At 71.8% G+C, this 84,523-nt stretch carries 70 protein-coding genes, 1 tRNA gene, 2 pseudogenes and 1 riboswitch (1 of these 74 only partly in view); of the genes and pseudogenes, 35 read left to right on the plus strand and 38 right to left on the minus strand.

What is annotated here, in order from left to right:
* Nucleotides 1–143: the beginning of an RNA polymerase sigma factor SigJ gene (sigJ, locus tag AB0917_RS02365; RefSeq protein ID WP_366817564.1), read on the minus strand. The gene continues 802 nt to the left of window position 1, outside the view; 143 of the gene's 945 nt are visible here — the first part of the coding sequence; it begins with the start codon at nucleotides 141–143; its stop codon lies beyond the left edge, outside the window.
* 165 nt (nucleotides 144–308) lie between these two features.
* On the opposite strand from sigJ, the gene AB0917_RS02370 reads away from it, so the two are divergent.
* From AB0917_RS02370 to AB0917_RS02400, 7 genes are all read left to right on the plus strand, one after another.
* Nucleotides 309–1,058, plus strand: coding sequence for a signal protein (locus AB0917_RS02370; protein WP_366817565.1), 750 nt, complete (start codon nucleotides 309–311; stop codon nucleotides 1,056–1,058).
* A gap of 359 nt (nucleotides 1,059–1,417) precedes the next feature.
* Complete coding sequence (locus AB0917_RS02375) at nucleotides 1,418–2,308, plus strand: DUF2797 domain-containing protein (protein ID WP_366817566.1); 891 nt, start codon at nucleotides 1,418–1,420, stop codon at nucleotides 2,306–2,308.
* Between the two features lie 38 nt (nucleotides 2,309–2,346).
* Entirely contained in the window at nucleotides 2,347–3,228 is an 882-nt protein-coding gene (locus AB0917_RS02380; RefSeq protein ID WP_366817567.1) for an amidohydrolase family protein, read from the plus strand.
* Between the two features lie 76 nt (nucleotides 3,229–3,304).
* Nucleotides 3,305–4,051, plus strand: coding sequence for a response regulator transcription factor (locus tag AB0917_RS02385; protein ID WP_366817568.1), 747 nt, complete (start codon nucleotides 3,305–3,307; stop codon nucleotides 4,049–4,051).
* A gap of 40 nt (nucleotides 4,052–4,091) precedes the next feature.
* Nucleotides 4,092–5,894 (plus strand): HAMP domain-containing sensor histidine kinase, encoded by a 1,803-nt coding sequence (locus AB0917_RS02390; protein WP_366817569.1) that lies wholly within the window; start codon nucleotides 4,092–4,094, stop codon nucleotides 5,892–5,894.
* A 25-nt stretch (nucleotides 5,895–5,919) separates the two neighbouring features.
* Nucleotides 5,920–7,368, plus strand: coding sequence for a bifunctional glycosyltransferase family 2/GtrA family protein (locus tag AB0917_RS02395; RefSeq protein WP_366817570.1), 1,449 nt, complete (start codon nucleotides 5,920–5,922; stop codon nucleotides 7,366–7,368).
* Complete coding sequence (locus AB0917_RS02400) at nucleotides 7,365–9,572, plus strand: glycosyltransferase family 39 protein (RefSeq protein WP_366817571.1); 2,208 nt, start codon at nucleotides 7,365–7,367, stop codon at nucleotides 9,570–9,572. The genes AB0917_RS02395 and AB0917_RS02400 overlap by 4 nt, the downstream gene beginning before the upstream one ends.
* A gap of 32 nt (nucleotides 9,573–9,604) precedes the next feature.
* Here the strand turns inward: AB0917_RS02400 and AB0917_RS02405 are convergent, their stop codons facing one another.
* Complete coding sequence (locus tag AB0917_RS02405; RefSeq protein WP_366817572.1) at nucleotides 9,605–10,891, minus strand: serine hydrolase domain-containing protein; 1,287 nt, start codon at nucleotides 10,889–10,891, stop codon at nucleotides 9,605–9,607.
* A 101-nt stretch (nucleotides 10,892–10,992) separates the two neighbouring features.
* Nucleotides 10,993–11,910, minus strand: coding sequence for an endonuclease/exonuclease/phosphatase family protein (locus AB0917_RS02410; RefSeq protein ID WP_366817573.1), 918 nt, complete (start codon nucleotides 11,908–11,910; stop codon nucleotides 10,993–10,995).
* A 431-nt stretch (nucleotides 11,911–12,341) separates the two neighbouring features.
* Here AB0917_RS02410 and AB0917_RS02415 point away from each other — a divergent pair, with 431 nt between their 5' ends.
* On the plus strand, nucleotides 12,342–14,012 hold the full coding sequence (locus AB0917_RS02415; RefSeq protein ID WP_366817574.1) for an MFS transporter: 1,671 nt from the start codon (nucleotides 12,342–12,344) through the stop codon (nucleotides 14,010–14,012).
* A gap of 207 nt (nucleotides 14,013–14,219) precedes the next feature.
* A complete protein-coding gene (locus AB0917_RS02420; RefSeq protein ID WP_366817575.1) occupies nucleotides 14,220–15,002 on the plus strand; it encodes a TetR/AcrR family transcriptional regulator in 783 nt (260 codons plus the stop codon).
* Nucleotides 15,003–15,177: 175 nt separating this feature from the next.
* On the opposite strand, the gene AB0917_RS02425 is transcribed toward AB0917_RS02420, so the two are convergent.
* The 5 genes from AB0917_RS02425 to AB0917_RS02445 all read right to left on the minus strand — a co-directional run bounded on the left by AB0917_RS02425 (nucleotide 15,178) and on the right by AB0917_RS02445 (nucleotide 21,329).
* Nucleotides 15,178–16,266, minus strand: a complete 1,089-nt coding sequence (locus tag AB0917_RS02425) for an NAD(P)-dependent oxidoreductase (protein WP_366817627.1) — start codon at nucleotides 16,264–16,266, stop codon at nucleotides 15,178–15,180.
* Nucleotides 16,266–16,736, minus strand: coding sequence for a PPOX class F420-dependent oxidoreductase (locus AB0917_RS02430; protein ID WP_366817576.1), 471 nt, complete (start codon nucleotides 16,734–16,736; stop codon nucleotides 16,266–16,268). Before AB0917_RS02430 ends, AB0917_RS02425 begins: the two co-directional genes overlap by 1 nt.
* 245 nt (nucleotides 16,737–16,981) lie before the next feature.
* Nucleotides 16,982–17,803, minus strand: a complete 822-nt coding sequence (locus tag AB0917_RS02435) for a YceI family protein (protein WP_366817577.1) — start codon at nucleotides 17,801–17,803, stop codon at nucleotides 16,982–16,984.
* Nucleotides 17,804–18,157: 354 nt separating this feature from the next.
* Entirely contained in the window at nucleotides 18,158–20,785 is a 2,628-nt protein-coding gene (locus AB0917_RS02440) for an MFS transporter (protein ID WP_366817578.1), read from the minus strand.
* Between the two features lie 31 nt (nucleotides 20,786–20,816).
* Entirely contained in the window at nucleotides 20,817–21,329 is a 513-nt protein-coding gene (locus tag AB0917_RS02445) for a MarR family transcriptional regulator (protein WP_366817579.1), read from the minus strand.
* Between the two features lie 225 nt (nucleotides 21,330–21,554).
* On the opposite strand from AB0917_RS02445, the gene AB0917_RS02450 reads away from it, so the two are divergent.
* Entirely contained in the window at nucleotides 21,555–21,770 is a 216-nt protein-coding gene (locus AB0917_RS02450) for a hypothetical protein (protein WP_018513656.1), read from the plus strand.
* 562 nt (nucleotides 21,771–22,332) lie between these two features.
* Here the strand turns inward: AB0917_RS02450 and AB0917_RS02455 are convergent.
* From AB0917_RS02455 to AB0917_RS02480, 6 genes are all read right to left on the minus strand, one after another.
* Entirely contained in the window at nucleotides 22,333–23,199 is an 867-nt protein-coding gene (locus AB0917_RS02455) for an RNA polymerase sigma factor SigF (protein WP_366817581.1), read from the minus strand.
* Nucleotides 23,200–23,433: 234 nt separating this feature from the next.
* Nucleotides 23,434–24,240 (minus strand): RNA polymerase sigma factor SigF, encoded by an 807-nt coding sequence (locus AB0917_RS02460; RefSeq protein WP_366817628.1) that lies wholly within the window; start codon nucleotides 24,238–24,240, stop codon nucleotides 23,434–23,436.
* Between the two features lie 444 nt (nucleotides 24,241–24,684).
* Nucleotides 24,685–24,978, minus strand: coding sequence for a Dabb family protein (locus AB0917_RS02465; protein WP_019766403.1), 294 nt, complete (start codon nucleotides 24,976–24,978; stop codon nucleotides 24,685–24,687).
* A gap of 23 nt (nucleotides 24,979–25,001) precedes the next feature.
* Nucleotides 25,002–25,166, minus strand: coding sequence for a hypothetical protein (locus AB0917_RS02470; protein WP_366817582.1), 165 nt, complete (start codon nucleotides 25,164–25,166; stop codon nucleotides 25,002–25,004).
* A gap of 739 nt (nucleotides 25,167–25,905) precedes the next feature.
* On the minus strand, nucleotides 25,906–26,124 hold the full coding sequence (locus AB0917_RS02475) for a DUF397 domain-containing protein (RefSeq protein ID WP_366817583.1): 219 nt from the start codon (nucleotides 26,122–26,124) through the stop codon (nucleotides 25,906–25,908).
* A complete protein-coding gene (locus AB0917_RS02480) occupies nucleotides 26,121–26,333 on the minus strand; it encodes a Scr1 family TA system antitoxin-like transcriptional regulator (protein ID WP_366817584.1) in 213 nt (70 codons plus the stop codon). The genes AB0917_RS02475 and AB0917_RS02480 overlap by 4 nt, the downstream gene beginning before the upstream one ends.
* Between AB0917_RS02480 and AB0917_RS02485 the strand changes: the two genes are divergently transcribed.
* A complete protein-coding gene (locus tag AB0917_RS02485) occupies nucleotides 26,326–26,703 on the plus strand; it encodes an ATP-binding protein (RefSeq protein WP_366817585.1) in 378 nt (125 codons plus the stop codon). The genes AB0917_RS02480 and AB0917_RS02485 overlap by 8 nt on opposite strands.
* On the opposite strand, the gene AB0917_RS02490 is transcribed toward AB0917_RS02485, so the two are convergent.
* The 4 genes from AB0917_RS02490 to AB0917_RS02505 all read right to left on the minus strand — a co-directional run bounded on the left by AB0917_RS02490 (nucleotide 26,685) and on the right by AB0917_RS02505 (nucleotide 28,813).
* Nucleotides 26,685–26,772, minus strand: a tRNA-Ser gene (locus AB0917_RS02490). The genes AB0917_RS02485 and AB0917_RS02490 overlap by 19 nt on opposite strands.
* Nucleotides 26,773–26,839: 67 nt before the next feature.
* Nucleotides 26,840–27,268 carry a tRNA adenosine(34) deaminase TadA gene (gene tadA, locus AB0917_RS02495; RefSeq protein WP_366817629.1) on the minus strand — a complete coding sequence of 143 codons (429 nt, stop codon included), beginning with the start codon at nucleotides 27,266–27,268 and terminating at the stop codon, nucleotides 26,840–26,842.
* A 462-nt stretch (nucleotides 27,269–27,730) separates the two neighbouring features.
* A complete protein-coding gene (locus AB0917_RS02500; protein ID WP_366817630.1) occupies nucleotides 27,731–28,330 on the minus strand; it encodes a hypothetical protein in 600 nt (199 codons plus the stop codon).
* Nucleotides 28,331–28,561: 231 nt separating this feature from the next.
* Entirely contained in the window at nucleotides 28,562–28,813 is a 252-nt protein-coding gene (locus tag AB0917_RS02505; RefSeq protein WP_366817586.1) for a hypothetical protein, read from the minus strand.
* Nucleotides 28,814–28,915: 102 nt separating this feature from the next.
* Between AB0917_RS02505 and upp the strand changes: the two genes are divergently transcribed.
* A complete protein-coding gene (gene upp / locus AB0917_RS02510; RefSeq protein WP_366817587.1) occupies nucleotides 28,916–29,551 on the plus strand; it encodes a uracil phosphoribosyltransferase in 636 nt (211 codons plus the stop codon).
* A gap of 206 nt (nucleotides 29,552–29,757) precedes the next feature.
* Here the strand turns inward: upp and AB0917_RS02515 are convergent, their stop codons facing one another.
* From AB0917_RS02515 to AB0917_RS02530, 4 genes are all read right to left on the minus strand, one after another.
* Nucleotides 29,758–30,375 carry a LytR C-terminal domain-containing protein gene (locus AB0917_RS02515; RefSeq protein ID WP_366817631.1) on the minus strand — a complete coding sequence of 206 codons (618 nt, stop codon included), beginning with the start codon at nucleotides 30,373–30,375 and terminating at the stop codon, nucleotides 29,758–29,760.
* Nucleotides 30,376–30,587: 212 nt separating this feature from the next.
* On the minus strand, nucleotides 30,588–30,884 hold the full coding sequence (locus AB0917_RS02520; protein ID WP_096626547.1) for a type II toxin-antitoxin system VapB family antitoxin: 297 nt from the start codon (nucleotides 30,882–30,884) through the stop codon (nucleotides 30,588–30,590).
* A 324-nt stretch (nucleotides 30,885–31,208) separates the two neighbouring features.
* Entirely contained in the window at nucleotides 31,209–32,759 is a 1,551-nt protein-coding gene (locus tag AB0917_RS02525) for a M28 family metallopeptidase (RefSeq protein WP_366817588.1), read from the minus strand.
* A gap of 173 nt (nucleotides 32,760–32,932) precedes the next feature.
* Entirely contained in the window at nucleotides 32,933–33,610 is a 678-nt protein-coding gene (locus AB0917_RS02530) for an HhH-GPD-type base excision DNA repair protein (protein WP_366817589.1), read from the minus strand.
* A 255-nt stretch (nucleotides 33,611–33,865) separates the two neighbouring features.
* Here AB0917_RS02530 and AB0917_RS02535 point away from each other — a divergent pair, with 255 nt between their 5' ends.
* Nucleotides 33,866–34,756, plus strand: coding sequence for a DUF4157 domain-containing protein (locus AB0917_RS02535; protein WP_366817590.1), 891 nt, complete (start codon nucleotides 33,866–33,868; stop codon nucleotides 34,754–34,756).
* Nucleotides 34,757–34,984: 228 nt separating this feature from the next.
* Here the strand turns inward: AB0917_RS02535 and AB0917_RS02540 are convergent, their stop codons facing one another.
* Nucleotides 34,985–36,346, minus strand: a complete 1,362-nt coding sequence (locus tag AB0917_RS02540) for a hypothetical protein (protein WP_366817591.1) — start codon at nucleotides 36,344–36,346, stop codon at nucleotides 34,985–34,987.
* A gap of 216 nt (nucleotides 36,347–36,562) precedes the next feature.
* Here AB0917_RS02540 and AB0917_RS02545 point away from each other — a divergent pair, with 216 nt between their 5' ends.
* From AB0917_RS02545 to AB0917_RS02560, 4 genes are all read left to right on the plus strand, one after another.
* On the plus strand, nucleotides 36,563–37,189 hold the full coding sequence (locus AB0917_RS02545) for a response regulator transcription factor (RefSeq protein ID WP_366817592.1): 627 nt from the start codon (nucleotides 36,563–36,565) through the stop codon (nucleotides 37,187–37,189).
* A gap of 659 nt (nucleotides 37,190–37,848) precedes the next feature.
* Nucleotides 37,849–39,783, plus strand: a complete 1,935-nt coding sequence (locus AB0917_RS02550) for an HYR domain-containing protein (RefSeq protein WP_366817632.1) — start codon at nucleotides 37,849–37,851, stop codon at nucleotides 39,781–39,783.
* A 31-nt stretch (nucleotides 39,784–39,814) separates the two neighbouring features.
* The gene (locus AB0917_RS02555; RefSeq protein ID WP_366817593.1) at nucleotides 39,815–40,714 is read left to right on the plus strand and encodes a DUF4255 domain-containing protein; all 900 of its coding nucleotides are present in this window, start codon (nucleotides 39,815–39,817) and stop codon (nucleotides 40,712–40,714) included.
* Nucleotides 40,711–42,786, plus strand: coding sequence for an AAA family ATPase (locus tag AB0917_RS02560; RefSeq protein ID WP_366817594.1), 2,076 nt, complete (start codon nucleotides 40,711–40,713; stop codon nucleotides 42,784–42,786). Before AB0917_RS02555 ends, AB0917_RS02560 begins: the two co-directional genes overlap by 4 nt.
* A gap of 9 nt (nucleotides 42,787–42,795) precedes the next feature.
* Here AB0917_RS02560 and AB0917_RS02565 read toward each other — a convergent pair whose 3' ends face one another.
* The 4 genes from AB0917_RS02565 to AB0917_RS02580 form a co-directional block, all read right to left on the minus strand.
* Entirely contained in the window at nucleotides 42,796–43,194 is a 399-nt protein-coding gene (locus tag AB0917_RS02565) for a DNA-binding protein (RefSeq protein ID WP_366817595.1), read from the minus strand.
* Nucleotides 43,194–43,475, minus strand: coding sequence for a hypothetical protein (locus tag AB0917_RS02570; RefSeq protein WP_366817596.1), 282 nt, complete (start codon nucleotides 43,473–43,475; stop codon nucleotides 43,194–43,196). Before AB0917_RS02570 ends, AB0917_RS02565 begins: the two co-directional genes overlap by 1 nt.
* Nucleotides 43,476–43,646: 171 nt before the next feature.
* Nucleotides 43,647–44,321 (minus strand): hypothetical protein, encoded by a 675-nt coding sequence (locus AB0917_RS02575; protein WP_366817597.1) that lies wholly within the window; start codon nucleotides 44,319–44,321, stop codon nucleotides 43,647–43,649.
* 14 nt (nucleotides 44,322–44,335) lie between these two features.
* A complete protein-coding gene (locus AB0917_RS02580) occupies nucleotides 44,336–48,370 on the minus strand; it encodes a hypothetical protein (RefSeq protein WP_366817598.1) in 4,035 nt (1,344 codons plus the stop codon).
* Nucleotides 48,371–48,804: 434 nt separating this feature from the next.
* Here AB0917_RS02580 and AB0917_RS02585 point away from each other — a divergent pair, with 434 nt between their 5' ends.
* The 13 genes and pseudogenes from AB0917_RS02585 (at nucleotide 48,805) to AB0917_RS02645 (ending at nucleotide 62,080) form a co-directional block, all read left to right on the plus strand.
* On the plus strand, nucleotides 48,805–50,358 hold the full coding sequence (locus AB0917_RS02585) for a phage tail sheath subtilisin-like domain-containing protein (protein ID WP_366817599.1): 1,554 nt from the start codon (nucleotides 48,805–48,807) through the stop codon (nucleotides 50,356–50,358).
* Nucleotides 50,359–50,492: 134 nt separating this feature from the next.
* Complete coding sequence (locus tag AB0917_RS02590) at nucleotides 50,493–50,936, plus strand: phage tail protein (protein WP_018488498.1); 444 nt, start codon at nucleotides 50,493–50,495, stop codon at nucleotides 50,934–50,936.
* On the plus strand, nucleotides 50,936–51,382 hold the full coding sequence (locus tag AB0917_RS02595) for a hypothetical protein (RefSeq protein WP_366817600.1): 447 nt from the start codon (nucleotides 50,936–50,938) through the stop codon (nucleotides 51,380–51,382). The genes AB0917_RS02590 and AB0917_RS02595 overlap by 1 nt, the downstream gene beginning before the upstream one ends.
* Nucleotides 51,379–51,522 carry a DUF6760 family protein gene (locus AB0917_RS02600; protein WP_018099790.1) on the plus strand — a complete coding sequence of 48 codons (144 nt, stop codon included), beginning with the start codon at nucleotides 51,379–51,381 and terminating at the stop codon, nucleotides 51,520–51,522. The genes AB0917_RS02595 and AB0917_RS02600 overlap by 4 nt, the downstream gene beginning before the upstream one ends.
* Before the next feature lie 1,621 nt (nucleotides 51,523–53,143).
* Nucleotides 53,144–53,551, plus strand: a complete 408-nt coding sequence (locus tag AB0917_RS02605; protein WP_366817601.1) for a hypothetical protein — start codon at nucleotides 53,144–53,146, stop codon at nucleotides 53,549–53,551.
* A gap of 20 nt (nucleotides 53,552–53,571) precedes the next feature.
* A complete protein-coding gene (locus tag AB0917_RS02610; protein WP_018488496.1) occupies nucleotides 53,572–54,009 on the plus strand; it encodes a phage tail protein in 438 nt (145 codons plus the stop codon).
* A gap of 5 nt (nucleotides 54,010–54,014) precedes the next feature.
* On the plus strand, nucleotides 54,015–54,836 hold the full coding sequence (locus tag AB0917_RS02615; RefSeq protein WP_366817602.1) for a LysM peptidoglycan-binding domain-containing protein: 822 nt from the start codon (nucleotides 54,015–54,017) through the stop codon (nucleotides 54,834–54,836).
* A complete protein-coding gene (locus AB0917_RS02620; RefSeq protein ID WP_366817603.1) occupies nucleotides 54,836–56,803 on the plus strand; it encodes a VgrG-related protein in 1,968 nt (655 codons plus the stop codon). Before AB0917_RS02615 ends, AB0917_RS02620 begins: the two co-directional genes overlap by 1 nt.
* Nucleotides 56,804–56,848: 45 nt before the next feature.
* Nucleotides 56,849–57,133 carry a PAAR domain-containing protein gene (locus AB0917_RS02625; RefSeq protein WP_366817604.1) on the plus strand — a complete coding sequence of 95 codons (285 nt, stop codon included), beginning with the start codon at nucleotides 56,849–56,851 and terminating at the stop codon, nucleotides 57,131–57,133.
* 9 nt (nucleotides 57,134–57,142) lie between these two features.
* Nucleotides 57,143–57,574 (plus strand): GPW/gp25 family protein, encoded by a 432-nt coding sequence (locus AB0917_RS02630; protein ID WP_366817605.1) that lies wholly within the window; start codon nucleotides 57,143–57,145, stop codon nucleotides 57,572–57,574.
* Nucleotides 57,575–57,694: 120 nt separating this feature from the next.
* Nucleotides 57,695–59,695 carry a putative baseplate assembly protein gene (locus tag AB0917_RS02635; RefSeq protein ID WP_366817606.1) on the plus strand — a complete coding sequence of 667 codons (2,001 nt, stop codon included), beginning with the start codon at nucleotides 57,695–57,697 and terminating at the stop codon, nucleotides 59,693–59,695.
* A 4-nt stretch (nucleotides 59,696–59,699) separates the two neighbouring features.
* Nucleotides 59,700–60,287, plus strand: a pseudogene (locus AB0917_RS02640) (phage tail protein); the annotation flags it as partial.
* An 842-nt stretch (nucleotides 60,288–61,129) separates the two neighbouring features.
* Nucleotides 61,130–62,080: a discoidin domain-containing protein gene (locus AB0917_RS02645; RefSeq protein ID WP_366817607.1), complete on the plus strand. Its 951-nt coding sequence runs from the start codon at nucleotides 61,130–61,132 to the stop codon at nucleotides 62,078–62,080.
* 69 nt (nucleotides 62,081–62,149) lie between these two features.
* Here the strand turns inward: AB0917_RS02645 and AB0917_RS02650 are convergent, their stop codons facing one another.
* Nucleotides 62,150–62,560, minus strand: coding sequence for a YciI family protein (locus AB0917_RS02650; protein WP_366817608.1), 411 nt, complete (start codon nucleotides 62,558–62,560; stop codon nucleotides 62,150–62,152).
* 273 nt (nucleotides 62,561–62,833) lie between these two features.
* Here AB0917_RS02650 and cbiE point away from each other — a divergent pair, with 273 nt between their 5' ends.
* Both cbiE and cobM read left to right on the plus strand, forming a co-directional pair.
* A complete protein-coding gene (gene cbiE / locus AB0917_RS02655) occupies nucleotides 62,834–64,063 on the plus strand; it encodes a precorrin-6y C5,15-methyltransferase (decarboxylating) subunit CbiE (RefSeq protein WP_366817610.1) in 1,230 nt (409 codons plus the stop codon).
* Nucleotides 64,060–64,809 carry a precorrin-4 C(11)-methyltransferase gene (gene cobM, locus AB0917_RS02660; protein ID WP_366817611.1) on the plus strand — a complete coding sequence of 250 codons (750 nt, stop codon included), beginning with the start codon at nucleotides 64,060–64,062 and terminating at the stop codon, nucleotides 64,807–64,809. The genes cbiE and cobM overlap by 4 nt, the downstream gene beginning before the upstream one ends.
* Nucleotides 64,810–65,443: 634 nt before the next feature.
* Here the strand turns inward: cobM and AB0917_RS02665 are convergent.
* Together AB0917_RS02665 and AB0917_RS02670 are read right to left on the minus strand one after the other, a co-directional pair.
* A complete protein-coding gene (locus AB0917_RS02665; RefSeq protein WP_366817612.1) occupies nucleotides 65,444–66,667 on the minus strand; it encodes an AAA family ATPase in 1,224 nt (407 codons plus the stop codon).
* A gap of 526 nt (nucleotides 66,668–67,193) precedes the next feature.
* On the minus strand, nucleotides 67,194–67,451 hold the full coding sequence (locus AB0917_RS02670; protein WP_366817613.1) for a hypothetical protein: 258 nt from the start codon (nucleotides 67,449–67,451) through the stop codon (nucleotides 67,194–67,196).
* Between the two features lie 240 nt (nucleotides 67,452–67,691).
* On the opposite strand from AB0917_RS02670, the gene AB0917_RS02675 reads away from it, so the two are divergent.
* Nucleotides 67,692–68,477 (plus strand): LysE family translocator, encoded by a 786-nt coding sequence (locus AB0917_RS02675; RefSeq protein ID WP_366817614.1) that lies wholly within the window; start codon nucleotides 67,692–67,694, stop codon nucleotides 68,475–68,477.
* Between the two features lie 69 nt (nucleotides 68,478–68,546).
* Here AB0917_RS02675 and AB0917_RS02680 read toward each other — a convergent pair whose 3' ends face one another.
* On the minus strand, nucleotides 68,547–69,701 hold the full coding sequence (locus AB0917_RS02680) for a cobalt-precorrin-5B (C(1))-methyltransferase (protein ID WP_366817615.1): 1,155 nt from the start codon (nucleotides 69,699–69,701) through the stop codon (nucleotides 68,547–68,549).
* A 17-nt stretch (nucleotides 69,702–69,718) separates the two neighbouring features.
* Between AB0917_RS02680 and AB0917_RS02685 the strand changes: the two genes are divergently transcribed.
* Complete coding sequence (locus tag AB0917_RS02685; protein ID WP_366817616.1) at nucleotides 69,719–70,462, plus strand: cobalt-precorrin-6A reductase; 744 nt, start codon at nucleotides 69,719–69,721, stop codon at nucleotides 70,460–70,462.
* Nucleotides 70,463–70,484: 22 nt separating this feature from the next.
* Here the strand turns inward: AB0917_RS02685 and AB0917_RS02690 are convergent, their stop codons facing one another.
* The 3 genes from AB0917_RS02690 to cobG all read right to left on the minus strand — a co-directional run bounded on the left by AB0917_RS02690 (nucleotide 70,485) and on the right by cobG (nucleotide 74,293).
* On the minus strand, nucleotides 70,485–72,140 hold the full coding sequence (locus tag AB0917_RS02690) for a precorrin-2 C(20)-methyltransferase (protein ID WP_366817617.1): 1,656 nt from the start codon (nucleotides 72,138–72,140) through the stop codon (nucleotides 70,485–70,487).
* A complete protein-coding gene (locus AB0917_RS02695; protein WP_366817618.1) occupies nucleotides 72,140–72,766 on the minus strand; it encodes a precorrin-8X methylmutase in 627 nt (208 codons plus the stop codon). Before AB0917_RS02695 ends, AB0917_RS02690 begins: the two co-directional genes overlap by 1 nt.
* 105 nt (nucleotides 72,767–72,871) lie before the next feature.
* On the minus strand, nucleotides 72,872–74,293 hold the full coding sequence (cobG, locus tag AB0917_RS02700; protein ID WP_366817619.1) for a precorrin-3B synthase: 1,422 nt from the start codon (nucleotides 74,291–74,293) through the stop codon (nucleotides 72,872–72,874).
* Between the two features lie 338 nt (nucleotides 74,294–74,631).
* Nucleotides 74,632–74,711: riboswitch (cobalamin riboswitch) on the plus strand.
* A 115-nt stretch (nucleotides 74,712–74,826) separates the two neighbouring features.
* On the opposite strand from cobG, the gene cobN reads away from it, so the two are divergent.
* A complete protein-coding gene (cobN, locus tag AB0917_RS02705; protein WP_366817620.1) occupies nucleotides 74,827–78,432 on the plus strand; it encodes a cobaltochelatase subunit CobN in 3,606 nt (1,201 codons plus the stop codon).
* 485 nt (nucleotides 78,433–78,917) lie between these two features.
* Here the strand turns inward: cobN and AB0917_RS02710 are convergent, their stop codons facing one another.
* The 4 genes and pseudogenes from AB0917_RS02710 to AB0917_RS02725 all read right to left on the minus strand — a co-directional run.
* Nucleotides 78,918–81,137, minus strand: coding sequence for a hypothetical protein (locus AB0917_RS02710; RefSeq protein ID WP_366817621.1), 2,220 nt, complete (start codon nucleotides 81,135–81,137; stop codon nucleotides 78,918–78,920).
* Nucleotides 81,134–83,221, minus strand: coding sequence for a hypothetical protein (locus AB0917_RS02715; protein ID WP_366817622.1), 2,088 nt, complete (start codon nucleotides 83,219–83,221; stop codon nucleotides 81,134–81,136). The genes AB0917_RS02710 and AB0917_RS02715 overlap by 4 nt, the downstream gene beginning before the upstream one ends.
* The gene (locus AB0917_RS02720; RefSeq protein ID WP_366817623.1) at nucleotides 83,218–84,063 is read right to left on the minus strand and encodes a hypothetical protein; all 846 of its coding nucleotides are present in this window, start codon (nucleotides 84,061–84,063) and stop codon (nucleotides 83,218–83,220) included. Before AB0917_RS02720 ends, AB0917_RS02715 begins: the two co-directional genes overlap by 4 nt.
* 365 nt (nucleotides 84,064–84,428) lie before the next feature.
* Nucleotides 84,429–84,523, minus strand: a pseudogene (locus AB0917_RS02725) (ABC transporter permease); the annotation flags it as partial.

Here is an 84,523-nt window from a genome sequence, read left to right on the forward strand (position 1 = left end):
ATGTCGGCCGCCTGCCACCGCAGGAACGTGTCCTGTACGGCGTCCTCGGCGTCGCTCGCCGAGCCGAGCAGGCGGTAGGCGATGGCCTCCAGGCGGGGCATGGAGGCTTCGAACCGGTCCATGTGGGTCCTGGACAGAGCCATGGCTCGGATTTTAGCTGGCAGGGCGTGCGCGGCGAGTGCAGCCGGTGCCAGGGCCGGTGCCAGGGCCGGGGCCGGGGCGGGAGCCGTGTCGGTAGGGTGTGCGCTCGATGCCGTGCCGTGCCGTGCCGGGGGGCGTTGGCAGGTGTGTGGCGACCAGGGGGACATATGAGACGCACGTGGGGAACCGTCGGGCTTGCCGCCCTGGCGCTGGTCTCGGCGGTGGGGTGCGGTCCGATGTCCGGCCCGTCGACGGCGGTGGGGAGGGTGTCCGCCTCAGCCGAGTTGCAGGGCAGGTGGTGGACGTGGGCCGCGTCCGAGCCGGAGGAGACCAACCCCGTTGCCGATGACGACGGCAGCGTGTGCCACCGGAATCAACCGGAGGACGTCTGGTTCCTGGCGGGCACCTTCGGTGGCGAGGCCAAGCGCGGGTGCACGGTCCCGGCAGGTCGTCCGATCGTGGTGCCGCTGGTCAACACGTTCGGGGACAGGCCGAACTGCGTGGCCTTCATGAGCGACGTGGAAGGGACCGCGCTCCTGGACGGCACGCCGGTCGAGCCGGAGACCTACGCGGGCGATCCGATCACCGTGCGGGCGCGTGCGGGGAACGCGGTCACGGGAGAGGCGGAGCGCTTCACCACCACCGGGTGCGGCCTGTGGGTCCGACTGCCCGCACCGGGGCCGGGGCAGCACATCCTGAAGATCAGTGGCCGGTCGGGTGGCTTCTCGGTCGGCGTGGAATACAGGCTGACCATCGAGGGAGCGTCGAGAGAGCTGCCGGAGGAGCCGTCGCCGGAGGAGCCTCGGTCGGAGGAGCCGTCGGAGGAGCCGACCGGTCATGTGCAGGCGATGCCCGAGGCGCTCACCGGCGTGGCACCCGTCGTCGATGAGGCGGGACTGTCACCTGGTCTCTCCTGAAGAGGGAGAAGAACGGGCGGTCAACGGCTACCTGAAGACGGGGATGCTGCCTGTGGCCGATGTCTCGTGCGAGCGTGACGCGTGACCCACGGCCGGGGCGCAGGCCGGGTGCAGGCCGGGCGCAGGCCGGGTGTGCGGTGCCGGGGCGAACGAGACATCGGCCCGCAAGGCGGTGCGGAGGGCCCCGCTCACGGGCCCGTTAACCTTCGCGGAGACGGGCGGCCGGGGGCGGCTCTTCGGAGTGTGACGTTCGGCCTGTTCGGCCTGTTCGGCCTGCTCGACCTGCTCGACCTGCTCGGTCCGCTCGCTCCCTGGCCCGCCTGTCCTGTTTCGGGCGTGACGGAGAGAGCGGAGTTCGCGTGGCCTTCGGGTGGTGGTGCACCGGGATCGGGTGGCCGGGGGACGGGCCGGAGCTGGGGTGGCGCAAGGGTGCCGACCGGCGGGTGAGCGTTCTCGCGTACGGGGCCGGGCTCGGGTTCCGGGCGGTGGGGGAGCGGCACTGTGTGGGGGCCCGGGGGAACGTGTGCCCGCTGGGGGCCGTGGTGCCCGTGCGCAGTACCGGGGCCCGGTGCCCGGAGTGTGCGCGGCTGGACCGGGCCCACTCGGTGGCCGCCGACACGATGGTGGACGACCCGCGTACGTACCGCGTCTACCTCGCCTGGTTCGGCCCCGGCCTGGTCAAGGTCGGGATCACCCGGGAGGAGCGGGGCGCCGCGCGGCTGCGGGAGCAGGGAGCCGTGGCGTTCACCTGGCTGGGGCGCGGGCCGCTGATGGCCGCCCGGCGGACCGAGGAGGTGCTGCGGGCCGCCCTCGGGGTGCCGGACCGGATCCCGTACGCCAGGAAGCGGGCCGTGCGCGGGCAGCTCCCGGGGGTGGAGGAGCGGTCCGGAGAGGTGGCGGCGCTGTACGGGCGGGCGGCGGAGTTGGCGGGGCGGGGATGGCCCGAGTCGTTGGAACGCGTCTGCCTCGACGTGGTCGATCACGGCGGGATCTTCGGGCTGGACCGGGCGCCCGCCGCCACGCGGTCGGTGAGTGAGCTGGTCGACGGGGGTGTGGTCGCGGGGCGGCTGGTGGCTGCCGCCGGGCCCGATCTCCATCTCGCGGTGGACGGGGGCGGTGGCGTGGTCGTGCTGGACACGCGGCTGATCACCGGGTGGGAGCTCGCGGCGGTTTCCGTACCGGTGGAGACCGATGTACGTGTCCCCCTCATCGACATCGGGGGCGGCGGCGTGCAGGGTGGGTTGTTCTGATCCTGCCCGATGCGGAGAGCCGCCGAAGGAGTCTGTGCGTGGAAGCCGGGAGCCATGACGTCGTGCGGTTCTGGGAGCGGCTCGGGCTGCCCGGGATCATCGACGTGCACACCCACTTCATGCCCCAGCAGGTCCTGCGCAAGGTGTGGGCCTACTTCGACTCCGCCGGGCCGCTCACCGGTCGGGAGTGGCCGATCACCTATCGGTACGAGGAGGAGCGACGGCTCGCCGTACTCCGGTCGTTCGGAGTGCTCCGCTTCACCTCCATGCTCTACCCGCACAAGCCCGGCATGGCCCGCTGGCTGAACGACTGGGCCGTCGGCTTCGCCGCGCGCGTGCCCGACTGCCTGCACACCGCGACCCTCTTCCCGGAGGAGGGCGTGGAGGTGTACGTGAAGGAGGCCGTCGAGAGCGGGGCGCGGGTCTTCAAGTCGCACCTCCAGGTGGGCGCGTACGACCCCAACGACCCGTTGCTGGAGCCTGTCTGGGGGCTGCTCGCGGAGGCGGGGGTTCCCGTGGTGACGCACTGCGGGTCCGGGCCCGCGCCGGGGCGGTTCACCGGGCCCGAGCCCATCGGGCGGCTCCTCGCGCGCCACCCCCGGCTGCGGCTGATCGTCGCGCACATGGGGATGCCGGAGTACGCGGAGTTCCTGGCGCTGGCCGCCGTGTATCCGGAGGTGCGGCTCGACACGACGATGGCGTTCACCGATTTCAGTGAGGGGCTTTCGCCGTTCCCGGCCGGTGAGCGGGGGCGGCTGGCCGATCTCGGGGACCGGATTCTGCTGGGGACGGACTTCCCGAACATCCCGTACCCGTACGTCCACCAGTTGGAGGCGCTGGAGCGGCTGGGGCTGGGGGACGACTGGTTGCGGGCCGTCTGCCACGGGAACGCGGAGGCGTTGTTCGCGGGCCCCTCATAGAAGTCGCGCCGCTTTCTCAGGCAATTCACAGAAACGGGTCAGGCTTCTCTCACGGGCGTCTCACAGGGTGGTGCCCATGACGACGACGACCGCGCCCCAGGGGCGTACCGAACTGCTCAGGCCGGACCGTACGCCCGTGCGCGTCCTGGTCGTGGACGACGAGGCTCCGCTCACCGAGCTGCTCTCGATGGCCCTGCGCTACGAGGGCTGGGAGGTGCGCAGCGCCGGTGACGGGGCCGGTGCCGTCCGCGCGGCCCGTGACTTCCGCCCGGACGCGGTGGTCCTGGACGTGATGCTCCCGGACATGGACGGGCTCACCGTCCTGGGCCGGCTCCGGCGTGACCACTCCGACGTGCCCGTCCTCTTCCTGACCGCCCGGGACGCCGTGGAGGACCGGATCGCCGGGCTCACGGCGGGCGGCGACGACTACGTGACCAAGCCGTTCAGCCTGGAGGAGGTCGTGGCCCGGCTGCGCGGGCTGATCCGCCGCTCCGGTACCACGCTCGCGGCGGAGCGGAGTGGGTCCACGCTGGCCGTGGGGGACCTGCTGCTCGACGAGGACAGCCACGAGGTGAGCCGGGGCGGGGACGCGATCCACCTGACCGCCACGGAGTTCGAGCTGCTGCGGTTCCTGATGCGCAACCCGCGCCGGGTGCTCAGCAAGGCGCAGATCCTGGACCGGGTCTGGAACTACGACTTCGGCGGCCAGGCCAACGTCGTCGAGCTCTACATCTCCTACCTCCGCAAGAAGATCGACGCCGGACGGACGCCGATGATCCACACCCGGCGCGGGGCGGGGTATTTGATCAAGCCCGGTGAATAGTTCGGTGAGTAGTTCGGTGGATGGCTCGGTGGGTAGTTCGATGAGCAGCTCGGTGAACAGCCTGGTGGGTGGTTCGGTGAGCCGGCATGTGGGCGTAGGGGTGCTGCGGCGGCCGTGGACCCTGCGGACCCGGCTCGTCGTGTCCGCCGTCTCCCTGATCGCCGTCGTCGCGGCCGTCATCGGGTCCGTCACCGCCATCGCCTTCCAGAGCTACATGTACGGCAAGCTCGACGACCAGCTCCACTCCATCGCCGTACGCGCGGAGCGGCCGCCCGGCCCCGGGCCGGTGCCCGACGCCCTGCGGGACGCCGGTCCGCTCGGGTTCATCGGCGGGGGCGGGCAGCCGCTCGGCACGTTCGGGGCCCTCGTCGACGGCGGGGACGTCACCGCGTCGAAGGTCGTCGAGGACAGCGGCCTGCGCTCCCAGGAGAGCGCGAAGCCGCTGACCGAGGCGGAGCGGAGCGCGCTGGAGGCCGCCGCTCCGGGGGCGGGCGAGGGTGCCCGGAGCGTCGATCTGCCCGGCCTCGGCGGCTACCGGGTGGAGGCCGCCACCACCACCGAGGGCCACACCGTCCTCGTCGGCATCCCCACCGCCGAGGTGAGCGGCGCGCTCACCACCCTGATCCTCGTCGAGGTCTGCGTCACCGCCGCCGGACTCATCGCCGCCTCCCTCGCGGGCACCGTCCTCGTCGGCGTCGCCCTGCGCCCGCTGCGCCGGGTCGCCGCCACCGCCACCCGGGTCGCCGAACTCCCCCTGCACAGCGGTGAGGTGGCGCTCCTCGAACGCGTTCCGGACGCCGAGGCCGATCCCCGTACCGAGGTCGGGCAGGTCGGGGCGGCGCTCAACCGGATGCTGGGGCACGTCGGTTCGGCGCTGGCGGCCCGCCAGGAGAGCGAGACGCGGGTACGGCAGTTCGTCGCCGACGCCAGCCATGAGCTGCGCACCCCATTGGCCTCGATCCGCGGGTACGCCGAGCTGACCCGGCGCGTCACCGGTCGGGGGCTCTCGGATTCGGACTCGGGCTCCGACTCGGGCTCTGGCTCCGACTCGGGCTCCGACTCCGTCACCCGGCACGCGCTGGGGCGGATCGAGTCGGAGGCGGACCGGATGACGGGGCTGGTGGAGGATCTGCTGCTGCTCGCCCGGCTCGACGCCGGACGCACGCTCTCGTACGAGAGCACTGATCTGCTGCCGTTGGTCGTGGACGCGGTCAGCGATGCCCGGGTGGCCGACGCCGCTGTAGCGGCCGACGCCCTCCACCGCTGGCGGCTCGAGCTGCCCGACGAGCCCGTGACCGTACGCGCCGATCCCGCCCGGCTCCAGCAGGTGCTGGTCAACCTGCTGGCCAACGCCCGCACCCACACCCCGCCGGGGACCACCGTGACCGTCTCCGTGCAGCCGTCCGCATCCTCCGCACCCTCGGCATCCTCCGCACCTTCCGCACCTTCCGCACCTTCCGCATCCTTCACAGGGCTGGTCACGCTGGAGGTGCGGGACGACGGTCCCGGGATTCCGGCGGAGCTGCTGCCGCATGTCTTCGAGCGGTTCGCGCGTGGGGACGCCTCCCGCTCGCGCGGGGCCGTCATGGAGAAGGCCACCGGCTCCACCGGCCTCGGTCTCGCCATCGTGCAGGCCGTCGTCTCCGCGCACGGCGGGCGCGTACGGGTGGACTCCGCGCCGGGCCGTACGGTCTTCGCGGTCGAGCTGCCCGTGGAAGAACCGCCGGGCGTCGACTCGCAGACCGACGTACGGGGTGACTCGCAGGGCGACTTGCAGACCGGCTCACAGGCCGGCTCACCGGCCGACTCACAGGTCAGGGACAGGCTCACCACACCGGTGTGACAGCGCGGTTGGCGAACGTCGGAGCATGACCACCGACAGCCTCCGGAGCGGCCCCGGCGCCAACGGCCGCAGCAGCCCGACCGGCCCGACCGGCCCGACCGGCCCGAAGGGAACGAACGGCAGGGACAGCCAGGACAGCCGGGACCGCAGGGACAGCCAGGACAGCCGGGACCGCAGGGACAGCCGGGACAGCAGCGAGCCCGGCACCGGCCGTCTGCCCGTCAGGGAGCACCTCCCCGCCGGCCCGGTCACCGCCTCCCGCGTCCCCGTGCTCGACGTCGTCGTGCCCGTGTACAACGAGGAGAAGGATCTCCGCCCCTGCGTCCTGCGCCTCCACGACCACCTCTCCCGTACGTTCCCGTACGCCTTCCGCATCACCGTCGCCGACAACGCCAGCACCGACTCCACGCCGGCCGTCGCGGCCGCGCTCGCGGCGGAGCTGCGCGGGGTGGCGTACGTACGGCTGGAGGAGAAGGGGCGCGGGCGGGCGCTGCGTACGGTGTGGTCCGGCTCCGACGCCCCGGTCCTCGCCTACATGGACGTCGACCTCTCCACCGACCTGAACGCCCTGCTCCCGCTGGTCGCCCCGCTCATCTCCGGCCACTCCGACCTGGCCATCGGCTCGCGGCTCGCCCGGAGTGCGCGGGTGGTGCGCGGGTCCAAGCGGGAGTTCATCTCGCGCGCCTACAACCTCATCCTGCGCTCCTCCCTCGCCGCCGGATTCAGCGACGCCCAGTGCGGGTTCAAGGCGATCCGCGGCGAGGTCGCCGAGCGGCTGCTGCCGATGGTGGAGGACAGCGGCTGGTTCTTCGACACTGAGCTGCTGGTCCTCGCCGAACGGGCCGGCCTGCGCATCCACGAGGTGCCCGTCGACTGGATCGACGACCCCGACTCGACCGTCCACATCGTGCGGACGGCCACCGAGGACCTGAAAGGCGTGTGGCGGGTGGGGCGCGCGCTCGCCGTGGGGGCCCTGCCGCTGGACCGGCTGGCCCGGCCCTTCGGGGACGACCCGCGCGACCGGGCGCTGACCGGCGTGCCACGCGGACTGGCCCGCCAGCTCGTCGGGTTCTGCGTGGTGGGCGCCCTGTCCACCCTCTTCTACCTGGCCCTCTACTCCCTCTTCCGGCTGGGCGTCGGCCCGCAGCTCGCCAACGGCGGCGCGCTCCTCGTCTCCGCCGTCGCCAACACCGCCGCCAACCGGAGGCTCACCTTCGGCGTACGCGGCAGGGGCGGAGCCGTACGCCATCAGGCCCAGGGCCTCGTCGTCTTCGCCATCGGCCTCGCCCTCACCAGCGGCTCCCTCGCGGCGCTCGGCGCGGCCTCCGGCTCGCCCTCGCACGGTACGGAGCTGGCCGTCCTGATCACCGCCAACCTCGCCGCCACCGTGCTGCGCTTCCTGCTCCTGCGCGCCTGGGTCTTCCCGGCCCGCGCCTGCCCCGACCCCGACCCCGATTCCGAGGACGTCCGATGACCGCGACCGCCGCCCCCGCTCCCCCGATCCCGGTGCCCGCGCCGCCGGAACGCGCCGGCGGCCCCCGCTGGGCACGCCCCGCGCTGTACGGGCTCCTCCTGGCGGTCGGGCTCGCCTACCTCTACAACCTCAGCGCCTCCGGTTACGCCAACTCCTTCTACTCCGCCGCCGTCCAGGCGGGCAGCCAGAGCTGGAAGGCGTTCTTCTTCGGCTCGCTGGACTCCGCCAACGCCATCACCGTCGACAAGCCGCCCGCGGCCCTCTGGCCGATGGCCCTGTCGGTCCGGCTCTTCGGGCTCAACTCCTGGGCGATCCTGGCCCCCCAGGTCCTGATGGGCGTCGCCACGGCGGCCGTGCTCAACACCGCCGTACGCCGTCGCTTCGGGCCGGTCGCCGGGCTGATCGCGGTCGGTGTGTTCGCGCTGACGCCCGTCGCCGCGCTGATGTTCCGCTTCAACAACCCGGACGCGCTGCTCGCCCTGCTGATGACCGTCACCGTGTGGTGCGTGCTGCGGGCGCTGGAGCAGGGCCGGACGAAGTGGCTGCTCTGGGCGGGGGCGGCGGTCGGGCTCGCGTTCCTGGCGAAGACCCTCCAGGCGTTCCTGATCCTGCCGCCGCTGGCGGTGCTGTACGCGGTGTGCGCCCCCGTCCCCGTACGGAAGCGGCTCGGCCAACTCGCCCTCTCCGCCGCGGCGATGGTCGTCGCCGGAGGCTGGTGGGTGGCGATCGTCGAGCTGATGCCCGCCTCCTCGCGGCCGTACGTCGGCGGCTCGCAGAACAACTCGTTCCTGGAACTCACCTTCGGCTACAACGGGCTCGGCCGGCTCAACGGTGAGGAGACCGGCAGCGTCGGGGGCGGGGGTGGTGGCCGCGGCGGCGGTGGCTGGGGCGAGACCGGGATCGGGCGGATGTTCAACTCCGAGATCGGCGGCCAGATCGCCTGGCTGCTGCCCGCCGCGCTGATCCTGCTGGTGGCCGGTCTCTGGCTGACCCGCAAGGCGGCCCGGACCGATTCCGCGCGCGCCGCGTTCCTGGCGTGGGGCGGGGCGCTGGTCATGACGGCGGGCGTGTTCAGCTTCATGGCCGGGATCTTCCATCAGTACTACACGGTGGCCCTCGCCCCGTACATCGCGGCGCTCGTCGCCATGGGGGCGGCGGTGCTGTGGGAGGAGCGGGCGGCCTGGTGGCCGCGCGTGGTGCTCGCGGGGACGGTCGCTACGACGGTGACCTGGGCGTACGTCCTGCTGGGCCGCACCCCGGAGTACCTGCCGTGGCTGCGGTGGGCGGTGCTCGTGGGTGGGCTGGTGGGCGCTGCCGGACTGCTGCTCGTGGGGCGGGTGGGGGGCCGGAGCCTGGCCCTCGCCGTGGTGGGGCTCAGCTTCGCGGCCTCGCTGGCGGCGCCGACCGCGTACACGGTGAGCACCCTGAACGCCGGGCACCAGGGGTCGATCGTGACCGCCGGCCCGTCGGGCGGGGGCGGTATGGGCGGGCCCGGGGGCGGCGGCCGGGGTGGGCCCGGGGGCGGGGGCGATGACGGCCGTGGGCAGCGCGGTGGGATGCAGCCGCCTGGTGGACAGGGGCAGGGACAGGGCCAGGGTCAGTTCCCGGGCCAGGGCCAGGGCCAGGGCCAGGGGCAGTTCCCGGGGCAGGGGCAGGGGCAGGGTGGTCAGCCAGGCAATGCGTCCGGTGGAATGCCCAGCGTGCCCGGCGGAACCGCCCCCGGCGGAACCGCCCCGGGCGGAACCGGCGAGGACGGGGCGTTCGGCGGCCCGGGAGGCGGTGGCGGCGGCATGGGCGGGCTGCTCAACGGCGCCTCCGTCTCCGCCGAGGCGAAGGAGCTCCTGGAGAAGGACGCCGACGCCTACACCTGGACCGCCGCAGCCGTCGGCGCGCAGAACGCGGCCAGCTACCAGCTCGCCACCGGCGACCCGGTGATGGCCATCGGTGGGTTCAACGGCAGCGACCCGTCCCCGACGCTCGCCCAGTTCAAGAAGTACGTGGAGGAAGGCAGGATCCACTACTTCGTTTCGAGCGGAACGGGCGGTGGAACAGGCGGCGGCATGGGCGGAGAGGGCATGGGCGGAGGCGGCATGGGCGGGAGCGCCGGGACCTCCTCCCAGATCTCCTCCTGGGTGACGGAGAACTTCAAGGAGGTCACCGTCGGCAGCGCCACGTTCTACGACCTGACGCAGCCGGTCAGTTGACGGCGTAGGCGGTCAGCCGTACGCGGCCGGGCTCAGAACTCGGCCGCGTACGTCCAGAAGTCCCGCATCACCTGGGGCGCGGCGGGGCCGGTCAGTTCCATCTGGGTGAGCAGGACGGCGACCGTGCCGGTGGACGGGATGATGTGGGCCGTGGTGCCGGTGCCGCCGATCCAGCCGTAGCGGCCGGGCACGTTCCACGGGGCCGTGGTCCCGACGTCCACCGAGCCGCCGAACCCCCAGCCCTGCCCCTCGGTGTACAGGGCGCTCTCGGCGCGCTGGGCCGGGGTCAGGTGGTCGGTGACCATCTGCCGTACCGACTCGGCACTCAGTACCCGGCGGCCGTCGTCCGTCAGGCCCCCGGCGAGCAGCATCCGTCCGAAGGCGTACCAGTCGTCGGCGGTCGAGACCAGGCCGCCGGCGCCGGACGGGAAGGCGGGCGGGCGGCTCCACTGCCCGTCCGGGGCGTCGACCAGCTCGGGCTCGCCCGCCGCGCCGCCGGGCCCCTCCGCCCCGGCCCGGTAGTAGCTCGTGAAGCGGTCCAGCGCGGCGGCCTCCACGGCGAACCCGGTGTCCATCATGCCGAGGGGTTCGAACAGCCGCTCCGCCAGGTACGCGTCCAGCGGGCGGTCGGCGACCCGGGCGATCAGGACCCCGAGGATGTCGGCGCACGTGTTGTAGAGCCAGCCGTCGCCCGGCTGGTGGAGCAGCGGGATCCGGGAGAGGGCGGCCATCCAGGCGTCCGGCGCGGGTACGGCCTGCGGCTGGGGCGGTCCCTGTTTCAGCTCGGTGAGCAGCGGGACGACGGCCGGGAGGGAGAAGTCGGCCGGGAGGCCGTACCCCGCGCGGAAGGTCAGCAGGTCGAGGACGGTGATCGGGCGGACCGCCGACACCACGTCGTCGACCGGGCTCTGCGGGGTGCGGACGACGAGCGGCGAGGCCAGCTCGGGCAGCCAGGCGGCGACCGGGTCGGCGGGGGCGATCAGGCCGTCCTCGACCAGGGTCATGGCGGCCGCCGCGACGATCGGTTTGGTGATCGAGGCGAGGCGGAAGATCGTGTCCCGCCGCATGGGAGCGGTCTCGCCGAAACCGGCGGGGCCAGTTGAACCGGCTGAACCCGCTGGGCCAGTTGAGCTGGCTGAATCGGCTGGGTCGGCGGAACCGGCCGAGTTGGCTGAACCGGCTGGGCCGGCCGAACTGGCTGAACCGGCCGAGGCCACCTCCACCCGATCGCCCCGGGCGACCAGCGCCACCGCGCCCGGCACCGACCCCCGGGCGATGTGGGCGTCCAACAATTCCTGCAGTCCGTACGGGGTGTTCATGGTCGGCCTTTCTCCGGTACCGCGTGTTCTGTCGGGTATGACGTCCCCGACCGCCAAAAGGAAGCGGCCTACCCGGAAGAAGACTCCGAGGCCTCCCGGACTCATCGCCTCCGCAGGACGAGGTCCGCCACGACCGCACGGTGGTCCGAGGCGACGCTGTCCGGTACCCACGCCGCCCGTACGGAGACCCCGCCGTGCGGGCCGCCGCCCTGCGACACCGCCACGTAGTCGATCCGCTTGACCGGATCCTGCGCCGGGAAGGTCGGCGCCCCCGGATCGGCGTCCGCCAGCTCCGCCCACAGCGGGGCCAGCTCAGGGGCGCCGGGTTCCGCGTTGAAGTCGCCGAGCAGCACCTTCGGGCCCCGGTCCTCGGCCATGATCCGCCGGGTGTCGGCGACCTGGGCGACGCGTACGGCGGGGTCCGGGCGGAAGTCGAGATGGGTCACGTACACGTGTACGGGCTGCCCGTGCACCCGTACGACGGCCTCGCCGAACCCCGGAGCGGGGGCGGGTACCGGGGACGGGTCCTGGGTCGAGAGGCGGGTGATCTCGTGGTTCTCGGTGCTCACGATCCGGTACCGGGACAGCACCGCCACCCCGTACTCCGCCCGGGGCCCGCCCGGTTCGGCGGGGTCCAGGCTGTAGATCGGGGCGAAGAACACGTACATGCCCAGCCGTTCGGCCAGCTCACCCGCGAGGTCGCGCCACTCGCTGCGGGAGCCCCAGTGCCGGTCGACCTCCTGAAGGCCGATCACATCGGCCTGGAGCGAGCGCAGTTCGGCCGTCTGCCGGTCGAGGTCGAAGGCGTTGTCCATGCCCGCACCGGCGTGGATGTTGTACGTGGCGACCCGCAGAGGCACGGCACGGGAGGTCGCGGCGGCGGCCGGGGGTGATCCGAGCAGCGCGCCCAACAGGGCGGCGGTGAGGAGGAGTTGCGCGATACGTACAGGGGTGCGGGCGCGGATGCAGGCGCGGGTGCGAGCGCGGGGGCGGGTGCGGGGATGGCGACGCAGTGACATGGCTCTCCAGTCAGCGGAAATCGCGCACGGGTCGGGGCACGTCGGGTGGGGGCGGCGTCGGGAACCGTACCGCTCGGTCGTCGCGCGGCCCACAGGCGCGGCCGAAGTGGCGGCCCGCGGGCCGCGCGGCAATTGGCTTGTACGCCGTACAGGGAGTGTTCTACGGTGTACAACGCTGCCGCCCTATACACCGTAGAGCCACATCGTCACACGGCCGCGCCGCCGCGCCGCCGCACCGTCAAACCGCACATCGCCGCACATCGCCGCACTCCGCCGCACTCCGCCGCACTCCGCACATCGCACATCGCACATCGCACATCGCCGGACGGTCACACCGCCGGATCACGACACGGCCACACCGCCGGATCGCCACACCGTCGGCCCGCCGCACCACCGAGGCGCCACGCTGCGCCGGAAACCGAGGAGCCCGCATGACAGCGCCCGCCGCACAGCGGCACGACCTCGCCCCTCAGGGGCACCCGCAGCGCTGGCTGATCCTCGGCGTGATCTGCCTCGCCCAGCTCACCGTGCTGCTCGACAACACCGTCCTCAACGTCGCGATCCCCTCCCTCACCACGGAGCTGGACGCCTCCACCGCCGACGTGCAGTGGATGATCAACGCCTACTCGCTCGTCCAGTCCGGCCTGCTGCTCACCGCGGGCAGCTCCGCCGACCGGTACGGGCGCAAGAAGATGCTGGTCGTGGGGCTCGCCCTGTTCGGCATCGGTTCGCTGGTGGCCGGGCTCGCGCAGTCCTCCGGCCAGCTCATCGCGGCCCGAGCCGGGATGGGGGTCGGGGGCGCGCTGCTGATCACCACCACCCTGGCCGTCGTCGTCCAGATCTTCGACGACTCCGAGCGGGTCAAGGCGATCGGCCTCTGGGCGACCGTCAACTCCCTCGGATTCGCCGCGGGTCCGCTCGTCGGCGGCGTCGTGCTCGACCACTTCTGGTGGGGCGCGATCTTCCTCATCAACATCCCGGTCGCCGTGATCGGCCTGGTGGCCGTCGTGCGGCTCGTACCGGAGTTCAAGAACCCGCGTGGGGAGCGGCCCGACCTGCTCGGCGCGCTGCTCTCGACGATCGGGATGACCGCGGTCGTCTTCGCGATCATCTCGGGGCCCGAACACGGCTGGGCGTCGGGCCGGGTGCTGCTCATGGCGTTCGCCGGGGTGGCGGTGCTCGCCGGGTTCGTCCTGTGGGAGCTGCACATCCCGCACCCGATGCTCGACATGCACTTCTTCCGGAACCAGAAGTTCATCGGCGCGGTGGCGGGCGCGATCCTGGTTGCGTTCGGCATGGGAGGTTCCCTCTTTCTGCTGACGCAGCACCTTCAGTTCGTTCTCGGGTACGGGCCGTTGGAGGCGGGTCTGCGTACGGCACCGATGGCGCTCACCGTGGTCGTCCTCAACCTGACCGGTTTCGGGGCCCGGCTCGTCCCGAAGTTGGGGACGCCCGCCACGATCGCGGCCGGGATGAGCTGTCTGGCGGCCGGTCTCGCGGCCATCGCGGTGCTCGGCCGCGACGGGTACACCGGGATGCTGCTCGGCCTGGTCGTGATGGGGGCGGGGATCGCCCTCGCGATGCCCGCCATGGCCAACGCCATCATGAGCGCCATCCCGCCGGAGAAGGCCGGGGTGGGCGCCGGGGTCAACGGCACGCTCGCGGAGTTCGGCAACGGGCTCGGGGTCGCGGTGCTCGGCGCGGTCCTGAACATCCGGTTCGCCGCCCTCGTACCGGCCGCCGTCGGGGCCGCCTCGCTGCCGGCCGCCCTGGCCGCCGCCGACGGCCCGGGAGAGCGCGCGGCCATCAAGGACGCGTTCGCCTCCGGCCTGGAGGCCAGCCAGCTGGTCGGCGCGGTCGCGGTGCTGGCGGGCGGCCTGCTCGCGGCGATGCTGCTGCGCCGGGCCGAACGGGCGGAGGCGGCCGGGAAGGCGGAGGCGGCCGGGGAGCCGGAGGCGGTCGGGAAGACCGAGGGGGCCGGGAATGCGGAGGCTATCGGAGAGACCGGGGAGACCAGGGCGGCCGGGGAGACCGGGGCGGCCGGGACGGGCGCGGCGGAGACGGCCGGAGGCCGGGCAGACGCGGCGGGACCGGCGGCATAGCATCGGAGGGCACGCGCGTACGTACCGGACCGTAGACGTCCGGTACGTACGCGCCTTCCGGCATGACAGGAGCAGGACCGGGCAGGCCGGTGCCAGGGCAGGGCAGGGCAGGGCAGAACCAGGCAGGGCAGGACCGGGGTAGAACAGAACCGGGTAGGTCAGGGCAGGACCGGCGGGGCGGCCCCCGTAAGACGAGGAGAGTGCGCCATGGTGTCCGCGTCCGACCGCGTGAAGAACCCCGCGCGGACCAGCGTGTGGCTCGACCGAGACGTTCCGTCGCGCTCCCGCCGCACCGAATCGCCGGCGGGCCTGGACCGCAACCGGATCACCGAGGCGTCCGTACGGCTGCTGGACGCCGAGGGGCTCGCCAAGTTCTCCATGCGCCGCCTCGCCGCCGAACTGGACGTCACCGCGATGTCCCTCTACTGGTACGTCGACACCAAGGACGACCTCCTGGAGCTGGCGCTCGACTCGGTCTACGCGGAGATCACCCCGCCGCGCGAGGACGCCGACTGGCGGGACCGGCTGCGTGAACTCGCCCGCAGCTACCGCGAGCTGATCGTCCGGCACATCTGGATCTCCCCGCTCGCCGGGACCTTCCTCAACATCGGCCCGAACTCGATGCTGTTCTCGTACGCCGTCCAGGACGTCATCCGGGCCACCGGCCTGCCCCTGGAGCGGCAGACGGGCGCGCTCTCGGCGTGCTTCCAGTTCGTGTACGGATTCGGCACCGTCGAGGGGCACTTCAAGGCGCGGTGCGACGCGACCGGGCTGACGGAGGACGAGTACCACCGGCACGCGATGGGCACGATCCGGGCCCAGCCGCACCTGCGGAGGATCGTCGAGTCCTCCGACGCGCTGATGGCGGCCCGGGGCGGCGACACGGTCGAGGAGATGCGCGAGCGGGACTTCGTCTTCGCGCTGGACATGCTGATCGCGGGCATCGAGGCGATGTGCGAGCGGGCCGGCTCCCCGGCGCCGGCCCAGTGACCCGCGGCTTTCGGTGACCGGGTGCGACTCCGGGATGACCCCGCGCGTGACTCCCGGATGGTCCCGTGCGGAACTCCCGGGCGTTCCTGGCGTAACCCTCGGGTGCCCCGTGCACAAGTAGCTCCCGGTCGATCCTCTGCGTGGCCCCCGGGCTGTCCCGCCCCTGGCCCGTCCCTCAGTACCCCCGCCCCGTGTCCACGGCCAGCTCCGGCCGCCGCCCCGCCGCCACGGCCTCCCAGCAGGCGGCGAAGTCCGCGGCCACGTCCTCGTCGGCGGTGATCCCCGCGGAGTGCGAGGTGATCACCGTACGAGGCAGCCGCCAGACCGGGTCGCCGGGCGGGGCGGGCTCCTCGGCCAGCACGTCCAGCACCGCGCGCCGCACTCCACCGCCCCGCAGCGCGGTCTCCAGCGCCCCCAGGTCCACCGTCGCGCCCCGTCCCACGTTGACGAACGTCGCCCCCCGCACCGCCGCGAACCGGCTCGTCCCGAAGAAGCCCTCCGTCGCCCCGGTCAACGGCAGGGCGGAGACCACCCACCGGGCGCCCGCCAGCTCCTCGGCGTCCTCGTCCGCCCTGATCACCCGGTCGAAGCCCGCCGGGGGCTCCCCGGTCCGCGCGGTGCGGGCCACGCCCACCGTGCGCACGCCACAGCCGCGCAGGAGCCCGGCGACGGCACCGCCGATGTTCCCGGTGCCGTAGACGAGGGCGGTCTGCCCGGCGACGAGCTCGGAGGGGAGGCGGCGCCACTCGGACCGGGCGTGCTGGGCGGCGTACTCGGGGACGGACTGGCACTCGGCGAGCACCCAGCCCAGGACGTACTGGGCGATGCGCTCGCCCATCCGCCCCACGGTCCGGGTCAGCAGCGCCCCGGCGGGCCAGGGCCCCGCGGCGAGCAGCGGGTCCGTACCGGCGTTGACGCTGTGAAACCACAGCAGCTGTTCTGTAGCGGCAGCGGCAGCGGCAGGGGTGGCCGTAGCCGTAGCCGTAGCCGCAGCCGTGTGCGTAGCAGTCGTCGTGGCGGTCGCCGTATCCGCAGTAGTCGCTGCCGTCGGCCGCAGCGCGTCGGGCAGCGTGGCCCCCACGCAGAGGAGGGGGCCATCGGCGGGCACCCCGCGTCCCAAGGGCTCCACGCCCTCCAGGGGTTCGGCGTCCCGGCCGGTGATCCGCTCCAGCTCCCGTACGAGAGGGGCGCTCAGCTCGGGCGCGACGAGCAGCCGGGCGCGGGCGAGCAGCTCCGGGGCAGGCGTCCCCGGCTCCGGCCGTATCACGTGACCGGCGCCAGGTGGGCCGGGAAGCCGCCCGTGGCGACGGGGCCCCAGCGCTCCGGGGTGACCCGGATGATGGACTTGCCCTGCTTCACCATGGCGGCCCGGTACTCGTCCCAGTCCGGGTGCTCACCGGAGATGTTCCGGAAGTATTCGACGAGCGGCTCGACCGACTCCGGGGCGTCGAGCACCTCCGCCACGCCGTCGACCTGCACCCACGGCCCGTCCCACTCGTCGGAGAGGACGATCACGCTGACCCGCTCGTCGCGCTTGGCGTTGCGGGTCTTGGCACGCTCCGGGTACGTCGACATGACGATCCGGCCCGCGTCGTCGACCCCGCAGGTCAGCGGGGAGCCCTGGGGGCGGCTGTCGGCCCGGGTGGTCAGCAGGATGGCCCGGTGCCGGGGCCGTACGAACGCCAGCAGGCCGTCGAGGTCCACGGCGGTGTTGGTCGCGATGTTGGGAGCCATGGCCACACCCTACGACCGGGCACCGGCCCGGCCCGTCCGGCGAACCACGGCGTTCTGCTCCGGCCTGTCCGGGGCAGCGAGTCACCGTGTCCAGCTCAGCCCTGTCCCTCCGCTGAACCACCGTGTCCAGCTCCGGCCCGTCCGGCCGACATGCCACCGTGCCTTGCTCCGGCCTGTCCGCCCGCTGAACCACCGTGCCCTGCTCCGGCCCGTCCGGCCGACGAGCCACCGCGTCCCGGTCCCGCCTATCCGGGCGGCGGCGGCGCCTCGCCCTGGACCGCCTGGATGTCCAGCTCCACGCGCAGGGTGGTCCCGATCGCGGAGATGCCCGCCTGGACGACCTGGTTGTAGTTCATCGCGAAGTCGTCGCGGCGCAGCTCGGCGGTGGCGTGGAAGGCGGCGCGCACCCCGCCCCACGGGTCGGGCCCGGTGCCGAGGTAGCTGAGGTCCAGGTCGACCGGGCGGGTGACGCCGTGCATGGCCAGCTCGCCGTGGACGGTCCAGCGGTCGGGGCCGGCCGGGGCGAGGCCGGTGGAGCGGTAGGTGATCTCCGGGAAGCGGTCCGCGTCCAGGAAGTCCGGCGAGCGCAGGTGCTTGTCCCGCATGGTGTTGCCGGTGTCGATGCTCGCCGCGCCGATCACCGCGTCGACCCGGGAGCGGGCCACGTCCTCGGCGATCTCGATCCGGCCGCCGAAGTCGGTGAACCGGCCGTGCACGCTGGAGATCCCCAGGTGCTGGGCGACCGCGCCGACCGAGGAGTGGGCCGGGTCCAGCGACCAGGTACCCGGCGGAGGCAGCTCCACCCCGCCCTGGCGGGCCAGCACGATCTGCCCGCCCTCGATCCGGCCGCTCGCCGTGACGAGGGCGGTGGAGGCGGCGGGGGCGTACCCGACCGCCGTGACGATCACCGTGTACGCGCCGACCGGCAGGGACCCGTCCGTGCGGACGGCCCCGTCCTCGTCGGCCGCGGCCCGCAGCACCTGGGTGCCGGTCATGTCGGTGACCGTCACGACGGCGTGCTGGACCGCCCAGCCGTCCCGCGTCCGTACCTGTGCGCGAAGTCCCATCCGTATCTCTTCTCCTAGCTCGCTTGGCCCGCTTGGCCCGCTTGGCCCGATGACCTGCGGGCCACGGACCACGGGCCGCTGTCCGCAGGCCCCTGTCCGCCGCCCGCTGTCCACGGCCCTGTCCGCCGCCGAGGGCCCATGAGTCGGGCCCCGGAGCGGGTACGGCAGGCCGTCCCCTGCCTGCCGTACCCACCACCGGGGCCCCTTCCCGCCGGTCGCGACAGCCTCTCCGCAAGAAGTGCCGTCCGACCAGGGGTCTTTGCGATCCCTTCACGTGTTCACGCACATCCCTATAGGTGCACGCGCGCACGTACTGAGGGAATCGATCAGCTGGGGTCGATCAGCTGGGATCGATCACTCGCCCGGGTGGGCGAGTTCGATGTCGTGGCCGTCGACTCCCGTACCGGTCACCGTCAGAGCGCCCGCCACCGGCGGGTAGCCGGTCGCGATGACCGTGTACTCGCCCGCGTCCAGGTCGGTGAAGGCGTACGCGCCGTCCTCGCCGGTCGTCGCGGTGGCGACCACGTTGCCCGCCGCGTCGATCAGCGTGACCCGGGCGTCGGCCAGCGGGCTGCGGGCGGACCCGGCCCGTACGACGCCCAGGACCAGCGCACCGGCCCGCAGCGCGGCCTCGACGCGGGTGACGCCCTGGCCGCCGACCTCCACGGGCAGCGCCAGCGGGCGGAACCCGGCCGCGTTGACGGCGACGGTCACGGAGCCCGGGACCAGCTCGCCGAACGCGAAGTCACCCGTCCCGCCGGACAGTCCGGTGGCCAGGACGTCGCCCCGTACGTCGGTGACGATGACCATCGCGCCCTCGACCGGCGTACCGGCCTCGGCGGCCCGTACGGTCCCGGCCAGTCCGCTCGTACCGGAGAGCAGGATGTCGAAGGCCAGCGGCTCCTCGCCGACGACCACCGTGGATGCCTGCGGCTGGAAACCGTCGGCGGAGGCGATCAGGACGTAGCTGCCGGAGCCCGGCGCGTCCAGGGTGTAGCCGCCGTCGTTCCGGGCGACGGAACGTCCGAGCTGCCGGCCGCCCAGCGAGATCAGGGTGACGGCCGCACGGGCGACCGGAACACCCTCCGCGCCACGCACCACACCGTGGACGGGGGTGCCCTGGAAGGAGGCCGGGGAGCCGGCGGTGTCGTAGGCGTCCCGCACGGTGGCGTGCGGGGCGTCCTGCGCGGTGTCGACCGAGGTGACCCCGGCCGCGCCTTCGGAGACGAGGGCGGCGGCACCGACGGCGGCCGGCACCGGCGCCTCTGCCCCCACGGAAGCGGCCCCCACAGGAGCGGCCTCGACGGAAGCGGCCCCGACAGGAGCGGCCCCCACAGGAGCGCCGCCCACGGAAGCGGCCTCGGCCTGCGGGCTGTCGTTCCCGGCGCTGGTCTTCAGGGCGACCTCCTTGATGAAGAGCGTCACGATGAAGGCGACCAGCGCGCACGGAGCGGCGTAGAGGAAGACGTCGCCGACGCCGTGCCCGTACGCGGCCTCCACGACCGTACGGAAGGGCTCGGGCAGCGTGCTCAGGTCGGGGATGCCCCCGCCGCCCGTGCCGCCGTGGCCGAAGGCGGCGCCCTCGGGGCCGAGTTCGGCGAGGCCGTCCTTCACGTAGTGGGTGACGCGGTTGCCCAGGACGGCACCGAGCGCCGAGACGCCGATCGCACCACCCAGGGACCGGAAGAAGGTGACGACGGAGCTCGCGGAGCCGAGGTCCTCGGGAGCGACCTGGTTCTGCGTCGCGAGGACCAGGTTCTGCATCATCATGCCGATGCCGAGACCCATGACGAACATGTAGACGGCCACGTGCCAGTACACGGTGTCGTACCGGATCGTGCCGAGCAGCCCGAGCCCGGCCGTGACCAGGAAGCCGCCGCTGACCAGCCACGCCTTCCAGCGGCCCGTCTTGGTGATGACCTGGCCGGAGACGGTCGAGGAGAGGAAGAGGCCCGCGATCATCGGGATGGTCATGACGCCGGACATCGTCGGCGACTTGCCGCGCGCGAGCTGGAAGTACTGGCTGAAGAAGACCGTGCCCGCGAACATCGCGATACCGACGAACAGCGAGGCGATCGAGGCCAGCGTGATGGTGCGGTTGCGGAAGAGGCGCAGCGGGATGATCGGCTCGGCGGCCCGCGACTCGATGAGGACGAAGACCAGGCCGAGCAGGACCGAACCCGCGACCATCACGCCCGTCTGCCACGACAGCCAGTCGTACTTGTCACCCGCGAAGGTCACCCAGACCAGCAGCAGCGAGACGGCGGCGCTGATGAAGAACGCGCCGGACCAGTCGACCTTGACGCCCTCGCGCTTGACGACCGGGAGCTTCAGGGTCTTCTGGAGCACGATGAGCGCGATGACGGCGAACGGCACACCGACGTAGAAGCACCAGCGCCAGCCCATCCAGCTGGTGTCGGTGATGACACCGCCGAGCAGCGGCCCGCCGACGGTGGCGACGGCGAAGACCGCGCCCAGGTAGCCGCTGTAGCGGCCGCGCTCGCGCGGGGCGATCATCGCGGCCATCACGATCTGCGCGAGGGCGGAGAGACCGCCGACGCCGATGCCCTGGACGACGCGGCAGGCGATGAGCATGCCGCTGCTGGTCGACAGACCGGCGACGACCGACCCCAGGACGTAGATGATCAGGGCTATCTGGACCAGCAGCTTCTTGCTGAACAGGTCCGAGAGCTTGCCCCACAGGGGCGTGGTGGCGGTCATGGCCAGCAGCGAGGCCGTGACGACCCAGGTGTAGGCGCTCTGCCCGCCGCCGAGGTCGGAGATGATCTCGGGGAGGGCGTTGGAGACGACCGTCGACGACAGGATCGCGACGAACATGCCGAGCAGCAGCCCGGCCAGCGCCTCCATGATCTGCCGGTGTGTCATCGGCGTGCCGTCGGAGGCGCCGGAGCCGCTGTGGCCTCCGTGACCTCCGTGCTTGGCGTGGCCGCCCCGCACACCGGTCGGTGTGGTCGTAGCCATTGAGTTCCTTATCCGTGCGTATTTGCTTCTGTTACACAGGTGTACGGGTGTACGCGTCGTCGCCGAGCCCGTTCCGGCACTCGCCGGAGTGGCTTCCGGGGGCGCAGCCGCCGGGTCCGCGACAGGCGAAGCTGTCACGCAGCCGGGACAGCAGCGCGTTGAGCCGGCCGACGTCCTCGTCGGACCAGTCGACAAGATTGCGGGCGAACATCTCGGTGGTCCGCCGCGTCAGCTCGTCGAGCTGCGCGCGACCGCCGGGGGTCAGCCGCAGGATGCGGGACCGCTTGTCCGCCGGGTCGGGGGACCGCTCGATCCAGCCGTGCTCGGCCACATGGGCCACGTGGCGACTGGTCACCGAGAGGTCCACGGCCATCAGCTCGGCGAGTCTGCTGATCCGCATCTCGCCGTGCCGGTCCAGGAGTGTCAGTACGGCGGCGGAGCCACCGGGGCACTCGGCGGGCAGTGCGCGGGCGAGTCCCCGCTTGACGGCTCCGACGGCGCTGAGCTGCCGGGCCAGTTCCTCGTACCGACTCCGTGCGGCCACCGGGATCCCCCAAGGCACTGATGTCCATCTTGTTGCTTAGGGCAACGATAGAAGCCGTTGGTTGCTACAGGCAAACGAAAATGGACTTGCAGAAGTAAAGGAACGCAAAAGGCTCCGCCGGGTCCCGGTCAAGCCCCTTTCCCCTGTCCTCCGCCGCTGGTCGGGCGGGGTGCGGGGCGGCCCGGGGGTTGGGCGGAAGGCCCGAGTTCGCTAGGGTCCTGCCCCATGGCACACAACCCCCACGCCCCTCAGCCGGGCCCCGAGGGCACCCCTGATCCGGCGGGCAGCACGCAGATGTTCCGCGCCTTCGTCGACGAGGGCGAGCCGCAGCGCCGGGCGCAGCCGGCCGCGACCTCGTCCGGGCCGAGAGTCGGGGTGATCGCGGCGGTCGTCGCGGTCGTCGTCGTCCTCGGCGCGGTGGCGTGGCTCGCGCTGGGCTGACGCACCGACCTACTGAACGACGTACGACGACCTGAACGCCCGTGGGGCGGACGGCGAACCGCGCCTGCGCGTTTCGCCGCTCACCCCACGGGCGTTTCCGTACGCTCTCCCGCCCGCGCTGCCCTCGTCGCGCTCGCCGCGCTCGTCGCGCTCGCCGCTTCCGGGCTTACTTTCGCCGCTCAGTCCCGCCGCTCATTCCCGAACGGCGGTCCCGAACGGCGGAGGCGTCCCGGGCCTCGACGCGGCGCCTCAGAGGGGCGCGCCGGGCCTCCACGCACACGCTGTACGTCTCCGACCCCGGCCGACCCCGGGCCGGCCCCCGGCCGACCCTGCCCAGCCACGCCAGACGCCCCTACACGCGTATACGCGCTCCGCTCCCGCCCTCGCGGCCCTCGGCCCGGAACCCCGGGCCGAGGGGGGCGCAGAACCTCCCGTAAGCCCCTCCATGGCATCGGGGGCGCCGCCCAGGCACAGTGCGGCCGCCGAGGCGGCGATCACGGTGCCCCGGCGGCCGTTGGACCCGCATGCACGACGGGTCTGACGACGCGCTTCCCGGTGTGCCTCAGTCGGAGATGAGGCCTTCCCTGAGCTGGGCGAGGGTGCGGGTGAGCAGCCGGGAGACGTGCATCTGGGAGATGCCGACCTCCTCGCCGATCTGCGACTGGGTCATGTTGGCGAAGAAGCGCAGCATGATGATCTGGCGCTCGCGCGGGGCGAGTTTGGCCAGCAGGGGCTTCAGCGACTCGCGGTACTCGACGCCCTCCAGGGCCGCGTCCTCGTACCCCAGGCGGTCGGCGAGGGAGCCCTCGCCGCCGTCGTCCTCGGGGGACGGGGAGTCGAGCGAGGAGGCGGTGTACGCGTTGCCGACGGCGAGACCGTCGACCACGTCCTCCTCGGAGACCCCGAGCGCCTTGGCGAGCTCGGGAACGGTCGGCGAGCGGTCGAGCTTCTGGGACAGCTCGTCGCTGGTCTTCGTCAGCGCGAGCCGCAGCTCCTGGAGGCGCCGGGGCACCCGTACGGACCAGGAGGTGTCGCGGAAGAAGCGTTTGATCTCGCCGACGACGGTGGGCATCGCGAACGTCGGGAACTCGACGCCCCGTTCGCAGTCGAACCGGTCGATCGCCTTGATCAGACCGATCGTCCCGACCTGGACGATGTCCTCCATCGGTTCGTTACGGCTCCGGAACCGCGCCGCGGCGTAACGCACCAGCGGGAGGTTGAGCTCGATGAGTGTGTCCCGCACGTAGGTCCGCTCCGGACTGTCCGTTCCCTCGGGCCCCGAAGCGGGGCCGAGCGCGGCGAGCCGCAGGAACAGGGAGCGGGACAGAGTGCGGGTGTCGATGGCTTCCGGCGAGCTGGTGAGCACGGCGGGTGCCGGCACGCTCTTCGTGAGCGTGAGCACCTTCGAGCTGCCCTGTTCTGCGGACATGCCACCCCCTTGAGGTCGCGGACGGTCGCGGTGGCCGCGACCATCGGAGGAACGCAGCCTCCACCTGAATACCGGAGGCGGGGCTGCGGCAAACGCGCTTCGAGCAGAATGTCACATGTCGGCAACACGCTGTAGTGACATGTCGACAAGTCAGCGCTGAATCCGCCCTGGAAACAGGGGGTGTAGGGCTTTTATGCCGTCAGAACTGCTCCCTGAAGGGTCTACCCGTTCCGGTTACGCCTCGATCCTGTTTGCGGACCTCAATCGGGCGAAACTTCTGGCCAGAAGCCTTGACACGTGCATCTGGGAGACGCCTAGTTCGGCGCTGATCTGAGATTGGGTCAAGTTGCTGTAGTAGCGCAGGAGAAGGATGCGCTGCTCGCGCTCGGGGAGCTGGACGAGGAGGTGGCGTACGAGGTCGCGGTGCTCGACGCCGGCCAGCGCGGGGTCCTCGTAACCGAGCCGGTCGAGCAGTCCGGGCAGCCCGTCACCCTCCTGCGCCGCCTCCAGGGAGGTGGCGTGGTACGAGCGCCCCGCCTCGATGCAGGCGAGCACCTCGTCCTCGGAGATCCTCAGCCGCTCGGCGATCTCGGCGGTGGTGGGGGAGCGCCCGTGAGCGGTCGTCAGGTCCTCGGTGGCGCCGGTGACCTGGACCCAGAGTTCGTGGAGCCGGCGGGGGACGTGGACGGTGCGGACGTTGTCGCGGAAGTAGCGCTTGATCTCTCCGACGACGGTGGGCATGGCGAACGTGGGGAACTGGACGCCGCGTTCCGGGTCGAAGCGGTCGATGGCGTTGATCAGGCCGATGGTGCCGACCTGGACGACGTCCTCCATCGGCTCGTTGCGGCTGCGGAAGCGCGCGGCGGCGTACCGGACGAGGGGGAGGTTCGCCTCGATGAGGGCGGCCCGGACGCGCCCGTGCTCCGGGGTGCCGGGCTCCAGCCCCTTGAGCTGTCCGAAGAGGACCTGGGTGAGGGCCCTGGTGTCCGCCCCGCGGGTTCTGGCGGGCGGGGTGGTGGGATCCGGCGTCTCGGTCTGGATCTCCTCGGCAGGGGCGGCCTGGGCGCCCGGGGAGGCGGGGTGGGCGCCCGGGGAGGCGGGGTGGGCGGTGCCCTGGGGGGTGGCTTGGGAAGCCCCCCGGGGGGAGGGCTGAGAGGCGGCCTGGGGGGAGGGCTGAGAGGCGGCCTGGGGAGTCGCCTGGGAAGTGGCTTGAGAAGTGGCCTGGGAGGAGGCCTGGGATGGCTGGACGGACTGGGGAGGCACTTGAGGCGCTGTACTGGCCGGCACGGTGACGCCACCCCTTCGCGGTCAACTACGGTCAACTCATCCGTCAAAAGCGGTCATAGCATCACAAGACATGTCCACTGTGTGCAAGCACCTCAAAGTGCCGTGTTGAGTTCATAAGGGTTTAAACAGAACGAAGAAACCCCTCGCCTGAACGGCGAGGGGTCGGGTGGAGCCGGTCCTGCCTCCGCGAGGGAGGGGTCAGAAGGGGTAGTCCGCGATCACCCAAGTGGCGAATTCGCGCCACTGGCCCGCGGCGGCCTGATGGGCCGGGTGCTCGATGTAGCGCTTGAGGGCGGCCTCGTCGGCGACGGCGGAGTTGATGGCGTAGTCGTACGCGATCGGCCGGTCGGTGATGTTCCAGGCGCACTCCCAGAACTCCAGTTCCGGAATCTGCCCCTCCAGCTCCCGGAAGGCGCGGTCCCCGGCGACGACCCGCGGATCGTCCCGCTCGACGCCTTCGTTCAGCTTGAACAGGACCAGGTGGCGGATCATCGGTACCCCTACTGTCTTCGCTGCTACTTCACCAGTTCGGTCATGAAGTCGCCGACGCTCTGAGCAGCGCTGGAAACGCCTTCGAACCCTACCCCTACGAGTTCGGCGGATCGCTGGGGCGAGGTGATGATCGTGTACAGCACGAAGACCACCACTATGTAGAGCGCGATTTTCTTCGCTTGCACCACTGCCCTTGCCTCCCCCTGGACCCCGCCTGAGCCCCCGCCTGGGCCTCGTGTGCGATCGGCAGATTGTATCCGCCCGTATGGCGGTAGCCAGGGGCTGTTTCCGACCGCTGACGCACTCTTTAGGGCCTTACGACCCACCCATAGAGGCCTTTTGCCCACTGATACGGCTTCTGTGCCCCGGCAGGATGGACCCCGAGCCCTCCGGCCTTGGCAGGAACCGGAGAGCCGGAACGGGCCTCCCTTCAGGGTCACCGCCGCGCGACTTCCCCCCTGACCGCGACGGCCGACCCGGAGGCCCTGTTCTCACCGGGGGAAGCGGCCTGTCCCCCCGACGCCGCTTCCCCCGACCTGACCTCTCCGCCCGGCCGCCGACCGCCCTCTGCGCGGCGACGGCCAACGGGTGCTCCAGAAGGACCACCCGGCACACGCAAGGACCACCGAGGCACCTCGGCGTGCGCTCCGGCGGCATGGGGACCACCCCCGCACGCGCGGGTACCACGCGATCTCGGCCGGTAGTTCCGGGTCGCGCACGGGACCACCCCCGCACGCGCGGGGACCACGGCGCAGGTAGCCGTAGACGAAGGCGGACAATGGGACCACCCCCGCGTGCGCGGGGACCACAGTTCGTGACCTGCGGGTTTATGCGGCTGAGGGGCTGGTTTTACCTACTTCTTGAGAAACGGACATAAGCGCCTTTGCTCTGCAAGTAGCCTTCATTGTTTCGCCCGTCGGTATGGGGCTACAGAAGCCCCGCCGCGACCGCCCCGATCATGGCCGCGAGTGCCTCACGGCCGATGACGAGAGCCGGCCCGCTCGGCACCTTGCTGTCCCGGACGGTGAGGTGGTCGGCGTTGATGATGCCGCACTCCACGCAGTCGGACTGTGCCCCGGAAGCGCTGGACTTCCACCAGCTCACGGGCAAGGCGGAGGAGTCGCGGATCGTGGGGCTGGTCGTCATTTCTCGTACCTTATCTCTGTGATCATGGCCCTGGATTCATCGGTGGGCAGCGCCACAGCGCGAAGTTGCTGGGCCGCCTCCTGGTGCCTTGCCACGTCGCCGCGTTCTTCCACGTGCAGAGCGCTGGTCAGCGACTCGACATGGACGACGGAGAGGTCCGCGTGGGTGCCGTACCCTCTGGGGCTCCTCGCCAGTGAGCTGGTGACCAATGCCGTTCGGTACGGGTCCGAGCCGGGCGACCGGTTCAAGGTCACCGCTGCCGCCGAGTCGGGGAAGTGCCGGGTCGAAGTGCACGACATCCGGCGCCGCCGGCCTCGCCTTCGGCCGCCCTCCGATCAGCGTGTCCGTGGGCGGGGGCTGCATCTCGTCGAGGCGTTGGCCTCGCGGTGGGGAGTGGCCGAGCGGCCCTTCGGCAAGAGCGTGTGGGTGGTGGTCACCTGGCGACCGGAGCCGGAGCCCGAGTCGGAGCAGGGGGCGGGCGAGGGTGGGCGCGTGTGCCAGTGCCGTAATGCAGAACACCCCCTCGATCGCGTTTCCGCGGATCAAGGGGGTGTCAGAAGCGGTAGCGGTGGGATTTGAACCCACGGTGACGGGTTACGCCACACTCGCTTTCGAGGCGAGCTCCTTCGGCCGCTCGGACACGCTACCGAGAGAGAGCTTAGACCATGCCGGGGTGTGCACAGAAATCGGTTCTCGGGGGTGGGGCCCTGGTTGGTCAGAGTGTGCGGAAGAACGCCGTCAGCTGGGTCGCGCAGTCGTCCTCCAGGACGCCTGCGATGACCTCGGGGCGGTGGTTCAGGCGGCGGTCGCGGATGACGTCCCAGAGGGAGCCGGCCGCGCCGGCCTTCTCGTCGCGGGCTCCGTAGACGACCCGGGCCACCCGGGACTGGACCAGGGCGCCCGCGCACATCGTGCAGGGTTCCAGGGTGACCACCAGCGTGCAGTCGGTCAGGCGCCACTCGCCGACCGCCTCGGCCGCCCGGCGCAGGGCCAGGATCTCGGCGTGGGCGGTCGGGTCGCCGGTGGCCTCGCGTTCGTTGTGGGCGGCGGCCAGTTCGTTGCCGTCGGGGCCGAGGACGACGGCGCCGACCGGGACGTCGCCGGCCGACGCCGCCCGCTCGGCCTCGGCCAGGGCGCGGCGCATCGGGGCCTGCCACGGATCGCGTACGGGGTCGGGCTCGGGCTCGGGCTCGGGTGCTCGTACGGGATTCGGGGCGGGCCGGGGTGAGGGGTTCGGCGGTCGTGCGGTCACCCGCGGACCTTAACGGACGGGGAAGGGCGGAAACGGGCCAGGGCGAAGACCGGAGGGTACGCGGCCCGACCGCGGGGGTGTGCGGCCCGACCCGGGGGTGGGTGGCCCGACCCAGTGGGTACGCGCCCGGCCCCCCGGGGGCGGGTGGCCCGACCCGACGGACGCGCGGCCCGGCCTGACGAGTGCACGGACCGGCCCGACGGACGCGAGACCCGACCCGACGGGTGCTTAGCCCGGCCCGACCGACGCATGGCCCGGCCCGACGGAAGCGAGGCCGGGCCCGACCGACGCGAGGCCCGGCCCGGAGAGCGTATGGCCCGGCCCGGGGTTTCCGGCGGTCGGGCCGGGCACCGCCTAGCGGACCGCCTCCAGGACCTCGGCCGCTCCCAGCGCGTCGGCGATCTCCGTCAGCGCGTCGGTTCGCAGCGTCAGCAGGTCCTTCTCGGAGACCCCGAAGTCGGCGAGGATGCCCAGCTCGCCGATCGGGCCCGCCGGGACCGCGTCCGAGTCGAAATCGAGATCGGAGGCGGAATCGGGGTCGGAGGTGGAGGTGGAATGGGCGGTCTTGGCGGCGGAGGACGTCGGCCGGGCCGCCCCGTCCGGTTCGCCGTCCTCCGTGCCGTCGAGGTCGACGAGCTCTTCCAGCGCGGCGATCTCGTCCTCGGCCCCTGGTTCGCGGCCGAGCAGTTCGTCGGTGAGCAGGATCTCCCCGTACGAGGAGCGGGCGGCGGCGGACGCGTCCGAGACGTAGATACGGGGGTCCTCCTCACCGTCCACCCGGAGGATGCCGAACCAGGCGTCCTCCTGCTCGATGTAGACCAGGACCGTGTCCTCGTCCACCGAGGCCTCCTGGGCCAGATCCGTCAGGTCGGACAGGGTCTCCACATCGTCGAGCTCTGTATCGCTCGCTTCCCACCCGTCTTCGGTGCGCGCGAGCAGTGCGGCGAAGTACACCGTGACTCTCCCACTGGTCATAGGTGAATCGGTCCGACGGGAGGGCAGACGGGAAAACCCGTCTGCTCTGAGCCCCGCCCAATCGGCATCGTGGCAGAAACAAGCGCCGAGCGAGACCTCTTCGACCGTTGCGTCGGCCATCAGTTCCAGGAGTGCCTGGTCGGACCTCTCCCTGACGGAACCGGCGAGGGCCCGTTCAGCGGGGGAGTGCGCCGGTGGTACGGGACGGACTCACCAGCGGAACGTGCGCATCCGCATCTGTTGGCGCATACGGGCGGCACGGGCCCGGCGCGGCTGCACCCGGTCCCGAAGCTGCTTGGCTTCATGGAGCTCGCGGAGGAACTGCGCGCGCCGCCGCCGTCGGGCCGCGTCACTCTCCTGCGTGTCCGTGCCGTCACCCGCCGTGTCCTGCGGCTCGCGCGCGTCGCGCGCGTCGCTCACTCCGCGTGAGCCCGGGTTCGGAGGCTGTTCCCCGTCCGCCATCGACACATCACCCCAACGCTGGCTCCGTATGCCCCCACCTTCCCCCCGAACAGGTGGTTGATGCCAGCGCAGAGTGCCGGAAGGCGCGGTTACTGTTGACGCATGCGGATCCACGTCGTCGACCACCCGCTGGTGGCGCACAAACTGACCACGCTGCGCGACAAGCGCACCGACTCCCCGACCTTCCGGCGCCTCGCCGACGAGCTGGTCACCCTTCTCGCCTACGAGGCCACCAGGGATGTGCGTACCGAGCAGGTCGACATCGAGACCCCGGTGGTGCCCACGACGGGGGTCAAGCTCTCGCACCCCCGGCCTCTCGTCGTCCCGATCCTGCGTGCCGGTCTGGGCATGCTGGACGGCATGGTGCGGCTGCTGCCCACCGCCGAAGTGGGCTTCCTCGGCATGATCCGCAACGAGGAGACGCTCCAGGCGGAGACGTACGCGACCCGGATGCCCGAGGACCTCTCCGGCCGCCAGGTCTACGTCCTGGACCCGATGCTGGCCACGGGTGGCACCCTCGTCGCGGCCATCCGCGAGCTGATCAAGCGGGGCGCCGACGACGTCACCGCCGTCGTCCTCCTCGCGGCGCCCGAGGGCGTCGAGGTGATGGAGCGCGAGCTGGCGGGCACCCCCGTCACCGTCGTCACCGCCTCCGTGGACGAGCGGCTCAACGAGCACGGCTACATCGTGCCGGGTCTCGGTGACGCCGGGGACCGGATGTACGGCACCGCGGAGTAGCCGATCGGGCGGTCCGGTCGGTCCGGGCGTTCCAGTCGGTCCGAGGCCGGTGCCGGGCCGGTGCCGGTGTCAGGCCGGTCCGAGGCCGGTTCGAAGTCGGTGCGGTCGGTCCCGGTGGTCCGGTCGTGGAACAGGACGGTGCCCCTTCCGCAACGTGCGGCACGTTGCGGAAGGGGCACCGGTGCGTCTGCGTCCGCGCGGGCCGCTCAGCCGTTCTTCGTCGTCGAGCAGGAGGCCGACGGCGCCGGGGACGGCTTCGTGAGGGCCGCCATGGCGGCGGTGGCCTCCGCCGGGGTGCTGAACGCCTTGAACTCCGCGCCGAGGATCAGGTCGACCTCCGCCGTTTTGCGGTCGTCGGTCTTCTGCACGGTGCCCGGCAGCTGCGTGCCCAGCACGGTGAAGCTGCCGTCCGCCGCGGTCGGGGCGCCGAGCAGCACACCGGGGCCGGGGACCTTCTTGTCGTACGCCTCCGGGGCGTTGCCCACCTCGCCGACGGCGAACCCGCGCTTCTTCAGCTCGTCCGCGGCGGACTTGGCGAGCCCGCTGCGGGTCGTCGCGTTGTAGACGTTGACCTTGATCCCGGCCGGCTTCGGCAGCACCTTGACGGGGGCCGCCGGTTTCGGCGTCGGGCAGTCCCGCTGGTGGCCGGCGGCGCTGGCGCTCTTGTCGCTGCCCGTGAAGACGTCGATGAGCTGCAGTGTTCCCCAGCCGGCCAGGCCGAGGGCCACCACGGCCGAGACGCCCGCGAGGACGATCCTGCGGCGGTTCCGGGGGCGGCGCATGCGCGGGTAGGTGTCGCCCGTGATGCGGTACTTTCCGCCCATGCCGGGGGGAGTGAGCATGCTCATGGAGGCAGCGTAGTGCGACCCGCTGGTGATGCGTACTAAATGATCAACGCATGGCACCCGGATGAGTGCGAAAGCACCCGAAAGGCCCGAATTCGCGTGCGGCCGTCCGGGTGGCCGTTATGAGGGTGATACGTACGGACGCGGGAAGGGCATCCGTACGGACGCGCGGGCGTGCGGCAGTGGCGGCGTCAGCCGAGGTCGAGGACGCGTGCGTGCAGCACCTGCCGCTGCTGGAGCGCGGCCCGGACCGCCCGGTGCAGCCCGTCCTCCAGATACAGGTCGCCCTGCCACTTCACGACGTGGGCGAAGAGGTCGCCGTAGAACGTGGAGTCCTCGGCGAGGAGGGTCTCCAGGTCCAGCTGGCCCTTGGTGGTCACGAGCTGGTCCAGGCGAACCGGACGCGGCGCGACGTCCGCCCACTGTCGGGTGCTTTCCCGGCCGTGGTCGGGGTATGGCCGCCCATTTCCGATGCGCTTGAAGATCACACGGAAAGCCTACCGGGCAAGGGGCTGCGGGCGCAGCCAGGGAGCCCCACCGCGGCACCTCGTCAAAGGGCGTAGAGCGTCGTATAGCGCTGGATACCGGGACAGGGGTTCGCCCGTACGAGTGGGGCACGCCGCGGGCGGCGGGCGCTCAGGCCCGGCTCCGCCCGCGGCATGCGGCGCGCAGAGTGCCGTGGTGCGTAATGAGTGTGGTGCGTGTGGTGCGTGTGGTGTTCGGTGTGCGTGGCACGTTGCGCGTTGCGCGTTGTGCGTCCTGACTTGTGCGTACGGGCCGTTACGGCGTTACGCCGTTACACCTTTACGTCGCTACTCCGTGACCTCGTGGCCGTGGCCGTCGTGCAGGCCGCCGCCGCTGCCCGGCGTGCCGGTGCTGGGAGCCGGGGTGACCGGGCGGGTCAGCGAGCGCAGGTCGTGGGCGTACGTGCCGACCGCGTTGGCGATCACGTCGATGTTGACGTCGAAGTGGCGCATGTCGATGTTGCTCAGGTCGTCGCAGGCCTCGTGGTAGCACGGGTCGTACGCGACACCCGCCTGCCCGCCGTACGTACGGGCCTGGGCCGCCGTCTTGATGCCCTCGGCGCCCGTGAACGTACCGCCGGAGGGGATGCCCACCTCGATGAACGGCCCGTAGTCCGAGCGGCCGGTGAAGTCCGTGCCCTCGTGCTTCTTGCCCTTGCTGTCGAGGAACTTGTTGATGTCACGCTCCAACTGGGCGGAGCCCTCGGGGCCGGGGCCCTCCCCGACTCCGTCCGAGTCGTCGCCGTCGAAGACGAACTGGACGCCGTTGGGCGAGGCGATCATGTCGAAGTTCAGGTAGAGCGCGATCTGCTTGCGCTGCTTGTCGGAGAGGCCGGCGACGTACGCCTCCGAGCCGAGCAGGCCGTTCTCCTCGGCCGACCACCAGGCGAACCGGACCTTGTTGGCGGGCTTGCTCTTCGACTGGGCCAGTTTCAGGGCGACATCGAGCAGCCCGGCGGAGCCCGAGCCGTTGTCGTTGATGCCGGGCCCCTCGGTGACGGAGTCGAGGTGGGCGCCGAGCACCACGGTCTTCGCCGCCTTGCCTTCGCGCGTGTCGGCGATGACGTTGCGGGTGGTGCGCTCCTCCTGGAGCTCCCGGATCTCGAAGGAGACCGTCACCTCGCCGTCGGCCAGGTCGGCGGCGAGCTTCTCGCCCTCCTCCTGGCTGACCCCACCGGTCGGGATCCTGCCCTCCGAGGCCTCGCCGAGCGTGCCGGACAGGAGGCCCTCGGTGTTGTTGTAGATGACCGCGCCGGCCGCACCGGCCTCCGCTGCCGCCGCCTGCTTCTCGGCGAAGGTGCAGCCGCCGCGCTTGATCAGCGCGATCTTGCCGGTGAAGTTCGCGGAGGCGTAGTCGGACGCCTCGCAGCCCGGTGTGTCGTCGGCGGGGACGCCGACGAGCCCCGCCGTCAGACCGCCCACCGCGGTCGACGGGGTGAACGTCATCGCCTTGATCGTCACATCGCGGGACGTCGGCGACACCACGGCGAGCTTTTCGGCCAGGGTCTCCGTGTAGATGAAGCGGAAGGACTGATAGGAGACCTGGTATCCGGCGCGCTGGAGCTGCCGGTAGACGTACGCCGCCGAGGCGTCGTGGCCGAGCGATCCCGCCGCGCGGTGACCGCCGGACGAGTCGGCTATCGCCTGGAACTGCTGGAGGTGGCGGTAGGCGTCGCGTGCCGACGCCTTCTTCACCAGCTCCCGGGACAGCTTGACCGCCTCCTTCGAGGGGCCCTTCGCATGGCCTGGCCCGTGCGAAGGCCCGTGCGAAGGCCCGTGGTGCGGGGCGGCGCCCAGGAGGAGCGGTGTGGCCAGAGCGGTGGCGGCCACAACTGCCATGGCTCTGCGACGTGTTGCGTGCACAAGAGTCCTTCCGGTCGAGACGTGTCGGACGTGGAACGAATGTGCTGCGAAAGCTAGCGAGTGGGGTGGCTACTGGATACAGCAGTGGCTGGTTTTGATCGCTTCTACCGACAGTTCTGTCCGACCGTGTGGTGAGCTGTGCATTCCGGTCATCCCTTGGCCTTGCGGGAGCCCTGGGCCTTGGGTGAGCCCTGAGCCTTGGGTGAGCCTTTGGCTCTGGGGGAGCCCTTGGCCGCCTTCGCCGCTGCCTTGGCCTCCTGTTTGTACGCGCGCACCTCCGCGAGCGACTCCGGGCCGGTGATGTCGGCGACCGACCGGCGCGACCCGTCCTCGCCGTACGCCCCCGCCGCCGCCCGCCACCCCGTGGGACGTACGCCGAACTGCTTGCCGAGCAGCGCCAGGAAGATCCGGGCCTTCTGGGTGCCGAAACCCGGCAGGTCGTTCAGCCGTCGCAGCAGCTCCTCCCCGGTGTCCGCGTCCCGCCACACCGCGCTCGCGTCGCCCCCGTACTCCGCCACCAGGTACTGGCACAGCTGCTGGACCCGCTGGGCCATGGAGCCGGGGTAGCGGTGGAGGGCCGGTTTGGTGGTGAAGAGGGCGGTGAAGGCGTCGGGGTCGTAGGCGGCGATCTCCGCCGCGTCCAGGTCGTCCGAGCCCATCCGCTCCGCCAGCGTGTACGGGCCCGTGAACGCCCACTCCATCGGGACCTGTTGGTCCAGCAGCATGCCGACGAGGGCGGCCAGCGGGCTGCGGGCGAGGAGCGCGTCCGCCTCCGGCTGCTGGGCGATCCGCAGAGTGAGGTCCTTGCCGCTGTCGCTTTTCGTCATACTTTCGATGATCCCGAGGCCGGGCGTCGACGGCGACTCCAGTGACTCCAGTCGCGCCGATGGCCCGTGTCCGGGGGTGAGTGGTCCGGGGGTGAGTGGGGTGTCCCTTCACGAGTTCTGTGGCCGTCCGTGCCGTGCCGCTGCCCGATGAGGCAGCTCCGGGTGCCCCGGACCGGCCCGGGGGCGGGCTGGACGGGGTAGCGCGGGCGCCGCGATCGTGGAGAGTCGGCGACCGTGCGGTCAGGGGAGATGAGGATGGACGCGTACGACCTCGGGCACGAGCAGCAGGACCACGGCCACCACGAGCACGACCACCACGAGCACCAGGAACGTGAGCACGCCGACCACGGGCGCCACGAGCGCGAGCACCTGGCCCCCGGGCGCGACAGCCATGACGAGTCCGGGCACTCCGCGCAGGCCCACCACGTCTTCCGGGCGGCGGCCACCGGGCGTGCCGATGTCGTCGGTACGGCGGGGATGGGCATGCTCCAGCGAACCGTCGGCAACAGCGCGCTCGGCCCGTTGCTCCAGCGGGCCCGGTCGTCGTCGTCCGGCGCACCGGAGCAGGCCGAAGAGGCGGCCGGTGAACAGCAGCGGTCGCCCGTGCGCGACGTGGTCTCCTCCGGCGGCGGCTCGCCCCTGGACACCGACACCCGGGCGGACATGGAGAGCCGGATGGGCGCCGACTTCTCCGACGTACGCATCCACCACGACGACGCCGCCCACGAGTCGGCGAAGGGCGTCGGAGCGCACGCGTACACCGTCGGCAACGACGTGGTGTTCCAGCGTGACGCGTACGACCCCTCCTCGTCCCAGGGCCGTACGACGCTGGCCCACGAGCTGACCCATGTGATCCAGCAGCGCAACGGGCCCGTGGAGGGGACGGAGGCGCCGGGCGGGATCCGGGTCAGCGACCCCTCGGACCGGTTCGAACGCGAAGCCGTGGCGAACGCGGAACGGGTGCTGGCCGATCCGGCTCCGGCCGCTCCGGCCGCCCCGGTGGCGGCTGCCGCCCCGGCCGCCCCCGCCGTGCAGCGGACCGCCACGGAGGACGAGGACGAGGAACCCGCCGACGTACAGGGGTCGTTCGTCCAGCGGGCGGAGGAGAAGAAGCCGGAGGAGGAAGAGGAGGCTTCTCCGGAGTAGGCCTGTCCTGAAGGCCGCGTCAGTCCGGCGTGTCCTCTGAAGGCCGCGTCAGCCCTGCGTGCCCTCCGAAGGCCCCGTGTCAGCCCTGCGTGCCTTCCGAAGGCCCCGCGTCAGTCTGTCGTGTTCTCCGGGGGTCGCGTCAGTCTGTCGTGTCCTCCGAAGGCCGCGCGTCAATCCGGCGTGTACTCCAGAGATCGCGTCAGTCCGTCGCGTCCTCCGAGGGTGGCGTCAGCCCGCCGTGTCCTCCCGCATCGTGCCGCCCAGGAACATCGACGTCGCGCACCGGGCGGGGGCCGGGGCGCCCACCGGCTTGCCGACCCTCCGGCAGTCGATGGTCATCGTGACCTTGCCGCCCGCGGGTACCTGGATCGGGGTGACGAAGTGGTAGTCGGAGTCCCGGAAGTTCTCCAGCCCCAGGCTCAGGACACGGACGTCCTCGCCGGCCGTGACGGTGACCGTCCCCGCGTCGCCTTGCGGGTTCTGCACGACGATGTCGGTGAGCTGGAAGGTGTGGCCCGCCGGGACCTCCAGGGCCGTGCCGGTGTTGGAGCCGCCGCCCACCGCGTCCTGGACCCGGACCTGGGCGCTCGTCGGGGCGCCGCCGCCCGCCGCCGTGTCGCCGCTGCCCGGGGCAGGCGGGTCGGAGGGGCCGGGTGACGGGGTCGGGCCGGACGTGCCACCCGGGCCCGTACCGGCGGAGTCGCCGCCTCCGGGGCCCGTACCGGCCGGATCGGTACCATCCGGACCGGTACCGTCCGGTGCCTGGCTCCGGTCCGCCGCGGCGGCCGACCGTACCGCCTCGGGCGTGACCGCCTCCCGGGCCGCCGACTTCACCGCCGGGCGCAGCAGCAGGTACCAGAGGCCGACCAGGGCGAGGATGAGCACTGCGGCGGTGATCAGGGCGCGGGGCAGCCAGCGCGGCAGGATCGGGTCCTGCTGGTAGGAGCCGTCGACCAGTACGGGGGCCGGGGCCTCCTCGCCCTCGGCCGCCTGCGGGGCGGCGAACACCTGGAAGGGGTGCGTCACCGGCGTACCGCGCCACATCCGCCTCGCCGGCCGGATCCGCAGCTTCCCGAACCGCGCCTGGCCCGGCTCGATGCGCAGCTCGGGGACGTCGAAGTCCACCCGCGCCTGTTCCGTACCGGGCTGGGCTCCGAGCCGTACGGTCACCGGGACGTTGCCCCGGTTGTCGACGGCGAGCTGGTGGCGGCCGCTCCGCGACCCGTTGGAGCTGCGCGGGACCAGCTCGGCGGTGGTCTCCGTGAACGGCAGTACGGTCACCCGGCCCTCGGGCACCACCGTGTCGCCCCTGTCGCCGGTCGGCATCACCCGGATCCCGAACGTCGTCTCACCGGCGGGCACCGTCGCATCGCGCGGCGGCCGGAGCTTGAGCGCCACGGTCCCGGAGTCGCCCGGGTAGAGGGAGAGGACGGCGGGCTCCACCGCCGACCAGGCGGCGCAGGCACCGACCACCTCGAAGTGGTACTCCTCGACGGTCCGGCCGGAGTTCAGGATCTGCAGGGGAAGGGCCGTCTCCTCGCCCGGTGCGGCGGTGACGGACGTCGCGTCGAGGCTTGCCGTAAGACTCATACGGCGGACCGTAGAGCCGCCGTGGGGGCCCTACATCGGCCGCGGAGGAACACTTTCGGGCAGATTCGGTGCCCGTGGCAACCTTCCCGTTTCCTCGCCGGTAAGAACGGGAATCTTCAGTCCGCCTCACAACGGATGAGGCGGACGAATACAGCTGTGGAGCCTGTTGTGCACGCTGTGTGACGCTTCCGGCTGGTGCCCAGGGGGAGCATTCGCATGGAGCGCATCACGGTCGCCTTACGCGCGCAGGACCCGATTTCCCAGGCGGGTGTGGCCAGCCAGTTGCGGGCCCGCCCCGAGGTCAGCGTCCTGGAGCGGGACGCCGAAGAAGCATCGCCCCAGGTCGTGGTCGTGGTGGTGGACACGGTCGACGAGGACGTGCTGCGCATCCTGCGCCGCATCCAGCGGACCACCACCTGCCGCACAGTCCTGGTCACGACGGACATCGACGAGCAGAAGCTGGTGAGCGCGGCGGAGTGCGGGGTGGCCGGGGTGGTCCGGCGCTCCGAATCGACGCCGGACCATCTGGTCCAGGTCATCGGTACGGTGGCGCGCGGCGAGGGGCACCTCCCCTCCGACCTGCTCGGACGCCTCCTCGAAGAGGTCGGCAGGCTGCAGGGCCAGGTGCTCGGCCCGCGCGGTCTCCACTTCACCGGGCTCGCGGCGCGCGAGGTGGACGTCCTGCGGCTGGTCGCCGAGGGGTACGACACGGCGGACATCGCGACGAAGCTGGCGTACTCCGAGCGCACGATCAAGAACGTCCTGCACTCGGTGATGACCCGTCTGCAACTGCGTAACCGCTCGCACGCGGTGGCGTACGCGATGCGGCAGGGGCTGATCTGAGCGGCTCGGTGTGACCGGCCTGGTCTGACCGGCCTGGTCTGCCTGGCCTGGTCTGACCGGCTTGGTCCGACCAACCTGATGGCTCGACCAACCTGGTCTGACCAACCTGATCTGGCCGGCCTGGTCTGAGTGGCTTGGTCTGAGCGGCTTGATCTGATCGCTGTGTTCTGAACGCCGTTGCCCGATAGGGCAGTTGAGGCTTCCCGGGGGAGTGGCTCGCTCTCCGCTGTACGGGGGAGGCCGACGGGCGACGGTGGGAGCGGTGTGCGTCGACAGGGCGGCCGAACGGCCGTGGGGCGGGTGGCGGGGGGAGGATCACTGTGAGGTGGCTTCAGCCGGGAGCGGGGTCAGGGTCAGGGGCAGGGCCGGGATCGGGCGCGGAAGCAGGCTCAGGACCGGAAGCAGGCTCAGGACCGGGAGCGGGAGCGGGAGCGGGAGCGGGCTCAGGACTGGGAACTGGTACGCCGTCGTGGCCCCGGTCGGTAACGCGTCGGCTCCGGCTCCCCGGCGTACTCAGGCTCCCCGGCGCGCGCCGGTCCGTGGTGCTCGTCCTCCTCCTTCTGGCCGCCGGTCTCGCGCCGGCCTCCGGGGTGTCCGGGGCGTCCGGGGTGGCGGCGGCCGTGCCCGTGCCGCCGGAGCCGTGGGTCACCCCGGCGACGATGGAGGAGTCGCTGGACCCGGGCGGTTCGACGGGCGTGGAGAAGCGGGTACGGACTCCGGCGATCCCGCCCCGGCCGGATGTGGTCCTGCTGGTGGACGGCACGGGGAGCATGGCCGACCCGATCCGCAGCGTCCGGGAGAACGTGCCCGCGATCACCGGCAAGATCCTGGCCGAGCAGCCCGACTCGCGCTTCGCGGTCGCCACCTTCGGGGACCAGGAGGTCGACCCCGACGCCGGATTCGAGGTGCTCACGGAGCTGACGGACGACCTGGAGAAGGTGCAGGACGGCGTCGACAACCTGCGCACCGACCTCGGCTTCGGGAGCCGCGGCCCCTCGGAGGACTGGATCAACGGCCTGTGGCAGATCGCCGACGGGGCGGGCGGGAAGACGGAGTTCCGCGCGGGCGCGAGCCCGGTCGTCGTGCTCGTCGGTGACGCCTCCAGCCACGCGCCCAGCAACGGCCACACCATCGACGACACGATCTTCGCGCTCCAGGACAAGGGGGTGCGGGTGATCGGCGTCGACGTGGAGAGCGAGATCGGCGACGGCCTCAACGGCAACGGGGACGCGGGCGACCCCGAGTACGTCGAGGACCCGCCCACCACACCCGGCCAGGCCACCCGCATCATCGAGGCGACCGGTGGCCGGCTGCTGGAGGGCATCGACGGGGACCGGGTCGCCGAGGCGATCATCGACGGCTTCGACAACCTCCCCACCTCCGTCGGTCACCGCCTGGAGGAGTGCGACCCGCATCTGACGGTGGCCCTCGAACCGCCCGTACGCCAGTTGACCAGCGGTGGCACCGCCGTCTTCGAGGAGACGGTCGACGTGGCGGACGACGCTCCGCAGGGCACGACCCTGACCTGCACCGTGCAGTTCCTGCTCGGGACCCAGGTGCCGGGGGCGGACACCATCGGCCCGGCCGCCGTGCCCGACCCGGAGTTCCAGCAGCAGATCAGCATCGCCGTGAACGACGTCAACGCCCCGGTGGTCACGGTGGACGACCGTACGGCCAGGGCCACCGGCGACGACGGCGTACGGATCAGCTACACGGCGACCGCGACGGACCCCCAGGACGGGGACCTGCCGGTGACCTGCACACCGCCCTCCGGCTCGCTCTTCCCCGTCGGGACGACCACGGTCACCTGCTCGGCCACGGACGCGGCGGGCAATACGGGGACGGACACGGCACGGTTCGAGGTGCTGGCGCCCCCGGTCCCGCCGGACCCGCCCGTCCCGCCGGACCCGCCCACCTCACCGCCGCCGCCGCCCCCGCCGCCCGCCTCGGACCTCGCCGTACGGGCCGACGTCAGCCCGGACCGTACGTACGTGGGGCGCCCGGCGCGCGCCCGGTTCACGATCACCAACGCGGGCCCGGACACGGCGACGGGGGTCGTCCTCGGCGCGACCTGGCCGACGACGGCCGAGGCGAGGGACCGCACCTTGCCCGCCCTGACCCGCTGTACGGCGGCCCGCCCGTGCGCCATCCCCGCCGGGGGCCGGATCGAGGTGGTGCAGACGGCGACCTACCGGGAGGCGATCACCGGTGACGTACGGGCCACCGTGCGCGGCACGCTGCCCGACCTCCGTACCGCGAACAACCAGGCCGTGGACCGGCTGCGGGTCCTGAAGCCCTCGCTGACGGTGACTCCGCAGGTCGCCAAGCCGGGGCAGCCGGTACTGGCCCGGGGCAAGGACTACCCGCCGGGCGAGCTCGTACGTTTCACGTGGAACATCGGCATCACCGCCGACCGCTCCGGCGTACGGGTCGGCCGCGACGGCACCTTCGAGGTGCAGGTGCTGGTCCTGCGCAAGGACACCCTCGGCCCGCGCACCCTGCGGGCGGAGGCCCGTGACCTGCCACGACTCCAGAAACCGGTGCTGATCGTGCAACGCAACCTCCAGCCACCGGACTTCGCGGGCCGCTCATGATGACGCCGTTCCCGTGGAAGGAGGCCGGCGGATGATCCACGAAGTGGACGACGTCCTGCGCTCCCTCATCCGGGCCGAGGTGCTGGAGGGCCGCCAGATCTCGGTGGTCTTCGACGCCCCGACCCGCGAGTGGGCGGCCAAGGTCAACGCGCCGATGGTCAACCTCTACCTCTACGACATCCGGGAGGACATGCGGCGGCGGGAGCGGGGGCTGCACAACGAGTACGACGAGCGCGGCGCGATCGTCGCACGCCGCCGTCCGCCCCGCTACTTCAAGCTGTCGTACCTGATCACGGCGTGGACGAAGCGCCCGGAGGACGAACACCGCCTGCTCTCCTCGCTGCTGGCCTGCCTGCTCCGGTACGAGGCGCTGCCGCCGGAACGCCTTGCGGGCACCCTGGCGGAGGTCGGGGCCGCCGTCCCGATGTCGATCGCGCTGCCGCCGCCGGAGGACCGCTCGTTCGCCGATGTGTGGAGCGCGCTGGGCGGTGAGCTGAAGCCCTCGCTGGACCTGGTGATCAGCGTCCCGGTGACGGCCTCGCCGGTCTACGAGGCGGGCCCGCCGGTGGGCGACGAGGGGCTGCTGGCCCGGTTCGGGGACGTAACGGAGGCGGAGCCGGGGCCTGGGGAGGGCGAGACGGAGGCGCAGCCGGGGCGGGCCGGACTACCGGTGTACGGCTCCCGGCCGGGCCGACCGGTGCGGCAACCGTCGGGGTCGGGGCGAGGGCCGGGGCCGGGGCCGGGGCCGGGTGGAGAACGAGTACGGGCGGTCTCACTGCGCATCACGGAGACGCGGGGCGCTTCTGAGCAGGGGCGCGGCACGGAAACGCGGGGCACCTCTGAGGAGGGGCGGGGCACGAAGACGCGGGGTACGCGTGAGGAGGGGCGCGGCACGGAGACGCGGGGCGGCGCACCGGGGCGCGACACGTGACGCCGCAGGAGGGTACGGCCCCCAACCTCCATCACCTCCTCACCCGCGCGGCGGCCGTGGAACAGCGCATCCGGCACGCGGTGGAGCTGCGCCGCTCCACCGACCCGGACCCGGACAACGACTTCCGGGGCCTGTATCTGACGGACGAGAGCATTACGAGGCTGCTGGACGAGGAGGAGGCGAGGGGGTTCCCGCCCGTACCCGCAGCCGCTCTCGACGCGGGTCGGGAGGGCTCCCGGGAGGGCTCTTGCGAGGGCTCTCGACTGGCTTCCCTCGCAGCGGAGTTCGGCCTCACCCCTCTCGACACGGAGATCCTGCTCATCGCCCTCGTACCGGATCTGGACGACCGCTTCGAGGCGTTCTACGCCTACCTGAACGACGACGTGACCCGCCGCCGCCCGTCCATCGGCCTCGCCCTGGGCCTGTGCGGCGCGACCCTCTCGGACCCGGCGGCGCGGGGACGGCTGGCCGCCCGTTCGCCGCTGCGGGCCGGGGGGCTGCTCCTGGTGGAGGACCTGGACCGCCCGTTCCTGAGCCGCGCGCTGCGGGTGCCGGACCGGGTGGCGGCGCACCTTCTGGGCGACGACACCCCGGACCCGCGGCTGACGGAGCTGCTGGCGCCGTGGCAGGCGGTACGGGGGGTGGGGGACCCGGCCCCGCTGGCGGGGGTGCTGGCCGACGGCGTACCGCTGGCGTACCTGAGCGAGGACCAGGGCGGCGCGGGCACGGCCCTGGCCGCGTCGGCGCTGACGCTGGCGGGCCGGGGCGTGCTGGGCCTGGACCTGGCACGGCTGGCGGAGGACCCCGCCCCCTCCGAGGCGGTACGTTCCCTGGTCCGCGAGGCCCGCCTGACGGGCGCCGGCCTGGTCTGCGCGCCGCTGGACGCGGTGTCCAGGGAGCGCCCGCAACTGCTGAGGCTGCTCACGGCGACCCCGGTGCCGACGGTCCTGGTGGGCAGGGCCCCGTGGGACGCGTCGTGGTCGGTGACCCCGCCGCTGCTGCTGCACGCGCCCCGGGTGGAGCCGTCGGCGCGGGGTGCGTTGTGGACGGACGCGTACGACCGATGGGCCCCGGCCCCGCTCCCGCCCTCCATCGCCCCGGACCACCTGCTGGCTCCCTTCCTGCTCACCCCGGAACAGCTCACGGGCGCCGCCCGCAGCGCGGCCCAGACGGCCCGGCTGGCCGGGGGGGCGCTCACGGCGGACCACGTACGCCGGGGAGCCCGCGCCCAGAACGCGGCCGGCCTGGACCGCCTCGCCCGCCGCATCGAACCCACGGTGACCTGGGACGACCTGGTCCTCCCGCTCGACGCCCACACCCAGCTCCGCGAACTGACCGCCCGCGCCCGTCACCGGGACCGGGTGCTGGGGGAGTGGGGGATGCGGCCGGGCGGGGGCAGGGGGCGGGGCGTATCAGCACTCTTCGCGGGCGACTCGGGCACCGGCAAGACGATGTCGGCGGAGGTGATCGCCGCGGACCTGGGCCTGGACCTGTACACGGTCGACCTGGCGACGGTGATCGACAAGTACGTGGGCGAGACGGAGAAGAACCTGGAGCGCATCTTCACGGAGGCGGCCGGGGTGAACGGCGTACTGCTCTTCGACGAGGCGGACGCGATCTTCGGCAAGCGCTCGGACGTGAAGGACGCCCACGACCGCTACGCCAACGTGGAGAGCGCGTACCTCCTGCAACGCATGGAGTCCTTCGACGGCCTGGCCATCCTCGCCACCAACCTCCGCGCCAACCTGGACGACGCCTTCACCCGCCGCCTGGACCTGGTCATCGACTTCCCGGTCCCGGACCCCGACCAACGCCTCCTCCTCTGGGACCGCTGCCTGGGCCCGACCCTCCCCCGGGGCACCGACCTCGACCTCCCCTTCTGCGCCGAGAACTTCGAGCTGGCGGGCGGCAACATCCGCTCGATCGCGGTGACGGCCGCGTACCTGGCGGCGGACACGGGCGACGCGGTGACGATGGAGACGGTGATCCACGCGATCCAGCGGGAGTACCAGAAGCTGGGCCGGCTGACACTGGCCTCGGAGTTCGGGCCGTATCTGGGGCTGGTGTCGTAAGGGTGGCGGTCAGACCTTGACGATCCGCACCCGGTCACCGCAGAGCATCGCCAAATCCTCGGGATCGGAGGTCAGCACGACGGCCGGCTTCGGGGCGTGGAGCGCGGTGGCGGCGACCACGGCATCGATCGCGTACTTGTGCCCATGAAGGCCGGCGTCGAGAAGCAGGGCCATCGCGGTGCGCCCGATCTCCTCACTGACCGGCTCCACGTTCAGCCGGGACACGGCCCAGTTGAAGCGGGCGGAGTTCACCCGCGCGTGGTGGGCCTCGATGAGGGTGAGGATGCTGGTCACGACCCGCATGTCCTCCTTCTCGGCCCCGCGCACCAAGGCCATGACCTGGCGGTCGTCGGCCACCACCTTGGAGAGCCCCTCGCTGTCCAGGACGAGGGTGCCCGACCGGTTCATCAAGCCGCGCTCCCCACGCCGCCATCGGCGTCTCCGCGCAGCAGAGCACGGGCGGCGTCGATCTCGGCCTGGCTGAAGGCGCCATGCTCAGCCTCGTGCGCGGCGGTCAGCTCGGCCAGGTTGTCCCGCTCGATCTGCCGCTGCACGGCGGCGTCCACGTAGGCGGAGAACCCCCGCTTACCGACGCGCGCGCGGACGGCGGCGATGTTGCCCGAGTGCAGGCTGACGGAGACGTTGGCGGTGGGGCCTTCGCCGGGCCTGTAGGTGACGTTGTCGCTCATGGAATCATTCTAATAGTTTTACTAGCATAGAGAAGCGGCACGCATACACGCACTGCGCGACCGGGTCTGCTTCCGCTCGGTGGCGGTGCACAGGGGCACGTCCATGACGTACGGGCCGAGCGGCTCGCTCAGTGAAGCTGCCGCCTCGGAGAAAGCTACCTTTGGAAAAAATTAGGCGAAGGGTACCAGGCCCTCATCTTCGAAGTAAATGTGAACTCTATGAGGGTCCCCGGAGAGCAACGACGTCACGTCGCTCCTTTGGATAACAGGGTGTGCATACTCCGGTGAATCCGTAATCTCTAATCCTGGTCGGCACAGACGATAATCTTCACGCTTCCTGTAGCAAGACACGGGAACGCCTTGTTTGTGCAAGTGATGGGTGAGCTTCCATTCCAGTTCATCGGATACCAGCACACGACACCCCTCTTCAGCCAGGCGGGGCACGAGTTCTCTGTACGAGTGTTCGGATAGCGGGTTCCCCGTGAGGTCCAGATTGCTGAGCCGTGATGCCCCCATGAGCGGCGTGATGTCGGTAATAAAGTTCCGGGGAGCATAGCAGCTGATAAGAGGGAGACCAGGTATATCTGCGACCGATCTTAATCCGCTGTCCCTGACATTCAAAGAACTCAACATTTTCAGGCCAGCGGCCTGAGACAGATCTACTGGATCGCACGCAACCAAGGTCAGAACTTCCAGGCCACCGAACTTCCTCAGGCCGTAGAGACTTCGAGCGTGACGAACATGCAGATCTGTGACATTTTTGCACTCCTCATCGGTGAAAGGTTCATCGTGTCCAACAGCGCGTTCCAGTGACTTGCGAAGAGCGGGATCCAGAGTGGCGCTCATGCAATTTCCTTAGATCACGTAGCGTGGTTTTTTATGAGTCGGTCTAGTGTGTCGCGGACGCGATTGTAGGCCGCTTCCTGCGCCGTACCCAGTTCCTCGATGTCAAAGGGCTTCTGCTGCTGATTACTCTCCCCAACTCGATTTGGCTCGATCATCAGGGACTTGTAAGTCGCGATAATCTTCAGCTTCTTCTGGTCCGCGGAGAAATCTGAGGTGTCCCCGTCCCACATGAGCTTTCCATCTTCCAAAAGTGCGCGTAGCTTCTCGAGGAAATCTACGGGCTCGGCGTTCGGGTTGTTGCCCATAAAGTCGGTGAAGTAAACTCGCAGGCTGTCATGCCACTTTTTGTCGCGACCATTGAATATGGGGTTTCCGTCTTGCGTCATAAATGCGCCCACGTGTGCGTCCATGTCGTGACTTTCTACTACTTCTACGCTGTCGGTCAGGCGCACCTCCCAAATGACGTCGGTCGTGAGCGACCGTAAGGCGTGCTGTAATTCTATCCAAACATGTGGTTTTCCAACCTTCCCTCGGCTCATATCTGCTTCTAGAATATTAATCATGAGATTGGTCGGTATCCATTCATGGTGCCCGTCCTGAAGGTTGCGAAACTCTCCTTTCAGCCACTTTCGGTGAGGGTTTTCTCCGGGGCCAGGCTCATCCCAGAGACGTTTGAGGTCTGTAATGGTAACGCCACCTGACTCGTCAGATTCTGCCATGCCCTTGAGGAACTTCAGGAGCTTCCCGCCGCCAGCTGCGGCCTTAAGTTTTGGGTCCGCCTCACGTTTTGGCGTGGGCAGGGAAGAGAACCTGCCGTACTGACTGTCCTCGCTGAAAGCCAGGGCCTTTAGTTTCGCATTAAGGTCAGAATTCCTCTTGACCTCTGCCTTGGCATTCTTTTTTAGTTTGCTCACTGCCCCTTTCCCTGCCTTCTCATAAAAGGCAGATCGGGTTGAGTGGGTGGGGGTGGGGTCTAAAGTGTGCAGTGCGTACCGTTTAAAGGATTCTGCATTTGCTCCCATTTTCCTGGTGATTCCACCATTCAAGGATGGAGTGAAGTAGCCCAGCAAGTTTTTGTGGGTCGATTCCTTCTCCAGGTGCTCTATCGCCTTCGTTTCGAAGCCGTCCAGCGCGCTGCTCGATCCCCAGGCCGACGTCTCATCGAGTTGGGATTTCCACCAGTGTTCTTTCAGCTGTCCGGCGAACAGCTTTCCGTATTCTGGAAGGTGAACGTCTATATTGGGTATAAGCGCTTTTCCTGCCGTGCTTTGCGGGCTGGCTTTCGCGATAATTTCTATCTCGCCTGTGCGGTCGGCAGGATATTCGGCATGAAGAGATTTCAGCCCCTTAGGGCGGAGTCGAGCGGCGATCCCGGCTATGACGTCATCCAGTTCGCTCTGCTTGGCGAACGGCGCCGAAGTGGGTTCGATGAGCAACTTGCGGGCCTGTCGCTTCACGTCAAGGCTTTTCTTCGACTCGCCGGAGGAATCGGATTTGCGTGAAGACTGCTTCTTATCGCCCTTGTTTCTTCTGAGCTTCTGCCAGAGCGCCTTGCCCTTCTTGGCGATGAAGTCGACGATCTTGTCGATGGCCCGGGTCACCGGGCGTGAGACCGACTGGAAGACCGACTTGACCTTGTTGGCGAGGCCGCCGATGCCCAGCAGGGCGGCGAGGAAGCCGATGAGGAGGGGGACGCTGGTGGCGAGGGCGGTTTCGATGAGTTTGGGGACGCCGGCCTGGCCGCCGTTGGCTATGGCGATGACCGCGTCCAGGACCGCGTTGACGAAGTCCACGATCTGGGCGCCCTGGGTCACGATGAACGTGACGATGTCGATAATTCCCTTTACCGCGCGGACGAAGGCCGAGGCGGGGTTGAGCAGGGAGATGATCCAGGTGATGCCCGCGATGAGGACGGTGGGGATCAGGTAGGTCGTGAGTTTGCTGAGGATGGTGGCCTTGAGGTCGCCCGTCTCGGCCTGGATCTCCTTGACCGCGCCCGCCGGGCCCTCGCGGGCGAGGGAGCCGGCTACCGGGACGGACGTCTCGACCGTGCTCATCGCCTGCTCCGGGACGCCCTTGCGGGTGACGCGGGTGCGGATGTTGGCCCAGGTCAGGCCCAGGAGGGTCCCGATGAGCTGGATGATGCCCTTGAGGTCGAACCTGGCCGGAAGGTCCAGGCCCGCCTTGACCGCTGTGCCCAGGAGCCAGGAGACGACGCCGGTCTTCAGGTGGTCGGCGATGTTGGTGATGAAGAGGTTCAGGCCCGCGCCGACGGCTGTCACCAGGTTGCCCAGGAAGCCGATGGGGTCCTTGATGATCTTCATGATCGCGGAGGCGGCTTTGGCGAGGATGCCCAGGAGCAGGTTCTTCAGCTCGTTGATCGTCTTGATGGCTCCGGCGATGGCGTCCTTCGCCTTGTCGATCAGGCCCTTGTTGGCCTCCTGGAGCCTGGTGATCTCCTCGTCGATCTTGTTGAGGGCGGCGGTGTACTTCGAGGCCAGGTCCTGGACCAGTTGTTCGGACTTCTCGTTGACCGTTGTTTCCAGGTCGTCGAATTTGCCCGCGAAGTCCTTTGCCGCTTCCTCGCCGAACTGGCGCAGGTCCGCGGGGAGTTTGTCGACCTCGGCCTTCAGTTCTGTGCGGCCCTTGGCTATGCGGGACTTGGCCTTGCCGAGTTCGGCGCCGATGAGGTCGGCGACCGAGGAGATCACCGTCTGCATACGGGAGACGTAGAGCTTGCGGGACTCCTGGTAGAGGTCGTTCGCCTCCTTCGGGAGGCCGGTGAACTTGTCCTTGGCCCAGCGGAGCTTGCCCCGGGCGCCGGAGTACCGCTTGTCCTTGTACTTCTTCATGCGGCTCTTGTGGTCCGCCGTGAACGCGTCCCGGGCCGACTTCTCCCCGGACGTGAACGCCGTGTCGACCTTCTTGTCCAGGCCGGACAGCGTCTCCTCCACGTCCTTCTTCGTGGAGTCGTAGACCTTCTGGAGCTTGGCCGTGACCTCGGCGCGCTTCTTCTCGTCCTTGGACTTCGTGTCGTTCTTGCCGCCGTCGACCTGTTTCCCGGCCGAGGACCGGGTCGCTGACAGTGCTGTCATCGCCTGGGCGCCGGAGGCCGCCGCGTTCGCCTTGGCCGCCGACAGTTGCTGGTCCTCGGCCGACCTCCCCTTCGCGGGGGCCTTCTCGGAGTCCGTCTCGGCGGTCTTCTTCGCCGACAGCGCCTCGGTGAACTCCGGCTCGTTGCCCTTGGCGAGCTGCTCCTCGGTGACCTCCGCGTCCGCCAGCGCCTTGTCGTTGGCGGCCGGGCCCTCGGAGAAGTCCGTGACCGCCGCCGGCTGCTTCTCCGGGACCGCGTCCGTGGCGGAGGGGGCGCCGGGGGTGGCGGGCGGCTGGTCGGGGGTGAGGGGGGTGACGTCCTTGTCCTGGGCGGCGGACGTGTCGGGCGGGGCCTTCGTCGCCGTCTCGATGTCCTTGGCCGAGGCATCCTTGCCGTCGGTGACTTTGCCGTCGACTTCGGCTCTGACCTGGTCGGCCTTGCCGGACTTGGCGAACTTGTCGGCCTCGTCGAGGTTCTTGGGGGCCTGCGCGTCGATCGCCTTGTTCACCGCGTCGACGAAGGCCTTCTTGTCGAACTCCCCGGGCTTCGCGGCGTTCATCTTCTCGGCGTTGGCCGCTTTGCCCTGGGCTTCCTTGTCGTCGGGCGGGGCCACCGCCGCGTCCTGGGAGGCCTTCGACTCCGCCACCGCCGGGGCATGCGCGGCGAGCCTGGTCTTCTTCACCGCCACGTCCGCCTTCACGCCTCGGAAGCGGGCGGACTGGGCGGGGGCCGGTTTGACGGGGGCGGTGTAGCGCTGGGCGACCAGGCGGGAGACCGCCGCATTGCCGGCCATGCGCTGCAAGCGCTGGACGGAGCGGCGGTCGGGGGCGGCGGCCCGCCCCCGGGCCGGTGCCGGTGTCTCGGTTGTCGTCGCCTCGGTGCTCGCGGTGTCGGTGCGGCGCGGGGCGTCGTGGTGCGTCGGCGCGGTGGAAGGCTTCTCCGGTACCGCCTTCATGCGCCCCTCCCGCCCCTCCCGCCAGCCATGGATCTGCCCGGACCGTGGTGCCTGCCAGCCACAGTGGCGGGGACGCGGTGGCCGTACCGAGCGCGGGCGGGCCGCCTCCCGGGCAGGGCGGGGCGGGCCGGTCGGAGCTGTCGGGTTGCCTCTTCGGGCAGCCCTCGATGCGCGGCAGGGCGGCCGTGTGTCCGTTCCCGGTGATCGACGCGGTGGCGAGAATTACCCGCGTCGATTGCGTGCGTCCGCCGGGCGGTCACCTTGCCCGCCGGGGGAACAGCGCCCAGCAGCCAGCAGCCAGCAGCCAGCGTCCAGTAGCCAGCGGTCAGCGGATCGCGTCAGGGCGTCAGTGAGCCAGTGAGTCAGTACGTCACATCAGTCCGTCGCGTCAGTGCATCGCCGTTCAGCCAGGAGCGTGTCGAGGAGAGGGCCCTATGCCGTCGTACCTGTCCCCCGGCGTCTACGTCGAAGAGGTCGAGTCCGGATCCCGGCCGATCGAAGGGGTGGGCACCTCGGTCGCCGCCTTCGTCGGCTTCGCCCAGAAGGGGCCGCTCGACGAGCCGACGCTGATCACCAACTGGAGCCAGTTCGTCGCCACGTTCGGCGACTTCGTCGACGGCGCCTACCTCGCCTCCTCCGTCTACGGCTTCTTCGCCAACGGCGGCGGCATCTGTTACGTCGTACGCATCGGCGACGCCCCCGCCACGGACGGGGAGGGCGCGGACCCTACCGGTGAGCTGCCCGCCGGAGCCGAGGTCCAGGTCGGGCCGTACGCCGTGCGTCCCCGGCCGGGCGTGACCGGCGAGATCACGGTGGAAGTGCTTCCGGTGGAGGGCGACGACCCGCCCGCCGACGTCTTCCAGTTCATCGTGAAGCGGGACGGCCAGGTCGCGGAGACGTACCCCTCCGTCACCACCAAGCGCAGCAAGGAGAACGTCGCCACCCGCGTCAACGCCCGCTCCGAGCTGATCGAGGTACGGGAGTCGGGGCGCGGCGCCGCCCCCGCCCCGCCCGAGCCGCAGGCCGTCACCCTCGCCCCCGCCGCCCCGGCCGCCGGCAGCGCCGGTGCGCTGGCCCCGGAGGCGTACGTCGGTGACACCGACCGCCGCACCGGGCTCGGCGGCCTGGAAGCGGTCGAAGAGGTCACCATGGTCGCGGTCCCGGACCTGATGAGCGCGTACGAGCGTGGGCTGCTGGACCTGGAGTCGGTGATCGCGGTCCAGCAAGGGCTCATCGCCCACTGCGAGTTGATGGGCGACCGCGTCGCGATCCTCGACCCGCCACCCGGCTTCACCCCGCAGCAGATCCGCGGCTGGCGCACCGAGCAGGCCAACTTCGACTCCAAGTACGCCACCCTCTACTACCCGTGGATCAGCGTCGCCGACCCCGCCTCCGGCCGCGCCACCCTCGTACCGCCCAGTGGGCACATCGCCGGGGTGTGGGCCCGCAACGACGACTCGCGCGGGGTGCACAAGGCCCCCGCCAACGAGGTCGTACGCGGAGCCGTCGCGCTGGCGACCCAGCTCACCAAGGGCGAGCACGACCTGCTCAACCCGATCGGGCTGAACTGCATCCGGTCCTTCCCCGGGCGCGGCATCCGGGTGTGGGGCGCGCGCACGCTCGCCTCCGATCCGGCGTGGCGGTACCTGAACGTCCGCCGACTCTTCAACTACCTGGAGGAGTCGATCCTCGCCGGTACCCAGTGGGTGGTCTTCGAGCCCAACGACGACGCGCTCTGGGCCCGTGTCCGGCGCACGGTCTCGGCGTTCCTGGTCAACGAGTGGCGCAAGGGGTCGCTGTTCGGTCTGACGCCCGAGGAGGCGTTCTACGTGAAGTGCGACCGCGAGACCAACCCGCCCGAGAGCATCGACGCCGGCCAGGTCATCTGCGAGATCGGGGTCGCCCCCGTCAAACCGGCCGAGTTCGTCGTGTTCCGGCTCTCCCAGTTGACCGGCGGCGGCGGTGGCAGCGGTGGCATCGACGAGTGACCCGCTGTTCGGCGTCGACGAGTGACAGCCCGTTCGGCACCGATGAGTGACAGTCCGTTCGTCACCGATGAGTGACCGCGTGTTCGGCAGCGCACTCGACAGCCCGTTCCTGAGCCTGGCGTAAGGAGTCTGCTGTGCCACTTCCCGATCTCGACAGTTCCGTCGGGCATTCCTTCGGCCTCGAATTCGACAGCGTCATCATCAAGCAGATCACCGAGGTCAGTGGTCTGAAGATGGAGCAGGACGTCATCGAGCTGAAGCAGAACACCGCCGACGGCAAGTACGCCATCAAGAAGCTGCCGGGCCGCCCCAAGGCCGGTGAGGTCACCGTGACGCGCGGGCTCACCGAGGACAACAGCTTCGAGCGCTGGATCAAGGACTCACGGTTCGGCCGCATGACGAACGCCCGCCGCAACGGCGCCGTCATCGTCTACGACTACGAGGGCCTGCCCATCAAGCGCTACAAGCTCATCAACGCCTGGCCGAAGTCCCTGGAGATCGGCACACTCAAGGCCGGTGACACGTCGGTGCTGACGGAGAAGCTGGCGATCACCTACGAGAGCATGGAACTCGACTGATGCGCCGGTCGGTTCAGTTCCAGAGCCCGGAGCAGGCCGAGGCCGGGCGAGGTGGTGGCGTACGGCAACAGGAGCCGCTGCGTACGGAGTTCGGGTTCGAGCTGCCGCGTGGGTACGTCGACGAGTCCGGGACCGTCCACCGTACGGGCGTCATGCGCCTCGCCACCGCCCGCGACGAGCTGGTCCCCCTGCGGGACGACCGGGTGAGGGAGAACTCGGCCTATCTGTCGGTGGTTCTCATCTCCCGGGTCGTCACGCGCATCGGCACGGTGGAGGACATCCACCCGGGGATCATCGAGGACCTGTTCGCGTCGGACCTGGCCTTCCTCCAGGACTTCTACCGGCGCGTCAACGCCGAGGGTCACACCCGCGCCGCCGTCACCTGTCCGTCGTGCGACGAGGAGTTCGCGGTGAACCTCGCCGGTGGCCGCCTGGGGGAATCGTGACGTACGCGGCCGACCTGCTCTACGAGGAGGTCGCGTACCTCGCCTACCACTTCCACTGGCCGCTGGACGACCTGCTGGACCTGGAACATCCGGAGCGCCTGAAGTTCGTCGCCCAGGTCGCCCGCCTCAACGGGCAGTAGCCGGCGGGCGTGTGAGTTCTATCGTGCAGGGGAGGGGCGAGGATCCATGGGGTTGATGTCCTGGCTGCGGGGTGGCCGTGGCGGCGGCTCTCGCTCCGGCGATGTGCCCGCGTCCGCGTCCGCGCCCGCGGTGGCGGTCGATCGTGGTGACCGGGTTGATGTGAACCGGCTGGAGCCTCTCCGGCGGGTGGTGTCCGGTCAGCAACTGACGGTGCAGCCGGTGGAGTTCGAGGCTTCCCTCGCCACCCGGCAGGACACCGCGCTCGGGAGGCCGCTCGGGCATCTGGTGAGCCCTGACGCGCCGAGCGGGCTCGTCCACGGGGTCGGTGCTCCGGCGGCCCCCTCGCCACCGCCGCCGGTCCCGGCTCAGCGGTCGGTGGAGATGCCGTCGCGGGGGGCGGTGACCCACTTCGGGCGGGGGGCCGGTCCCGAGTCCGTACGCGCGCGCGTGCCGGATGCGTCCGGGGCGGGGGCGGGGTCCGTGTCTGTACCTGTCTCCGCATTCGAACCCGTACCCGTACCCGTACAGCGTCTGTACGGGGATGAGGGCTCGGCCATGACGTCCGCCGCTGGGGCGGAGAGCGGTCTCGGGGGCGTGGACGCGTTGCCCGTACGGCGTCTGGTGGGTGAGCGGCCCGTGGTGGCGGAGCCCCCTGCTCCGGTCCCGCCGCCCGCCCAGGACGCCTCTGGAAGTGTCGGCGTCCAGCGGGCTGCCATGCCTCCGGCGGGGGAGCGGCCCCGGCGGGTGCCTGGGCTCGGTGCGCCGCTGCCCGGTCTGCCGCCGACCGCTCAGCGCCGGGCCGCGACCGGGGAAGGGCCTGCCGCCGCCGCTGAGCCTGCTTCTGCCGGGCCGGATGTTCCTGTCGGCCCTGTCGGCCCTGCCAGTCCTGTTGTTCCTGCCGTGCCTTCCTCCGGTGGCCCGGTTCCCGATGCCGGCCCGGCTGCTTCTGACCTTTCCGATGCCGGGCGGGCAGGGGGAGCCGACGAGCCCACGGCTCCTCTGCTCGGTGACGACCCGTTGATGGGGGACGTGGCACAGAGGTCTCCCGATGCGGGGGGCAGCTCGGGCGGGCCTCGCGAGGGCGGGCCTGTGGCGGCCGGTGACGTCGGGGCTGCCGCTGGTGTTGCCGCCGGGGGGCCCGTCCAGCGATCGGTCGTCCCCTCCGGTTCGTCCACCCCCTCCGGCCCGTCCGGCCCCTTTGACCCCTCCGGCCCGTCCGGCTCTTCCGGCCCCTCCGGCTTCGCCCCCGCCCCGCCCGCGTCGGCCGGCGCCGGGCCCCACGCCCCCCTGCTGGGCGACCGGCCCCTGGTCCCGCAGAACGTCGACGTACAGCGTGCCGCAGGGCCCGCGCCGCACTCGTCCCCGCCCGCCGCCTCGCCCCCCGAGGGCGTCCCGGTCCGGTGGGCCGAGGCGGCGGACATCGGTACGGGGAGGGGCACGGGCTCCGGGTCCGGCCCCGGGGTCTCCCTGGGGCCCGCGCCCCCCTCGTCCGCCCCCGCCGGCAGGCCCCCCTCGCCCCTTCAGCGGCAGGCGGTCGGAGGGCCTCCGGTGCCCGCCTCGGTCGCGCGGCCCCCGGGGCTGGGTTCCGGCAGTGTGCGCGGGATCCCCTCGGCTGGGGCCGTGGCGGTGGCCGCCGGGGTCGCCCAGCGGATGGCCGACGGCAGCGTGGTCTTCGGGTCCCCGCCCTTCGCCGGGGCCTCCCCGCCTTTCCCCGGGACGTCCTCGCCCCCCACCGGGACCTCCCGGCCGGTCGTCCAGCGTGCCGCCGAACTCGCCGAGGAGCCGCCGCCGCCCGAACCCGACCCCGTAACGGAGACGGAACCCGAACCCGATCCCGTACCCGACGGCGACTCCGTGACGGAGGCGGAAGCGTACAGCGGCGCGGGTCCGGCGAAGGACGGCGGTCAGGGGCCGCCGGTCACCGACGAGCTGGTCCGGGCCCTGTACGCCCCGCTCAGCCGGCTCCTCAAGAACGACCTCCGGCTGGAGCGCGAACGCGCCGGGTTCCTCATCAACACCCGTCACTGATCAACTGAGAGGTACGTGTCATGGCCACCGCCCAGGACAGCGACCCCGCCGTCAGCGTCTGCTTCGTCGTGACCATCGACGACATCGAGCTCGGGTCGTTCAACACCTGCGAGGGCCTCGGCTGCGAGGTGGTCCTCGAAACGCGTGAGGAGGGCGGCAACAACGGGCATCTGTGGCAGCTGCCGACCCGGCTGAAGTATTCGAACGTGAAGCTGTCGAGGCCGCTGACCAGGGAGACGGAGAAGGTGGCGCGCTGGTTCGCCACGATGACGACCGGGTTCAGCCGGAAGACCGCGCACATCGAGGCGCGTACGGGTGATGGTCAAAAGGTCGCCCAGTGGGGGCTGTTGGAGGTCGTCCCCGTGCGCTGGACCGGGCCGTCCTTCACGCCCGAGTCGCCCAAGGTCGCGATGGAGACCATCGAGATCGCCCACCACGGTTACGTGATGGAGGGCTGAGCGCGATGAGCGGTGCGGGTCCCATCGCGTTCAGCGCGGCCGGTACGTCGGGGGTGGCCTCGGCGGCGAAGGGCGGCTCCGCGCGGCCCAAGCTGGAGCATGCCTACCTGGAGCTGCGGACCCCGCCGACCGGGGGCGGGCTCACGCCGGGCGGGCCGTGTGGGCGGATCGACTTCCAGTTCAACCCCAAGGAGTTGAGCCTCACCAAGGCGGCCTCCTGGAAGCGGAGCCCGGCGAAGGGGGCGAAGAGTTCGGGGCCGCCGGAGTACCAGGGTTCGCAGCCCAGCAAGCTCACCGTGGAGATGTTCTTCGACGCCAGCGACACCCAGGACACCCGGGTCGTCACGGCGGTGGAGCAACTCTTCGCGTGCTGCGTGCCGACGGACGAGACGCGCCAGCAGCAGCGTTCGTCCCCGCCGTGGGTGGTCTTCCACTGGGGAGGGCTGACCGGCTTTCCCGGATATGTGAGCCAAGTCGCTGCCAAATACACCCTGTTCACGACCTCGGGCGTGCCGATCCGGGCCGTCTGCCAGGTCACGATGGAGGAGATCAGCGGCGAGACCCCGGGCCAGAACCCGACCTCGGGCGCCCTGGCCGCCCGACGTGTCCACCGCGTCGGCTCCGGCGACTCGCTGCCCTCGCTGGCCCACCGGGAGTACGGGGACGCCGGGGCCTGGCGGGTCATCGCCGAGGCGAACGGGATCGACGACCCGATGCGGCTCGCCCCCGGCACCCAGCTTCTGCTGCCCGCCCTGGACGAGCTCGTCCGGCTGAAGGACGCGGCGGGCCGGGAGCGCGAGCCGGCACCGGGGAAGGGGCGCGGCTGATGGCGCAGCAGGGGGTCTCCACCGCGCTGGTGGTCGAGTTCGGCGGTACGCCGCTGCCCGCGAAGTTCGTGAACACGCTGGTCGAGGGCTATGTCGACGACAGCCGTACGCTCCCCGACCTGTTCCTCCTGCGGTTCCGGGACCCGGACCGGGTGCTCCTGGAGCAGGCCGGGCTGAAGATCGGCACCGAGGCCCGGCTGCTGGCCCGCGCGGGCGGTGGTACGGCCCCGGCGCCGCTGCTGGAGGGGGTGGTCACGGCGCTGGAGGTCGAGCTGGACGAGACCGGCACGTTCACCGTCGTACGCGGGCTCGACGAGTCGCACAGGCTGTTCCGGGGGCGCCGGGTGGCCAGCTACCAGAACATGACCCTCGCCGACATCTGCGGCCAGGTCGCCCAGCGTGCCGGGCTGAAGCCGGGGCCGGTCGACATCGCCGGGCCCGTACTGGAGCACATCGCCCAACCCAACATCACCGACTGGGAGTTCGTGCGCGGCCTCGCGGAGGAGGCGGGCGCGCAGGCGTACGTACGGGACGGGCAGCTCCACATCACCAAGCCGGCCGACGCGGGCGGTGCCCCCGACACCTCGGCGCGCGCCGAACGCGACCCGCTCGTCCTGGAGTTGGGGAGCAACCTGCTGCGCTGCCGGGCCGGGGTCTCCGCCGCCGAGCAGGTCTCGGAGGTGGAGGTGCGCGGCTGGGACGTCCAGGCGAAGCAGCCCCTGGTGGGCCGGGCCCCGGCGGGTACGTCGGCGACGCTGGAGCTGGGGGTGACGGCGGCGGAGGTGTCGGCCCCCTTCGGTGAGGCCCGGTTCGTGGTGACCGATGCGGCGTACGGGACGCAGGCGCAGGTCGACCAGGCGGCGAAGGCCCTGGCGGAGCGGATCGCCGGGTCGTTCGCGGAGCTGGAGGCGGTGATCCGGGGGAATCCGGAGGTGCGGGCGGGCAGCGCGGTGGCGCTGAACGCGGTGGGCGCGCCTTTCGAGGGCCGGTACACGGTGACGACCTCGCGCCATGTCTTCGACGCCGTACGCGGGTACGAGACGTGGATCACCGTGTCGGGGCAGCAGGAGCGGTCCCTGTTCGGGCTGACCAACTCCGTTTCCCCTGCTGGTGGTTCGCGGTGTGCGGGGCTGGTCAGCGGGACCGTGACCGACACCCAGGACCCGGAGGGGTCGGGCCGGGTCAAGGTCCGCTTTCCGTGGCTGTCCGACGAGTACGCGAGCGACTGGGCGCGTACGGCCCAGTCCGGCGGTACGGGGGGTGGCGAGGCGTTCATCCCGGAGGTGGGCGACGAGGTGCTGGTCGGCTTCGAGCACGGGCATCTGGACCGGCCGTACGTGCTGGCCGGGCTCTACAACGGGCAGGACCGGCCGGGCGGGGGTTCCTCCGGTGCTGCCGGTGCTGCCGGTGCTTCAGGCGCGCCGGGCGCCCCAGTCGTCCCAGGAGTCCCAGGTGCTTCGGGTGCCTCAGGCGCTGTCGGTGCTGCCGGGGGCGAGGGCGGTGGCGACCTCGTCGACCCCACCAGCGGCGCGGTCAACCGGCGCGCCTTCGCCTCCAGGAGCGGGAACCAGCTGGAGCTGCTCGACGCGGCGAACGGCCCGCAGGGCATCCGGCTCCGGACCGGCGACGGCAAGCTCACCATCGACCTGGACCGCAAGGGCGGCGCGATCGTCATCAACAGTGACGGCAGCGTGACCATCGAGGCGACGGAGCAGGTCTCCATCCGGGCGGCCGACGGGGTCGCCCTGGACGCGGGGCGCGGGGCGCTCGAACTGGGCGGCGACAGCGTCACGTTGACCGCACGCCAGGGCATCTCCCTGGACGGCGGTAACGGCGCGGTCGGGGTCTCCACGGACGGTTCGGTGGAGGTGCGGGGCGGTGAGGTCACGGTCGACGGCACCCGGCGTACGGAGGTCAGGAGCGGCGGTTCGGTGAACATCAACGCGCCGATGGTGAAGCTCAATTGAGGTCGAATCGGCCATAGCGGCCAGGTGACGAGAGGAGCGTGGCACATGTCCCCAGCAGCCCCCGCCGCCCGGGTCGGCGACCCCACCGGCCATCCCGGCACGGTCGCCCCGCCCGGAGTGCCGTCCGTGCTCATCGGCGGGCGGCCCGCCGCCACCGTCGGCACCGCCCACGTGTGCTCCTCGCCCGCCGCCCACCCGCCGTCCGCCATCGCTCCGCCGGGCAGCTCCACGGTCCACATCGGCGGGCAGCCGGCCGCCCGCGTCGGGGACCTGGCGGGATGCGGCTCCCCGGTGGTGGCCGGCTGCGCGACGGTACTGATCGGAAGGTGAGCCGGACCCATGGGACAGCAGTTCATCGGCGCGGGGTGGGCGTTCCCGCCGCGTACGGACGCCACCGGGTCGATCGCCCTGGTGCGCGGCGAGCACGAGCTGGAGGAGTCGATCCGGCTGATCCTGGCGACCTCGCCGGGGGAGCGGCCGATGCGGCCGGAGTTCGGGTGCGCGGTGAACGACTACGTGTTCGCCCCGGCGGACGCGGGGACCGCCGGGCAGCTCGCGTACGAGGTGAGGCTGGCGCTGGAGCGGTGGGAGCCCCGGATCGAGGTGGCCGAGGTGGTCGTCCGGTTCGACGAGGCGGACAACGGCGTCCTCTACATCGACATCGGCTACACCGTGCGCGGCTCGAACGACCCGCGCAACCTCGTCTTCCCCTTCTACGTGATCCCGCAGCACGCGGAGGACGCGGCCGAGACCGAGGAGGCGGGCACATGAGGCCGCCCAACTCACATGAGGGGGCGGACACATGAGGTTGCCCAACTCACCTGAGGCTGCCCGGCCTGCCCGAGGAGGCGGGCACATGAGGCCGCCCCACCCGCACGAGGAGGCGAGGGCGTGACCCTGCCCAGCCCGCATCTGGACGACCGCACCTTCCAGGGCCTGGTCGACGAGGCGAAGCGCCTGGTCCAGCAGCGTTGCCCGGAGTGGACCGACCACAACGTCTCCGACCCCGGGGTGACGCTGATCGAGGCGTTCGCGACCATGGTCGACCAGCTCGTCTACCGGGTGAACCGGGTCCCGGAGAAGAGCTATCTGACCTTCCTCGACCTGATCGGCGTGCAGCTCCACCCGCCGACCGCCGCCCACACCGAGGTGACGTTCCGCCTCTCCGCGCCCCGCCCGGAACCGGTCCTGGTACGCGCCGGCACGGAGGTCGCGACCGTACGTACGGAGACGGAGGAGGCGGTCGTCTTCACCACCTCCGAACCGCTCTCCATCGTGCCGTGCGCCTTCGCCCACCTCGCCACCTGGCCCTCGCCCGGCGAGGCCGTCGACCGGACCGAGGAGCTGACGCTCGGCCGGGACGTGCCCGTCTTCGGGGCGACGCCCGCACCCGGGGACTGCCTGTACGTGGGCCTGTCGGCCGCCGTCCCCGCAGGCGTCCTGGCGCTCCGGCTGGACTGCACGGTGGAGGGCGTCGGCGTCGACCCGGCACGGCCGCCGATCCTCTGGGAGGCCTGGGACGGGACGAGTTGGGCGGTCTGCGAGGTGGAGAAGGACGACACCGGCGGCTTCAACCGCTCCGGTGAACTGATCCTCCATCTGCCGAGGACACATGTCCCGGCGGCCGTCGTGCGCCGGACGGGCGGCTGGCTGCGGTGCCGCCTGATCGAGGCGGAGCCGGGGCAGCCCACGTACATGGCCCCGCCCGTCGTACGGGGCATCACCGCGTTCACCATCGGCGCGACCGTCCACGCCGAGCACTCCGAGACGGTCACCGATGAGGTGCTGGGCCAGGCGGAGGGCGTGCCGGGGCAGGTGTTCCGGCTGGCGCGGCCGCCGGTGGTGCCGGGGGAGTTCGTGGTCGAGGTGACGGACCCGGCCGGTGCCGATGTGGTGACGGGCTCGGACGTCACCCGCTGGACCAGGGTCGACGACTTCGCGCACTCCGGCCCCGAGGACCGGCACGTCACGCTCGACCCGAACTCGGGGCGCGTCGAGTTCGGCCCCGCCGTGCGCGAACGCGACGGCTCCGTACGCCACTACGGCCGCGTCCCGGTCAAGGGCGCCACCGTCCGGGTCCGCTCCTACCGCACGGGCGGCGGGCTGCGCGGGAACGTGGCCCGGTCCACCCTCCGCGTCCTGCGCAGCTCGATCCCGTACGTCGCCCGGGTCGAGAACCGCCGCCCGGCGCTCGGGGGCGTGGACGGGGAGAGCGTGGACAGCGCCCGGGTGCGCGGGCCCATGACCCTGCGCACCCTGCACCGGGCGGTCGTCCCGCACGACTACGAACTCCTCGCCCGCGAGATCGCCCCGGACGCGGCCCGGGTCCACTGCATCAGGGCCGGTACGGAAGCGGGTTCGGGCACGGGCACGGGGGCGGAATCGAGTGATGCGGGCGGGGTCCGGCTCCTCGTCGTCCCCGCCGGGCGCAGCGACGAGCAGGGCCGGATCGAGTTCGACGAGCTGGTCCCGCCCCCGCACACGCTCTCCCTCATCGCGGGCCACCTGGACGCCCGCCGCCCGATCGGTGCCCGGCTGGTCGTCGAGCCGCCGTTCTACCAGGGCGTCACCGTCGTCGCCCGGGTGCAGGCGGAGCGTGGGGCGGTGGCGGAGAAGGTCCGGGAGGCCGCGCTGGCCGCGCTGTACGGGTACTTCAACCCGCTCACCGGAGGCCCGGCCGGCGAGGGCTGGCCGTTCGGCCGGCCGGTCCAGTCGGGCGAGGCGTTCGCGGTGCTCCAGCGGGTGCCGGGGCTGGACCTGGTGGAGGACGTACGGCTCTACCGGGCCGATCCGGTGACCGGCGAGCGGACCGAGGCGACCACGAAGATCCCGCTGGACCCGCACGCGCTGGTCTTCAGCTACGAGCACCAGCTCCGGGTGAGGGGGGCCTGATCCGATGCGTACGAGTGTGGGGGTGGGGGCGGGGGAGGGCGAGGGGACGGGTGCGCGGCAGGGCGTCCCCGGGCTGCCGACCCCGCACCCCCTGATCGACCAGCTGCCCGCCGTCTACCTGGAGCAGGACTTCCTCCAGCGCTTCCTGGCCGCCCTTGACGACGTCCTCGCCCCCGTCCTCCTCTCCATCGACAACCTGCCCGCCCACCTGGACCCGCGCAGCGCCCCGGAGGACTTCCTGGACTGGCTGGCCCAGTGGGTGGCGGTCGAGCCGCACGAGGACAGCCCGCCGGGGGTGCGGAGGGCGGCGGTACGGGGTGCGGTGACCCGGCACGCCCGGCGCGGGACGGTGGGCGGTCTGGCGGAGGCGCTGCGGCTGGAGACCGGTACGGAACCGGAGATCGTCGAGAGCGGCGGCACGGCGTGGTCGGTCCACCCGGGCACGCCGCTGCCGGGCGGGGCGCGGCCCTGGGTGACCGTACGGGTGCGGGCGGGCGGGGGCGCTGGGCGCCGCCCGGTGGACCGGGTGCGGCTGGAGGAGCTGATCGGCACGGAGGTCCCGGCGCACGTGGGGTTCACCTTGGAGCTGCTGGATGCGGGGGCTTCTGGTGGGGGGCTTTCTGGTGGGGGGCGCTCCGGTGGTGGGCCTTCTGGTGGTGGGCGTTCCGGTGAGGGGCCTTCCGGTGGTGGGTCTTCTGGTGAGGGAGGTGGTGCGCGGTGATCTGTGAGGAGTGCGGGCACCGGAACGTGCGGGGCCGGGAGTTCTGCGTGGCGTGCGAGGCGTTTTTGGGGTGGGAGGAGGGGGAGGGGGCGTCTGGGGGGTCTGCTTCTGGTGGGCCTGGTGGGCCTGGTGGGCCTGGTGGGCCTGGTGGGCCTGGTCGGTCTGGGGGGCCTGGGGGGCCTGGGGTGGCTGGGCCGTCTGGGGGTTCTGGGGCGGCTGGGCCGGTGGTGGGGCCTGCTTCTGGTGGGCCTGCGGCTTCTGGCGGGTCTGGGCGCGCGGTCGCGCCTCCGGCGGCGAGTGGGCCTGCGGCTTCGGGTGGGCCTGGGCCCGGGGGTGTGCCTCCGGCTTCGGGTGGGCGTCCGGCTTCGGGTGGGGCTCCGGCTTCCGGCGGGCCTGCGCGCCCTCCTGTAGCTCCGCCCCCGCCCCCGTCCTCGTCCCCACCCTCATCTCCGCCCCCGTCCTCGTCCCCGTCCTCCGGCGCTCCCCCGGCCCCCTCCTGGGCTTCCGGCACGCCCGCGCACGCGCCCCCGTCTGTGACGCCCCCCACGCCCCCGTCCCCAGCCTCCGGTGCGCCCGCGCACGCAACTCCGCCCGCGCCAGCTCCCGTAACACCTCCCGCGCCCCCGTCCGTGACGCCCTCCACGCCCCCCACGCCCCCCGCGCCCCCCTTCGTGACGCCCCCCGCGCCGACGCCCGTGGCGTCACCTGCGCCGATGCCCGTACAGCCTCCCGCGCCCGCCACCCCCGTACCGCCGCCCCCGCGACAGCCGCACCGCCGCCCCCACGCCGCACGACCGGAGGCAGCCGCCCCCCGCCGCCCCGGCGAGGGCCCGCCCGGTCCGGCCCCCGGGCCCGACGCGTGGCCGGACACGGGGCGGCGCCCGTCCACCGCCGAGCAGCCACGCCCCGAGCCCCTCGGCGCGCCGGTCACCTGCCCCAACTGCCGTACGGAGAACGCCCCCGACCGCACCCTCTGCGTCCGCTGCGCCCTCCTCCTGGACCCCGGCCCCGCCCCCACCGCCCGCCCGCCGTGGTGGCGCCGGCTGCTGAGCGGGCGGCGGTCCCGGCCCCGGAAGACGCACGTGGCGGGGACACGGCCGAGGCGTGGGTGGCGGCGGCCGCGGATCGGGCTGCCGGTGGTGCTGATCCTGCTGGCGGTGGGGATCTGGTTCGCGCTGCCGCATCTGTCGGGGCTGTTCGGCTTCGCCAAGCAGGAGACGGGGACGCCGGAGTCCGTGCCGCCCGCCACGTACCGCGCGTCCAGCGAGGCGGGGGAGCACCCGGCGGCCGCCGCGTTCGACGGCTTCAACAACCGTTACTGGGCACCGGAGAAGACCGGGGAAGGGGTCGGGGAGTACCTGGAGTGCGACTTCGCGCAGCCGGTGCGGGTGATGAAGATCGTGGTGTTCTCGGGGACGTCGGCGCGCAAGGACGAGTTCCTCACGCAGGGGCGCCCGGCCCGGCTCACCGTCGAACTGACCTCGAAGGACGGGGAGAAGACCAGCCGGACGCTACGGCTGCGCGACCAGGCGGGCCAGCAGACGTTCGACGTACGGGGTTCGGACACGGTACGGGCGCGGATCACGGTCGACGCGGCGTACGGGTCCGGGGAGGACCGGCGTACGGCGGTGGCGGAGGTGGAGTTCTTCGGGCAGCGGGAGTGAACGCGACCGCCGCACCTGCCGTGCGTGGCCTTACGGACTCAGCCGGTCCGCCCGCGCCCGGCCCGTCCGCTAGTCGTCGATCCCGCCGTCGACGGTCCGGATGAGCACCGGGTACTCGGGCGCCCCGGCCGGCTGCGGACAGCGCGCCACCCGGACGGCGATCTCGGTCACCCTCTCCAGGCTCGCGCAGTCGAGCACCCAGAACCCGGCGAGCAGCTCCTTCGTCTCGCTGTACGGGCCGTCCGAGACCACCGGCCGCCCCTCGGCGTCGAGGCTGACGGCCCGCCCCTGCGCGGGCTCGCGCAGCCCGTACCCGGTCACCAGCTCGCCCGACTCGGCGAGGTCGTCGTTGATCTTCCCCATGTAGGCGAACATCTCCCGCATGGCCTTCTCGTCCCAGGCCGGACTGTCGGGTGACCCCTTGCCGGCCTGCGCCTCGTAGTCCGTCTGGCTGCCCTGGACCATCACCAGATACCTCATGACCGTCGCCTCCTGGCGGCTAGCTCTTCGTTTCCCTGTTTCTCCGCTTGCACAGGGGACGCCGGGGCCGGGCCGGGGTTCTCGACACGACGCGCGGTTCCTTGCGGGATTCACTCCGGGCGCACCCCCGGATTCACCCGCTGGAGGGGTCGGAACGGGACGTTAAGTAAAGTTCGGCAACGTTGCGCCCGCCTACCCACGACCACCTCCCTCGAACGAGGTCTTCCGCCTGTGCCTGCCACTCCTCCCCTTCCCTCTCCCCCTCCTCCGCTCGTGCACCCCGTCTCCGTCGTGGGGATCGGCGCGGACGGCTGGTCCGGGCTGTCCGGCGGGGCGCGGGAGGCGCTGCGGGAGGCGGAGGTGCTGATCGGCGGGGGGCGCCAGCTGGAGCTGCTTCCGCCGGAGTGCGCCGGCGTACGGGTGGGCTGGCCGTCGCCGCTGCGCCCCGCCGTGCCCCGGCTGCTGGCCGAGCACCGGGAGCGCCGGATCGCGGTGCTGGCGAGCGGGGACCCGATGTTCTACGGGATCGGGCGCGCGCTCGCGGAGGAGCTGGGTCCGGAGGGCCTGCACGTGCTGCCGCACCCGTCGTCGGTCTCGTACGCCTGCGCGCGGCTGGGCTGGCCCCTGGAGGAGACGGAGGTCGTGACGCTGGTGGGCCGCCCGGTGGCTCGGCTCGCGGCATCCCTGCACGAGGGCCGCAGGCTGCTGGCCCTGAGCGCGGACGCGAGCACACCGGCCACGGTCGCCGCGCTCCTCACGGCCCACGGCTTCGGCCCGAGCCGGATGCGGGTCCTGGAACAGCTGGGCAGCGAGGCGGAGGCGTACGCGGACGGCACCGCGGAGAGCTGGGCGCACGAGCCCGGGGACCGCCTGAACGTCGTCGCGATCGACTGCCGGGCCTCGGCGGACGCCCTGCGGCTCGGCACGGTCCCGGGCCTGCCGGACGAGGCGTACGAGCACGACGGCCAGCTCACCAAGCGCCACATCAGGGCCGCCACGCTCGGGACTCTGGCGCCCGCGCCCGGGGAACTGCTGTGGGACGTCGGCGGCGGCTCGGGCTCGATCGCGATCGAGTGGATGCGGGCGCACCCGACGTGCCGCGCGGTGAGCGTGGAGCGCGACCCGGTGCGGGCGGAGCGGATCAAGCGGAACGCGGACCGCCTGGGAGTCCCGGGCTTGCAGGTCGTCACGGGCCCGGCCCCCTCGTCCCTGTCCGAACTGGGCGTGCCGGACGCGGTGTTCATCGGCGGCGGCCTGACGGCACCGGGCCTGCTGGACGCGTGCTGGGAGGCGCTGAGGCCCGGGGGCCGGCTGGTCGCGAACACGGTGACGCTGGAGTCGGAGGCGCTGCTGGGGGAGTGGTACCGGGCGTACGGCGGGGAGTTGACCCGGCTGGCGGTCGCGCACGCGGTCCCGGTGGGCGGGTTCACGGGTTGGCGCCAGGCGATGCCGGTGACGCAGTGGTCGGTACGTAAATCCTCAGTCTCAGGAGATCGAACATGACGGTGTACTTCATCGGCGCGGGCCCCGGCGCGGCCGACCTGATCACGGTGCGCGGCGCCCGCCTGCTCGCCGCCAGCCCGGTCTGCCTGTACGCGGGCAGCCTGGTCCCGGTGGAGCTGCTGGCGGAATGCCCGCCGGACGCCCGCCTGATCGACACGGCGAACCTGGACATCGAGCAGATCACCGCGGAGCTCGTACGGGCCCACGCGGACGGCCACGACGTGGCGCGGCTGCACTCGGGCGACCCGTCGGTGTTCAGCGCGGTGAACGAGCAGATGAAGCGCCTGGACGAGGCGGGCGTCCCGTACGAAGTCGTCCCCGGCGTCCCCGCGTTCGCGGCGGCGGCCGCGGCCCTGAAGCGCGAGCTGACGGTCCCGACGGTCGGCCAGACGGTGATCCTGACCCGCATCGCGCAACGAGCCACGGCGATGCCGGAGGGCGAGGACCTGGCCACCCTGGGCCGCAGCGGCGCCCTGATCGTCCTCCACCTGGCGGCCCGCTACGTGGACCGGGTGGTGGAGGAACTGCTCCCGCACTACGGGGCGGACTGCCCGGCGGCGGTGGTCGCGATGGCGTCCCGCCCGGACGAGATCGTGTTGCGGGGGACGTTGGACTCGATCGCGGAGCAGGTGAAGGCGGCGGGGGTGATCAGGACGGCGGTCATCATGGTGGGGCGGACGCTGGGGGCTGAGCAGTTCCGGGACAGCCATCTGTATTCGGTGGGGCGGGACCGGGGCGAGTGCTGACGCGTTGGAATGAATTCTTGGTAGGAACGATTGTTTCCCTTGGTGCGTGCAAGTAGACCATTTTTCAACGCAGTAGAGGCGATCTCCGGTCCATCGCTTTCTCTGAAGCGGGGGCTGGTGAGTAGGTTCTCCAGGTCTTCCTTCGGTCGTTGACGCCGCCCGCTGTCCTTCCCCTGCCACGCCGCCGGAATTTTCCACGAAGAGTGATAGCGTGTGAAAGCATCGGGGGAGAGGAGAAGCCATGCCTCTGACTCTGCAGCCGCAAGCGCATACACGGACGATGAGGTTCCTGTCGCCTTTTTGAGTGCAATTGAAACGGCATTTCGCGCAGTGTCATAGGTGGGCCCCGGGCAGGCGTCCATGTCCTCGTGGACGACGATGCCGATGAACTCACCAGCTTTCAGCCGAGCTTTCCCGCGTGCTTTGTTCACCAGAATGCTCGCCGCTGTTGCAAGTTCGGTGCCGGACTTTTTCCGTAGCCGCACAGGGTCGGTGATCTCGGTGAGAGTGACAGTGGCGGCAAGTGCGGGGTGGGCGGCCTTGATGAAGGAGGCTAACATGCGGCGATCGTTTGAACTCTCTCCTGCAAGCACAACGACCCCCCGGTCGGCTGGTTTGGCTATCCGCCTGCGACTCACAGTTCATCCTCTGTCAAATCGCCACCCAGGACTCCAGAAAACCACAGCTCACCAAGTGGCTGGTCCCCTGTCTCTGCGACAATTTCCAGGATGTCATTCGTTGTCAGGGCGGGGATGATGGATGCCCCGCTTTCGTCACGGTCGCACACGATGAACTCGTGAGGCTCCAACCGGTCGACAAGTGCTGGTGAATGGGTTGCCACGATGAATTGCGTGCGCGCCGATGCCTCTCTCATTCGCTCCACAATGAGTTCAAGAGCTTGCGAGTGTAGGCCATGGTCGATCTCCTCCACGCATGTGAGAGCGGGAGGTTGTGGATCGTAAAGCATGGCCAATAGGCCGAGGAGCCGCACGGTTCCGAACGATGCATCGGCGAGGGGAGTGGTCCGACGCAAACCGCGTTCGCGGAGCACCACCGCAAGCCGGTCAGCGAATCCTCCGACCTGTTCAAATTCGATGGATTCCAATTGTGGGAGAATCCGTCGAGCATCTTGCGAGAGTTGTTCCCAGCGCTCTTCGTTGGTGCTGAGCTGGATCAGAAAAGCAGCTAGGTTCTTGGCGTGAGGCTCCAAATTGCCAGACCTGATGGAGTGCGTGCGCGTCGGCTGGCGGGCAGCCGTAACGTCTACATCGAAAACTCTGAAGGATGACAAGCGGTCGGCGACTCTCGTCACTTCTTCGCCACCATCCGATCGTCCCAAGCGAGGTAGAGTGGAGAGTCCACTGCTCAGCCGTTGAATTCCGAACTTGCCGCCATCGGATTCACGTCCAGCCCTCTTTTCAACGACACGGGCTTCGCCGCCGGAGATAGTGATACGGCGGCCTCGCCCTTGAGTGCGCTTGAACTGAAAGCTCTCTTGGCGTGACAGAGTGTAGGAGTCTCGATTTCCCGGGGTAGACCGTCGACGGATGGTCAATGAGTATTCGTCCGGAGCCTTTACGCTCGCATGTGTCGTCCAGTCTGCCTTAAGTCGGATTGCCATCGAGGTCGGCGGTTTTTCGCCTCCCCAGAATGCGACCTCATCGAATCCACCGCGCTCGTCCAGTGCGGGCTGGAGGTCTGTCCGAATGATCGCCGCAAGGAAGTCGAACACTTTGAGTACGTTCGACTTGCCGACTCCGTTAGGGCCTACCAGGACCGTGAGCGGTCCGAGCGGGATGGTCACGTCACGGAGGCTACGGAAGTTCTCGACGTGTAGTTCTAGCAGGCGGCCAGGCATGGGATGAACCTATCGGGTAGCAGATCGTCGGGTGACGTAAATGCTCTGAGTGAGGCGGTGTTCAGCCTGATGTGCTCTGAGGCGCTGCAGATCGATCGGAGAGCTGCGGTGCTGATCTATCATAGAGGGTCACTCTCAGTGTCTATTGGTCGGGAACTTGTTCGAGCGATCTCTCCTGCAACGTTCTTACCCGCAACCCCCGCAGCGAGTGATGGTGGTGGCGACTTTTCAGGACGCACTGGTCGGTAGTGCAGCGTAGACCGTCAGGCTGACACCTCGGTCTCGCGGCTCCGTTGAAACCCTGCACGGGGAGCGACACCGGATGCTGACCAGTGATCTGCCGCTGGGTAGGGCGCGGTCGGCCTGTGGGGATTCCGAGACGTCGGCTCGCGTAGAAGGTGCCCGGGGCTGCGGGAAGCCAGCCGCCCACCTGTCCGACAGGTCTTGAGGAAGGCGCTCGCCGTCGAGGAGACCGTGGGGAAGGGCCAGCTTCAGCCTTGCATTCCTCGCTATATTCTCCCTCGCGTCACCTGCCAGGGAGGCCGACCCGGTCGGAGAAGGAGTCCCGCAGAAGTGGGGCCGCCCGCTCTTGCAGGCAGGCGGTGACGGAGTTGGCCTTCCAGCTCCCGCCGCCGTAGTTGGAGTTCCAGCGGCGGGCGTCGTCGGCGGCCTCGCGGAGTTCGTCGAGGTCCGCGCGTCCGACCTGGTGGTCGCCGCTGTTGTGCGCTGTCTCGGCGGCGAGGGTGACGAGACAGCGGGTGACTGGAGTAGGGAACGCGGACACGGCGAAGCCGGGTGCACCTGTCGTAAGGAAGTCGCGGCGGTTCACGGAGCCGCAGAACGAAGTGCGACGCCGATGGCTTCGGCGGGATCCTGCGGGAGATCCAACCCCACGGTGGCGTCCGTCGCCTCCGCATCGGCCATACCGATTTCGGCGAGGCTCACAGGACGCCCCAGCCGTTCGCCGATGGCCGGGCGGGGCGCCGGGGGAGAAAGGGTGCTTTTCAGCGGGTACAGGTGGGGCGTGATCAACGACCTGGCCTGGACTGCGTTTCTTCCTTCCGCCGCACTGCTGGCCGCGACGCCCGGCGCCAACCAGCTGCTCGTCTTTCGCAACGGTCTGCGGCACGGCGTGCGGCCCGCGGTCGGGGCGACGCTGGGGCGGTTCACCGCGTTCGCCCTCATGGTGGTGGCTGTGGCGGCGGGGCTGGGGGCCGTGCTGACCGCCTCCGCGGTGGCGTTCAACGCGGTGAAGTGGTGCGGCGTCGCCTACCTCCTCTGGCTCGGGGCACGCACGATCGTCACCGCTTGGCGTACGGGGCCTGGGCAGAGGCGGACGGTGGGGTCCGACAGCGTGCGGCCGGCGACGGAGGGCGTGGGGCCGGAGGGGGTGGCGACGGAGGGCGTCGAGACGGAGAGCGTGGAGCCGGAGGGGGTGGAGACGGAGAGTGTGGGGCCGGAGGGGGTGGAGACGGAGAGTGTGGAGACGGACGGTGGAGGGCGGGGGGCGTGGGTTCTGGCTCGGCAGGAGTTTCTGGTGGCGGCTTCCAACCCGAAGGCGTTCATCCTCTTCGCGGTCTTCCTCCCTCAGTTCCTGCCCGGCGGCGCCGAGCATGTCGCTGTGCCCCTGTTGGTCCTCGGCGCCGCCTATATCGGCGTGGAGTTCTGCTGCGCGATCGGGTACGCCGCCGTCGGCGGGGTGCTGAAGCGCCGGGGCGGCGGTGTCGGCCGGTCCCGTCGCCTGCTGGACACCTTCACCGGCGTGGCGATGGTGGGGCTGGCCGGCTGGCTTGCGACGGAGAACCGGTGAGATCGAGTCGGCCGGTCCGCGCCAGCCGGATATGGGCAGGGGCAGGGATGGGTGGCTCCCGGGCTGTGGCTACCCCCGCCCCACCACCACCCCCGCCCGGTCGATGCAGATCACGTCCACCTCCACCGGGGCGCCCCGCAGCACCGCCAGGGCCTCGTCGCGGGCTCGCGACGCCACCAGGTCGCCCAGCGGGACCCCCGCCGCCTCGCAGAGGCGCAGTGCCTCCAGGCCCGTGTTGGCCGTGGCGATCCGGGTGGCCAGTTCCTCGGCCGCGCCGCCCTCGCGGGCCAGGTCCGCCAGGAAGGGCTTGTCGACCTGGGAGCGGGCCGAGTGGAGGTCCAGGTGGCCTGCGGCCAGTTTGGAGAGCTTCGCGAAGCCTCCGCAGATCGTGAGGCGGGCGATCGGGTGGCGGCGTACGTACTTGAGGACCGCGCCCGCGAAGTCGCCCATGTCCAGGAGGGCTATGTCCGGCAGGCCGTACTCCGCGGCCACCGTCTTCTCCGACGTCGAGCCCGTGCAGCCCGCCACGTGCGTCAGGCCCGCTGCCCTTGCCACGTCCACGCCCCGGCGGATCGAGTCGATCCAGGCCGAGCAGGAGTACGGGACGACCACCCCCGTCGTGCCCAGGATCGACAGGCCGCCCAGGATCCCCAGCCGGCCGTTCCACGTCGAGCGGGCGATCTCCTCGCCGTGGTCCACCGAGACCGTCACCTCCACGTCCCCCGGCTCCCCGTGCGCCGCCGCCACCCGCTCCACGTGTTCGCGCATCAGCCGGCGCGGCACCGGGTTCACCGCCGGCTGGCCCACGTCCAGGGGCAGGCCGGGCAGGGTCACCGTGCCCACCCCCGGGCCCGCCCGGAACACCACCCCGGAGCCCGGCGGCAGCCTCCGTACCGTCGCCCTCACCAGCGCCCCGTGCGTCACGTCCGGGTCGTCCCCCGCGTCCTTCACCACCCCGGCGCTCGCCCGCCCGGCCGCCAGCTCCTCCACCGCCAGCGCGAACGCCGGTGTCTGGCCCCTCGGCAGCGTGATGCTCACCGGGTCCGGGAAGTCGCCGGTCAGCAGGGCCGTGTACGCGGCCGTCGTCGCCGCCGTCGCACAGGCACCGGTCGTCCAGCCGGGGCGCAGGCCGGTGTGCTTGAGTTGGGCCTCGCGGCCGCCCCCGGGTCCGGTGCCTGCTGCGGCCCGCGCCCCGCCGGCCGTTCCCCGCGCCTCAGCGTTCATGAGAAGAGTCCGTTCCGATGCCTGTGCATGTTCTTGTTCTGGGGGGTACCACCGAGGCGCGCCTGCTGGCCGAGCGCCTCGCCGGTGACCCGCGCGTGCGCGTCACCACCTCGCTCGCCGGGCGCGTGGCCGCTCCCCGACTGCCGCCCGGTGACGTACGGGTCGGTGGGTTCGGGGGGCCCGACGGGCTCGCGGAGTGGGTACGTGACCATCAGGTCGACGCGCTGGTCGATGCCACCCACCCCTTCGCCGCCACCATGAGCCGCAACGCCGCCCTGGCCGCCGCGCGAGCCCATGTTCCTCTGCTCGTCCTCCGCCGGCCCGGCTGGGTGGCCCAGGACGGTGACCGCTGGCACTCTGTCGCGTCGCTCGCCGAGGCCGCCGGGCTGCTGCCCGCACTCGGTGAGCGGGTCTTCCTCACCACCGGGCGGATGGGGCTCGCCGCCTTCGCCGAACTCCCTTCCCTGTGGTTCCTCGTGCGGTCCGTCGACGCGCCGGAGCCGCCCTGCCCGCAGAGGATGGAAGTCCTGCTGGACCGGGGGCCGTTCGATCTCGACGGCGAGCGGGCGCTCATCCGGCGCCACCGCCTCGACGTGCTCGTCACCAAGGACAGCGGGGGCGACGCCACCGCCCCCAAGCTCACCGCCGCCCGCGAGGCCGGGATTCCCGTCGTCGTGGTCCGGCGGCCACCGGTTCCCGAGGGAGTACCGGTGGCCCCTACGCCCGACGAGGCCCTGGAGTGGGTCGTACGGAAGCTCTAGGTCCTGATCCGCCGGACATGCTCTAGGCCTCCGGGTAGCGGCGCGGCGTCCACACGATGGACCGGCCCGACGCGCCCCGCCGCACCCAGCGCGTCTGCGACGAGCCCACGATCAGCAGCGTCCGCATGTCCACCTCCGCCGGGTCGACGTCCGCCAGCCGTACCGTCCGTACGCTCTCCGCCGGGCCGCCCACGTCCCGGGCCAGCACGACCGGGGTGTCCGCGGAGCGGTGCTCCAGGAGCAGGTCGCGGGCCTTGCCCACCTGCCACGTACGGGACTTGGAGCCCGGGTTGTACAGGGCCAGCACCAGGTCCGCCGAGGCCGCCGCGCGCAGGCGTTCCGCGATGACCTCCCACGGCTTGAGGCGGTCCGAGAGGGAGATCGTGGCGTAGTCGTGGCCCAACGGTGCGCCGGCGCGCGCCGCCGCCGCGTTGGCCGCGGTGACCCCGGGCAGGACCCGTACGGGAAGGTCCGCGTACTCCTCCTGCGAGGCCGCCTCCAGCACCGCCGTCGCCATCGCGAAGACCCCGGGGTCGCCGCCGGACACGACCGCGACGCGGTGGCCCCGGCGGGCCAGGTCGAGCGCGAACTCCGCCCGCTCCGACTCCACCTTGTTGTCCGAGCCGTGCCGCGCCTGGCCGGGGCGGACCGGGACCCGGTCCAGGTAGGTGGTGTAGCCGACCAGCGCGTCGGCCGCCGCCAGCGCGCCCCGCGTCTCGGGCGTCAGCCACAGCGGGCCCGCCGGGCCTGTGCCGACCACGACGACCTCCCCACGGGCGGAAGCCGAAGGCCTCGGCGCGTCCACACGGCTCGGCAGCACCGCCACCGAGAAGTACGGGACCGACGCCGGGTCGATGTCCGCCAGGTCGCCCGTGCGCTCGCCGGCCATCGTCGCCCGCTCCACGTACCGCGCCTCCGCCAGCCGCCCCGACGCCTCGAACGCGCCGCGCACCGCCGGGAACGTACGCCCCAGCTTCATCACCACCGCCGTGTCCGTGGCGGCGAGACGGGCCGTCAGCTCCTCCTCCGGCAGCGTGCCGGGCAGGATCGTGAGGATCTCCTCGCCTTCGACGAGGGGGGTGCCGAGGCGGGCCGCCGCCGCGCTGACCGAGGTGACGCCCGGGACGACCTCGGTGGCGTACCGGTCGGCCAGGCGCTTGTGCATGTGCATGTACGAGCCGTAGAACATCGGGTCGCCCTCTGCGAGGACCGCCACCGTCCGGCCCGCGTCCAGGTGCGCCGCCAGGCGGGCCGCGGCCTTCTCGTAGAACTCCTCCAACGCGCCCCGGTAGCCGCCCGGGTGGTCCGTGGTCTCCGTCGTGACGGGGTAGACCAGGGCCTCCTCGACGTGGTCGGGGCGCAGGTGGGCCGCGGCGATGGATCGGGCGATCGAGCGGCCGTGGCGGGCGCTGTGGTACGCGATGACGTCGGCCTCGCCGATGGCCTGGACGGCCCGGAGCGTCATGAGGTTCGGGTCGCCGGGGCCGAGTCCGACGCCGTAGAGCTTGCCGGGGCCGGGGCCGGGGCCGGGGCTGGTGTCGGGGCTGGTCCCGGTGTCGGTGGCGGGGGCGGTGTCAGTGCTGGTCCCGGTCACGGTTCCGGTTCCGGTTCCGGTCACGGTGTCGGTCCCGACGCCGACGCCGTCGCCCGTGTTGTTCTCGGTCACTGGGGAGGTCACTACTCTTCCTCGCTGGCTATGGCGTTGAGGGCGGCCGCCGCTATCGCGCTGCCGCCGCGCCGGCCCCGCACGATCAGGTGCTCCAGCCCCGACGCGTGCTCGGCCAGGGCCTCCTTGGACTCGGCCGCGCCGACGAAGCCGACCGGGACGCCGATGACGGCGGCCGGGCGCGGGGCGCCCTCCTCGATCATCTCCAGCAGGCGGAACAGGGCGGTCGGGGCGTTGCCGACCGCGACCACCGCACCCTCCATACGGTCCCGCCACAGCTCCAGGGCCGCCGCGCTGCGGGTCGTGCCCATCTTCGCGGCCAGCTCCGGCACGGACGGGTCGGACAGCGTGCACACCACGTCGTTGTCGGCCGGCAGCCGCTTGCGCGTGACCCCACTGGCCACCATCGCCACATCGCAGAGGATCGGGGCGCCGGAGCGCAGGGCCGCGCGGGCGTCGGCCACGGCGTTCGGCGAGAAGGCGAGGTCGCGTACGAGGTCGACCATGCCGCAGGCGTGGATCATCCGGACGGCGACCTGGCTGACGTCGGCGGGCAGCCCGGCGAGATCCGCCTCCGCGCGGATGGTGGCGAAGGACTGGCGGTAGATCGCCGGTCCGTCCTTCTCGTACTGGTGCACAGTGCTGTCGCTTTCTTCTGCCGATGTGTGGGGAGAGGTCTCTCAGCGAGAGGTCTTTGAGCCGAGGGGGCCTTGAGCCGAGGGGTCTTTCAGGCTGGAGGTCTTTCAGGCGCGGGCCGCGGTGACCGCTGCCGCCAGTGCCGCCGAGTCGTTGAGTACGGTCGTTGTTCCCGGGTCCGGTCCCGGTTCCGGTTCCGGTCCTGGTTCCGGTCCTGGTTCCGGCCCAGGTCCAGGTCCAGGTGCCGTTCCTGTCCCTGTCCCTGGTCCCGTTCCTGTTCCCGGTGGGTCCCGGCGCTCCCCCCGTACGTGGGAGATCCGGTGTCCGTCGGGTGTGGCGACCACGTCGATCCACTCCCCGTGGGGGTGGCCGCAGCGGCGTTCGCACCCGGACCAGTACACAGGTAGCCGCCCGGGTGTTCCGACAGCGGCCCCCGCCTCGGCCCGTACGTCGGACAGCGACTTCGCGCAGCCGGGGTGGCCGATGCAGGCGCCGACGCCGGTCCAGGGGGAGTCGGGGGCGGTGATCAGCCCGGCCGCGTCCAGGGCGCGGAGCGCCTCCGCCGCCTCGTCCTGTCCAGGTCCGAAGGGGCCGGGGACGACGACCCCGCGCCACGGGGTGAGCCGCAGCTCGCCGCCGTACCGCCTGGCCGTCTCCGTGAGCAGCCGCCACTGGGTGGGGGTGAGCCGCCCCAGCGGTACGTCGGTGCTGATCGCGGTCGTGGTGGTGGTCGCGCCCGTGGTCGCGGAGCTGTGCGGGCCGGGTGCCGGGGCCGTCGCCGTACGCGGGCGGGGGCGGCGTACGGGCGGGCCCGCCGCCGCTGACCTGGTGGTGCGGACCACCTCGGCCCGTACGTCGTCGGGCAGGTCCTTCACGCGCCAGGCGCCGGAGTCGCGGGCGGCGCGGAGGAACTCCTCGGCGGCCAGGAGCGCCGCGCGCGGGGCCTCGGCGGCAGGCACCCGGAACACCTCGTCCTCGGCCCCGACCCGCAGCAGGGCCCCCGCGCCCTCCGCGATCAGCGTCACGTCCGCCCCCAGCGCGTCCACGTCACCCCGCCCGTCGTCCAGGGCGAAGAGGAAGCGGCCGGAGAGCGAGGCGGCGGCCGGCGAACCGCACACCAGCCGGTCCAGCTCGGTCAGCCAGGGCCGGAGCGAGGGCGAACCGTCCAGGCCGGCCAGGGGCGAGGCCACGATGTTGCGGGCCCGCTCGTGTGCGGCGGAGGGCAGGAGGCCGGCGGCCGTGAGCAGGGCCGCGAGCTCGCCGCCGCACTCCGTACCGAGGCCGCGCAGTTGTACGTTGCCCCGCGAGGTGAGATGCAGCTCACCGTCCCCGAACCGGCCGGCCGCCGCCAGCAGGGCGTCCGCCTGGTCCGCGTTGAGCACGCCGCCGGGGACGCGTACGCGGGCCAGTGCGCCGTCGTCGGCCCGGTGCAGCCGCAGCGTTCCCGGGCAGGCGTCGCCGCCGGCGCGGGGGGAGGCGCCGCCCGTGGAAAGGGGCGAGGGGGCGGAATCGGGCATGGCGGCGAGCATACCGACCGGGCCGGTGCCATCGGCGGGCCCGCACCTGTGAGGTGCGGGACAGGGGCCTGCCGGGCTGTGCGACAGGAGCCTGTCGGTCTGCGGGACAGGAGCCTGTCGGTCTGTGGGGCAGGAGCCTGCCGGTCTGCGAGACAGGGGCCTGTCGGCGTGTGGAGCAGAAGCCCGTCCAGCCGGGGGCAGCGAATCAGGGGCACCCGCCCCGTCCCGCCCCACCCCCGCCCCCAAACAGTGATCACCACCGCACCCCCGCCCCCTGCCCCGCCCCACCTCCGCCGCTTAGGATGCAGACGGTGGTCCGTTCAGGCCGCCATCGCCAGACGGCGACAGGGGAGGAAGCCCGGTGAGATTCCGGCGCGGTCCCGCCACTGTGAGCCCGGCCGCCACCACCGGCCGGGCGAGTCAGGAACTCCCTTCCCCGAGCGCCCGGTTTCCGCCGGGCGCAGCGCACGGCTTCCGGGCCGGCGCGGGGAGACCCCTCCGACACCGCCCGGGGCGTGGACACCCCGAGGAAGGCCTGACGCAGCATGATCCTGCTCCTGTCGACGTCCGACACCGACCTGTTGAGCGCCCGAGCCTCCGAGGGGCCGGTCAGCTACCGGTACGCCAACCCCTCCCGCGTCGACCTCGACGGCCTGCCCGAGCTGCTGGACGGTGTCGACCTCGTCGTCGTCCGTCTCCTCGGCGGCGTACGCGCGTGGCAGGAGGGGCTCGACGCGGTGCTGGCCACCGGGCGGCCGGTCGTCGTGCTGACCGGTGAGCAGGCTCCGGACGCGCAGCTGATGGCCGCCTCCACCGTGCCGATCGGCATCGCCGCCGAGGCGCACGCCTACCTCGCGCACGGCGGGCCCGCCAACCTGGAGCAGCTGGCCCGGTTCCTCTCCGACACCGTGCTGCTGACCGGCCACGGCTTCGAGCCGCCCGCCCCGGCCCCCGCGTGGGGCCCGCTGGAGCGTGCGGCCCGTGAGGTGCCCGAGGGTGCGCCGACCGTCGCGGTCCTCTACTACCGCGCCCACCACATGAGCGGGAACACCGCGTTCATCGACGCGCTGTGCACCGCCGTGGAGGACGCCGGGGCCCGGCCGCTCCCGCTGTACGTCGCGTCCCTCCGTACGCCGGAGACCGAGCTGATCGACGCGCTCGGCGCCGCCGACGCCATCGTGACCACCGTCCTCGCGGCGGGCGGCACCCGGCCCGCCGAGGCGTCGGCCGGTGGCGACGACGAGTCGTGGGACGCGGGCGCGCTGACCGGGCTCGACGTGCCGATCCTCCAGGCGCTCTGCCTCACCAGCCCGCGCGCCGCGTGGGAGGAGAACGACGAGGGCGTCTCCCCGCTGGACGCGGCGACCCAGATCGCGGTGCCGGAGTTCGACGGCCGGCTGATCACCGTCCCCTTCTCCTTCAAGGAGATCGACGAGGACGGGCTGCCCGCGTACGTCGCCGACACCGAGCGCGCGGCCCGCGTCGCCGGGATCGCCGTACGCCACGCCAAGCTGCGGAACATCCCGAACGCGGAGAAGAAGATCGCGCTCGTGCTGTCGGCCTACCCGACCAAGCACTCCCGGATCGGGAACGCGGTCGGGCTCGACACCCCGGCCAGTGCCGTGGCGCTGCTGCGGCGGCTGCGCGCCGAGGGGTACGACTTCGGGCCGGAGGCCGACATCCCGGGGCTGGTCTCCGGCGACGGCGACGAGCTGATCTACGCGCTCATCGAGGCGGGCGGCCACGACCAGGAGTGGCTGACCGAGGAGCAGTTGGCGCGGAACCCGGTCCGTATCCCGGCCGCCGACTACCGCCGCTGGTTCGCCACGCTCCCCGAGGAGCTGCGCACGGCGGTGGAGGAGCACTGGGGCCCGGCGCCCGGCGAGATGTTCGTGGACCGGTCGGCCAACCCGGAGGGCGACATCGTCCTCGCGGCCCTGCGGCGCGGCAACCTCCTCATCCTCATCCAGCCGCCGCGCGGCTTCGGCGAGAACCCGATCGCGATCTACCACGACCCCGATCTCCCGCCCTCCCACCACTACTTGGCCGCCTACCGCTGGATCGCCGCCTCCGCCGACGACAACGGCTTCGGCGCCGACGCCATGATCCACCTCGGCAAGCACGGGAACCTGGAGTGGCTGCCCGGCAAGAACGCCGGTCTGTCGGCCGCCTGTGGTCCGGACGCGGCCCTCGGCGATCTCCCGCTCATCTACCCGTTCCTGGTGAACGACCCGGGCGAGGGTACGCAGGCCAAGCGCCGCGTCCACGCCACGCTGATCGACCACCTGGTGCCGCCGATGGCCCGCGCCGACAGCTACGGCGACATCGCGCGGCTTGAGCAACTCCTCGACGAGCACGCCCAGATCGCCTCCATGGACCCGGCGAAGCTGCCCGCCATCCGTGCGCAGATCTGGACGCTCATCCAGGCCGCGAAGCTCGACCACGACCTCGGCCTGGAGGACCGGCCGGAGGACGAGGGCTTCGACGACTTCATCATGCATCTCGACGGCTGGCTCTGCGAGATCAAGGATGTCCAGATCCGCGACGGGCTGCACGTCCTGGGCAACCCGCCCGCCGGGAACGACCGGGTCAACCTGGTGCTGGCCGTCCTGCGCGCCCGCCAGATCTGGGGCGGTACGGCGTCGCTGCCGGGGCTCCGTGAGGCGCTGGGGCTCGACGAGTCGGCCGCCACGCGTACCGCCGCCGACACGATCGAGGAGCAGGCCCGTGCGCTGGTCCAGGCGATGGACGACGCCGGCTGGGACCCGGCCGCCGTCGCCGGTGTCGCCGCCGGGCTGCCGGACGCGGTGGCCGACATCCTCACCTTCGCGGCCACCGAGGTCGTCCCGCGCATGGCGGCCACGACCGACGAACTCACCCACGCCGTGCACGCGTTGAACGGTGGGTTCGTGCCCGCCGGTCCGTCCGGATCGCCGCTGCGCGGACTCGTCAACGTTCTGCCGACCGGCCGCAACTTCTACTCGGTCGACCCGAAGGCCGTCCCCTCCAAGCTCGCCTGGGAGACGGGCCAGGCGCTGGCCGACTCGCTCCTGACCCGCTACCGCACCGACAACGGCGACTGGCCCACCTCGGTCGGCCTCTCCCTGTGGGGCACCAGCGCGATGCGCACGGCGGGCGACGACATCGCCGAAGCCTTCGCGCTGCTCGGCATCCGGCCCGTCTGGGACGACGCCTCACGCCGCGTGACGGGCCTGGAGCCCATCCCGTACGAGGAGTTGGGCCGCCCCCGTATCGACGTGACGCTGCGCATCTCGGGCTTCTTCCGCGACGCGTTCCCGCACACGATCGGGCTGCTCGACGACGCCGTACGGCTGGCCGCCTCGCTCGACGAGCCGGCCGAGCAGAACTACGTACGGGCCCACGCCCAGGCCGACCTGGCCGAGCACGGTGACGAACGCCGGGCCACCACGAGGATCTTCGGCTCGCGCCCCGGTACGTACGGCGCCGGGCTCCTCCAGCTCATCGACTCCCGCGACTGGCGCACCGACGCCGACCTCGCCGAGGTCTACACGGTCTGGGGCGGTTACGCCTACGGCCGCGAGCTCGACGGTCGCCCGGCCCGCGAGGAGATGGAGAGCGCCTACAAGCGCATCGAGGTCGCCGCGAAGAACACCGACACCCGCGAGCACGACATCGCGGACTCGGACGACTACTTCCAGTACCACGGCGGCATGGTGGCCACCGTGCGCGCGCTGAAGGGCAAGGCTCCGGAGGCGTACATCGGGGACTCCACCCGCCCCGAGACCGTCCGCACGCGCACGCTCGTCGAGGAGACCTCCCGCGTCTTCCGCGCCCGGGTCGTCAACCCCAAGTGGATCGAGGCGATGCGCCGCCACGGCTACAAGGGCGCGTTCGAGCTGGCCGCCACGGTCGACTACCTCTTCGGGTACGACGCCACGACCGGCGTCGTCGCCGACTGGATGTACGACAAGCTCACCGAGACGTACGTGCTCGACCCGGAGAACCGCCAGTTCCTCCAGGAGGCCAACCCCTGGGCCCTGCACGGCATCGCGGAACGCCTGCTGGAGGCCGAGTCGCGCGGCATGTGGGCCAAGCCGGACCCGGCGGTGCTCGAAGCGCTGCGCCAGGTCTACCTGGAGACGGAAGGCAACCTGGAGGGCGAGGACTGACGGGCTCTCGCCTTGTTCCTCTGACCGTCCCCTGCCGTCCCCTGCCGTCCCGTCGTTCCTCTGACGTCCCCTGCCGTCCCGTTCCTCTGCCGCCCGCGCTCCCTGCCCTGACGCGGTCCCGACCGGCACAATCGCGGTCATGGGGACGACGGGGCAGGGGCCGGGGGAGTGGGGCCTCGATGAGGTCAACCGGCAGGGGTAGGAGGCGCGTTCGGGCGAGAGCGGGGTCCTGATCCTCCTCGCCGCTCTCGGCGGGCGGCGGCGCTCGGCGCGCGAGGAGCCGCCGGCCGCCCGGATCGCCCTGGCCCGGATCGAGGGCCTACGGGCGACGGGCGGCGAAACGGCCGACGTACCGGTGACGTTCCGGCTGACCATGGCCCACCTGGACGCGGACGCGACGGGGAGGGCCACGGACCGGCGGGCGGCCGAGGAGTCCGGCTGAGCCGACTGAGCTTGGCTGGGGCGGAACTGCCTTTGTGTGGTGGTTAGTTGAGGGCGATCGTGATGAGTGTGATCACTGCGGCCAGGGCGATGGCGGCTGCCGTGGCGAGGAACCAGGTCTGGTAGACGAGTTCGGAGCGCTCGGAGCCCTCGGGGAGCCGGAAGCCGTCCTTCTCCCCTTCTGCCGCCGCCCTGTTCGAGGGGGCGGCGGGTGGTGGGGGTGTGGTGGGTCGGTACGTGGGTGGGGTCTGGCGGGCGGGGGGCTGGGCGTACGGGGTGAGGCGCGAGGTGGGGGGGTCGGTCGGGGCCGGGCCTGAGGTGGGGCCCGAGGTTGGGGTTGGGGTTGAGGTTGGGGCGTGGCTGGGTGTTGGTGCTGGTGTCGGCTTGGGAGCCGGGGTCGGCTTCGGAGCCAGGGTCGGTTTCGGGGTCAAGGGCGTGTACGGGCCCGTGGCCGGGGGCGGAGACGAGGTCGGGGGGCGGGGCGGGGGTTCCGTGGGGGCGAGCAGCTCCCTCACCACTTGCTGCCAGAGCTGCGGGGGGAGGTCCGGTGCCCGGCCGTCCGGGGGCGAGTCCAGGATCCGGCGCAGCCACTCCTGGCCGGTCGTGCGGCCGTCCAGGAGCACGATGTTGAACAGTTCCCCCAGGTCGAGGGCGTGGCGAGGGTCCCGCGCGAGCGGGGCGACGGCCCAGGAGAAGAGGTCGCCCGCCCGTTTCCGCATCTCCGACACGGACGGGCTGTCCGCCTCGTGCAGGCGGCCTGGCCTGACGTAGAGGTTGTTCCGCAGCACTTCGGTGCAGAGGGCGTGCGCGGTCGCCTCGTCGCGGGCGCGCAGCCGGTCGGAGTAGGCGAGTTCGGCGAGGAGGAGATCCAGGGAGGCCCAGGGCAGGTCCTCGGCGCCCAGGAGGGTCAGCAGCGGGCCGTCCGGGATCTCCTCGAGCCGGGCGGCGAGCCGCGCGGAGCCGGTGGTGTCGGCCCGGCGGTGGCGCAGCAACTCGGTGAGCAGACGCTGGAGTTGCTGCCGCTCGTGCCGCTCGTGCCGCTCGTGCCGTTCGTGGGGATCGTGCGGCTCAGGCGGCTTGGGGGGCTCGTGGGGCTCATGCCTGTCTTGCCTGTCCTGACGGTGGTGATGGTGCCTGTCCTGCCCGTCCTGGTGGTCTCGGTGGCGGTGGTCCTGCTCCCGCTCCTGGAGGTCCGGGGGCTGCTGGGGCTCCAGGTGTGGGACCTGAGGCCGAGGGGTCTGAGGGGGCGAGGCCTGCGGGGGTTGCGGCTCCTGCCACGGAGCCTCGCGCCGTTCCGCCTCCTGCCATGGCGCTTCCTGCCGTGGCGTATCCGGCTGCTGTGCCTCAGGCCGTCGGGCCGGCCGGTGCCGGGCGTCCAGCATCCGCCGCAGTGCCTCCCGCCGGTCCCTCCGGTCCAGGCGGGCCCCGTGTGTCAGCCCGCCGGTCAGATGGGGCACCCCCGGGCGGATGGCGGGGCGGGCGAGCAGGTGGTCGACCATCTCCGTCGCCGCATGGCTCTCGATGTCCTTCTCGGCGGGCGGCCGCAGCCGGATACGGGCCGGCGCCCCCTCGCCCGCCGCCTGGGACGACCAGCGGGGCACGCAGGTGATGCGCAGCGGGTGGGTGTCGTCGGTGTCGTACGTGGCGTAACTCCACTCCCTGCCGAACCAGTTGCCGAAGACCGAGAGCAGCCCGAGGTAGAGCAGGGGCGCCGCGTTCCGCTGCGGCCAGCCGGGCAGGCCGTGCTCCTCGGCGAGCAGGGAGAGCCGCCGGTCCGGGTCGCGCAGCCACTCCGCGACCACGGTGACCAGTGGCTCCCGTACCGTCGGCAGCTGTTCCGCCATGTCCGTGAGCTGCCGCTTCGCCGTCGCCCGCAGCTGGGCGCCGTCCCGTACGGGCAGCCGCCCCGACGCGGTCTCGGCGGTGGCGGGTTCGCTCCACGCGGTGCCGCCGAGGCCCAGGCACCGCATCGGGTTGAGGGTGTCGCCGTCGCCGATCAGCACATGGCAGGCCGTGCTGGGCCGGCCGCCCCGGTCCGTGGTCGGCCACCGCTGGACGAGCAGGTGCTCGCCGGTCCGGGACCGGATCCTGACGCTGCTCTGGCGGGGTGAGGGGCCCGACACCCACAGGAGCGAGCCCAGTTCGCGGCCGAGGGCGTCCGCGCGTTCGGCGGAGCAGGAGTGGGCCACCGCCGCCATGCCCGTACGGGAGCGGCCCTGGTTCCCGTCCCAGCGGAAGACCACCTGGTCGAGGGCGTCGTTCACTGCGCTTCCCTTCCCACGCCGAATGATGCGGCGCCCCCGGGCGCCTCGATGATCCCGTGCATCGCCAGCAGCGACAGCAGCGGTTCCAGTACCCGGCGCGGCCTCGCGCCCGCCGGGAAGCGCCCTTGGTTCTCCTGGCCCCCGGTGGCGGAGGCGATGTGCAGGGTGCACCGGCGGAACGCGTCGAAGGGGCGCAGCCAGGCCTGCCCGGCGTGCCGGCGCAGCAGGGCGTGGACGTCCCCGCTCTCCTCCAGGAAGTGGTCCGGGCGGAGCGCGGCGGGCGGGCCCTCGCCCAGCCAGCGGTCGACCGGCGGCTGGAACCGCAGCAGGTCGGCCTTGCCGAGCACCATCGCGGCCGGGGTCTCCAGGTAGGGGCCCTTGCGCGGCAGCCGGTCGAGCACGGTGGCGAACGCCGCGTCACCGTCCCGGTCCACCTGGCTCCCGACCCGCTCCCTGGCCTCGTCGAGCTGGGGCAGCGGCAGGGCGAGCGCCGGATCGACGACGAAGACCAGCGCGTCGATCCCGAGCAGGAAGCGCAACGCCCCGTCGGTACGGACCAGATCCTCACCGGCCACGTCGAAGAAGGCGACCGGCCGCACCCGGCCCCGGGCGTCGGTGAGCAGCAGGGACTCGACGAACCGGGCGAAGCCGCTCAGGCCCAGCGCGTTGGTGTGGTCGAGCACCTGGCCGCCGCGCAGCGGCTGCACCCGCTCCCGTACGAAACGGGCGTGCTGCTCGGGGTTGACGGACTGCCAGCCGACGCCGTGCGGCTCCAGGCCGCCGTCGGTGATCTCGGCGATCATCTGCGTCAGCAGGTGGCTCTTGCCGGTGCTGGACTGGCCGATCATGGCGACCGTCAGGGGCCGCCCGTGGGTGAGGTAGGGCACCGGGATGTGGTGCTCGGGGAAGTCCGGGTCGGCGGTGCACTGCTGGACCGCGCCCCGCATGACGTCCTCGCGCCGCAGGGGGTTGCTGATCCGGGAGAGGTCCAGCGCCTGGTACTGCATCTGGTCGTCGGGGACGAACAGTCTGCCCAGGTCGAGCTGGATGCCCTCCAGGCAGTACGGGCAGAGCACCTCCCCCGGACGCAGACCGTCGGCCGTTTCCGAGGCCGCCCCCGTCTCCGTCCCGGCCCCCGCCTGTTCCTCGTCGGCCGGGGCGGGTGGCGCCTGCCGTTTGGCGCGCAGCGCCTGGTTGTACGGGTCCTGGTGCGGGCGCGCCCCGTCCGCCGTGACCGTGAGGGCGACGCGCCCCGCCTCCCCGGGGGCCAGGAGCTCCAGGAGCGTGGCGGGCGAGGGGCGGGCCCCGGCCGTGGGGGCGAAGGCGCCGGGCAGCGTCCCGTCGAGCACCCGGTGCTGGGCCAGGTCGGCCGGGGCGCGGTCGGCCGGGCCCGGGTGCCCCGTCACGAGCTGGTAGAGCACCTGGGCGGCGGACCACACCGCGTCCCGCGCGTCGACGAGGCCCTCGCCCCGCTGCTGTTCGGGCGAGCAGTACGGGGCCCTGCCCCACGGGGTCCGGGGCCGTCCGGCGCGGGCGACCCCTTCCAGCCCCCACAGCTGCACCGACGTGCCGTCCCAGAGCACCGTGGCGGGGGAGATCCCGCGCGGCACGAGGCCCTGGCCGTCCAGCAGGCACAGGGCCAGCGTCAGATCCCGGGCGAAGACCCGCTGGTCGGTCGCGGACATCACATGGGTGCGGCCGGCGGGGGTGCCGCGCGGGGCCGCGTAGAGGAGGAACGGCTCGGCGGTGTCCAGTTCGTAGCCGATGACCGTGGGGAACAGGTGCGCGTACGGGGTGTTCTCCAGGGTCCGGGCGAGCTGGAGGGCGGTGCCCGCCTCGGTGTCCAGCAGGGCACGGGCCGCCGGGTGGGCGGCGTCGGCCGCCGACAGGAAGACCTGGACGCACTGCTGCCCCAGGTCGTCGAGCATCCCGTTGCGGACACGCTGCGGCAGCGCCGGGTCGCGGCGCGAGGGCTTGCCGAAGCGGACCGGTGCGGTGCGGCGCCGGCCGGTGGGTTCGGTGAACGTGAGGTACGGGCGCCGGGCGCCCGTTGGTTCCGCCCGGCCGGGGTGCGAGGTGCTCACCACCCTTCGTCCTCCCTGTTCACGTTCCGGATGGCCCGAGCGGCTCGAGCGGCCCTGGTGGCCCGGGTGGTGGGGTCGGTGGAGTCGGTGGGATCGGTGGAGTCGGTGGGGGTGGCGGAGTTGGTGGGATCGAGGGGGTCAGTGGGGGCGCTGAGGTCTCTGGGGCTGGTGGGAGCTGTGGGGCTGCTGAGGTCTGTGGGGCTGCTGGGGTCTCTCAGGTCTGGCACGTTGGACATGTTGGACACGTCGGGCACGTCGGGCACGTCGGGGTCAGGCAGGTAGTGGCCGGGCCCGTCGAAACCGGGCCCGTCGGGGTGCCCGTCGAGGTCGGGCCCGTCGAGGTCGGGCAGGGCGTGGCCGCCCGTGCTCTGCCTCGGCAGGACCGTGTCGACCACGCCCATCCGCAGCGGGGTCAGCCGGATGAGCCCCGCGTACCTCCCGGAGGAGGTCCAGAGGGCCTCCTCCGGCGGCGGCGAACCGCTCTTGCGCCAGGCGGACTCCACCTCGCCCTGCAAGGTCTGCGGGGCGAACCGGATCCACCGGGCCGCCTCCGGGTCCCGGCTCAGGAGGGCCCCCTGCTCCGGCGAGGAGAGCTGGACGACGGCCTGCCGGTCCGTGTCCCGCCCCACGAGTTCGGCGACCCTCAGGGAGTCGGTGCCCAGCAGTCCGGCCGCGGTGGTGCGGGCGCGGTGCTCGGCCGGGTACGGCGGCGGGGCCAGCACCCCGTTGTGCCACAGGTGGTGGCGGGCGGCCGAGAGGAGTTCGCGGACCCGTTCCTCGGTCCGCCGTACGGCGAGGGCCCCGGCCTGTCCGCGTTCGACGGCGCCCCAGTACGGGTTCATGGCGGCCATCGCGGTGTTGCGGAGGTCCCCGGCGAGCGTGGCGACCAGCTCGGGGCCGCCCTCGCCGATCTCCCGGTCGAGCCAGCGCGGGGTGTGGGCGTCGGTGGTGTCCTCCCAGGGGGCGGTGTCCGCCGGTGCGGGGCCGGCGTACGTCTCTCCCGGGGCCGAGGCCGCAGCCGGGCCCGGGGCTGCGTACGCGTCGTCCAGGTCCCCGGCCGGGCCGGTCTCCCAGGTGTAGGCGGCGGCCCAGTCGCCGTCGTCCGCCCCGTCCTGGCCGGCGTCGGCGCCCGGGTCCTCCAGCGCGGAGGGTGCGGAGAGCCAGTCCTCGTCCCCGTACAGGTCCGAGACGCCCGCCCCCGTACCCGCTGTACGAGGTCGGCGAGGGTGCGTCCGGTGAGGACGGCTCCCCGGGCCATCGGCAGGGACCGGAAGCGGTCGATCAGCCCCTTGTGCATGTCGT

The sequence above is a fragment of the Streptomyces sp. NPDC007346 genome, assembly GCF_040703535.1.
Lineage (GTDB): Bacteria > Actinomycetota > Actinomycetes > Streptomycetales > Streptomycetaceae > Streptomyces.

Coding starts and splice junctions, on each gene's coding strand:
- AB0917_RS02370 (WP_366817565.1), top strand. CDS start 309: ATGAGACGCACGTGGGGAACCGTCGGGCTTGCCGCCCTGGCGCTGGTC.
- AB0917_RS02385 (WP_366817568.1), top strand. CDS start 3,305: ATGACGACGACGACCGCGCCCCAGGGGCGTACCGAACTGCTCAGGCCG.
- AB0917_RS02390 (WP_366817569.1), top strand. CDS start 4,092: ATGAGCAGCTCGGTGAACAGCCTGGTGGGTGGTTCGGTGAGCCGGCAT.
- AB0917_RS02395 (WP_366817570.1), top strand. CDS start 5,920: ATGACCACCGACAGCCTCCGGAGCGGCCCCGGCGCCAACGGCCGCAGC.
- AB0917_RS02400 (WP_366817571.1), top strand. CDS start 7,365: ATGACCGCGACCGCCGCCCCCGCTCCCCCGATCCCGGTGCCCGCGCCG.
- AB0917_RS02405 (WP_366817572.1), bottom strand. CDS start 10,891: ATGAACACCCCGTACGGACTGCAGGAATTGTTGGACGCCCACATCGCC.
- AB0917_RS02410 (WP_366817573.1), bottom strand. CDS start 11,910: ATGTCACTGCGTCGCCATCCCCGCACCCGCCCCCGCGCTCGCACCCGC.
- AB0917_RS02415 (WP_366817574.1), top strand. CDS start 12,342: ATGACAGCGCCCGCCGCACAGCGGCACGACCTCGCCCCTCAGGGGCAC.
- AB0917_RS02420 (WP_366817575.1), top strand. CDS start 14,220: ATGGTGTCCGCGTCCGACCGCGTGAAGAACCCCGCGCGGACCAGCGTG.
- AB0917_RS02430 (WP_366817576.1), bottom strand. CDS start 16,736: ATGGCTCCCAACATCGCGACCAACACCGCCGTGGACCTCGACGGCCTG.
- AB0917_RS02435 (WP_366817577.1), bottom strand. CDS start 17,803: ATGGGACTTCGCGCACAGGTACGGACGCGGGACGGCTGGGCGGTCCAG.
- AB0917_RS02440 (WP_366817578.1), bottom strand. CDS start 20,785: ATGGCTACGACCACACCGACCGGTGTGCGGGGCGGCCACGCCAAGCAC.
- AB0917_RS02450 (WP_018513656.1), top strand. CDS start 21,555: ATGGCACACAACCCCCACGCCCCTCAGCCGGGCCCCGAGGGCACCCCT.
- AB0917_RS02455 (WP_366817581.1), bottom strand. CDS start 23,199: ATGTCCGCAGAACAGGGCAGCTCGAAGGTGCTCACGCTCACGAAGAGC.
- AB0917_RS02465 (WP_019766403.1), bottom strand. CDS start 24,978: ATGATCCGCCACCTGGTCCTGTTCAAGCTGAACGAAGGCGTCGAGCGG.
- AB0917_RS02475 (WP_366817583.1), bottom strand. CDS start 26,124: ATGACGACCAGCCCCACGATCCGCGACTCCTCCGCCTTGCCCGTGAGC.
- tadA (WP_366817629.1), bottom strand. CDS start 27,268: ATGCGCCGCGCCCTGGCCGAGGCCGAGCGGGCGGCGTCGGCCGGCGAC.
- AB0917_RS02505 (WP_366817586.1), bottom strand. CDS start 28,813: ATGGCGGACGGGGAACAGCCTCCGAACCCGGGCTCACGCGGAGTGAGC.
- upp (WP_366817587.1), top strand. CDS start 28,916: ATGCGGATCCACGTCGTCGACCACCCGCTGGTGGCGCACAAACTGACC.
- AB0917_RS02515 (WP_366817631.1), bottom strand. CDS start 30,375: ATGGGCGGAAAGTACCGCATCACGGGCGACACCTACCCGCGCATGCGC.
- AB0917_RS02525 (WP_366817588.1), bottom strand. CDS start 32,759: ATGGCAGTTGTGGCCGCCACCGCTCTGGCCACACCGCTCCTCCTGGGC.
- AB0917_RS02530 (WP_366817589.1), bottom strand. CDS start 33,610: ATGACGAAAAGCGACAGCGGCAAGGACCTCACTCTGCGGATCGCCCAG.
- AB0917_RS02535 (WP_366817590.1), top strand. CDS start 33,866: ATGGACGCGTACGACCTCGGGCACGAGCAGCAGGACCACGGCCACCAC.
- AB0917_RS02540 (WP_366817591.1), bottom strand. CDS start 36,346: ATGAGTCTTACGGCAAGCCTCGACGCGACGTCCGTCACCGCCGCACCG.
- AB0917_RS02545 (WP_366817592.1), top strand. CDS start 36,563: ATGGAGCGCATCACGGTCGCCTTACGCGCGCAGGACCCGATTTCCCAG.
- AB0917_RS02550 (WP_366817632.1), top strand. CDS start 37,849: ATGGAGGAGTCGCTGGACCCGGGCGGTTCGACGGGCGTGGAGAAGCGG.
- AB0917_RS02555 (WP_366817593.1), top strand. CDS start 39,815: ATGATCCACGAAGTGGACGACGTCCTGCGCTCCCTCATCCGGGCCGAG.
- AB0917_RS02565 (WP_366817595.1), bottom strand. CDS start 43,194: ATGAACCGGTCGGGCACCCTCGTCCTGGACAGCGAGGGGCTCTCCAAG.
- AB0917_RS02570 (WP_366817596.1), bottom strand. CDS start 43,475: ATGAGCGACAACGTCACCTACAGGCCCGGCGAAGGCCCCACCGCCAAC.
- AB0917_RS02575 (WP_366817597.1), bottom strand. CDS start 44,321: ATGAGCGCCACTCTGGATCCCGCTCTTCGCAAGTCACTGGAACGCGCT.
- AB0917_RS02580 (WP_366817598.1), bottom strand. CDS start 48,370: ATGAAGGCGGTACCGGAGAAGCCTTCCACCGCGCCGACGCACCACGAC.
- AB0917_RS02585 (WP_366817599.1), top strand. CDS start 48,805: ATGCCGTCGTACCTGTCCCCCGGCGTCTACGTCGAAGAGGTCGAGTCC.
- AB0917_RS02595 (WP_366817600.1), top strand. CDS start 50,936: ATGCGCCGGTCGGTTCAGTTCCAGAGCCCGGAGCAGGCCGAGGCCGGG.
- AB0917_RS02610 (WP_018488496.1), top strand. CDS start 53,572: ATGGCCACCGCCCAGGACAGCGACCCCGCCGTCAGCGTCTGCTTCGTC.
- AB0917_RS02615 (WP_366817602.1), top strand. CDS start 54,015: ATGAGCGGTGCGGGTCCCATCGCGTTCAGCGCGGCCGGTACGTCGGGG.
- AB0917_RS02620 (WP_366817603.1), top strand. CDS start 54,836: ATGGCGCAGCAGGGGGTCTCCACCGCGCTGGTGGTCGAGTTCGGCGGT.
- AB0917_RS02625 (WP_366817604.1), top strand. CDS start 56,849: ATGTCCCCAGCAGCCCCCGCCGCCCGGGTCGGCGACCCCACCGGCCAT.
- AB0917_RS02630 (WP_366817605.1), top strand. CDS start 57,143: ATGGGACAGCAGTTCATCGGCGCGGGGTGGGCGTTCCCGCCGCGTACG.
- AB0917_RS02645 (WP_366817607.1), top strand. CDS start 61,130: ATGCCCGTACAGCCTCCCGCGCCCGCCACCCCCGTACCGCCGCCCCCG.
- AB0917_RS02650 (WP_366817608.1), bottom strand. CDS start 62,560: ATGAGGTATCTGGTGATGGTCCAGGGCAGCCAGACGGACTACGAGGCG.
- cobM (WP_366817611.1), top strand. CDS start 64,060: ATGACGGTGTACTTCATCGGCGCGGGCCCCGGCGCGGCCGACCTGATC.
- AB0917_RS02665 (WP_366817612.1), bottom strand. CDS start 66,667: ATGCCTGGCCGCCTGCTAGAACTACACGTCGAGAACTTCCGTAGCCTC.
- AB0917_RS02680 (WP_366817615.1), bottom strand. CDS start 69,701: ATGAACGCTGAGGCGCGGGGAACGGCCGGCGGGGCGCGGGCCGCAGCA.
- AB0917_RS02685 (WP_366817616.1), top strand. CDS start 69,719: ATGCCTGTGCATGTTCTTGTTCTGGGGGGTACCACCGAGGCGCGCCTG.
- cobG (WP_366817619.1), bottom strand. CDS start 74,293: ATGCTCGCCGCCATGCCCGATTCCGCCCCCTCGCCCCTTTCCACGGGC.
- cobN (WP_366817620.1), top strand. CDS start 74,827: ATGATCCTGCTCCTGTCGACGTCCGACACCGACCTGTTGAGCGCCCGA.
- AB0917_RS02720 (WP_366817623.1), bottom strand. CDS start 84,063: ATGAACCCGTACTGGGGCGCCGTCGAACGCGGACAGGCCGGGGCCCTC.